The 106443-nt window shown below is 61.4% G+C and carries 93 protein-coding genes and 1 pseudogene; 39 read left to right on the top strand and 55 right to left on the bottom strand.

Features of this window, described 5'->3' with window-relative positions; genetic code table 11:
- Positions 1-238: 238 nt before the first annotated feature.
- Complete coding sequence (locus tag ACNFG0_RS12570) at positions 239-1579, top strand: hemolysin family protein (RefSeq protein ID WP_196146539.1); 1341 nt, start codon at positions 239-241, stop codon at positions 1577-1579.
- Positions 1580-1959: 380 nt separating this feature from the next.
- On the opposite strand, the gene ACNFG0_RS12575 is transcribed toward ACNFG0_RS12570, so the two are convergent.
- The 8 genes from ACNFG0_RS12575 to ACNFG0_RS12610 form a co-directional block, all read right to left on the bottom strand.
- Positions 1960-2859 (bottom strand): peptidoglycan DD-metalloendopeptidase family protein, encoded by a 900-nt coding sequence (locus ACNFG0_RS12575; RefSeq protein WP_416765056.1) that lies wholly within the window; start codon positions 2857-2859, stop codon positions 1960-1962.
- Between the two features lie 186 nt (positions 2860-3045).
- Entirely contained in the window at positions 3046-3948 is a 903-nt protein-coding gene (locus ACNFG0_RS12580) for a response regulator (protein ID WP_196146541.1), read from the bottom strand.
- Between the two features lie 164 nt (positions 3949-4112).
- Positions 4113-4883, bottom strand: coding sequence for a phosphate signaling complex protein PhoU (gene phoU, locus ACNFG0_RS12585; RefSeq protein WP_196146542.1), 771 nt, complete (start codon positions 4881-4883; stop codon positions 4113-4115).
- Between the two features lie 155 nt (positions 4884-5038).
- The gene (gene pstB, locus ACNFG0_RS12590; RefSeq protein WP_084855420.1) at positions 5039-5872 is read right to left on the bottom strand and encodes a phosphate ABC transporter ATP-binding protein PstB; all 834 of its coding nucleotides are present in this window, start codon (positions 5870-5872) and stop codon (positions 5039-5041) included.
- A gap of 72 nt (positions 5873-5944) precedes the next feature.
- The gene (gene pstA / locus ACNFG0_RS12595) at positions 5945-7615 is read right to left on the bottom strand and encodes a phosphate ABC transporter permease PstA (RefSeq protein ID WP_196146543.1); all 1671 of its coding nucleotides are present in this window, start codon (positions 7613-7615) and stop codon (positions 5945-5947) included.
- 17 nt (positions 7616-7632) lie between these two features.
- Positions 7633-9921 (bottom strand): ABC transporter permease subunit, encoded by a 2289-nt coding sequence (locus ACNFG0_RS12600; RefSeq protein ID WP_196146544.1) that lies wholly within the window; start codon positions 9919-9921, stop codon positions 7633-7635.
- Between the two features lie 139 nt (positions 9922-10060).
- Positions 10061-11059 carry a phosphate ABC transporter substrate-binding protein PstS gene (locus ACNFG0_RS12605; RefSeq protein ID WP_196155900.1) on the bottom strand — a complete coding sequence of 333 codons (999 nt, stop codon included), beginning with the start codon at positions 11057-11059 and terminating at the stop codon, positions 10061-10063.
- A 230-nt stretch (positions 11060-11289) separates the two neighbouring features.
- Complete coding sequence (locus ACNFG0_RS12610) at positions 11290-12579, bottom strand: MFS transporter (protein WP_196166933.1); 1290 nt, start codon at positions 12577-12579, stop codon at positions 11290-11292.
- Positions 12580-12940: 361 nt separating this feature from the next.
- Between ACNFG0_RS12610 and ACNFG0_RS12615 the strand changes: the two genes are divergently transcribed.
- Positions 12941-13339, top strand: a complete 399-nt coding sequence (locus tag ACNFG0_RS12615; RefSeq protein WP_003253317.1) for an acyl-CoA thioesterase — start codon at positions 12941-12943, stop codon at positions 13337-13339.
- 73 nt (positions 13340-13412) lie between these two features.
- Positions 13413-14309 carry a D-hexose-6-phosphate mutarotase gene (locus tag ACNFG0_RS12620; protein WP_196146547.1) on the top strand — a complete coding sequence of 299 codons (897 nt, stop codon included), beginning with the start codon at positions 13413-13415 and terminating at the stop codon, positions 14307-14309.
- Between the two features lie 106 nt (positions 14310-14415).
- Here the strand turns inward: ACNFG0_RS12620 and ACNFG0_RS12625 are convergent, their stop codons facing one another.
- The 5 genes from ACNFG0_RS12625 to ACNFG0_RS12645 form a co-directional block, all read right to left on the bottom strand.
- Complete coding sequence (locus ACNFG0_RS12625) at positions 14416-14949, bottom strand: DUF3299 domain-containing protein (RefSeq protein WP_196155902.1); 534 nt, start codon at positions 14947-14949, stop codon at positions 14416-14418.
- Positions 14950-14996: 47 nt separating this feature from the next.
- Positions 14997-15245 carry a GlsB/YeaQ/YmgE family stress response membrane protein gene (locus ACNFG0_RS12630; RefSeq protein WP_084855307.1) on the bottom strand — a complete coding sequence of 83 codons (249 nt, stop codon included), beginning with the start codon at positions 15243-15245 and terminating at the stop codon, positions 14997-14999.
- 95 nt (positions 15246-15340) lie between these two features.
- Positions 15341-16423 carry a 5-(carboxyamino)imidazole ribonucleotide synthase gene (locus ACNFG0_RS12635; RefSeq protein WP_196146549.1) on the bottom strand — a complete coding sequence of 361 codons (1083 nt, stop codon included), beginning with the start codon at positions 16421-16423 and terminating at the stop codon, positions 15341-15343.
- Positions 16424-16433: 10 nt separating this feature from the next.
- Positions 16434-16925 carry a 5-(carboxyamino)imidazole ribonucleotide mutase gene (purE, locus tag ACNFG0_RS12640; protein WP_043209945.1) on the bottom strand — a complete coding sequence of 164 codons (492 nt, stop codon included), beginning with the start codon at positions 16923-16925 and terminating at the stop codon, positions 16434-16436.
- A 171-nt stretch (positions 16926-17096) separates the two neighbouring features.
- Complete coding sequence (locus ACNFG0_RS12645; RefSeq protein WP_416765061.1) at positions 17097-18038, bottom strand: LysR substrate-binding domain-containing protein; 942 nt, start codon at positions 18036-18038, stop codon at positions 17097-17099.
- A 180-nt stretch (positions 18039-18218) separates the two neighbouring features.
- Between ACNFG0_RS12645 and aspA the strand changes: the two genes are divergently transcribed.
- The 4 genes from aspA to ACNFG0_RS12665 all read left to right on the top strand — a co-directional run bounded on the left by aspA (position 18219) and on the right by ACNFG0_RS12665 (position 23171).
- The gene (gene aspA, locus ACNFG0_RS12650) at positions 18219-19643 is read left to right on the top strand and encodes an aspartate ammonia-lyase (RefSeq protein ID WP_084855303.1); all 1425 of its coding nucleotides are present in this window, start codon (positions 18219-18221) and stop codon (positions 19641-19643) included.
- 187 nt (positions 19644-19830) lie between these two features.
- Positions 19831-20823 carry an AraC family transcriptional regulator gene (locus tag ACNFG0_RS12655; RefSeq protein ID WP_416765063.1) on the top strand — a complete coding sequence of 331 codons (993 nt, stop codon included), beginning with the start codon at positions 19831-19833 and terminating at the stop codon, positions 20821-20823.
- 201 nt (positions 20824-21024) lie between these two features.
- Positions 21025-22065, top strand: a complete 1041-nt coding sequence (locus tag ACNFG0_RS12660; RefSeq protein ID WP_196146553.1) for a histone deacetylase family protein — start codon at positions 21025-21027, stop codon at positions 22063-22065.
- Positions 22066-22067: 2 nt separating this feature from the next.
- Positions 22068-23171 (top strand): polyamine ABC transporter substrate-binding protein, encoded by a 1104-nt coding sequence (locus tag ACNFG0_RS12665; RefSeq protein WP_196156747.1) that lies wholly within the window; start codon positions 22068-22070, stop codon positions 23169-23171.
- 102 nt (positions 23172-23273) lie between these two features.
- Here the strand turns inward: ACNFG0_RS12665 and ACNFG0_RS12670 are convergent, their stop codons facing one another.
- Entirely contained in the window at positions 23274-24803 is a 1530-nt protein-coding gene (locus ACNFG0_RS12670; RefSeq protein WP_416765065.1) for a PLP-dependent aminotransferase family protein, read from the bottom strand.
- Between the two features lie 89 nt (positions 24804-24892).
- Between ACNFG0_RS12670 and ACNFG0_RS12675 the strand changes: the two genes are divergently transcribed.
- Genes ACNFG0_RS12675 through ACNFG0_RS12685 form a run of 3 tightly spaced genes read left to right on the top strand, consistent with a single transcriptional unit; the run spans position 24893 to position 26666 of the window.
- Entirely contained in the window at positions 24893-25522 is a 630-nt protein-coding gene (locus ACNFG0_RS12675) for an FMN-binding negative transcriptional regulator (protein WP_416765067.1), read from the top strand.
- A gap of 18 nt (positions 25523-25540) precedes the next feature.
- Entirely contained in the window at positions 25541-25987 is a 447-nt protein-coding gene (locus ACNFG0_RS12680) for a GNAT family N-acetyltransferase (RefSeq protein ID WP_196146557.1), read from the top strand.
- Between the two features lie 7 nt (positions 25988-25994).
- Entirely contained in the window at positions 25995-26666 is a 672-nt protein-coding gene (locus ACNFG0_RS12685) for a GNAT family N-acetyltransferase (protein ID WP_196146558.1), read from the top strand.
- Between the two features lie 115 nt (positions 26667-26781).
- Here ACNFG0_RS12685 and oadA read toward each other — a convergent pair whose 3' ends face one another.
- Both oadA and ACNFG0_RS12695 read right to left on the bottom strand, forming a co-directional pair.
- Positions 26782-28590, bottom strand: coding sequence for a sodium-extruding oxaloacetate decarboxylase subunit alpha (oadA, locus tag ACNFG0_RS12690; protein WP_196156743.1), 1809 nt, complete (start codon positions 28588-28590; stop codon positions 26782-26784).
- 11 nt (positions 28591-28601) lie between these two features.
- Positions 28602-30017: an acetyl-CoA carboxylase biotin carboxylase subunit gene (locus ACNFG0_RS12695; RefSeq protein ID WP_070093419.1), complete on the bottom strand. Its 1416-nt coding sequence runs from the start codon at positions 30015-30017 to the stop codon at positions 28602-28604.
- A gap of 187 nt (positions 30018-30204) precedes the next feature.
- Between ACNFG0_RS12695 and ACNFG0_RS12700 the strand changes: the two genes are divergently transcribed.
- Complete coding sequence (locus ACNFG0_RS12700) at positions 30205-31167, top strand: LysR family transcriptional regulator (protein ID WP_328307986.1); 963 nt, start codon at positions 30205-30207, stop codon at positions 31165-31167.
- On the opposite strand, the gene ACNFG0_RS12705 is transcribed toward ACNFG0_RS12700, so the two are convergent.
- On the bottom strand, positions 31109-31327 hold the full coding sequence (locus ACNFG0_RS12705) for a PA3496 family putative envelope integrity protein (protein WP_196156742.1): 219 nt from the start codon (positions 31325-31327) through the stop codon (positions 31109-31111). The genes ACNFG0_RS12700 and ACNFG0_RS12705 overlap by 59 nt on opposite strands.
- 398 nt (positions 31328-31725) lie before the next feature.
- Positions 31726-32592, bottom strand: a complete 867-nt coding sequence (gene hexR, locus ACNFG0_RS12710) for a transcriptional regulator HexR (protein WP_196156634.1) — start codon at positions 32590-32592, stop codon at positions 31726-31728.
- 104 nt (positions 32593-32696) lie between these two features.
- Between hexR and zwf the strand changes: the two genes are divergently transcribed.
- The 4 genes from zwf to ACNFG0_RS12730 all read left to right on the top strand — a co-directional run bounded on the left by zwf (position 32697) and on the right by ACNFG0_RS12730 (position 38113).
- A complete protein-coding gene (zwf, locus tag ACNFG0_RS12715; protein WP_196146870.1) occupies positions 32697-34160 on the top strand; it encodes a glucose-6-phosphate dehydrogenase in 1464 nt (487 codons plus the stop codon).
- Positions 34161-34249: 89 nt separating this feature from the next.
- Complete coding sequence (gene uvrD, locus ACNFG0_RS12720; protein WP_196146871.1) at positions 34250-36436, top strand: DNA helicase II; 2187 nt, start codon at positions 34250-34252, stop codon at positions 36434-36436.
- Positions 36437-36626: 190 nt separating this feature from the next.
- Positions 36627-37475, top strand: coding sequence for a Tim44 domain-containing protein (locus ACNFG0_RS12725; protein ID WP_196146872.1), 849 nt, complete (start codon positions 36627-36629; stop codon positions 37473-37475).
- Positions 37476-37705: 230 nt separating this feature from the next.
- Complete coding sequence (locus ACNFG0_RS12730; RefSeq protein WP_196146873.1) at positions 37706-38113, top strand: SMI1/KNR4 family protein; 408 nt, start codon at positions 37706-37708, stop codon at positions 38111-38113.
- Positions 38114-38290: 177 nt separating this feature from the next.
- Here the strand turns inward: ACNFG0_RS12730 and ACNFG0_RS12735 are convergent, their stop codons facing one another.
- On the bottom strand, positions 38291-40051 hold the full coding sequence (locus tag ACNFG0_RS12735; RefSeq protein WP_196146874.1) for a cation:proton antiporter: 1761 nt from the start codon (positions 40049-40051) through the stop codon (positions 38291-38293).
- Positions 40052-40375: 324 nt separating this feature from the next.
- On the opposite strand from ACNFG0_RS12735, the gene ACNFG0_RS12740 reads away from it, so the two are divergent.
- Positions 40376-40861 (top strand): acyl-CoA thioesterase, encoded by a 486-nt coding sequence (locus ACNFG0_RS12740; RefSeq protein ID WP_043209987.1) that lies wholly within the window; start codon positions 40376-40378, stop codon positions 40859-40861.
- Positions 40862-41029: 168 nt separating this feature from the next.
- Here the strand turns inward: ACNFG0_RS12740 and pdxY are convergent, their stop codons facing one another.
- Positions 41030-41908 carry a pyridoxal kinase PdxY gene (gene pdxY / locus ACNFG0_RS12745; protein WP_416765073.1) on the bottom strand — a complete coding sequence of 293 codons (879 nt, stop codon included), beginning with the start codon at positions 41906-41908 and terminating at the stop codon, positions 41030-41032.
- Between the two features lie 117 nt (positions 41909-42025).
- Here pdxY and ACNFG0_RS12750 point away from each other — a divergent pair, with 117 nt between their 5' ends.
- Complete coding sequence (locus tag ACNFG0_RS12750) at positions 42026-42418, top strand: DUF3301 domain-containing protein (protein ID WP_196156635.1); 393 nt, start codon at positions 42026-42028, stop codon at positions 42416-42418.
- Here ACNFG0_RS12750 and ACNFG0_RS12755 read toward each other — a convergent pair whose 3' ends face one another.
- The gene (locus ACNFG0_RS12755) at positions 42419-43393 is read right to left on the bottom strand and encodes a CobW family GTP-binding protein (RefSeq protein WP_416765075.1); all 975 of its coding nucleotides are present in this window, start codon (positions 43391-43393) and stop codon (positions 42419-42421) included.
- Between the two features lie 78 nt (positions 43394-43471).
- Positions 43472-44677 (bottom strand): zinc metallochaperone GTPase ZigA, encoded by a 1206-nt coding sequence (zigA, locus tag ACNFG0_RS12760; protein ID WP_196156630.1) that lies wholly within the window; start codon positions 44675-44677, stop codon positions 43472-43474.
- A gap of 113 nt (positions 44678-44790) precedes the next feature.
- Between zigA and folE2 the strand changes: the two genes are divergently transcribed.
- Positions 44791-45678, top strand: a complete 888-nt coding sequence (gene folE2 / locus ACNFG0_RS12765) for a GTP cyclohydrolase FolE2 (RefSeq protein ID WP_196156629.1) — start codon at positions 44791-44793, stop codon at positions 45676-45678.
- Positions 45679-45681: 3 nt separating this feature from the next.
- Here the strand turns inward: folE2 and ACNFG0_RS12770 are convergent, their stop codons facing one another.
- On the bottom strand, positions 45682-46209 hold the full coding sequence (locus tag ACNFG0_RS12770; RefSeq protein ID WP_196146880.1) for a DUF3617 domain-containing protein: 528 nt from the start codon (positions 46207-46209) through the stop codon (positions 45682-45684).
- A 127-nt stretch (positions 46210-46336) separates the two neighbouring features.
- On the opposite strand from ACNFG0_RS12770, the gene cls reads away from it, so the two are divergent.
- Complete coding sequence (cls, locus tag ACNFG0_RS12775) at positions 46337-47776, top strand: cardiolipin synthase (RefSeq protein ID WP_416765078.1); 1440 nt, start codon at positions 46337-46339, stop codon at positions 47774-47776.
- A gap of 1 nt (position 47777) precedes the next feature.
- Here the strand turns inward: cls and cfaB are convergent, their stop codons facing one another.
- The gene (cfaB, locus tag ACNFG0_RS12780; protein ID WP_416765080.1) at positions 47778-48962 is read right to left on the bottom strand and encodes a C17 cyclopropane fatty acid synthase CfaB; all 1185 of its coding nucleotides are present in this window, start codon (positions 48960-48962) and stop codon (positions 47778-47780) included.
- 209 nt (positions 48963-49171) lie between these two features.
- Here cfaB and lpdA point away from each other — a divergent pair, with 209 nt between their 5' ends.
- The 5 genes from lpdA (at position 49172) to ACNFG0_RS12805 (ending at position 54597) form a co-directional block, all read left to right on the top strand.
- Positions 49172-50572, top strand: coding sequence for a dihydrolipoyl dehydrogenase (gene lpdA / locus ACNFG0_RS12785; protein WP_196146883.1), 1401 nt, complete (start codon positions 49172-49174; stop codon positions 50570-50572).
- A 427-nt stretch (positions 50573-50999) separates the two neighbouring features.
- Positions 51000-51938, top strand: coding sequence for a choline ABC transporter substrate-binding protein (gene choX, locus ACNFG0_RS12790; protein ID WP_416765082.1), 939 nt, complete (start codon positions 51000-51002; stop codon positions 51936-51938).
- A complete protein-coding gene (locus ACNFG0_RS12795; RefSeq protein ID WP_416765084.1) occupies positions 51935-52873 on the top strand; it encodes an alpha/beta hydrolase in 939 nt (312 codons plus the stop codon). Before choX ends, ACNFG0_RS12795 begins: the two co-directional genes overlap by 4 nt.
- 150 nt (positions 52874-53023) lie before the next feature.
- Positions 53024-53839 carry a DUF692 domain-containing protein gene (locus ACNFG0_RS12800; protein ID WP_416765086.1) on the top strand — a complete coding sequence of 272 codons (816 nt, stop codon included), beginning with the start codon at positions 53024-53026 and terminating at the stop codon, positions 53837-53839.
- Positions 53836-54597 carry a putative DNA-binding domain-containing protein gene (locus ACNFG0_RS12805; protein ID WP_416765088.1) on the top strand — a complete coding sequence of 254 codons (762 nt, stop codon included), beginning with the start codon at positions 53836-53838 and terminating at the stop codon, positions 54595-54597. The genes ACNFG0_RS12800 and ACNFG0_RS12805 overlap by 4 nt, the downstream gene beginning before the upstream one ends.
- On the opposite strand, the gene ACNFG0_RS12810 is transcribed toward ACNFG0_RS12805, so the two are convergent.
- The 7 genes from ACNFG0_RS12810 to ACNFG0_RS12840 all read right to left on the bottom strand — a co-directional run bounded on the left by ACNFG0_RS12810 (position 54594) and on the right by ACNFG0_RS12840 (position 62135).
- Positions 54594-56543 carry an aconitase family protein gene (locus ACNFG0_RS12810; RefSeq protein WP_196146705.1) on the bottom strand — a complete coding sequence of 650 codons (1950 nt, stop codon included), beginning with the start codon at positions 56541-56543 and terminating at the stop codon, positions 54594-54596. The two genes, ACNFG0_RS12805 and ACNFG0_RS12810, sit on opposite strands and share 4 nt — an antisense overlap.
- Before the next feature lie 90 nt (positions 56544-56633).
- Entirely contained in the window at positions 56634-57845 is a 1212-nt protein-coding gene (locus ACNFG0_RS12815) for an MFS transporter (protein WP_230381044.1), read from the bottom strand.
- A gap of 43 nt (positions 57846-57888) precedes the next feature.
- A complete protein-coding gene (locus tag ACNFG0_RS12820) occupies positions 57889-58926 on the bottom strand; it encodes a cyclase family protein (RefSeq protein WP_230381045.1) in 1038 nt (345 codons plus the stop codon).
- A 54-nt stretch (positions 58927-58980) separates the two neighbouring features.
- The gene (locus tag ACNFG0_RS12825; RefSeq protein ID WP_196146708.1) at positions 58981-59625 is read right to left on the bottom strand and encodes a glutathione S-transferase family protein; all 645 of its coding nucleotides are present in this window, start codon (positions 59623-59625) and stop codon (positions 58981-58983) included.
- A complete protein-coding gene (locus ACNFG0_RS12830) occupies positions 59619-59858 on the bottom strand; it encodes a tautomerase family protein (RefSeq protein ID WP_196146709.1) in 240 nt (79 codons plus the stop codon). The genes ACNFG0_RS12825 and ACNFG0_RS12830 overlap by 7 nt, the downstream gene beginning before the upstream one ends.
- Before the next feature lie 13 nt (positions 59859-59871).
- A complete protein-coding gene (locus ACNFG0_RS12835) occupies positions 59872-61044 on the bottom strand; it encodes an aminotransferase class I/II-fold pyridoxal phosphate-dependent enzyme (RefSeq protein WP_230381046.1) in 1173 nt (390 codons plus the stop codon).
- Positions 61045-61070: 26 nt separating this feature from the next.
- Entirely contained in the window at positions 61071-62135 is a 1065-nt protein-coding gene (locus ACNFG0_RS12840) for an iron-containing redox enzyme family protein (protein WP_196154718.1), read from the bottom strand.
- A gap of 272 nt (positions 62136-62407) precedes the next feature.
- On the opposite strand from ACNFG0_RS12840, the gene ACNFG0_RS12845 reads away from it, so the two are divergent.
- The 9 genes from ACNFG0_RS12845 (at position 62408) to ACNFG0_RS12885 (ending at position 72644) form a co-directional block, all read left to right on the top strand.
- On the top strand, positions 62408-63307 hold the full coding sequence (locus tag ACNFG0_RS12845) for a LysR substrate-binding domain-containing protein (protein WP_196146711.1): 900 nt from the start codon (positions 62408-62410) through the stop codon (positions 63305-63307).
- Positions 63308-63400: 93 nt separating this feature from the next.
- Positions 63401-64834 carry a 3-isopropylmalate dehydratase large subunit gene (gene leuC, locus ACNFG0_RS12850; RefSeq protein WP_196146712.1) on the top strand — a complete coding sequence of 478 codons (1434 nt, stop codon included), beginning with the start codon at positions 63401-63403 and terminating at the stop codon, positions 64832-64834.
- Complete coding sequence (gene leuD / locus ACNFG0_RS12855; protein ID WP_196146713.1) at positions 64831-65481, top strand: 3-isopropylmalate dehydratase small subunit; 651 nt, start codon at positions 64831-64833, stop codon at positions 65479-65481. Before leuC ends, leuD begins: the two co-directional genes overlap by 4 nt.
- Before the next feature lie 136 nt (positions 65482-65617).
- On the top strand, positions 65618-66529 hold the full coding sequence (locus ACNFG0_RS12860) for a LysR family transcriptional regulator (RefSeq protein WP_416765094.1): 912 nt from the start codon (positions 65618-65620) through the stop codon (positions 66527-66529).
- A complete protein-coding gene (locus ACNFG0_RS12865) occupies positions 66526-67920 on the top strand; it encodes an SUMF1/EgtB/PvdO family nonheme iron enzyme (protein ID WP_416765095.1) in 1395 nt (464 codons plus the stop codon). The genes ACNFG0_RS12860 and ACNFG0_RS12865 overlap by 4 nt, the downstream gene beginning before the upstream one ends.
- A gap of 53 nt (positions 67921-67973) precedes the next feature.
- The gene (locus tag ACNFG0_RS12870) at positions 67974-69305 is read left to right on the top strand and encodes an MFS transporter (protein ID WP_196154721.1); all 1332 of its coding nucleotides are present in this window, start codon (positions 67974-67976) and stop codon (positions 69303-69305) included.
- 356 nt (positions 69306-69661) lie between these two features.
- A complete protein-coding gene (locus ACNFG0_RS12875) occupies positions 69662-70426 on the top strand; it encodes an SDR family NAD(P)-dependent oxidoreductase (protein WP_416765096.1) in 765 nt (254 codons plus the stop codon).
- A gap of 96 nt (positions 70427-70522) precedes the next feature.
- Positions 70523-71755 carry an ethanolamine utilization protein EutH gene (gene eutH, locus ACNFG0_RS12880; RefSeq protein WP_416765098.1) on the top strand — a complete coding sequence of 411 codons (1233 nt, stop codon included), beginning with the start codon at positions 70523-70525 and terminating at the stop codon, positions 71753-71755.
- 85 nt (positions 71756-71840) lie between these two features.
- A complete protein-coding gene (locus tag ACNFG0_RS12885; RefSeq protein WP_416765123.1) occupies positions 71841-72644 on the top strand; it encodes a LuxR C-terminal-related transcriptional regulator in 804 nt (267 codons plus the stop codon).
- Between the two features lie 118 nt (positions 72645-72762).
- Here the strand turns inward: ACNFG0_RS12885 and ACNFG0_RS12890 are convergent, their stop codons facing one another.
- The 6 genes from ACNFG0_RS12890 to ACNFG0_RS12915 all read right to left on the bottom strand — a co-directional run bounded on the left by ACNFG0_RS12890 (position 72763) and on the right by ACNFG0_RS12915 (position 80844).
- On the bottom strand, positions 72763-74508 hold the full coding sequence (locus ACNFG0_RS12890; RefSeq protein ID WP_416765099.1) for an MOSC domain-containing protein: 1746 nt from the start codon (positions 74506-74508) through the stop codon (positions 72763-72765).
- Positions 74509-74726: 218 nt separating this feature from the next.
- Positions 74727-76217, bottom strand: a complete 1491-nt coding sequence (locus ACNFG0_RS12895; protein ID WP_416765101.1) for an aldehyde dehydrogenase — start codon at positions 76215-76217, stop codon at positions 74727-74729.
- A gap of 12 nt (positions 76218-76229) precedes the next feature.
- Positions 76230-77123, bottom strand: a complete 894-nt coding sequence (locus ACNFG0_RS12900) for a dihydrodipicolinate synthase family protein (protein ID WP_241106231.1) — start codon at positions 77121-77123, stop codon at positions 76230-76232.
- A gap of 71 nt (positions 77124-77194) precedes the next feature.
- Entirely contained in the window at positions 77195-78523 is a 1329-nt protein-coding gene (locus ACNFG0_RS12905; RefSeq protein WP_416765104.1) for an MFS transporter, read from the bottom strand.
- 184 nt (positions 78524-78707) lie between these two features.
- Positions 78708-80027 carry an NAD(P)/FAD-dependent oxidoreductase gene (locus ACNFG0_RS12910; RefSeq protein ID WP_416765106.1) on the bottom strand — a complete coding sequence of 440 codons (1320 nt, stop codon included), beginning with the start codon at positions 80025-80027 and terminating at the stop codon, positions 78708-78710.
- Positions 80028-80121: 94 nt separating this feature from the next.
- The gene (locus tag ACNFG0_RS12915) at positions 80122-80844 is read right to left on the bottom strand and encodes a GntR family transcriptional regulator (RefSeq protein WP_416765124.1); all 723 of its coding nucleotides are present in this window, start codon (positions 80842-80844) and stop codon (positions 80122-80124) included.
- A 340-nt stretch (positions 80845-81184) separates the two neighbouring features.
- Between ACNFG0_RS12915 and ACNFG0_RS12920 the strand changes: the two are divergent.
- From ACNFG0_RS12920 to ACNFG0_RS12945, 6 genes and pseudogenes are all read left to right on the top strand, one after another.
- Positions 81185-81876: pseudogene (locus ACNFG0_RS12920) on the top strand (GntR family transcriptional regulator).
- Positions 81877-82002: 126 nt separating this feature from the next.
- Entirely contained in the window at positions 82003-82854 is an 852-nt protein-coding gene (locus ACNFG0_RS12925) for a glycine betaine ABC transporter substrate-binding protein (protein ID WP_416765126.1), read from the top strand.
- Between the two features lie 74 nt (positions 82855-82928).
- Positions 82929-84041, top strand: coding sequence for a quaternary amine ABC transporter ATP-binding protein (locus tag ACNFG0_RS12930; protein WP_416765108.1), 1113 nt, complete (start codon positions 82929-82931; stop codon positions 84039-84041).
- Positions 84038-84895, top strand: coding sequence for an ABC transporter permease (locus ACNFG0_RS12935; RefSeq protein ID WP_416765110.1), 858 nt, complete (start codon positions 84038-84040; stop codon positions 84893-84895). The genes ACNFG0_RS12930 and ACNFG0_RS12935 overlap by 4 nt, the downstream gene beginning before the upstream one ends.
- Complete coding sequence (locus tag ACNFG0_RS12940) at positions 84882-85733, top strand: ABC transporter permease (RefSeq protein WP_416765112.1); 852 nt, start codon at positions 84882-84884, stop codon at positions 85731-85733. The genes ACNFG0_RS12935 and ACNFG0_RS12940 overlap by 14 nt, the downstream gene beginning before the upstream one ends.
- Positions 85734-85800: 67 nt before the next feature.
- A complete protein-coding gene (locus ACNFG0_RS12945) occupies positions 85801-86841 on the top strand; it encodes a GlxA family transcriptional regulator (RefSeq protein WP_416765114.1) in 1041 nt (346 codons plus the stop codon).
- Positions 86842-86885: 44 nt separating this feature from the next.
- Here ACNFG0_RS12945 and gabP read toward each other — a convergent pair whose 3' ends face one another.
- From gabP to mnmG, 18 genes are all read right to left on the bottom strand, one after another.
- Positions 86886-88292: a GABA permease gene (gene gabP / locus ACNFG0_RS12950; protein WP_416765116.1), complete on the bottom strand. Its 1407-nt coding sequence runs from the start codon at positions 88290-88292 to the stop codon at positions 86886-86888.
- 147 nt (positions 88293-88439) lie between these two features.
- The gene (locus ACNFG0_RS12955) at positions 88440-89342 is read right to left on the bottom strand and encodes a DMT family transporter (protein WP_416765117.1); all 903 of its coding nucleotides are present in this window, start codon (positions 89340-89342) and stop codon (positions 88440-88442) included.
- Between the two features lie 714 nt (positions 89343-90056).
- Positions 90057-91892, bottom strand: a complete 1836-nt coding sequence (gene glmS / locus ACNFG0_RS12960) for a glutamine--fructose-6-phosphate transaminase (isomerizing) (protein ID WP_196166915.1) — start codon at positions 91890-91892, stop codon at positions 90057-90059.
- 2 nt (positions 91893-91894) lie between these two features.
- Entirely contained in the window at positions 91895-92671 is a 777-nt protein-coding gene (locus ACNFG0_RS12965) for a DeoR/GlpR family DNA-binding transcription regulator (RefSeq protein WP_196146718.1), read from the bottom strand.
- A 206-nt stretch (positions 92672-92877) separates the two neighbouring features.
- A complete protein-coding gene (glmU, locus tag ACNFG0_RS12970; protein WP_416765119.1) occupies positions 92878-94245 on the bottom strand; it encodes a bifunctional UDP-N-acetylglucosamine diphosphorylase/glucosamine-1-phosphate N-acetyltransferase GlmU in 1368 nt (455 codons plus the stop codon).
- 114 nt (positions 94246-94359) lie between these two features.
- Positions 94360-94785 carry a F0F1 ATP synthase subunit epsilon gene (locus ACNFG0_RS12975; RefSeq protein WP_043214185.1) on the bottom strand — a complete coding sequence of 142 codons (426 nt, stop codon included), beginning with the start codon at positions 94783-94785 and terminating at the stop codon, positions 94360-94362.
- A 44-nt stretch (positions 94786-94829) separates the two neighbouring features.
- Positions 94830-96206 carry a F0F1 ATP synthase subunit beta gene (gene atpD / locus ACNFG0_RS12980; RefSeq protein WP_023383132.1) on the bottom strand — a complete coding sequence of 459 codons (1377 nt, stop codon included), beginning with the start codon at positions 96204-96206 and terminating at the stop codon, positions 94830-94832.
- A gap of 27 nt (positions 96207-96233) precedes the next feature.
- On the bottom strand, positions 96234-97094 hold the full coding sequence (gene atpG, locus ACNFG0_RS12985; RefSeq protein WP_023383133.1) for a F0F1 ATP synthase subunit gamma: 861 nt from the start codon (positions 97092-97094) through the stop codon (positions 96234-96236).
- A gap of 48 nt (positions 97095-97142) precedes the next feature.
- Complete coding sequence (gene atpA / locus ACNFG0_RS12990; protein ID WP_196146720.1) at positions 97143-98687, bottom strand: F0F1 ATP synthase subunit alpha; 1545 nt, start codon at positions 98685-98687, stop codon at positions 97143-97145.
- Positions 98688-98708: 21 nt separating this feature from the next.
- Positions 98709-99245 (bottom strand): F0F1 ATP synthase subunit delta, encoded by a 537-nt coding sequence (locus ACNFG0_RS12995; RefSeq protein WP_023383135.1) that lies wholly within the window; start codon positions 99243-99245, stop codon positions 98709-98711.
- 12 nt (positions 99246-99257) lie between these two features.
- Complete coding sequence (locus ACNFG0_RS13000; protein WP_023383136.1) at positions 99258-99728, bottom strand: F0F1 ATP synthase subunit B; 471 nt, start codon at positions 99726-99728, stop codon at positions 99258-99260.
- A gap of 57 nt (positions 99729-99785) precedes the next feature.
- Positions 99786-100043, bottom strand: coding sequence for a F0F1 ATP synthase subunit C (atpE, locus tag ACNFG0_RS13005; protein WP_003097235.1), 258 nt, complete (start codon positions 100041-100043; stop codon positions 99786-99788).
- 143 nt (positions 100044-100186) lie between these two features.
- Entirely contained in the window at positions 100187-101056 is an 870-nt protein-coding gene (gene atpB, locus ACNFG0_RS13010) for a F0F1 ATP synthase subunit A (protein WP_023383137.1), read from the bottom strand.
- A gap of 16 nt (positions 101057-101072) precedes the next feature.
- Positions 101073-101480 carry a F0F1 ATP synthase subunit I gene (locus ACNFG0_RS13015; RefSeq protein ID WP_084855261.1) on the bottom strand — a complete coding sequence of 136 codons (408 nt, stop codon included), beginning with the start codon at positions 101478-101480 and terminating at the stop codon, positions 101073-101075.
- 148 nt (positions 101481-101628) lie between these two features.
- Positions 101629-102501: a ParB/RepB/Spo0J family partition protein gene (locus ACNFG0_RS13020; protein WP_084855260.1), complete on the bottom strand. Its 873-nt coding sequence runs from the start codon at positions 102499-102501 to the stop codon at positions 101629-101631.
- 9 nt (positions 102502-102510) lie between these two features.
- Positions 102511-103302 carry a ParA family protein gene (locus ACNFG0_RS13025; protein WP_084855259.1) on the bottom strand — a complete coding sequence of 264 codons (792 nt, stop codon included), beginning with the start codon at positions 103300-103302 and terminating at the stop codon, positions 102511-102513.
- Positions 103303-103320: 18 nt separating this feature from the next.
- Positions 103321-103971, bottom strand: a complete 651-nt coding sequence (rsmG, locus tag ACNFG0_RS13030; RefSeq protein ID WP_084855258.1) for a 16S rRNA (guanine(527)-N(7))-methyltransferase RsmG — start codon at positions 103969-103971, stop codon at positions 103321-103323.
- Positions 103968-105860: a tRNA uridine-5-carboxymethylaminomethyl(34) synthesis enzyme MnmG gene (mnmG, locus tag ACNFG0_RS13035; protein ID WP_196154724.1), complete on the bottom strand. Its 1893-nt coding sequence runs from the start codon at positions 105858-105860 to the stop codon at positions 103968-103970. The genes rsmG and mnmG overlap by 4 nt, the downstream gene beginning before the upstream one ends.
- Positions 105861-106443: the final 583 nt, after the last annotated feature.

Genomic DNA, 106443 nt, shown 5'->3' on the forward strand with positions numbered 1-106443 from the left:
CACCCAAACGGGCGGGGGGGGGCGCGGCCCCCCCAACCCCCCCCCCCCGCCGCCCCCCCCTGCTTCTTCGGGCCCGGGGGGGGCGCGCGCGGCCCGGCGATTGGGCCGCAAAGCAGCCTAACAAGACCACTACCCTTTGCTTTTGCAGCTTCAGCCGCTACATTGGATCCCCTGTGCCAGCCAACGCTGGCACTTTTTTTCTCACCCTTACAAAGACGGACCCCGTAAAAACTCCATCATGGACCCTTCCCCTGGTTTTAGCTTCATCTCCCTCTTTGCCGACTTCGGCATGATTCTCTTCGCCTTCCTCCTGGTGCTGCTCAACGGCTTCTTCGTGGCCGCCGAGTTCGCCATGGTCAAGCTGCGCGCCACCCGCGTCGAGTCCATCGCCGAACTGCATGGCTGGCGGGGCAGCATCCTGCGCAAGGTCCACAACCAGCTTGACGCCTACCTGTCGGCCTGCCAGCTGGGCATCACCCTGGCCTCCCTGGGCCTGGGCTGGGTCGGCGAGCCGGCCTTCGCCCACCTGCTCGAGCCGGTGCTGGCCGCCGTAGGCGTCGACACGCCGGAGCTGGTCAAGGCGATCTCCTTCTTCGTCGCCTTCTTCGTGATCTCCTACCTGCATATCGTGGTCGGCGAACTGGCGCCCAAGTCGTGGGCGATCCGCAAGCCCGAACTGCTGTCGCTGTGGACGGCCGTGCCGCTGTACCTGTTCTACTGGCTCATGTACCCGGCCATCTACCTGCTCAACGCGAGCGCCAATACCATCCTGCGCATCGCCGGCCAGGGCGAGCCCGGCCCGCACCATGAACACCACTACAGCCGCGAAGAGCTCAAGCTGATCCTGCACTCCAGCCGTGGCCAGGACCCGAGCGACCAGGGCATGCGCGTGCTGGCCTCGGCCGTGGAGATGGGCGAGCTGGAAGTGGTCGACTGGGCCAACTCCCGCGAGGACATGGTCAGCATCGATGCCCATGCCCCGCTCAAGCAAATCCTGGCACTGGTGCGCCGCCACAAGTTCAGCCGCTACCCAGTCTACGATGCCGAGCGCGAGGAGTTCACCGGCCTGCTGCACATCAAGGACCTGCTGCTGGAGTTGGCCGAACTCGACCATCTACCCGAGACCATCGACCTCGAAGAGCTGGCCCGCCCCTTGGAGCGGGTGTCCCGACACATGCCGCTGGCCCAGTTGCTGGAGCAGTTCCGCAAGGGCGGCGCGCACTTCGTGCTGGTGGAGGAAGCCGACGGCAAGGTGATCGGCTACCTGACCATGGAAGACGTGCTGGAAGTGCTGGTAGGCGACATCCAGGACGAACACCGCAAGACCGAGCGCGGCATCCTCGCCTACCAACCGGGCAAGCTGTTGGTGCGTGGCGACACGCCGCTGTTCAAGGTCGAGCGCCTGCTGGGCGTTGATCTGGACCACATCGAGGCCGAAACCCTGGCAGGGCTGGTGTACGAAACGCTCAAGCGCGTACCCGAGGAAGAGGAAGTGCTGGAAGTCGAAGGCCTGCGCATCATCATCAAGAAGATGAAAGGCCCGAAAATCGTCCTGGCCAAGGTGCTCAAGCTCGATTGAGCGCTCCGTCCCACAGGGTATGTGCACCACTGAACCCTGTGGGAGATTCTATGGTTGTGGGCAAGCCGGTTCCCACTGGTGCAGCGCCAACCACACCCTGTGGGAGCCGGCTTGCCGGCGATGAAGACAACCCTTTACCCAAAGCCTGATCGCATCCCGGTGTGGGTAATCACCATGCACTCAACCAGCCCTGCTCGCTCAGGATTCATGATGCTGTTGCCCGTTCTGGCCAATCGCCGGCAAGCCGGCTCCCACCGGTACTTCGCCAACCACACCCTGTGTACGCTTGTTGCGGGAGGTCACCCAGCCCTTTGGGCTGCGCTGTCGAGCACAGAACAAACGGCCAGTGCTGACCCTCTGTGCGGCTCGGGCAGTACGAATCAAGGGTTCCCTGCAGTGAAATCCGGCAAACCACCCAGCGGCCGATTGAACCGGTAGGGAATCGACTCCAGCGCCAACCCCACATTGCGCTGCACCACGAAATGCAGGTGCGGCCCGGTGCTGTTGCCGGTGTTTCCCGACTTGGCCAGCAGCGCGCCCTGGGCCACCCGCTGCCCTTCGCTGACCACCACCGACCCACGCATCAGGTGCAAATACACGCCCATGGTGCCGTCCGGGTGCAGAACTCTGACGAAATTGCCCGCTGGGTTGTTGCCGCGACCGCGCTGGCTGTTCTCCACCTTCACCACCACGCCTTCGCGCGCCGCGACGATCGGCGTGCCTTCGGGCATGGCGACGTCCATCGCATAGCGCCCCTTGGGCCCGAAGTGGCTGAAGCGCCCGTTGGGCCCTTGGGTCAAGCGGAACGGGCCACCGCGCCAGGGGAATGGATAGCGGAAGGCTTGGGGCCGCTTGCTCGGGTCGCCCAGGGCATGGCGGAATTTCGTCTCGTATCGCAGCCGCCCGCCTGGCACCGCAGTCAACACGGTCAGCACCTGGGTCGAACGCGGCGCCACCACACGCCGGATGACCCGTGGCGCGTTACCGCCCTGGGCATCGGCCAGGCGAAACAGGCGAAGCTCGACCTCCACCGGGGCGAACAGCTCGTTGCGCGCGAAGAAACGGGTGCCTCCGGCAACCTCCACGGCGCGCAAGCGTATCTGGCTGTCCAGGCGCTCGACCATGGGTTCGCGCAGCACGAACGGCCTGGCACCAGGCAGCGGGTTTTCGGAGTAGGAGACCACGCCAAAGGCATCGGTGGTCTTGTAGAGAGTCATGCCCAGGCTCGACGCCGAGGCCGTGAGCAAGGCACAGAACAGCAACAGGCGGGCGGCGGGCATGATAGTGGCTTTTTGATAGTTGTTATGAACCGAAGCCTAGCAGCCACTTTCAGGCGGGGTGTTGCAGTTGGTCGGGAATTGGTCGGTTGTCTGATTGCGGGATAGGTCGGACCGCCCCAGCGCCGCTCCTACAAGAGGATCAGCGCTAGCCGCTTGTTCTCTGCGCAACGCAGGCCTGACGATAGATCAGGCGCCGGGGGTGAAGTGCTTCTGGGCGGTGCCACGGGCGATCAGCCGCGACAGGTAGTCGAGCTTCTGCGCATCCTGGTCGACGAACTTGAAGGTCAGTTGCAGCCAGTCGCTGTCCGGCTTGGGCTCCAGGGCCGCCACGGCATGCAGGTAGCCGTTGAGGCGTGCCACCTCGGCATTCTCGCCCTGCTCCAAGTCCAGCACTGCACCTTCGAGCACCTGCGGCAAGGTCGTGCCACGGCGCACCACCAGCAATGCTTCCTTGAGGCTCAAGGCCTTGATCACACAGGCCTGGGTACCGCTGGAAAGCCGCAGCTGGCCCTGGCCACGCCCGCTCTGGGCCGCCGCCGCCGCGCTCTTGGGTGCCGGTGCGTTGATTAGTGGCTTGTTGGGGGCCACGGCAGCCGCCACAGGCGCCTTGACCGTTTCGGCTCGCCCACCGGTGAGTGCACTCAACGAATCATTGGCGAACGCCGAGTTGATACGTGCCGGCGCGCTGTTCACCAGGCCTTCGAGCTTGCCGAGCTTGGTCAGGGCCTTCTTTACCTTGGTCAGCAGCTGCTCGTTGGTAAATGGTTTGCCCACGAAATCGGAGACGCCGGCCTGGATAGCCTGGATCACGTTCTCCTTGTCGCCACGGCTGGTCACCATGATGAACTGCAGGTCCTTGAGCTCGGCCTGCTGGCGGCACCAGGTGAGCAACTCAAGGCCGGACATTTCCGGCATTTCCCAGTCGCACAAGACCAGGTCGAAACGCTCCTTGCCCAGCAGGGTCATGGCCTTGCGACCATTGACCGCGTCCTCGATGGCGATGCCTGGGAAGGCATTGCGCAGACACTTCCTCACCAGGTCGCGAATGAACGGCGCATCATCCACGACCAGCACGTTGACCTTACTCATCGATACTCCTCTTGAACCCCGACTAGCTTACCGCCGACTGATGGCCATTTGCCAAACCATTGGTCACGCCGGGACTTCTCTCATCGTTCGCGGGTGCCTGCCGGCTGCCCGACCGCAAACGAAAACGCCCGGCCTAAGCCGGGCGTCGATGCTCGGGAGCAACCTTACTTATCGTCCGATTGCGCCGGAACATTAGCGATTTCGGCGTCGTCCGCCGTTTCGCCTTGCACTTCGGCCTTCATACGCTTGAGGCCCATGTGGCGTACGTCGGTGCCGCGCACCAGGTAGATCACCAGCTCGGAAATGTTGCGCGCGTGGTCGCCGATGCGCTCCAGCGAACGCAGGGCCCAGATCACGCTCAGTACGCGGGAGATCGAACGTGGGTCTTCCATCATGTAGGTGACCAGCTCGCGCAGTGCGGTCTTGTATTCACGGTCGATGGTCTTGTCGTACTGGGCCACCGACAGCGCAAGGTCGGCATCGAAGCGGGCGAAGGCGTCCAGGGCATCACGCACCATGTTGCGCACCTGGTCGCCGATGTGGCGCACCTCGACGTAACCGCGGGGCGATTCACCTTCCTCGCACAACTGGATGGCGCGGCGGGCGATCTTGGTGGATTCGTCGCCGATGCGCTCCAGGTCGATCACCGACTTGGAGATGCTGATGATCAAGCGCAGGTCGGAGGCCGCCGGCTGGCGACGGGCGAGGATGCGCACGCATTCCTCGTCGATGTTGCGCTCCATCTGGTTGATCTGTTCGTCGACTTCACGGACCTGCTGGGCCAGGCCCGAATCGGCCTCGATCAGTGCGGTGACCGCGTCGTTGACCTGCTTCTCGACCAGGCCGCCCATCGCCAGAAGGTGGCTACGCACCTCTTCGAGCTCGGCGTTGAACTGCTGGGAGATGTGATGGGTGAGGCTCTCTTTGTTGATCATCGTTTCGCTCCGCGAAGAAGCTGCAAGCTTCAAGAAATTCGTATCGTTCCCTGGCGGCACCTGTGGGAGCGGGCTTGCCCAGCGATTGCGATCGACCGCTTGGCATGGCTGCCCAGGCGCAATCGCGGGACAAGCCCGCTCCCACAGGGTGGGGATTAACCGTAACGACCGGTGATGTAGTCTTCGGTCTGCTTCTTCGCCGGGTTGGTGAACAGGGTATCGGTATCACCGAATTCGACCAGTTTGCCCATGTACATGAACGCGGTGTAGTCCGAGACGCGCGCCGCCTGCTGCATGTTATGGGTCACGATGACGATGGTGTACTTGGACTTGAGCTCGTAGATCAGCTCCTCGACCTTCAGGGTCGAGATCGGGTCCAGAGCCGAGCACGGCTCGTCGAGCAGCAGGACTTCCGGCTCCACGGCGATGGTGCGGGCGATGACCAGACGCTGCTGCTGGCCACCGGACAGGCCCAGGGCCGAATCGTGCAACCGGTCCTTGACCTCGTCCCACAGCGCGGCGCCCTTCAGGGCCCATTCGACGGCCTCGTCGAGCACGCGCTTCTTGTTGATGCCCTGGATACGCAGGCCGTAGACCACGTTTTCATAGATGGTCTTGGGGAACGGGTTGGGCTTCTGGAACACCATGCCGACCCGGCGGCGCAGCTCGGCCACGTCCTCGCCCTTGCGGTAGATGTTGTGGCCGTACAGGTTGATGGCGCCTTCCACGCGGCAACCGTCGACCAGGTCGTTCATGCGGTTGAAGGTGCGCAGCAGGGTCGACTTGCCGCAGCCGGACGGGCCGATGAAGGCGGTCACGCGCTGCTTGGGAATGTTCATCTGCACGTCGAACAGGGCTTGCTTGTCACCGTAGAACAGGGACAGGCCGGGTACTTCGATGGCCACGGTTTCTTCGGCCAGGCGCAGGCTCTGCTTGTCGCGGCCCAGGGCGGACATGTCGATGCCGTGGGCGTGGGATTCTTGCTGCATGGTCAACTCCATACGCTATCAATTCGTTTCAAAGGGCCGCCCGGCTTACGGGCGGCACGCTTGCAATCAGGATCAGCTGTCGAGGGCCTTGTACTTCTCGCGCAGGTGGTTACGGATCCACACCGCCGAGAGGTTGAGGGTGGCGATCACCAGCACCAGCAGCAACGCGGTGGCATACACCAGCGGTCGCGCGGCCTCGACGTTGGGGCTCTGGAAGCCGACGTCGTAGATGTGGAAGCCCAGGTGCATGATCTTCTGGTCCAGGTGCAGGTACGGGTAGTTGCCGTCCACCGGCAACGACGGCGCCAGCTTCACCACACCCACCAGCATCAGCGGTGCCACTTCGCCCGCAGCACGGGCCACGGCGAGGATCATGCCGGTCATCATGGCCGGGCTTGCCATCGGCAGGACGATCTTCCACAGGGTCTCGGCCTTGGTCGCGCCAAGGGCCAGGGAGCCTTCGCGCACGGTACGCGGGATCCGCGCCAGGCCTTCCTCGGTGGCCACGATCACCACCGGCACGGCCAGCAGCGCCAGGGTCAGCGAGGCCCACAGCAGGCCTGGGGTACCCAGGGTCGGGGCCGGCAGCGCCTCGGGGAAGAACAGCCGGTCGATCGAGCCGCCCAGCACGTAGACGAAGAAGCCCAGGCCGAACACGCCGTAGACGATCGCCGGTACACCGGCGAGGTTGTTCACCGCGATGCGGATCAGGCGCGTCACCGGGCCCTGCTTGGCATATTCGCGCAGGTATACCGCCGCCAGTACGCCGAACGGGGTGACGATCACGGCCATGATCAGGGTCATCATCACGGTGCCAAAGATGGCCGGGAAGATACCGCCCTCGGTGTTGGCTTCACGCGGGTCGTCGCTGAGGAATTCCCAGACTTTGCTGAAGTACACGCCCATCTTGGTCATGGCCGACATGCCGTTGGGCTGGTACGCGTGGACCACCTTGCTCAGGTTGATCTCCACTTCGCGACCGTTGCCGTCACGGGCCACCAGGCTGTCGCGGGAGAACGCCTGGTGCAGGCCGGTCAGGCGCTCTTCGATGGCCTTGTAGCGGTTGTTCAGCTCAGCGCGGTCGGCCTCGATATCGGCCTGGGCCGCGGCGTCCAGCTTGCCATCGAGCTCCAGCTTGCGGGTCTGCAGGCGCAGGCGCTCCAGGCCATGGTTGATGGCGCCGATGTCCTTCTTCTCGAGGGTCTGCAGTTCGGAAGCCAACTGGTCGGCACGCTTGAGGCGCGCCTGCAGCTCGGCCCAGGCACCTGCGCCTTCGGCGACCACGCGGCCTTCTTCCTTGACGCTCACCAGATAGCCGTAGAAGTTGCCCCACTCGCGGCGCTCCAGGGCGATCAAGTCGGCAGGCTTCTGCTGATCGACCAGCCACTCGCCGACCAGCCAGGTGAAGTCGCTGCCGTTGAGGTCGCGGTTGCCGACCTTGACCAGCTCGCGGGTCATGAACTCCGGGCCTTCGTCCGGCACCGGCAGGCCGGCACCCTTGAGGCGGGCGCGTGGCACTTCTTCCTTCTGCACCACTTCGCCGATGATCACATGGTCACCCTGACCCGGCACCTTGTAGGTGGCCTGGATCAGGTCGGCCGGCCAGAAGTGGCCCAGGCCGCGGACGGCGATCACGGCAAGCAGGCCGACGGTCATGATCACCGCCATGGCGACCGCGCCACCGCTGATCCAGACGCCGGGGGCGCCGCTCTTGAACCAGCCTTTGAGGGAATCCTTTTTCACGGATCTCTACCTTTCTATCAAAGCGACGAGTATTTCTTGCGCAGACGCTGGCGAATCAGCTCGGCCAAGGTGTTCATGATGAACGTGAACATCAGCAGCACGAGGGCGGCGAGGAACAGCACACGGTAGTGGCTGCCGCCGACTTCCGACTCGGGCATTTCCACGGCCACGTTGGCGGCCAGGGTGCGCATGCCTTCGAACAGATTCAGCTCCATGACCGGGGTGTTGCCAGTGGCCATGAGCACGATCATGGTCTCGCCCACCGCACGGCCCATGCCGATCATCAGCGCCGAGAAGATGCCCGGGCTTGCGGTGAGGATGACCACGCGGGTCAGGGTCTGCCAGGGCGTCGCGCCCAGGGCCAGGGAGCCCAGGGTCAGGCTGCGCGGCACGCTGAACACGGCGTCCTCGGCGATCGAGTAGATGTTCGGGATGACCGCGAAGCCCATGGCGATACCGACTACCAGGGCGTTGCGCTGGTCGTAGGTAATGCCCAGATCGTTGGTGATCCACAGGCGCATGTCACCGCCGAAGAACCAGGTCTCTAGGAACGGGCTCATGTACAGGGCGAACCAGCCGATCACCAGGATCACCGGGATCAGGATCGCCGCTTCCCAGCCATCCGGGATGCGCAGGCGGATCGATTCGGGCAGGCGGCTCCAGGAGAAGCCGGCGACGAGGATACCGATCGGCAGGATCAGCAGCAGGCTGAACACGCCCGGCAGGTGCCCCTCAAGGTACGGGGCCAGGAACAGGCCGGCGAAGAAGCCCAGGATCACCGTCGGCATCGCTTCCATCAGTTCGATCACCGGCTTGACCTTGCGGCGCATGCCCGGGGCCATGAAGTAGGCGGTGTAGATAGCGGCGGCGATGGCCAGAGGCGCGGCGAGGATCATCGCGTAGAAGGCGGCCTTCAGGGTACCGAAGGTCAGCGGCGACAGGCTCAGCTTGGGCTCGAAGTCGGTATTGGACGCCGTGGACTGCCAGACGTACTTCGGCTCGTCGTAGTTTTCGTACCAGACCTTGCCCCACAGCGCGCTGAAGGAAACCTCTGGGTGCGGGTTCTTCAGGCTCAGCGGCAGCAGCTTGCCACCCTGCTCGATGATGATGCGGTTGGCGCGTGGCGACAGGGCCAGAATACCGGCACCTTCGGCTACCGGCTCGACCAGCAGGGTGCGATGCGCGGTGCTGTGGAACACGCCCAGCTGGCCTTCGCTGTCCAGGGCGATGAAGCCCTTGCGGCGCTCTTCGGCATCGATCTGCACGACTGGCGCCTTGCCCATCTGGAAGCTGCGGATCAGCTTGAAACGCGACTCGCCATCCGGGTCGCGGGCCATGAACCACTGGCTCAGGCCGCCCTTGGAATCACCGAAGATCAGCGAGATGCCGCCGACCAGCTGGGCGCTGGCGGTGATCTCGGTGTTGCCGTCCTCGGACAACTTGTAGCGCCCGTTCAGGCTCTTCTCGCGCAGGCTGAAGACATCGGCGGTGGCGCGGCCGTTGACCACGTACAGCCACTGCTGGCGCGGGTCGATGAAGATAGCCTTGACCGTCTCGGTCATCTGCGGCAGGTCGATGCGGTTCTGCTCGCTGGTGACCTCGCCGGTCATCATGTTCTCTTCGCGAGTCAGCTCGATCACCTGCAGGTGCGAACCGGTGGAGCCGGCCAGCAGCAGGGTGTCGCCGTTGACGTTGACGCTCACGTGCTCGAGGGCACGGCCCTGGTCGTCCAGGGTGAACGCTTGCTGGCCATACGGGAAGTCGATGGCCGGCGTGATGGTCTTCTTGTTGTCCGGGTAGGTGATCTTGTAGCTGTGGTTGAACACCAGCGCCTGGCCGTTGGACAGACCCAGCACCACCACCGGGCTGCCCGGCTGGTCGGTGCTGATCGAGGCCACCTGGACGCCTGCCGGCAGCGGCAGGTCGATGCGCTTGACCTCGGCACCGGTCTTGGTGTCGAAGAACAGCGCCTGGCCCTTGTCGGAAACGCGCATGCCCACGAGGTTCTGCTCCTCGAGGGCGATCATCAGCGGCTTGCCGGCGTCCTGTTGCAGCCAGGTCGGTTCCAGGGCCTTCTTGCTGGTCAACTCGGCGCCCTGGAACAGCGGCAGCACCACATAGGCCAGGTAGAAGAAGATCAGGGTGATGGCTGCCAGCACGGCAAGCCCGCCCACCAGTACGTACCAGCGGGTCAGGCGGTCCTTCAGCGCACGCATGCGCCGCTTGCGTTGCAGCTCGGGCGTATTGAAGTCAATCCGCACGGGGGGAGAATTTTGGGTCATTGTGGAGTTGGCCAGATCATTCATGCGCACACCCTAGCGGTCCCGTATGACAAAAACATGACAATGCAGTGACGCAAAAAAGCCCGCCGCTCAGGAGCCCTGGCTTCGGACTGAGAATTCGTGGAAGAGGCCGGGCATTGGCGCCGGCCTCTTCCTCAGTTACTTACTTCTTTGCAACGTTACCGGCGTGGGACAGGCCCAGGTCAGCCAGGGTCTTGTCGACCACTTTGGCCGGCAGCGGGATGTAACCGTCCTTCACCACGACCTGCTGGCCAGCCTGCGACAGCACCAGCTTGACGAACTCGGCTTCCAGCGGGGCCAGAGGCTTGTTCGGGGCCTTGTTGACGTAGACGTACAGGAAGCGCGACAGCGGGTAGGTGCCGTTCAGGGCGTTGGCTTCGTTGTCCTCGACGAACGCGCCACCTTCCTTCTTGGCCAGGGGCACGGTCTTGACGCTGGCGGTCTTGTAGCCGATGCCCGAGTAGCCGATGCCGTTCAGCGAGCTGCTGATCGACTGCACGACCGAAGCCGAGCCAGGCTGTTCGTTGACGTTAGGCTTGAAGTCGCCTTTACACAGGGCTTCTTCCTTGAAGTAGCCGTAGGTACCGGACACCGAGTTGCGGCCGAACAGTTGGATTGGCTTGTTGGCCAGATCACCCGTCACGCCGATGTCGCCCCAGGTTTTCACGTCGGCTTTGGCGCCGCACAGGCGAGTGGAGGAGAAGATCGCATCGACTTGGGCCATGGTCAGGCCTTTGATCGGGTTGTCCTTGTGCACGAACACGGCCAGGGCGTCGACGGCGACCGGGATGGCGGTCGGCTTGTAGCCGTACTTCTGCTCGAAGGCCTGCAGCTCGACATCCTTCATCTTGCGGCTCATCGGGCCGAGGTTGGCGGTACCTTCGGTCAGCGCGGGTGGCGCGGTGGAGGAGCCGGCAGCCTGGATCTGGATGTTTACGTTCGGATATTCCTTCTTGTAGGCCTCGGCCCACAGAGTCATCAGGTTCGCCAGGGTATCGGAACCGACGCTGGAGAGGTTGCCCGATACGCCAGTGGTCTTGGTGTAGGTCGGGATTGCAGGATCGACGGCGGCAACCGCATTGGCGGTAGCGACGCCAGCGGCGGCGAACGTGAGGGCCGCCATCAAACGCTTCAGTTTCATGCCTAACTCCTAGCAGGAATATTTGGGGTGTGAGATGGAACGGGCCCAAGTATCTGCAGGCCGCATGAACACTCTATGACTCGAATGTGACAATTGGATGAAAGGCCATCACCGGAAACCGGGATGGCCTTTGCAGGATGTTGCAAGGATGTGGGGGCGCTTCGCACCCCATCGCCGGCTCCCACCTGCCCCCGACACCTGTGGCAGCCGGCTTGCCGGCGATGACCGCCTCAGCGTTTCTTCACTATCAGATACAGCCCCACCAACAGACCAACGGCACACAGGCCCGCCACATAATAGGCCGGCGCCATCGGGCTGAACCTCAGCAGCGCCGTGACCACCATCGGCGTCAGCCCGCCAAAGATCGCGTAGGCCAGGTTGTACGAGAACGACAGCCCGCTGAACCGCACCACCGGCGGGAACGCCTTGACCATCACGTAGGGCACCGCACCGACGATCCCCACGCACAGGCCAGTGACCGCGTACAGCGGGAACAGCAGGTCAGGCCGGGTCGGCAGGCTATGGAAGAACATCCACGAGGTCACGAGCAACAGCAGGCTGCCCACCACGAACACCCGGCCGGCGCCGAAACGGTCGGCCAGGCTGCCGGCAACCACGCAGCCGAAGCTCAGCAACACGATGGCCAGGCTGTTGGCTTTCAGCGAGTCGGTGGGGCTGACCTGGTAGAGGCTCTGCAACAGTGCCGGGGTCATGAGGATGATCACGACGATGGCCGCCGACAGCAACCAGGTCAGCAGCATCGACAGGACGATCGCGCCGCGGTGGTCACGCAGCACCGCGCGCAACGGCAGCTCTTCGGCCAGGGCCTTGCGTTGCTGCATCTCGGCGAACACCGGGGTCTCGTGCAGCCAGCGCCGCAGATACACCGCCACCAGCCCGAACACGCCGCCCAACAGGAAAGGAATACGCCAGGCGTAGTCCGCCACTTCGTCGGGGCTGTAGAGGGTATTGATCAACGTGGCCACCAGCGAGCCGAGCAGAATACCGGCGGTCAACCCGGCGGTCAGCGTGCCGCAGGCATAACCGGTGTTGCGTGCCGGTACGTGCTCGGACACGAACACCCAGGCCCCCGGCACCTCGCCACCGATGGCGGCGCCCTGGACCACGCGCATGGCCAGGAGCAGGATCGGCGCCCACAGGCCGATCTGCGCATAGGTCGGGAGCAAGCCCATGACCAGGGTCGGCACAGCCATCATGAAGATGCTCAGGGTGAACATCTTCTTGCGCCCGAGCAGGTCGCCGAAATGCGCCATGATGATGCCGCCCAGCGGCCGGGCCAGGTAACCGGCGGCGAAGATGCCGAAGGTCTGCATCAGGCGCAGCCACTCGGGCATCTCGGCCGGGAAGAACAGTTTGCCGACCACCGTGGCGAAGAACACGAAAATGATGAAGTCGTAGAACTCCAGCGCTCCGCCGAGGGCGGACAGTGAAAGGGTTTTGTAGTCACTGCGGGTCAGCGGCCGGGAAGGCTGCTCGATACTGCTCGGCACGGAGGTCATGATAATTCTCTTTATTGTCGTGCAGGCCGTTTGTCACGCGGCTTCTGGAAGATGTAGCCGGCGAAGATAACAAATTGCCGCGTGCGACTCATAGCGGTACAAAATCTATACAGATATTCATGAATGCACGGTCGTCGCTGGCTGTTCAGCTCTATATACTGCCGATTCGTAGGAAAACGTTGCGCCTCTCGTGGGATGTTGTGCGAAAACGCCGGTCAAGTGTTTCAGGCGGTTTCGCAGAGTTTCCCTTTGGCCGCCCACCGAAGCGAAATCAGCGTAGTATGTTTTCAGCTGAATCGTTTTCCCGGCGTCCGTTCTTTGCGCCAACCAACGAAGCGTCACGGGTCCGAGGCCCCATCGCATGATTGAGCTCGAACAAGAAGATCCTATCCCACAGGGCGACCTGGCCCTGCAGATTACCGCCCTGCCGCGCGAAACCAATGGTTTCGGCGACATCTTCGGCGGCTGGCTGGTTGCCCAGATGGACCTGGCCGGCACGGCCATGGCCAGCCGCGTCGCCGGTGGCCGCGTCGCCACCGTGGCCATCGACCGCATGGCGTTCCTGGTACCGGTCGCCGTGGGCGCGCAGTTGTCCTTCTATACCCAGACCCTGGAAATCGGCCGCAGCTCCATCCAGATGATGGTGGAAGTGTGGAGCGACGATCCGCTGTCCAGCGAATGGCGCAAGGTCACCGAAGCCGTCTTCGTGTTCGTCGCCATCGACGGCAGTGGCCGCACCCGCTCCGTCCCTCGTCGCTGAGCCACAGGCGCGTTAAACTCGTTGCACGGCATGAGGTCCAAGGCCTCATTTGCATCCCAACGAGACGCGCACAATGGCTACCTTCCAGGTCGAAACCGAACAACACGGCGAGCTCAACTGCTGGCGCATCACCAGCGAGCATGCAGAACTGCTGGTCGCTCAACAGGGCGCCCAGGTCCTGAGCTACCAAAGGCTGGGCGAGCCGCCGCTGCTGTGGCTGAGTGACCAGGCCATCTTCCGCCAGGGCAAGTCGGTACGCGCCGGCGTGCCGGTGTGCTGGCCCTGGTTCGGCAACCTGCAGCGCAACCCTCAGGCCGTGCAGGCCATGTATCAGGGCGAACAGGCGCCAGCGCACGGTCTGGCCCGTACCCGTGACTGGCAATTGCTGGGTATCGAGGAAGCGGACGAAGGCCTGCGTATCGAGTTCGGCCTGCCCGAAGCCCAGGGCGCCCTGCCCGGCTGGCCCCATGACGTTGAGCTCAAGCTGCTGATCGAAATGGGCTCACAGCTGAAAATGACCCTGCGCAGCCAGAACATGGGCAATGACGATGTCACCATCAGCCAGGCACTGCACAGCTATTTCGCGGTGAGCGATGTGCGCCAGGCGCGCGTCGAAGGCGTGGAGAACCTGGGCTATATAGAGACCCTGGCCGATTGGGAGCTGCGTCAGCAGCATGGCGCACTGGCGTTTGCCGGGGAAACCGACCGCATCTACCTGCAGGTACCTGCCGTGCTGAAGATCGTCGACCCCCACTGGAACCGTCGCATCACCTTGCAAAGCACCGGTTCGCGCTCGGCGGTGATCTGGAACCCCTGGACCGACCGCGCGCGCGACCTGCCGGACATGGCGGACGATGGCTGGCAGCGGATGCTGTGCATCGAGACGGCGAACGTGTGGGATGACGTGGTAGCGTTGAAACCTGGGGCCAGCCATTCGCTGAGCGTCACGATCGGCAGCGAGGCCTTGTAGCGGGGCCGCTACGCTGCCCAATCGCCGGCAAGCCGGCTCCCACAGGGTTCGCGAACAGCCAGTCTCTGTGGGAGCCGGCTTGCCGGCGATTGGGTAGGAATGAAAATCAGAGGTCGGCGTCTTCCACCACCCTCACCTTTCCTGCATCCATGGCATAGGCCGCATCCGCCAAGTCATTGCTGACCTTTTCCACCTTCAGCGTCCCGCTGACCCACAACGGCGTGTAGATATCGTCGATCTTCAGCCCCTTGGGATAACGCACCAGCACCAGTTGGTTCGGCGGCGGCGGTGGCACATGGATGCAGGCGCCGGGGTATGGCACCAGGAAGAACAGCGTGCTGTTGCCCTTGGCATCGCTCTCCAACGGCACGGGATACCCGCCCAGGCGGATCTGCTTGCCGTTCATGGCCGCCACGGTCTTGGTCGAGTACATCACCGCTGGCAACCCCTTGGCCTGCTTGAGCCCACCCTTGTCGGTGAAGGTGCCCATGGCCTCAGGTGAGTTGTGGTCGATCTCGGGCATCTGCTCGAGTGCCTTCTGGTCCGACTTGGGCATCAATTCCAGCCAATCGGTCTCGGGCAATTCGGCATGGGCCAGGGTGCTGGCCAACAGCAGGGAAGCAAGGAAAAACGCACGCATGGAAAATGCTCGGCAACTCAGGTGAATTGCCGGGCATTCTAAACCAGTCATCCGCGTTTCTTGATGAATCCGTAGATCACCAAAAGGACGATGGCACCGATCAGGGCGCCAACGAAACCTGCGGCCTGGCCCGCCTGGTAGATACCCAGGGCCTGCCCGCCGTAGGTGGCGACCAGGGAGCCGGCGATGCCCAGGAGGATGGTCATGATCCAGCCCATGCTGTCGTCCCCAGGCTTGAGGAAGCGGGCCAGCAGGCCGACGATAAGGCCGATGAAGATGGTTCCGATGATACCCATGGCAATCCCTCTGCAGTGAAATGAAACAAGCCAAAGCCTAGACAGCGCTTTGGCTTGTTGCCATTTCAGAGGGCCTGCCGGGGGCAGAGGTTCAATCAGCCGGCGATCAGGGCTTCGACTTCGGCGATCTTGCCCTTGAGGGTGGCCATGTCGGCGCAGCGCAAGGTGGCGTGACCAACCTTGCGGCCGACCTTGAAGGCCTTGCCGTAGTGGTGCAGGTGGCAGCCCTCGATGGCCACGACCTGGTCCACTGCCGGCACTTCACCGATGAAGTTGAGCATGGCGCTCTCGCCAACCTTGGCAGTGGAGCCCAGCGGCAGGCCGGCAACGGCGCGCAGGTGGTTCTCGAACTGGCTGCACTCGGCGCCTTCGATGGTCCAGTGCCCCGAGTTGTGCACCCGTGGCGCGATCTCGTTGGCCTTCAGGCCCCCGTCGACTTCGAAGAACTCGAAGGCCATGACGCCGACGTAGTCCAGCTTCTCGAGCACACGGCCAACGTAGTCTTCGGCCAGGGCCTGCAGCGGGTGTGCCTGGCTGGCCACCGACAAGCGCAGGATGCCGCTTTCATGGGTGTTGTGCACCAGCGGATAGAAGCGGGTTTCGCCATCGCGGCCACGCACGGCCACCAGCGAGACTTCGCCGGTGAACGGCACGAAGCCCTCGAGCAGACACGGCACGCTGCCCAGCTCGGCGAAGGTGCCTACCACGTCGTCGGCAGTGCGCAGGACCTTCTGGCCCTTGCCGTCGTAGCCCAGGGTACGGGTCTTGAGCACCGCCGGCAGGCCGATGCTGGCCACGGCGGCGTCCAGGTCTTCCTGGGAGAGGATGTCGGCGAAGGCCGGGGTTGGGATGCCCAGGTCGCGGAACATGCTCTTCTCGAACAGGCGATCACGGGCGATGCGCAGGGCTTCGGCGCTGGGGTAGACCGGGACGAACTGCGAAAGGAAGGCCACGGTCTCGGCCGGGACGCTTTCGAACTCGAAGGTCACCAGGTCGACTTCGTCGGCCAACTGGCGCAGGTGGTCCTGGTCGCCATAATCGGCGCGAAGATGCTCGCCCAGAGGCGCCGCACAGGCGTCCGGGGCGGGGTCGAGGAAAGCGAAGTTCATGCCCAACGGCGTTCCCGCCAGGGCCAGCATGCGGCCCAGCTGGCCGCCACCGATTACACCGATCTTCATGTTGATAGCCTCAGGCCTGGCGCGGGTCCGGGTTGTCCAGGACGGTTTCGGTCTGCTCCGTGCGGAACTGCTTGAGTGCCGCGTGGTACTGCGGGTACTTGGCGCCCAGGATGCTCGCCGACAGCAACGCCGCGTTGATCGCGCCGGCCTTGCCGATGGCCAGGGTAGCGACCGGCACGCCTGCCGGCATCTGCACGATCGACAGCAGCGAATCGACACCCGACAGCATCGACGACTGCACCGGCACGCCCAGCACCGGCAGGTGGGTCTTGGCGGCGCACATGCCTGGCAGATGGGCAGCGCCACCGGCACCGGCGATGATCACCTCGATGCCGCGGCCTTCGGCCTCCTCGGCGTACTGGAACAGCAGATCCGGGGTACGGTGGGCGGAAACCACCTTCACCTCGTAGGGAATGCCGAGTTTTTCCAGCATATCGGCGGTGTGGCTAAGGGTGGACCAATCGGACTTGGAGCCCATGATCACGCCAACCAGTGCACTCATCGTCGAGCCTCTTCGCTTGTGCGCCCGCGGGCGCGTCAAAAAACAACAAGCCACGCGGGACGACCGGCGTGGCTTGTTTGCTGATCAATGACCGGATCGATCCGGTCCAGGGGCCGCGCAGTATACCGTAAGCCAGTGCCGTAAAGGCACCCCGGCGACCAACTGTCGGCCTTATTTTTCGGGGGTTTGGCTGACTTTTGGGTCAACTGACACAGCGGCCGTGCCACCCTCGAGCTTGCGCCACAGCAAGCGCACATTGGCCTTGCGCACCAAGGCACAGCGATACAGGCGGATTTCCAGCGGTACGTGCCACTGGATGCCCCCACAGATCGCCAGCTCGCCGCGCTCCAGCTCACCGCGCATCGACAGCCGCGGCACCCAGGCGATGCCCATGCCCTCGAGGGCCATACTCTTGAGACTGTCGGCCATGGCGGTTTCATAGACCGTGGTATAGCGCAGGTTGCGCTGGCGCAGCAGCAGGTTGACCGAGCGGCCGAGGAAGGCGCCGGCACTGTAGGCCAGCAGCGGCACGCTGCTTTCACCCTCGAGGTCGAACAGCGGCTTGCCGTCGGCACCCACCGCACAAACCGGCAACATCTCCGTGGTGCCCATGTGCAGCGACGGGAAGATCTCGGCATCCATCTGCAGGGCGGCGTCGGGGTCATAGAAGGCCAGCATCAGGTCACAACCGCCTTCGCGCAATGCATGCACCGCATCACCCACGTTGGTGGCCACCAGGCGGGTGGCGATGTTCAAGCCATCGTTGCGCAACTGGGCGACCCAGCGGGGGAAGAAACCCGACGCCAGGGAGTGCGCCGCCGCCACCTGCACCACTTCACCCTGCCCGCCTTCCAGGTGATGCAAATGGCGCAAAACTTCGCTCAACTGGTCGACAACGGTGCGCGCCGTGACGAGAAACAGCTGCCCGGCCTCGGTCAGTTCGATCGGCGTGCGGGAACGATTCACCAAGGTCAGCCCCAAGGCAGCCTCGAGGCTGCGGATCCGCCGGCTGAAGGCCGGCTGGGTCACGAAGCGGCGTTCCGCCGCCTGGGAAAAACTGCGGGTAGCGGCCAGGGCGCTGAAGTCTTCCAGCCACTTGCTTTCGAGGTTCATGAAGCGATCTCCCAGCGTGCACCAAAATGGAACACGCTCGATTGTCAATTGGCGTCACATGAATCGGTATGCCGTTTGTGCATAGGTTAGCGTGCAACAGCATTGGCCGCAAAATCCGCCCCGGCCTAGGATTGGCGCCATTCCGGCAGGTGCCGGGTTTAAATCGAGATGATATCCGTCATGTCCTCCGCTGCATCGTTCCGCGTCGAAAAAGACCTGCTTGGTACCCTTGAAGTCCCTGCCGATGCCTACTACGGCATCCAGACCCTGCGCGCTGCCAACAACTTCCACCTCTCCGGCGTTCCGCTGTCGCACTACCCGAAGCTGGTCGTGGCCCTGGCCATGGTCAAGCAGGCCGCTGCCGACGCCAACCGTGAGCTGGGCCACCTGAGCGATGCCAAGCACGCCGCCATCAGCGAGGCCTGTGCCCGCCTGATCCGCGGTGAATACCACGACCAGTTCGTGGTGGACATGATCCAAGGCGGTGCTGGTACTTCCACCAACATGAACGCCAACGAGGTCATCGCCAACGTCGCGCTGGAGGCCATGGGCCACAAGAAGGGTGAGTACCAGTACCTGCACCCGAACAACGACGTGAACATGGCGCAGTCGACCAACGACGCCTACCCGACCGCCATCCGCCTGGGCCTGCTGTTGGGCCACGACGCCCTGCTGGCCAGCCTCGACAGCCTGATCCAGGCCTTCGCTGCAAAAGGCAAGGAATTCGACCACGTACTGAAGATGGGCCGTACCCAGCTGCAGGACGCCGTACCGATGACCCTGGGCCAGGAATTCCGCGCCTTCGCCACCACCATGACCGAAGACCTGAACCGTCTGCGTTCCCTGGCGCCTGAGCTTTTGACCGAAATCAACCTGGGCGGTACCGCGATCGGTACTGGCATCAACGCCGACCCAGGCTACCAGGCCCTGGCCGTACAGCGCCTGGCGACCATCAGCGGCCAGCCGCTGGTCCCGGCTGCCGACCTGATCGAAGCCACCTCCGACATGGGCGCCTTCGTGCTGTTCTCCGGCATGCTCAAGCGTACCGCGGTCAAGCTGTCGAAGATCTGCAACGACCTGCGCCTTCTGTCCAGCGGCCCACGCACCGGCATCAACGAGATCAACCTGCCGGCTCGCCAGCCAGGCAGCTCGATCATGCCAGGCAAGGTCAACCCGGTTATCCCGGAAGCCGTCAACCAGGTCGCCTTCGCCATCATGGGCAACGACCTGGCCCTGACCGTCGCCGCCGAAGGGGGCCAGCTGCAGCTGAACGTCATGGAACCGCTGATCGCCTACAAGATCTTCGACTCCATCCGCCTGCTCCAGCGCGCCATGGACATGCTGCGCGAGCACTGCATCGTCGGCATCACCGCCAACGAACAGCGCTGCCGTGAACTGGTCGAGCATTCGATCGGCCTGGTCACCGCCCTGAACCCGTACATCGGCTACGAGAACGCCACCCGTATCGCCCGCGTCGCCCTGGAAACCGGCCGCGGCGTGCTGGAACTGGTGCGCGAGGAACAGCTGCTGGACGAAGCGATGCTCAACGACATCCTGCGTCCGGAAAACATGATCGCCCCACGTCTGGTTCCGCTGAAGGCGTAACCGACGGCTTGAAACGTCTCACCAGGTCGAGGGACTAGACACCTCTCAACCGTTCAAGGGCCCGAGCGCATGCTCCGGGCCCTTTTTTTATGCTCAACCGCTTCATGGCCTTTCGCGGCAGCCCCAAAGGACCAACCGGGCACACAACTTGCTCCATAATGCGTCCCAGCCCAACGGGATACCGAGCATGCTGCACAGTCACCTCACCACCCTCAACGCGGTTTCGCTGATTCTCACGGTCTTCCAGGAAGAGGGCTGCGATGCCGCGCGGTTGCTGGCAGGCAGCGGCATTGCGCTGGAGGATCTGGGCCATGCCGATGCGCGCATCACCACCCAGCAGGAATTGCAGGTGTGCGCCAACGCCGTGGCCCTGCGCGAGGAGATCGGCCTGGAGCTGGGCCGGCGCATGCATGTGTCGTGCTACGGGATGCTCGGTTACGCCCTGCTCTCCAGTGCCACTTTGGGTGACGCCCTGAGCCTGGCGCTGCGCTACCCGGCGTTGCTGGGCACGGCATTCCAACTGCGCCTGGTGGATGACGGCCAGCGGGTCTGGTTCAGCGCCAACGACTACCGGGACAGCCCGGAGCTGGCGGCCTTCAACGTGGAGTTCTGCCTGGTTTCCTTGAAGGTCATCTGCGATGACCTGCTGGGCAAGCCCCTGCCGCTGCTGGCGGCACGCTTCGAGTATCCAAGGCCCGGCTACCATGGCCTGTACGCGGATGCCTTCCAGTGCCCGCTGGGCTTCGAGGCCAACGACAATGCGTTCGCCTTCGAGCGCCGCTGGCTGGACATGCCCCTGCCTCTGGCCGACCCCATCACCCACAAGGCCATGGCCGAACGCTGCCGGCAGCTCAATCTGGAATTCACCGGGCGCCAGGCCTGGCTGGGGCGTATTCGCCATCTGCTGATGCAGCAACTGGACGCCGCGCCCGGGCTCGAAGGCCTGGCGCGACAGATGAACTGCTCCTCGCGCACTTTGCGCCGGCACCTGCAGGCGCTTGGGTGCAGCTATCAACAATTGCTCGACGAGCTGCGCTTCGAACGGGCCAAACAGTTGCTGGCCGAGGACCAGATGCCGATCTACCGCATCGCCGAGACACTGGGGTTCAGCGAGACGGCAAGCTTCCGACATGCCTTCCAGCGCTGGAGCGGCGTGGCGCCCAGTCATTTTCGTGGCTGACTGCATTGACCCAATCGCCGGCAAGCCGGCTCCCACAGGTACAGCGCAGAACAGCTGGGAGTCGGCTTGCCGGCGATTGGGCCTTGAAAATCGCACACCTGCTTTGGCCACATCGATCCCCTTTTGGCCGTTTCCGTCGTTCTCCCCCGCCACGCCGCCTCACACAATGAGGCACGCCAGTAAAAACCGGAGAACAACAACGTGCTGACGATCTATTCCGATGACCACCGCCTGCACCATGGCCGCTGCGAGCTGATCGACGGCAAGCTGATGCCGTGCTTCGAGATGCCTTCGCGTGCCGACCATGTCCTGGACCAGGTGAAAAAGCGCAACCTCGGCCCCATCGAGGGCCCGCGCGACTTCGGCCGCGCTCCGCTGCTGCGGGTGCATGGCGCCGATTACCTGGACTTCTTCGAAGGCGCCTGGGCACGCTGGGCGGAACTGGGCCAGGAAGGCGACCTGCTGCCGTTCACCTGGCCGGCGCGCACCCTGCGCAAGGTCAAGCCCACCGGCCTACACGGCGAGCTGGGCTACTACAGCTTCGATGCCGGCGCACCGATCACTGCCGGTACCTGGCAGGCCGCCTACAGCGCCGCGCAGGTTGCCCTGACCGCCCAGGCGGCGATCCAACAGGGCGCCCACTCGGCCTTCGCCCTGTGCCGCCCACCGGGACACCACGCCGCCGCCGAGGTCATGGGCGGTTATTGCTACCTGAACAACGCCGCCATCGCGACCCAGGCATTCCTCGACCAAGGCCACCGCAAGGTCGCCATCCTGGACGTCGACTACCACCATGGCAACGGCACCCAGGACATCTTCTACCAGCGCGGCGATGTGTTCTTCGCCTCGATCCATGGCGACCCGCAGGACGAATTCCCATTCTTCCTCGGTTATGCCGACGAAACCGGGGAAGGCGCCGGGGAAGGCTGCAACATCAACTACCCGCTGCCTGCCGGCAGCGACTGGGCCGCCTGGAGCCAGGCGCTAGAGGATGCCTGCCAGCGAATCGCCGCCTACGGCCCGGATGTGGTGGTGGTCTCCCTGGGCGTAGACACCTTCAAGGACGACCCGATCTCCCAGTTCAAGCTCGACAGCCCCGACTACCTGGCCATGGGTGAGCGCATCGGCCGCCTGGGCAAACCGACCCTCTTCGTCATGGAAGGCGGCTACGCTGTGGAAGAAATCGGTATCAATGCCGTCAACGTGCTGGAAGGCTTCCAGCGTACCCAGCCAGGAGCCTGACCATGGCCCGACTCACGCGTCTGCTCGCCCCGCTCATCGCCGCCGGCCTTGTGGCCGGCGCCTTGCCGGCCCAAGCCGAACAGCGCACCCTGCGGGTGTACAACTGGTTCGACTACATCACGCCGCAAACCCTGACGGACTTTCAGAAGGACAGCGGCGTCAAGCTGATCTACGACATCTTCGACACCAACGAAGCCCTGGAGGCCAAGCTGCTCACGGGCAACTCCGGCTATGACGTGGTGGTCCCGTCGAACGTGTTCCTGGCCAAGCAGATCGAGGCCGGCGTTTTCCAACCCCTGGACCGCAGCAAGCTGCCCAACTGGCAGCACCTGGACCCGGCGCTGATGAAGCTGATCGAGGCCAACGACCCCGGTAACAAGCATGCCGTGCCTTATATGTACGGCACCGTGCTGATCGGCTTCAACCCTGACAAAGTCAAGGCCGCGCTGGGCGACAAGGCCCCGGTGGACAGCTGGGACCTGATCTTCAAGGAAGAAAACATTGCCAAGCTCAAGCAGTGTGGCGTGGCCTTGCTCGATTCGCCGTCGGAGATCCTGCCGCTGGCCCTGCAGTACCTGGGGCTGCCGCCCAACAGCGAGAAGCCGGCCGACTACAAGAAAGCCGAAGCACTGATGCTCAAGATCCGCCCGCATATCACCTACTTCCACTCCTCCAAGTACATGGCGGACATCGCCAATGGCGATATCTGCGTGGCCGTGGGCTATTCGGGCAGCTTCTCCCAGGCTGCCAACCGCGCCCGCGACGCCAAGAACGGCGTAGTGGTGGACATGCGCCTGCCCAAGGAAGGCGCGCCAATCTGGTTCGACATGCTGGCCATCCCGAAGAACGCCGCCAACCCGGATGACGCCCACGCCTTCATCAACTACCTGTTGCGGCCAGAGGTGATTGCGCCGATCAGCGACTTCGTCGGTTATCCGAACCCGAACAAGGACGCTACCGACAAGGTCAGCCCGGCGATCCGCAACAACCCCAACCTGTACCCGACTGCCGAGGCGATGGCCAAGCTGTACACCTTGAAGCCCTTGCCGCGTGAGGCCGAGCGGGCGCGCACCCGAGCCTGGACACGCATCAAGTCCGGGACCTGACCTAAGGCCCGATCGCCGGCAAGCCGGCTCCCACCTGCGCTGCGCTGTTTTCACAGACACCGCTAAACCTGTGGGAGCCGGCTCGCCGGCGATTTCAGGCCCTCATGCTCTCCATGCCTTGCGCAACCGCATCAGTGCATCCGCAATCTGCGCCTCTGGCACCGCCGCGAACCCCAACACCAGCCCTGCCCGCTTATCCACAGGCACATCGCTGTCCTCCAGCCAGTAACCGCTCAGCGGGTTGACCTCCACCCCCACCGCCTCTGCCCGCGCCACCAGTTCCTGCTCGCGCGCAAAGTTATCCACATCCACCTTCACATGCAGCCCCGCCGCCACTTCCGGCATCGCGCCAAGCCCCGCAACGTCCACAGGCCATCCCGCCTTGAGCACGTTGCGCCGGCTCAGCGCTGCCTTGCGCATGCGCCGGATGTGCCGCTGGAAGTGCCCCTGGGCCATGAACTGCGCCATCACGCACTGGGTGCCGACCTCTGAATGGCGCACCGCCAGCGCCCGCCCCTGGCTGAACGCTTCCACCAACTGACGGGGCAACACCAGGTAACCCAGGCGCAGGGCCGGAAACGCAATCTTGCCGAAGGTGCCCACATACAACACCCGCCCCTGACGGTCCAACGACGCCAAGGGCGCCAGCGGCGCGCCGCTGTAGCGGTACTCGCCGTCGTAGTCGTCCTCGATGATCCAGCCATCCTGGCGCTGCGCCCAGGCCAGCAGCGACAAGCGCCGGGCCAGGCTCATGGTGACGCCGGTAGGGTACTGGTGCGCGGGCGTCACATAGGCCAGCCGGCAATCGGGCAGGTGCATCAGCCGTTCGCAATCCAGGCCTTCATCGTCCACCGGCACGCCTTTGACCTTCGCGCCCGCCAGGGCAAATGTATGCCCGGCCGCCCGATACCCAGGGTTTTCCACAGCCACGGCATCGCCAGGCTGCAACAGCAACTGTGCACAAAGGCTGATGGCTTGCTGCGCACCACTGGTGATCACAATTTGTTCAGCACTGCAGGAGAGCCCCCGGGAGCGCCGCAGATAGGCAGCGATGAGTTCGCGCAACGGAGGCTCCCCGGCCGGGTCGCCATACCCCAGCGACGCAGGGTCGGGGTTTCGCCAGAAACCCGCTTGCAGCCTGGCCCAGACCTCGAAAGGGAACAAATCGAACGCCGGCACACCCACCCGGAAAGCCCGCGGTACTCCCACCTTGGGTGGCGGCAGATGGTTGTTTTTCAGGCGCTGCAAGGGCTCGCTCGAACGCTCGAAACTGGATAAATCCTCAGTATCAGAAGCGTGAAATGTGGATAAACCTGTTGATAACCCCAGGGATAACCCTGTGGACAGTTGTGTGGATAGTTTAGGCAGCTGGCTGACGTAGGTGCCGTCCCCCACCCGGCTTTCGATGTAGCCCTCGGCGTACAGCTGGTCGTAAGCGCGTACCACGCTGTTGCGAGACAACGACAACATCGCCGCCAGGTCCCGCGTGGCCGGCAAGCGCGTGCCACTGCCCAGACGGCCATCGAGCACCCGCACACGCAGCGCCTGATAAAGCTGATGGCTGAGGCCCCGGCTACGGTCGAGCACGATGCCGGCAGGGTCGAAGGGCAACGCGAGGGCACGTTCGTTCATGTCATTGGACCTATCAAAACAGCCGGTATTGGCTCTTACAGAGAACCAATAGCCTGCCTAGGATGGAGCCATTCGACAAGGAACCTCGCATGTACAACGCCAAGCCCCATCAAGAACATGACCTTGAGCGTTTGCACCAGCAAATGCTGCAAACCCGCCTCGCCCTGCTGGTCAGCCATGGCGAACAAGGCCTGCTGGCAACTCACCTGCCGGTACTGCTCGATCCCCATGAAGGCGCGTACGGCACGGTCTACGCCCACCTGGCCCGGGCCAATCCCCAATGGCAGGCGCTGGAACAAGGCGACGAAGCCCTGCTGGTGTTCGCTGGCGCCGACGCCTATGTCAGCCCCAGCTACTACCCCAGCAAAGCCGAACATCACAAGGTCGTGCCCACCTGGAACTACCTGGCGGTACACGCCTACGGCGCCGTGGAAGTGATCCAGGATGCCCCGCGCCTGCTGGACATCGTCACCCGCCTGACCGACCGGCACGAACAGGGCCGGGCCGAGCCCTGGAAAGTGACCGACGCCCCCCGCGACTACATCGACGGCATGCTTCGCGCCATCGTTGGCATCCGTCTGCCCATTGCGCGCCTGCAAGGGGCGCGCAAGCTCAGCCAGAACCGCTCGGCCGAGGATATCCAGGGTGTACGCGAGGGCCTGGCCGCCAGCGCGGATCACCTGGACAACCAGCTTGCAGCCCAAATGCATTCACTCTGAAGGAAAAGGAAAACCACCATGTCCGAGATCACCCTGCGCCCTGTCAGCGCCCACGACCATGCTGCCTGGCTCGCCCTGTGGCAGGCCTACCTGCGGTTCTACCAGACCGAATTGGCCGACGAGGTCAGCGCCAGCACCTGGCAACGCCTGCTCGACCCGAACGAACCCACCCATTCGGCCCTGGCCTGGGCCGATGGCAAGGCGGTGGGGATGGTCAACTGGATCTATCATCGATCCAACTGGAGCATCGAAAACTCCTGCTACCTGCAAGACCTGTACGTCAATGCCGAGCAGCGCGGCCTGGGCATCGGCCGCCAACTGATCGAATGGGTCTACGCGACAGCCAAGGCAGCGGGTTGCATCAAGGTGCACTGGCTGACCCATGAAACCAACGCCACCGCCATCAGCTTGTACGAGCAAGTCGCCGAGCGGCCGGGCTTCATTCAATTTCGCAAAGGGCTGTAGGCCGAACATGACTGACGCATTGAACTGGAAACCCGCAGCGACGCCCAAGGCCGAGCCTCTTGAGGGCCGTTTCATCCGCCTGGAAAAACTCGACCCTGCCCGCCACGGTGATGATCTATGGGAAGTCCTGCAAGGGCCGGGATCAGATCCGGTGCTATGGGACTACTTGCCCTACGGCCCCTTCAGCGAGCGCGCCAGCTTCGACCGCTGGCTGGAAGGCAACGCCGCCGGTCGCGACCCGCTGTTCTACAGCGTCATCGACCGAGCCTGCGACCAGGTGCAGGGCATCTTGAGCTACATGTCGATCGTCCCCGAGCAGGGCCGCTTCGAGATCGGACACATCGCCTTCGGCGCCGCGATGCAACGCACGCCACGTGGCACCGAGGCCGTCTATTTGCTCGGCAAGCTGGGCTTCGAACTGGGCAACCGCCGCCTGGAGTGGAAGTGCAACAACGCCAACGCTCGCTCCAAACGTGCGGCCGAGCGGTTTGGCTTTACCTTCGAAGGGGTGTTCCGCAAACACATGGTGGTCAAGGACCACAATCGGGACACGGCCTGGTACTCGATCACCGATGACGAGTGGCCCGCGGTGGAAGCTGGGTTCCAGCGCTGGTTGAGCGAAGATAACCAGCGGCCCGAGGGGCAGGTGAAGACCTTGGAGGCTTGCCGCAAGGGCTGAGTTGCAGAGCCTGTGTGGGGCTTGTCCCGCGATTGCGCACAAAAAGGCAGCACAAAAAAAAAGGGGAGCATATCGCTCCCCATGAGGTAAACCGCTTATGAGTCGAAGGCTTCGATCAGCCTTCGATCTCGATCAGGATCTCGCCCGGCGTGACGCGATCGCCCTTGGCCACATGGATGGCGGTGACCTTGCCGGCGATCGGCGCCTGGACTTCGGTCTCCATCTTCATGGCTTCGGTGATCAATACCGCCTGGCCGGCCTTGACCGTGTCACCTTCCTTGACCAGCACATCGACGATGTTGCCCGGCATGGTGGTGCTCACGTGGCCCGGGCCACTGGCTTGCTTGCGCTTGCTGCCGCCACCGCTGACGAATTCGTTGAGGGGCTCGAAGACCACCTCTTCCGGCATGCCGTCGATGGACAGGTAGAAGTGACGCTTGCCTTCGGCCTTGACGCCCACACCGGTGATGTCGACGCGGTAGGTCTCGCCGTGCACATCGATGACGAACTCGGTCGGCACGCCTTCGCCACCTGGGCCGGCCACCGCGCCCGCTTCCGGAATCGGCAGCAGCGCTTCAGGGGTCAGGGTGCCGGCCTCGCGTTCCTCGAGGAACTTGCGGCCGATGTCCGGGAACATGGCGAAGGTCAGCACGTCTTCCTCGCAGCGGGCCAGGCTGCCGATTTCGGCACGCAGCTTGGCCATCTCCGGCTTGAGCAGATCGGCCGGGCGCACGTCGATCACGTCTTCGCTGCCGATCGCCTGGCGGCGCAGTTGCTCGTTGACCACACCCGGCGCCTTGCCGTAGCCACCTTGCAGGTACAGCTTCACCTCGTTGGTGATGGTCTTGTAGCGCTCGCCAGCGAGCACGTTGAAGAACGCCTGGGTACCGACGATCTGCGAGGTCGGGGTTACCAGCGGCGGGAAGCCGAGGTCTTCACGCACCCGCGGGATCTCCGCCAGCACTTCGTTCATGCGGTTGAGCGCGCCCTGCTCCTTGAGCTGGTTGGCCAGGTTGGAAATCATGCCGCCCGGAACCTGGTTGACCTGCACGCGGGTGTCCACGGCGGTGAACTCGCTTTCGAACTGGTGGTACTTCTTGCGCACGGCGTAGAAATACAGGCCGATTTCCTGCAACAGCTCCAGGTCCAGGCCGGTGTCGAACTCGGTGCCTTTGAGCGCGGCGACCATCGACTCGGTGCCCGGGTGGCTGGTACCCCAGGCGAAGCTGGAGATGGCGGTGTCGATGTGGTCGGCACCGTTTTCCACCGCCTTGAGCTGGCACATGGCGGCCAGGCCGGCGGTATCGTGGGAATGGATGAACACCGGCAGCGACTGCTCGGCCTTCAGTGCCTTGACCAGCTCGCCGGTGGCGAAGGGTGTCAGCAGGCCGGCCATGTCCTTGATCGCCACGGAGTCGCAACCCATCGCCTCCATCTGCTTGGCCTGCGCCACGAAGGCATCGATGGTGTGCACGGGGCTGGTGGTGTAGGCGATGGTGCCCTGGGCATGCTTGCCGGCAGCCTTGACCGCTTCGATGGCAACACGCAGGTTACGCACGTCGTTCATAGCGTCGAAGATGCGGAACACGTCGATGCCATTGACCGCGGCCTTGGCGACGAAGGCCTTGACCACGTCATCGCTGTAGTGGCGGTAGCCCAGCAGGTTCTGGCCGCGCAGCAGCATCTGCAGGCGGGTGTTGGGCAGGGCCGCACGCAGCTTGCGCAGGCGCTCCCAGGGGTCTTCCTTGAGGAAGCGCACGCAGGCATCGAAAGTGGCGCCGCCCCAGACTTCCAGGGACCAGTAGCCGACCTTGTCGAGCTTGTCGCAGATCGGCAGCATGTCTTCGGTGCGCATGCGGGTGGCCAGCAGGGACTGGTGGGCGTCGCGCAGGATTGTGTCGGTGACAAAGATTTTCTTGGACATTATTCGGTTCCTCACAGGCCTGCGTGTGCAGCAATGGCGGCGGCGATGGCCAGGGCCAGCTCTTCGGGTTTGCGCTTGATCGAGTAGTTGGTCAGTTCCGGGTGGCTTTCCACGAAGCTGGTATTGAACTGGCCGCTACGGAATTCCGGATTGCGCAGGATCTCCTGGTAGTACGCGGCGGTGGTCTTCACGCCTTGCACGCGCATGTCGTCCAGGGCCCGCAGGCCGCGGTCCATGGCTTCTTCCCAGGTCAACGCCCAGACCACCAGTTTCAAGCACATGGAGTCGTAGAACGGCGGAATGGTGTAGCCGGTGTAGATCGCGGTATCGGTGCGCACGCCTGGGCCGCCGGGCGCGTAGTAACGGGTGATCTTGCCGAAGCTTGGCAGGAAGTTGTTCTTCGGGTCTTCGGCGTTGATGCGGAACTGCAATGCGTAGCCGCGGTGCTGGATGTCTTCCTGCTTGACCGACAGCGGCAGGCCCGAGGCGATGCGGATCTGTTCGCGAACGATGTCGATACCGGTGATTTCCTCGGTGATGGTGTGTTCCACCTGCACACGGGTGTTCATCTCCATGAAGTACACCTCGCCATCGGCGAGCAGGAACTCCACGGTACCGGCATTCTCGTAGTTCACCGCCTTGGCTGCGCGCACGGCCAGATCGCCGATGTAGGCGCGCTGTTCGGGGGTCAGCTGGGGGCTTGGGGCGATCTCGATGAGCTTCTGGTTGCGGCGCTGGATCGAGCAGTCGCGCTCGAACAGGTGCACCACGTTGCCGAAGCTGTCACCCAGGATCTGCGCCTCGATGTGCTTGGGGTTGACGATGCATTTTTCCAGGAACACTTCCGCCGAACCGAAGGCCTTGGTCGCTTCGGAAATCACGCGAGGGAAGGCCTGCTCCAGCTCCTCGCGGCTGTTGCAGCGACGGATACCACGACCTCCACCCCCGGAGGTGGCCTTGAGCATCACCGGGTAACCGATGCGGTCGCCCTCGGCCAGGGCTTCGTGGATATCGGCGACGTTGCCTTCGGTACCTGGGGTGACCGGCACACCGGCCTGGATCATGGTGCGACGCGCTTCGGTCTTGTCGCCCATGCGGCGAATGACGTCGGCGGCCGGCCCGATGAACTTGATGCCACGCTCGGCGCAAATTTCCGCCAGCTCAGCATTTTCCGAAAGGAAACCGTAACCTGGGTGCAAGGCGTCGCAGCCGGTCTCTACAGCGAGGTTCACCAGCTTGCGCGGGTTCAGGTAACCGGCCAGGGGCTCGGCACCGATGCTGTAGGCCTCGTCGGCGCGCTTGACGTGCAAGGCATGACGGTCGGCGTCGGAATAGATCGCCACGGAGCGAATGCCCATCTCGGCGCACGCACGCACGATCCGAACTGCGATTTCACCCCGGTTGGCGATCAGGATTTTTTTTATCACTGGAGTCTTCCCAAAGCCGATGGAACACACGAGCCGGTACTGCCGGTCGGCGTGACCAGACGCTGCTGGCCAGTCGCATATGCACCCTAGCGCTGTAGGTTGATAAACAAAAATCAATATTTGTTAGGGTCGGCATTAGCAAAAGCTTATAGTGCCGTAACAGGGTGTTGCGCGGAGGCGGGGAAAAATGCGTAAGTCATTGATGCGCATGACTTTAAGGCAATTGCAGATTTTCAACGAGGTGTGTGACCTGCGCTCTTACAGCCGGGCGGCCGAAGAGATGGCGCTGACGCAACCCGCCGTAAGTCTACAGATCCGCCAGCTCGAAGAGCTGGTCGGCCAGCCGTTGTTCGAATATGTCGGCAAGAAGCTGTACCTCACCGAGGCGGCCGAAGCCCTGCAGCGCGCGAGCCGGGACATCTTCGGGCGCCTGGAAAACCTCGACATGCAGCTGTCGGACATGCAGGGCTCGCTGCAAGGGCAGCTGAAGCTGGCGATCGAATCCAGCGCCAAGTACTTCGTGCCGCACCTGTTCGCCGCGTTCAAGCAGCGCCACCCGGAGGTCAACCTGACCCTGACGGTGGTCAACCGCGCCCAGGCGATCCGGCGCCTTTCAGATAATCGCGACGACCTGATCATCATGTCGATGGTTCCCCAGGACATGGGCCTGGAGTTCATGCCGTTCCTGAATAACCCAATCGTTGCCGTGGCACCGCCGGACCATCCGCTGTGCAAGCTGGAAAAGCTCCGTCTGCAGGACCTGGAACCCCACACACTGCTGGTTCGCGAGCAAGGCTCGGGCACGCGCAAGGCCTGCGAAGAATACTTCAAGGACAAACGCGTGCATTTCACCCAGACCCTGGAAGTCGCTTCTGCCGACGCCCAGCGCGAGTGCGTGATCGCAGGCCTGGGCATCGCCCTGCTGACCCGCCATGCAGTGAACATGGAGCTGGCCACCGGTGTTCTGAAAGAGCTGCCGGTCGAGGAACTGCCCCTGTACCGCAGCTGGTGCGTGGTGCAGTCCAAGGCCAAGCGTCAGTCACCGGTGGCATTGGCATTCCTGGCGTTCATTCGTAACGAACGGGCGAAAATCAGCGGGCTTGTGGAGCGATTTTCGGGGAAGATGCCGCCGATACCTGCCATACCATGATGTCCTGCAGGTCAGGGTAATCGGTGATCTCGCGCAGCAGTTGGCGCTGGTCGCAATAGCTTTCGATCGCGCGGCGGAACTCCATGCGGCGCTGGTCCTTTTCCTGCTGCTTGCGAGCCTTGGCGCTGGGTTGGTACGAACCGTCATGATCACGTGCCATTGCCTGTCTCCCTGAAAGGATGCGGGAGTTTCAGATTGGCCTTGCGGGTTTACGGTTTTGCGGTGGATTGGTGACAGAATCGTGAATTTTCACTGCCTGTAGGAGCGGGCTTGTCCCGCGATCAAGGGCGAAGCCCTTGCCAGGCGACGGTGATATCCGGCCCGGCCCAATCGCGGGACAAGCCCGCTCCCACAGGGGGCGGCGCTAGACGCTTGTTCTTTGCGCGACAGCGCAGCCCGAAGGGCTGGGTAATCTCCCACAGGCGACACAGATATGCGTTGCTCTATGCGAGGCACCCAGCCGCGCAACGCGCAATAGAGAACAAGCGGCTAGCGCTGACCTCGCTCCCACAGATGGGCGCAAAAGGTTTACCTAGAGGCCGGCACAGGCTGTAACGATCAGTCGTCGGTCGCCTTGACCGACTTGGGCGACAGCCGCAGGCTGCGCAAGCTGCGCTTGACGCTCTTGAGGTGGTTGACCAGGCTCGGCCCGCGGGCCATGGCCACGCCCATCGCCAGCACGTCGATCACCACCAGGTGGGCGATACGCGAGGTCAATGGGGTGTAGATCTCGGTGTCTTCGTGCACGTCGATGGCCAGGTTGACGGTGGACAATTCAGCCAACGGCGTCTGGCTCGGGCACAAGGTGATCAAATTGGCCCCGCTTTCACGCACCAGGTTGGCCGTGATCAGCAGGTCCTTGGAGCGACCCGACTGGGAGATGCACACGGCCACATCGCCAGGCTTGAGCGTCACCGCGGACATCGCCTGCATGTGCGGGTCGGAATAGGCTGCGGCGCTGAGCAGCAGGCGGAAGAACTTGTGCTGGGCATCGGCCGCCACCGCGCCGGAGGCACCAAAGCCATAGAACTCCACGCGCTGGGCCTGGGCCATGGCGGTTACCGCCTGTTGCAGGGCCTGGGGATTGAGGTGTTCGCGCACCTCCATCAAGGTATGTAGCGTGGTGTCGAAGATCTTCAGGCTGTAGTCGGCGACCGAGTCGTCTTCATGGATCGCGAACTGCCCGAAACTGGCGCCAGCGGCCAGACTCTGCGCCAGCTTGAGCTTGAGGTCCTGGAAGCCTGAACAGCCGATCGCCCGGCAAAAGCGCACAATGGTCGGCTCGCTGATCCCTACGCTGTGAGCCAGGTCGGCCATGGAGCTGTGCATGACGGCAGCCGGATCGAGCAGCACATGGTCGGCCACTTTCAGTTCCGATTTGCGCAGCAAATGGCGCGATTGGGCGATATGTTGCAACAGATTCACAGGCTGGACTCGGTTATGATCGGCTGGCCGGGATGTAGCTTTCTTGTAGTTATACTACAAGACCCGCGACCCGCCCAGCTAAACGAACGTGGAGAGTGGTGGTTTTGACTATTCCTTGCGACATCCTGGTCTTCGGCGGTACGGGCGACCTGGCCCTGCACAAACTGCTGCCGGCGCTTTATCACCTGTATCGCGAGGGCCGCCTGCACAACGCCGTGAGAATCATCGCGCTGGCCCGGCGCCCCTTGCCACGGGACGAATACCTCAAGCTCGCCGAGCGTAACTGCCGGGCCCAGATCGCCCGCAACGATTTCGAGGAAGATGTCTGGCGGCGCTTTTGCGCACGCCTGGACTACTTCGCCATGGATGCCCTGCAAAGCGCCGATTTCGTGCGCCTTGCGCGTTACCTGGGTGAGCCTGGAGGGCTGGCCCGCATCTACTACCTGGCCACCGCACCCAACCTGTTCGTGCCCATCGCCAACCACCTGCGCATTGCCGGCCTTGCCGACAGCGAAGCGCGCATCGTGCTGGAAAAGCCCATCGGCCACTCGCTGGAATCGGCCACGGCGATCAACGAAGCCATTGGCGCGGTATTCGACGAGAGCCAGGTGTTTCGTATCGACCACTATCTGGGCAAGGAAACGGTGCAGAACCTCATGGCTCTGCGTTTTGCCAATGCCCTGCTGGAGCCGGTATGGCGCAATGGCCAGGTCGACCATGTACAGATCAGCGTCTGCGAAACCCTGGGCGTGGAAAACCGCGGCGCCTACTACGACCGCGCGGGTGCGACCCGCGACATGCTGCAGAACCACCTGCTGCAGCTGCTGTGCCTGGTTGCCATGGAGCCACCGGCGCAGTTCGAGGCCGAGGCGGTACGTGATGAAAAGGTGAAGATCCTTCGGGCGCTCAAGCCGATCACCGGCCAGGACGTGCAGGACAAGACCGTGCGCGGCCAATACGGCGCCGGCCATATCGGCGGCCAGGAAGTGCCGGCCTACTACTTCGAAAAGGACGTCGACAACGACAGCGACACCGAGACCTTCGTCGCCGTGCACGCGCACATCGACAACTGGCGCTGGGCCGGCGTGCCCTTCTACCTGCGCACCGGCAAGCGCATGGCGCGGCGCTCGTCGCAAATCGTCATCCAGTTCAAGCCGGTGCCCCACGAGCTGTTCAGCGGCGGCCAGGTCAACCAGCTGTTGATCCAGCTGCAGCCCGAGGAGCGCATCAGCCTGCGCATGATGACCAAGAGCCCGGGCAAAGGCATGCGTCTGGCGCCTGTCGAACTGGACCTGAACCTGGCCCAGGTGTTCGGCCAGACCCGCCGCTGGGAAGCCTATGAACGTTTGTTGCTGGACGTGCTCGAGGGGGATTCGACGCTGTTCATGCGACGTGACGAAGTGGAAGCCGCCTGGGCTTGGATCGACCCGATCCTCAAGGGCTGGGAAGAACACTTCCAGCCCCCGCGCCACTATGCCGCCGGAAGCAACGGGCCAGAGCAGGCCAACAGCTTGCTGGCCAGGCATGGCAGCCAGTGGTATCGAAGTCCTGGGGGCGACCGAGCGTAGCGAATCACCCGATGAGCGACGCTACCAGAAGGTGAATATTCATACAGTAGGTGTTTGTCCCTTGACCGGCTTGGCCCTAGAATGGCCGGATGCACACAGATGACCTCTCCCTCCTGTTGAACTCCCTCAATGATGCCCAACGCCAGGCTGTCGCGGCCACGCTTGGGCGTCAGCTGGTGCTTGCTGGCGCCGGCTCCGGTAAAACCCGCGTGCTGGTGCATCGCATCGCCTGGCTGATCCAGGTCGAGCAGGCTTCGCCGCACTCGATCCTGTCGGTGACGTTCACCAACAAGGCCGCCGCCGAAATGCGCCAGCGGATCGAGCAGCTGCTGGGCATCAACCCGGCGGGCATGTGGGTCGGTACCTTCCACGGCCTGGCACACCGCCTGTTGCGTGCGCACTGGCAGGAAGCGCGCCTGGTGCAGAACTTCCAGATTCTCGACAGCGATGACCAGCAGCGCCTGGTCAAGCGGGTGATCCGCGAGCTTGGCCTCGACGAGCAGCGCTGGCCAGCACGCCAGGCCCAATGGTTCATCAACGGGCAGAAGGACGAGGGCCTGCGCCCGCAACATATCCAGGCCGGCGGCGACCTGTTCCTGGGCACCATGCGCAGCATCTACGAAGCCTATGAGCAGGCTTGCGAACGTGCTGGGGTCATCGATTTCTCCGAGTTGCTGTTGCGCGCCCTGGACTTGTGGCGCGACCACCCCGGCCTGCTGGAGCACTACCAGCGACGCTTCCGCCACCTGCTGGTGGACGAGTTCCAGGACACCAACGCCGTGCAGTACGCCTGGCTGCGCCTGCTGGCCGGCCAGAACGGCGGCAGCCTGATGGCCGTGGGCGACGATGACCAGTCCATCTATGGCTGGCGCGGGGCCAAGATCGAGAACATCCACCAGTACACCGCCGACTTCCCTGACGCCGAGCTAATCCGCCTGGAGCAGAACTACCGCTCCACCGGTGGCATCCTCAAGGCGGCCAATGCCCTGATCGCCAACAACAGCGGGCGCCTGGGCAAGGAACTGTGGACCGACATGGGCGAAGGCGAGCCGCTGACGTTGTACGCCGCCTATAACGAACACGACGAAGCGCGCTATGTGGTCGAGACCATCGAGAGCCTGATCAGGCAAGGCAATGCGCGCAACGACATCGCCATCCTGTATCGCTCCAACGCCCAGTCACGGGTATTGGAAGAAGCCCTGCTGCGCGAGCGTATTCCCTACCGCATCTACGGCGGCCAACGCTTCTTCGAACGCGCAGAAATCAAGAACGCCATGGCCTACTTGCGCCTTCTCGAAGGCCGCGGCAACGATGCCGCCCTCGAACGGGTAATCAACGTGCCACCGCGTGGCATCGGCGAGAAAACCGTCGAAGCGATCCGCGACCATGCCCGCCACAGCCAGCTGTCGATGTGGGAAGCCATGTGCCAGCTGCTCGCCGCCAAAGCCCTGAAAGGCCGTGCGGCAAGCGCCCTGGGCGCTTTCATCGAGCTCATGGAAAACCTGGCCGCCAAGACCTTGGACATGCCACTGCACCTGATGACCCAGACCGTCATCGAGCAGTCCGGCCTGATCATCTACCACCAGGAAGAAAAAGGCGAAAAAGGCCAGGCACGGGTAGAAAACCTCGAGGAACTGGTCAGCGCCGCGCGCAACTTCGAAACCAGCGAAGACGATGCCGACCTTTCGCCGCTGTCGGCCTTCCTCGGCCATGCTTCCCTGGAGGCCGGCGATGCCCAGGCGGACGAACATGAAGACAGCGTGCAATTGATGACCTTGCACAGCGCCAAGGGCCTGGAGTTCCCCTATGTGTTCCTGGTGGGCATGGAGGAAGGCTTGTTCCCTCACAAGATGAGCCTGGAAGAGCCAGGCCGCCTCGAAGAGGAACGTCGCCTGGCCTACGTGGGCATCACCCGGGCCATGCGCCAGCTGATCATGACCTACGCCGAAACCCGTCGCCTGTACGGCAGCGAGACCTACAACAAGGTGTCGCGTTTCGTACGGGAAATTCCGGCGGGGCTGGTGCAGGAAGTGCGTCTGTCCAATAGCGTCAGCCGCCCCTTCGGTGGCAATCAGAGCAATTCCAGCAGCCTGTTCGCCAATGCCAGCATTCCGCAAACGGCGTTCACCCTGGGCCAACGTGTGCAGCATTCGGTGTTCGGCGAAGGCGTGATCCTCAATTTCGAAGGCTCGGGGGCCCAGGCACGGGTGCAGGTCAACTTCGCCGAAGGCAGCAAGTGGCTGATGCTGGGCTACGCCAAACTGGAAGCGATCTGATACCGAACGCTACGGCTTCCAGCCGACTGTAGTCTTTTCTTTTGCCTGCTGACGAAAGGTCCTACGCACTGAATGGGCTTGTGTACAGGCCCATCAGGCAAAAGATGGAAACATTATGGCGCTGGTCATGTGCACAACAACCTGTGCAACATGACGCGCGTGCAATCCACCCACAGGGGAAATCCCATCTATGCAACGTTTTCTTAGCATCGTACTGGCGCTGTGCGTCGGCCTGACGCTGAGCCTGGACGCCAACGCCAAGCGTTTCGGCGGCGGCAAGAGCTCGGGCTCCGCGCCTATCCACCAGACCCGCCAGGCTACGCCAACCACGCCGGCCGCCGCGCCGACCGCTCCTGGCCGCGCCCCGGCCGCCGCCAGCGGTGCTTCGCGCTGGCTGGGCCCATTGGCTGGTATCGCCGCGGGCGGCCTGCTGGCTTCCATGTTCATGGGCGACGGCTTCCAGGGCATGCAGATCCTCGACTTCCTGATCATGGGCCTGATCGCCTTCCTGGTGTTCCGCTTCATCGCCGCGCGCCGTCGCCAGCAGCAGCCGCAACACGCCGCCGCCGGCCACGCGCCTTACCAGCGTGAAACCCATGCCCAGCCAGCCCAGCCGTCGGTCTTCGGTGGCGCCGCTGCGCCTGCCGCCGCCCCAGTGATCAACGCCCCGGCCTGGTTCAACGAGCAGAACTTCCTGAACGCCGCACGCAGCCACTTCATGTCGCTGCAGCAGCATTGGGATGCCAACGAGATGGACAAGATCGCCGAGTTCGTCACCCCACAGATGCTCGAGTTCCTCAAGCGCGAGCGTGCCGACCTGGGTGATGGCTTCCAGTCCACCTACATCGACAACCTCGATGTACAGCTCGAAGGCGTCGATGACCGCGCCGACAAGACCATCGCGACCCTGACCTTCCACGGTGTCTCGAAGACCTCGCGCTTCGACCAGGGCGAAGCGTTCAGCGAGAGCTGGCATATGGAGCGTGCACAGGGCGAGAACCAGCCTTGGCTGCTCGCTGGCATCCGCCAGAACGGCTGATTCTTCCGCTGGCATACGTTGGGGCTGCCTTGCAGCCCTCTCGCGGGACAAGCCCGCGCCTACAGATCGGTGTTGCATCGTTCTTGTAGGAGCGGGCTTGCCCCGCGAGAGGGCCGCAAAGCGGCCCCAAGCTTTTTGTTTCCGCCCCTGCCCGGGGTTTTTGCTTTTGGCAGACTGGCCTACTAGGGTATAACGCGCAGCGTTGTCATCAAGGTCAGAGGATGTAAGCCGTGGAAGAAGTGATCGAACAACTCCGGGAAGCCAACGAGCCGGTTCCCGTGCCGCTGGAACTGCCAGACGAAGACTTGCTGGTGGAGATCGAAGAGCAGCTGTTCATCAACATTCCCTTCGTGTTCAAGGAGTTCCTGCTGACCGTCAGCGACGTGGTCTACGGCAGCCTGGAACCGGTCACCGTCACCGATCCGCAGTCCCATACCTACCTGCCAGACGTTGCCGCGAACGCCTGGGATGCGGGCGTGCCCCGGGACTTGATCCCGCTGTGCCAGGATGGCGACAGCTACTATTGCGTCGAGGAAGACGGCACCGTGGTCTTGTGGGATGGCGATGAAGAAGCCATCGCCGAAGACAACTGGGAATCCGTTTGGCATTGGGCCAGGGATGTCTGGCTGGAGAGCTGATACCCTTCGGCGCATAGGATTAGCGAAAGCCTACAGCCTTTGTGGGCTTTCCCTACACTCAACCCATGGCTCTTAGCCACCATCCACCGTAGAATCGCCTGGCTTTCTGCGCTTGGCCGCGTCGCTACCGCTCCATCCCCTCGGACTTCGATTAAATCAAGCGCAGAAAGCCCTCCTTCAATGGGCTTGGTCGCGATTGTTGTCCAGCGTTTCCAGCAAGGCGATCTGCATGCGGGTATGGACCCGGATGAACCAGCGCCACAGCAATGCCACCACCACTGCCGCTACCACTGCGATCACCAGCAGAAGCTCGTTGGTCGGCAGGATGCTCGCCGACAGCGCCGAAAGCAGCAGGAAGATCACCAGCAGCGACAACAACGGAATCACTTCGGCGATCACCCGCCGCACACGCTGGGTATGCCGCCCTGCCATCTCCGGCTTGACGCCCAGCTCGGCCAGCAGCATCGAAAGCGCCTTGAGCTTGCGGTAGGCGGCAATCAGGAACGGCAACGACAGCAATAGCGCAGCGCCCCAGATCAATGCCTTCTGCCGGCTGATATCGCCGACCCACTCCATCAGCCAGGTGCCGATACGCTCGGCGAAGTAACCGCCACTGAAGAAGATCGCGATCACCAACGCCAGGTTCACGCCGACCTGCAGCAGGATGCGCCTGACCATCGCAGCCACCATGGCGCCTTCCCCTTGGGGTTGGATGCTGCGCAACCATTCACCATATAGCGACAACACCCGTGCCAGCCGACCGGGCACCACCTTGCCGAGCTTCAGCGACAAGGGGTCGGCGGCGCGAATCAGGTAGGGCGTGAGCAAGGTGGTAATTGCCGAAACAGCCACCGCTACCGGGTAGAGGAAGTCACTTGTGACCTGCAAGGTCATGCCCAGCGCCGCGATGATGAAGGAAAATTCGCCAATCTGCGAAAGGCCCATTCCCACGCGCAGCGAGGTACGCCCGTCATTGCCGGCAATGAAGGCGCCCATGCCGCACGACAGCATCTTGCCCAACACCACCGCCACGGTAATGACCGCAATAGGCCAGGCGTAGTCGACCAGAACGCGCGGGTCGATCATCAGGCCGATGGCCACGAAGAAGATGGCACTGAACAGGTCGCGCACCGGTTCGATCAGGCGTTCGATCTTCAGCAGTTGCCGGGACTCGGCCATGATCGCGCCGATCAGGAACGCACCCAGAACCATGCTGTATTCGAGCTTGACCACCAGCAGACAGAACCCGAAACACAGGCCCAGCACGGTGATCAACAGCATTTCGTTGCTTTCGAACTTCGCCACGTAGGCCAGCAGCCGTGGCACCAGCAGGATGCCGACGACCAGGGCGACGATCATGAACAGCGACAGCTTGCCCACCGTGGAAAACACCTCGCCCGAACTGACCGTGCCGCTGACCGCGATGCCTGAAAGCAGGGCAATGATGCCGATACCCAGGATGTCCTCCACGATCAGCACCCCGAAGATCAATTGGGCGAAGCGCTCGTTCTTCATCTTCAGGTCGTTGAGCGCCTTGACGATGATGGTGGTCGAGGAAATGGCCAGGATCGCGCCCAGGAACAGCGAATCCATCGTGCTCCAACCAAACCAGCGGCCGATCTCGAAGCCGATCCAGATCATCAGCACGATTTCCAGGAAGGCCGCGATGAACGCCGTGGCACCGACCTTGAACAACTTGCGCAGGCTGAACTCCAGGCCCAGGCAGAACATCAAGAAGATCACCCCGAGTTCGGCCAGGGTCTTGATCGTGTCTTCATCATGGATCAGGCCGAAGGGCGGTGTGTGCGGGCCGATGATGAAGCCGGCGACGATGTACCCCAGCACGACAGGCTGCTTGAAGCGATGGAAAAGAATGGTGACCACCCCGGCCACCAGCATGATCACGGCCAGATCCTGAATGAAGCTGATGGCATGCATGGCGAGGGACTCCTTTTCTCGTTGCCTGGGCAGACCGCTCCTCTGCCGAGGCAAACCCGAGCGAGCAGCAAGTACATACTGTGTTCAATGCAGGAAAGCCCAGGTTGCGTGGGCTCGCTCAGGTTAACATCGCGCCTGTGTGCGAAACGCCGATGCAATATGCAGAAACAGATCGGCGATTTTGCCGCCAGCGATGGCATGATTCGCGTGACGATGGCGCGTCGGCCGACGTCCCGTACCAGGATGTGAAACCACATTGAGGGGGAAACAGAAGTGTCTGCAGATACCCGCCCCGTTTCAGCGCAACCAACCCGTGAGCACACTATGGAACCTGGAAACGCCCAGTTGACGATGACTGTCCTGATGACCCCGGACATGGCCAATTTTTCGGGCAACGTACATGGCGGCACCCTGCTCAAGTACCTCGACGAAGTCGCCTACGCCTGCGCCAGCCGCTACGCCGGCACTTATGTGGTGACGTTGTCCGTGGACCAGGTGATCTTCCGCGAGCCTGTGCACGTGGGCGAGCTGGTGACGTTCCTCGCTTCGGTCAACTACACCGGCAATACCTCGATGGAAGTGGGCATCAAGGTGGTGACCGAGAACATCCGCGAGCGCTCCGTACGCCATTCCAACAGCTGTTTCTTCACCATGGTCGCAGTGGACGACAACCGCCGTCCGGTACAGGTACCGCCACGCCAGCCGCAAAGCAGCGAAGAGAAGCGCCGCTTCTTGCAAGGCCAGCAGCGCCGGCAGATCCGCCAGGAACTGGAACAGCGCTACCAGAACCTCAAGACCGATTCGATCTAGTCGTTACCGAATGGCTTTGGAGGCTACCGCCCCCACAAGCGGTTAGCACTACCCCTGTGTGCGGGCTTGCCCCGCGATCAAGGGCGAAGCCCTTGCCAGGCGGCGATGATACTGGGCTCGGCCTAATCGCGGGAAAAGCCCGCTTCCACAGGGGGCAGCGCTAGCCGATTAGTTGCCGACCACCAGACGTTGCGCCTGGAAGCGCACGCGCGGATGGGCGATGCGATCCTGGGCCCGGACCAGCTGCAGCTCGTAGCTGGCACAGGCCTGGGTTTCCAGCAACACCTCATGTACTGCGGCGGCGGTGAACTCGAACGCCTGCACCCAGCTGTCGCCCAGCAGCACCCGGGCCAGGAACAGCCCGGAGGTCAGGTCCCCTACGCCCACCGGCTGGCGGGGAAACGCCAACAGCGGGCGCTGCAGATGCCAGCAGCCGTCGCCGGTGACCAGCAGCATCTCGAAGCTGTCCTCGGCACGCCCTGGGTAGGCCAGGTGCTTGACCAGCACCACTTTCGGCCCACGCTCGAGCAGACCACGGGCCATGGCCACGCAATCGTCCAGGGATTGCGCCCTGCGGCCACAGAAGCTGTCCAGCTCGAGCTGGTTCGGGCAGAGGATGTCGGCCACCGAAGCGGCCTCATCGAGCAGGAACTCGCTCACCTCCTCCGGGACGATGCAGCCTTTTTCCGCATGCCCCATGACCGGGTCGCACAGGTACAGCGCCTTGGGGTTCACCGCCTTGATCCGTTGCACACCCGCCAGGATCGCACGCCCTTGTTCGGCACTGCCCAGGTAACCGGACAACACCGCGTCGCAGTGGCCCAGCTCGCCGATGTTGGAAATGCCTTCCACCAACGCAGGAATTTGCGCTGGAGCAAGCACTTCACCGGCCCACTGGCCATACTGAGTATGGTTGGAGAATTGCACGGTATTGAGTGGCCAGACATTCACCCCGGCCCGCTGCATGGGGAACACCGCCGCGCTGTTTCCGGCATGGCCGAAGACCACGTGGGACTGGATGGCAAGCAGATGCGGTGTACGTTTCATGCGAATTTTCCAAAGCTGTTTCAAAAGTATGCGGCGCGCAGTATGAACCTGATTGCCACCTGTACGACAGGCCAGGGACACAGTTAAGCTGGACTGACCTGTTTGGAGCATATGCAAATGTTGACCCTGGAGAACCTGTTCGTTCTGATGGTGGTAGCCGCCGCCGGCGCCTGGTTGTGGCACAACCACGGGCTACGCGAGAAGGCGCTTGAACGGGTCAAGCAACATTGCGCCAAGCTCGACCTGGAGCTGCTCGACGATAACGTCGCGCTCAAGCGCATCGGGTTCGTACGCGACGCCAATGGGCGCAAGCGCCTAGCCCGGGTCTATGGTTTCGAATTCACCGTCACCGGCGAGCAGCGCCATCCGGGTACGGTCACCCAATTCGGCGCCCATACCATGCAGATAGAATTGGCGCCCTATCCGTTCGAGATCAAGACGCCTCCCAAGGCGGACAACGTGATCGAGATGCAGCAGTGGCGCCAGGAGCACAACCGCTGGCATAACTGATCAGTCATCCAGGCGACAGGCAGCCAGGGCGGCTTTCAGGGTCTCCAAGGGCTGGGGCTGGTCGAAGATCAGTTCCAGGCGCGTGTCCTTGCGCCATTCGCTCGGCTGCCAGACCGGTTTACCACCATCGAGGGTATTGAACGATTGCCAGCCGGTCGCGCTGTGGATAACGCCTTTGGCCCGTCGCCATGGCCAGGCCTGCAGAAATCGCTCCAGGCGCCCCGCGTCGAAACGCTGCGTAGGGTGCCAGCGCCAACCCATACTCCAGCCACCTTCCCCGGCCTGAGCGAGACAGATAGGTTGGCGTGGATCGGGCCAAAGCACGTTAATGCCGGCCGCAGGTTCATTCACAGGTAATTTATCCACAGACTCGGTGGGCGTCGATGCAGGTGCAATGCTTGGCAAACGATCTAGCACAAACGCCCCATGCTCTGTCCAATAGCTAGGCAAATCGGGCAGCCGAGCACTTATCAACAGACGGTTTTTTTCATCCACAGAGGCGGATTTGTTGAAAACCAGCATTCCGGCTGCCGCCAAGGCCGCCTGCTGCGCCTCCGGCAATGGCTCGCCACGCGCCAAGGCCTGGGTATCCAGGACCATCAGCAGCGGCTGTACCGCCAGCACACCTGACCAGGGGACCTGGCGGAGCTGGCCAAGCAACTGAACGGGGTGGCCGAGCCCGGACGGTTCGATGAACAAGCGGTCAGGCCTGGCCTTGCGCAGCAAACGCCCCAGGCCGACCTGAAACGGCATGCCATTGACGCAACACAGGCAGCCACCTGCCACTTCGCCAATGGCGATACCGTCGTCGTCACGACCCAGTAGCGCCGCATCCAGCCCCACCAGGCCAAACTCGTTGACCAGCACCGCCCATCGTTCATTCGCCGGGCGCTGGGCCAACAGCTGATGTATCAGGCTGGTCTTGCCGGCGCCCAAGGGGCCTGCGATCACGTGGGTGGGGATGTTCTGCAGCATGGGAAAGTGCCTGGAAAAACAGTCGCCCCACTATGACCCTTCGATCGAGCCCGTCAAGCGTCGTGGATATCCACAGGCTCAGGCAACATCCTCATACCAAGGCCCGAAAGGGTCGTTGAAACGAAGCCAGGCCATTTCGCCCAATGCCATTTCCTCGTCGGTCAACAAGCACGCTTCCAGCTCTGTGGATAACTGTTTGAAGTCGACGTTCTGGCCGATGAAAACCAGCTCCTGTCGGCAATCACCGCTTTCGGCCACCCATTGCTTGAGGATCGCGGCGGTACTCTCCTCGTCCTGTGGCCAATGCTCACGTGGAACGAAGCGCCACCAGCGCCCCGCCATGCCATGGCGCATCATGCCACCCGCCTGCGACCAACTGCCCGCCTCCTGGAACTTGCTGGCCAGCCAGAAAAACCCCTTCGAACGCAGCAAGCGGCCATTGGTCCATTCGCTGTGGATAAAATCGTGGAAGCGCTCAGGGTGAAACGGCCGACGGGCTTGCCAAGTGGTGGCTGCAATCCCGTATTCCTCGGTTTCCGGCACGTGCTCGCCACGCAGTTCCTGTAGCCAGCCAGGGGCCTGGGCCGCCTGTTCGAAGTCGAACAGGCCCGTGTCGAGGATGCGCTCCAGCGGCACTTGGCCCATGACCATGGGGACAATCTGCGCCCGGGCATTGAGGCTGCGCAGGATGGCCATCAGCTCTTCGCGTTCATGCTGGCTGATCAGGTCGATCTTGCTGAGCAGCAGCACATCGGCGAATTCCACCTGCTCGACCAGCAGGTCGGTGATCGAGCGCTCATCATCCTCGCCCAGGGTTTCGCCGCGGCTGACCAGGCTGTCGGCGGCTTGGTAGTCACGCAGGAAGTTCAGACCATCGACGACCGTCACCATGGTATCCAGGCGCGCCATGTCGGACAGGCTGCGCCCCTGCTCGTCACGGAAAGTGAACGTTTCGGCCACCGGCAGGGGTTCGGAAATACCGGTGGACTCGATCAACAGGTAGTCGAAACGCCCCTCCCGCGCCAGCTTCGCCACTTCCTCGAGCAGGTCTTCGCGCAAGGTGCAGCAAATGCAGCCATTGCTCATTTCCACCAGTTTCTCTTGCGCCCGGTTGAGGCTGACGTTGCGCTGCACTTCGCTGGCATCGATGTTGATTTCGCTCATGTCATTGACGATCACGGCCACCCGCAGGTTTTCGCGATTGCGCAGTACATGGTTGAGCAAGGTGCTCTTTCCGGCGCCCAGGAAGCCGGACAGCACGGTAACAGGAAGACGGTTGGGCATGGGAAACCTCATCGGGCAAGGGCATTCGAAGCGATGCATTGCATACGTTATATTATAACAATACAATTTCGCCAAGCCCGTGTGCCGCTGCTGCACTCACCAGGATCGCCAAGATGACCAGCCTGACCCTCCCCGATATTGCCACCCAAACCCAACCCCATACCCTCCCCCTGGACTGGGTTGGCATGCAGGGCATCGCATTGCCGTTGCGGCATGAAGGCCGCGTTCTCTGCGGGCAAGCAGACGTCGGGGTCAACCTGGAAGATGGCGTTTCACGGGGGATACACATGTCGCGCCTGTACCTGGCGCTGGAGGCGCTCGAGCAAGCCGAGCTGAATCCGCTGTCGCTACGCCGGTTGCTGGCTGATTTCCTCTCATCCCATGAGCGGTTATCTTCTGCGGCGTACGTAAGCCTACGCTTCGATCATCTCCTGAAACGGCCGGCCTTGGTCAGCCCGTTGGCGGGTTGGAAAAGCTATCCCGTCACCCTGGACGCGAAGATCGAATATGAAATGTTCCACGTGGAACTATCCGTTGTGGTGCCCTATTCCTCCACTTGCCCTTGCTCAGCCGCCCTGGCTCGACAGCTGATTCAACAGCAGTTTCTTACCGACTTCCCCACGCAAATGCCCGACCAGGCCACACTGCTGGAATGGCTAGGCAGCAACCAAGGCATCGTCGCCACGCCACACAGCCAGCGCAGCCAAGCCCATGTCCGCGTTCAACTACGGGACAACTTGGCTCATCTACCGATCACTGAGCTGATCGACACGATCGAGGCAGCCTTGGGCACTGCCGTGCAAACCGCGGTAAAACGCGCCGATGAACAGGCATTCGCCTTGGCCAATGGCCAGAACCTGATGTTCTGCGAGGACGCCGCGCGACGGCTGCACCTGTCGTTGCGCGACGTGGAATGGACGGCTGGCTTCAACCTGCGCGTGGAACATGCAGAAAGCCTGCATGCCCATGATGCGGTTGCTGCCAGCCAATATCGCTGGTGATGCTCAGGTGCGTGGTTTCACCGAACCACAGTCGCTGCCCAGCCAAACGGCCCGGGTATTCATGCTGCCCTGTTGCTGAACACCGGAGGCATTGAAGGTGCCGCTGACCTGGGTCAGGAATTCCCGGTCACTGAGGAAGGTCGCCTGACCGTTACCTTGGGCGCGCGGGCAGCTGAACTGGAATTTCCATACGTTGCCCGTACGCTCGGTGATCTTCTGGGTGCAGCCGGACTGAGGGTCCTGCAGCGGAATGTCATCGGTCTGGACCTGCTCAGGCGTGAGGCAGGAACGCACGCCTTTTCCTGCCAAGGTAATACCCTGCTTGGCCAATACCCCTTCCATCATGGCACGCTGCTCCGGCGGCAGGTTCTTCAATTGCCCGAGCATGAATTCCATATTGGGTAACGGCTTGCCATCGACCTGCATGTTACTGGTGGTCAGTTCCCACAAGCCCGGTTGCAGCATCTGCGCTTGCACCAGCGGTGCGCCCAGGCCCAATGCCAGGGCCAACAGTGGCAGACGAATCTTCATGGATGAATGCTCCTCGAAAGACCGGCTACTGGCCGGTTGAGCCTTAGACGTCATTTCCGCTTCCGGGTTGCAAGCCGGGCCTGGAACATGCTCTGTTATCCCGGTGCCCTCAGCAAGCAGGATGCGTATGGACTACCACAGCCCCTATTTCTTCGGCTATGTACTCGGCTTGATTCACTTGCTCGGCATCATCGCCGCGCTGCACGCCGTATTCACCGTACGCACCGCCCAGGGCGCGATCGCCTGGGCCATGTCGCTGTTCTTCATTCCTTACTTCACACTGGTCCCCTATCTGATCTTCGGTGCTCGCTCCTTCTACGCCTACATCCAGGCCAGGCGCCAGGCTAACCAGGAAATGCATGTGGCCATGGCCAACCTCAATTGGCGGCCTTGGGTAGAGGAAGCGCTCACAGCGCGCGAATCACAGAGTTATGCTGCGCTGCGCGCCATGCCGCGGCTGGGCCCCATGCCCTGCCTGGCGAACAACGAGGTGAAGCTGCTGATCAACGGCAAGGCGACCTTCGATGCGATCTTCACCGCCATTGCCCAGGCACGCCAGGCGGTGCTGGTGCAGTTCTTCATCATCCATGACGACACCCTCGGCCGAAAGCTACAGCAATTACTCCTGCGCAAGGCCGCCGAAGGTGTGCGTGTCTATGTGCTGTACGACCGGGTCGGCAGCCATGCTTTGCCGGCCAGCTATAGTCAGGCCCTGCGCGACGGTGGCGTGCAGATCCATGCGTTCGCCACGCGCCGTGGCTGGTTCAACCGCTTCCAGGTCAATTTCCGCAACCATCGCAAGATCGTGGTGGTCGATGGCCTGCTGGGCTTCTTGGGTGGGCATAACGTCGGTGACGAATACCTCGGCGAACATCCCCCTCTATCGCCTTGGCGCGATACCCACGTCCAAGTCAGCGGCCCGGTGCTGGCCTGCTTGCAAGAGTCGTTTGCCGAGGACTGGTACTGGGCCACGCGTGAACTGCCGCCACTGATCCTGCCCGACACCTATCCGGAAAACGGCGTGCTGTGCCAAGCATTGGCCAGCGGGCCGGCTGACTCCCAGGAAACCTGCGCACTGTTCTTCCTCGAAGCCATCCACTCGGCTACCCGCCGGGTGTGGATCACCAGCCCTTACTTCGTTCCCGATGAGGCGGTATTCGCGGCGCTGCGCCTGGCGGTGCTGCGCGGGGTCGATGTGCGCGTCCTCATTCCGGCACGACCGGACCACCGTATCGTCTACGCCGCCTCCAGCCTGTTCGCATTCGAGGCGGTACGTGCCGGTGTAAGGATGTTCCGCTACCAGCCAGGGTTCCTGCACCAGAAGGTGGTGCTGGTGGATGACGAGGTCAGTGCGATCGGCAGTGCCAACCTGGACAACCGCTCATTCCGGCTGAATTTCGAGATCACGTTGCTGACCGTCGACCGCACCTTTGCCGACCAGGTCGAGGCCATGTTGCTGAAGGATTTCGAGGAGGCCAAGGAAATCAGCGCCGAGGACAGTCGCGATACGCATCGCCTGCAACAACTCGGGATGCGTATCGCGCGGCTGATATCGCCGATCCTTTGAGTTAACGGTAAAGGTCTTCGCGGGTCCAAGGCAGGTCGTGATGCCCGTCCGCATAAGGCTTCACCGCGAGGATCTGGTGCAGGTTGATCCAGCCCTTGGAGAAGGCATAGGCACAGCCGGCCAGGTACAGGCGCCAGATGCGCAAGGTCTTCTCCGGCACCAGGGCAGCAGCCTTGTGCAGCTGGTTCTCCAGGTTCTCGCTCCAGTGGTTGAGCGTCTTGGCGTAGTGCAGGCGCAGGCTTTCCACGTCAACGATCTCCAGCCCTGCTTCACAGATGCGAGCACTGATCATCGACACATGCGGCAGTTCGCCATGGGGGAAGACATAGCGGTCGATGAATTCACCCGCCCCCCGCCCCACGGGACGCCCGTCCACGTGCTTGGCCGTGATGCCATGGTTCATCACCAGGCCGCCTTCGCGCACGGCACCGAACAGCTTCTGGCAATACAGCTCAAGGTTGGCATGGCCGACGTGCTCGAACATGCCGACACTCACCACCTTGTCGAACCGGCCATCCTGAGGCAGGTCGCGGTAGTCGAGTATCTGCAGATCGACCTGGCCGGCCAACCCTTCATCCTTGACCCGCTGGCGCCCCAGCTTGAGCTGCTCCTTGCTCAGGGTAATGCCGAACACCTTGGCGCCATACTCACGCGCGGAGAACCGTGCCAGACCACCCCAACCGCAGCCCACGTCGAGCAAGTAGTCACCAGCCTGCAGACGCAGCTTGCGGCACAGGTGGTCGAACTTGTTCTGCTGGGCTTCGTCGAGGGTATTGTCCGGCTCGCGGAAGTAGGCGCAGGAATAGGCCATGTCCTGGTCGAGCCAAAGCTGATAGAACTCATTGGACAGGTCGTAATGGTAGGAGATGGCTTCGGCGTCCGTGTCCTTATCGTGAGCGGTTCGCGCCGGTGGTGCTTCGTCTTTATCCTCCAGCAAGGCTTCGCTGAGCTCGTCGCAGACCCGGATGACTTCCCCGATATCGCCTTCGAGCTCGAGCTTGCCTTCGACGAAGGCGGCACCCAGTTCGTCCAGGCTCGGATGGGTCAGCTGGCTGATCAGCTGAGGCTCCTTGACCAGGATGGTGACCTGCGGGCTCGGCCCCAGGTCGAACTGGTTGCCGTCCCACAGCTTCAGACGCAAAGGCAAGTGCAAGCTCTGCAACGCAGGTGGAAGTTGCGCAAGCATGAATGACCCTCCCTTTCATTTTTCCAGACGTCGCGCCTCTAATTGGGACGTCACCGGGAACAGGGTAGTTCATTCGTAGGAAGTTTCCGTGAATGCAGACCTTGGTCTAGAAGCATCCGAAACAAATTGAAGGCATTTTTGTATACAACTTTCTTTGCGCAGACTAATCTTGTGGCCCTCTTGCGCTTCTTCACTCCTGGAGTAAACCCATGAAATCCTATGATGTGGTGATCATTGGCGGCGGCCCCGGTGGCTACAACGCAGCGATCCGCGCCGGTCAGCTGGGCATGAGCGTCGCCTGCGTGGAGGGCCGCTCGACCCTCGGCGGCACCTGCCTGAACGTCGGCTGCATGCCGTCCAAGGCCCTGCTGCATGCGTCGGAGCTCTATGAAGCGGCCACTGGCGAGGAGTTCGCCCACCTGGGGATCGAGGTCAAGCCAACGCTCAACCTGGCCCAGATGATGAAGCAAAAGGACGAAAGCGTGACCGGCCTGACCAAGGGCATCGAGTACCTGTTCCGCAAGAACAAGGTTGACTGGGTCAAGGGCTGGGGCCGCCTCGACGGCGTCGGCAAGGTCATCGTCAAGGCCGAGGACGGTAGCGAGACCACGCTGCAGGCCAAGGACATCGTCATCGCCACCGGCTCCGAACCCACCCCGCTACCAGGCGTGACCATCGACAACCAACGCATCATCGACTCCACCGGCGCCCTTTCGCTGCCCCAGGTACCCAAGCACCTGGTGGTGATCGGTGCCGGCGTGATCGGCCTGGAACTGGGCTCGGTATGGCGCCGCCTGGGTGCCGAAGTGACTGTGATCGAATACCTGGACCGCATCTGCCCCGGCACCGACGAGGAGACCGCCAAGACCCTGCAGAAAGCCCTGGCCAAGCAAGGCATGGCTTTCAAGCTCGGCAGCAAGGTGACCCAAGCCACCCCATCGGCCGACAGCGTCAGCCTGACGCTGGAACCTGCAGCAGGCGGCGCGGCCGAAACCCTGCAGGCCGACTACGTGCTGGTGGCCATCGGCCGCCGCCCCTACACCAAGGGCTTGAACCTGGAAAGCGTCGGCCTTGAAACCGACAAGCGCGGCATGCTGGCCAACGATCATCACCGCTCCTCGGTGCCAGGCATCTGGGTGATCGGCGATGTCACTTCCGGCCCGATGTTGGCGCACAAGGCCGAGGACGAGGCGGTCTCCTGTATCGAGCGTATCGCCGGCAAGGCCCATGAGGTCAATTACAACCTGATCCCGGGCGTCATCTATACCCGCCCTGAACTGGCCAGCGTCGGCAAGACCGAAGAACAGCTCAAGGCCGAAGGCCGCGCCTACAAGGTCGGCAAGTTCCCCTTCACGGCCAACAGCCGCGCCAAGATCAACCATGAAACCGAAGGCTTCGCCAAGGTCATCGCCGATGCCAACACCGACGAAGTGCTGGGCGTGCATTTGGTGGGCCCAAGCGTGAGCGAGATGATCGGCGAGTTCTGCGTGGCCATGGAATTCTCGGCCTCGGCCGAGGACATCGCCCTCACCTGTCACCCTCACCCGACCCGTTCCGAGGCCCTGCGCCAGGCGGCGATGAACGTGGATGGCATGGCGATGCAGATCTGATCTGCGTCGAAACGAGACGGCATCAAAAGGGCGAACATCGATGTTCGCCTTTTTTTGTGCTTGTCCCGCAATCAAGGATAAAACCCTCGCCAGGCGACGGTGATATCAGGCCTGACACAATCGCGGGACAAGCCCGCTCCCACAGGTCCGGCTAGCAATCTGAAGGAGCGGGCTTGCCCCGCGATCAAGGGCGAAGCCCTTGCCAGGCGACGGCAATATCGGGCCTGATCCGATCGCGGGACAAGCCCCCACAAGCGACACAACCCCAAGACAGGCACCTGCTACCCTTTGGCTCCCCGGTCGCCACCGTGCAACTGCGAGTCGCCACAGTGCGATTTTTTATTTCAGGCTGCCCGTAACGTGATCGACAGCCACCGCCGCGCGGGGCCCCACGACATAACAACGATAACGTCCCGAGGGAGAAGTCATGAAGCGATCGATCACAGCGGCCACCTGCGCCGCGCTGTTGAGCGTTGCCAGCGGTACCTGGGCCGCCGAGCCGGCCGCCTGCCAGAACGTACGCATGGGCTCGGTGAACTGGACCGATGTGGTGGCCAGCAGCGCAGTGGCCGAGGCCCTGCTCGACAGCCTAGGCTACAACGTCAAGCAGACCAGCGCCTCGCAGCAGATCATCCTCGCCGGCATGGCCGAGAAACGCCTCGACATCTTCCTCGGCTATTGGCAGCCAACCATGCAATCGGTGGCCAAACCCTACCTGGACAAGCAGCAGATCGACGTCATCACCCCGGCCACCCTCAGCGATGCGCAATCCACCTATGCCGTCCCCGCCTACGCCTATGACGCAGGCCTGAAGACCTTCGCCGATATCGCCAAATTCCGTGACAAGCTGAACAACCGGATCTACCTGATCGAACCGGGCAGCGGCATGAACCGCATCACCCAGCAGATGATCGACCAGGACAAGTTCGGCCTCAAAGGCTTCCAGGGCGTGGAGTCCAGCGAGGCCGGCATGCTCACGGCGGTGAAGCGCGCCGTCAATCAGCAGAAATGGGTGGTGTTCGCCGGCTGGAAACCACACCCGATGAACCTGCAAATCGATATGAAATACCTCTCCGGCAGCGACGATGCCTTCGGCCCGAACGAAGGCTCCGCCACGGTCTCGATCATGACCGCTGCTGGCTACCAGCAGCAGTGCGGCAACGTCGCCAAGCTGCTGCACAATCTGCGCTTCACCAGCGAGGGCGTGAGCCAGGTGATGGAGCCCATCCTGGACCGCACTGCGCCGCTGGAGGCCGCCCGCGCCTGGCTCAAGGCCCACCCAGAGCAGGTCGCTACCTGGCTCGCTGGGGTGACCACCTTCGATGGCAAACCGGCCGACGCGACGCTGGTCGCCAGCCAACAATGACCCGCTATCCGCTGTCGGCCGGCATGACGGCCTTCGTCGAGCGCACCCGCGCCTTCGCCGTGGCCGACACTTCGCTCGCCGCACAACGCGCGGCCTATTCGCGCATGGCAGCGGCCTTCACCCCGCCGCCTCCGGCAGGCGTGCAAGTACGCGACCTGCGGCATGCCCAGTTGCCACCGTTGCGGCTGTTCTACCCAGCACGCCCAGCGCCACCGGGCGGCTGGCCCACTGCGATGTTCCTGCACGGCGGGGGCTGGATACTCGGCGACCTCAATTCGCACGCGTTCTTCTGCGCAGAGCTGGCCATGCGGCTGGGGTTGCTGATAGTCGCAGTGGATTACCGGCTCGCACCGGAACACCCCTTCCCCGCCGCACTGGAGGACAGCCTTGCAGCCTGGCGCGCTCTGCGTGACGGCGTCGTAGACGAACCTATCGATCGCTCGCGCATGGCAGTGGTCGGCGACAGCGCCGGTGGCAACCTCGCCGCCGCCTTGTGCCTGGCGTTGCGTGATGCCGATGAGCAGCAGCCCTGCGCCCAGGTATTGATCTACCCAGCCCTTGGTGACGAAAACACCGCCTCCCGTCACGCGTGCGCCGATGCGCCGCTGTTGTCCTGCGAGGACCTGCAGGCGTGCCTGGACGCCTACCTGCCCGCATCCACCCGGAGCTATCTGGCCTTGCCATTGCGCGCGCATGATCTGTGCGGGCTGGCGCCAGCCTTCATCAGCGTCGCCGAGTTCGACCCCCTGCGTGACGATGGGCTGCTGTATGCCGAGCGGCTGCGTGGTGATGGGGTGGCAGTGGAGTATTTTCCAGGCCATGGGCTGGTGCATGGGTACTTGCGAGCGAGGGGTTTGCCGGAAGTGGATCGTATGTGCGACGCGTTGTTCGAGGTGCTGGCCAGTAGGATGGCTTGTCCGGCACGAAGCCACTAGCAGTGGCCTGCTGTTGGTGGTGAGGTGCGCATGGACCTGGACGGGCTTGCTGCGCTTGCACGCCTGCCATGCTTAATCAGCAGGGGTCCGAGCGCTGTTCGCCGTGCTGCCCATGCTAGGCTGGTCCCTCACCCTTGGCAGCGCACCGACATGACACAGCCCATCATCGGCGTAGGGCTACGGCCCTTGCACTATCAGGCTTTTCTCGACAATCAGGTCGAGGTGGACTGGCTGGAGGTACACGCCGAGAACTACTTCGCCGACGGTGGCTGGGACCGCCATGTCTTGGAGCAGATCGCCCAGCGCTACCCGCTCAGCCTGCACGGCGTGGGCCTGGGGCTGGGCTCGGTGGACAATCCGCCCGAAGCGGCTATCGAACGCCTGGCGACGCTCTGCTCGGCACTGCGCCCGATCAAGGTTTCGGAACATCTGTGTTGGAGCAGCCATGGCGGCCGCCACTTCAATGACTTGCTGCCGCTGCCTATGGTCGACGCCACGCTGACGTTGCTGGTGCCGCGCTTGATCCATATCCAGCAGCGCTTGGGCCGGCAACTGCTGATTGAAAACCTTGCCCCCTTGCTGCGCTATCAGGTGGATCAATACAGCGAAGCCCACTTTCTGTGTGAATTGGCTCGCCACAGCGGCTGCAGCATTTTGCTGGACCTGAGCAACTTGTACGTTAACGCGCACAACCATGGCGAGAGCGCACTCGAAGCACTCGACACTATCGAGCCGGGCTTGGTCGGCGAAATTCACTTGGCAGGCTTCAGCCAGCAACAGGGGTGGTTGATCGACGATCATGGCTCGATGATCGAGCCGCCAGTGTGGGACCTCTATCAACACGCCCTGCACCGGTTCGGCCCGGTGCCTACGATGATCGAGTGGGACGTGCGACTGCCTGGCTTGGATGTCTTGCAGGGGCAGGTTGAGATCGCCCGCGCCCTGGCCGCGCGTTGCCTGGCATGACACTGGAACAGTTGGCTCGCCTGCAAGCGGATTTCGCCGCCGCCTTGAACGGCTCCGATGAGACCGCGCTGGAGGCCTGGGTCACATCAGGCCAGGCCCGCCAGGGCATCGACCATTATCGGCGTCGCTTGGAGGCACAGCAGCAGCGTACCTTGGGGCTGATCTATCCGAAGCTGCGTGAGCAGCTTGCGCCCAGGGTTTTTGCGCAGCTGTGCGAGCAATATGGGCACCGCCATCCATCCACAGAAGGTGACTTGGGTTTGTTCGGTGACCGGCTGGGGGATTTTCTCGAGCGACAACCTGCGTTTGGCAGTGGGTCGGACCTGGCGCTGCTGGCTCACCTGGAGTGGGCCGTACACCACAGCAACCGTGCGGCCAACACCCCTGCCTTGAGTGCGACCGAAATCCTCGCCGATAGCCAGGCAGGCCTGCAGCATGAAGTAAGGCTGCATCCGGCCTGTCAACTACTGACCAGCTCCTGGCCGGCCTATCACGCCTATACCCATTCGACGCCTGCGAACGCAGGGCAAGCGCTACCGCAATTCCTCGTGCATCGGCTGCGCTGGCAGGTATGGGTACGCTGGGTGCCCCCTTACGAATACGCCTCGCTACAGGCGCTGCAAGCGGGCTGCTCGCTGGAAAAGGCGATGCTGGTCGCCTATGACCATCACCCTATCGATTGCCCCGATGCACAGCGCATCGAGCAAAGCGGCGCATTGCTGCGCCGCTGGGTCATGGACCAGCTGCTGGTGGTCTAGCCGGCTACTGCATGACCGCTTTGCAACTGAGCAAAGCTGGTCAGGCTGCCAGCCAGGGCACTTGCCGCCACTGTATAAGGGCTGGCAAGCCATACGCTGCCCGGCCCTGAACGCCCAGGAAAATTGCGGTTGATGGCGCTGACAGTCACTTGGTCCGCGGAGGTCGACTGGCCAGGCCCGCAGTTCGCGCAGGCACCACAGCCCGGCATGATCAACTGCACACCAGCCTGGCGGAAGGTTTCCAGGTAGCCTTGGTCCCGGCAATAGTCATGCACATCGGCGGTACCGAACTGGAGAAAGAACCTGGTGTGCGACGCCTGCACGATGCCGTTGGCCTGGGCCCACTGGATCACCTCGTGATAAGCGTCGAAGTCGCTGCGCTTGCCTGCCGTGCAGGAGCCGCCATAGGCGATGTCCACCCGCACTGGGCCGGCCACGTCGGAGATTGCCACACCATTGCCGGGGTCACCGGGCGCCGCAAGCATCACACTCACTTGCGACGCATCGATTTGCAGCACATCTCGGTACACAGCGTCCGGGTCGCTGCACATCCACGGTTCCAGCTGTACTTCGACCCCGCGCCGTTCGCGCAGGAACGCCACGACCTGATCGTCCGGCTCGACGATACCGGTCATGCCACCCAACTCGGCCACCATGTTGGTGAGGGTCGCTCGTTCATCGACGCTCATCTGGCGGACGGCCGAGCCGCCGAACTCGAATACACACCCGATGGCCTTGCCCTGGCGTATGAAGTCCAGGCGCAGCAGGTGCAGCACCAGGTCCTTGGCCATGACCCCTTCGGCCAGTTCCCCGCTGACCTCGATACGCAGCGTTTCCGGCACTTTGCACCGTACGTGCCCAGTGTGCCAGCTGTGGGTCATATCGCTGGCGCCCACACCGAAGGCCAGGCAACCCAACGCCCCGGAGTGCGGGGTATGCGAATCGGTGCCGATGACCACCTGGCCCGGCAAGGCATAGCGTTCGATCATCAAGGCGTGGCAGATGCCTTCGGAGCCACCGCGCTGCTTGTCCGCACCATGACTGCGCACCGGGTAGCGCCGGCTGAAACGCTCATGGCCATCGACCAGGTGGCGGATGCCAGGCAATAAGTTCTGCTCGATATGCGGCACGCTTTCGCTGGCCAGGACCAGATGGTCCTCGAAGGTAATGATGCTTTGCGGATCGACCAGCGACGCCGGCTCGCCGTAAGCTTGATGCAACAGGTGCGCACACATGCCAGTGAAGTAGTCGTGACTGAAGCGCAGGTCGGCGCGGATGAACACACCAACGCCAACTTCAGGTTTCGGTGACTGGGCATGGAGGTGGCGTTCGATGATCTTTTCCACCAGCGTTTTCGGCCCGGTCGTTCGCAACGCTGGCGTACGATGGGTAGCCGACCAGTCCAGGCTACGGCTGTACTTGAGCAGGCCACCACTGCGAATGATCTGCTGGGTGAGCGCATCACGCCCTTCCAGGAACTCCTCGAGGTAGATCGGCTCGCCAGCAGCGATCCGGTCGAGCACGCCGAAGTCGGTGGTGGTCAGGATGCCCAGGTTGTCGCAGTTCTGCTGGTAGATACGCTCGAAGCTGCGAGCCACGATCAGGCGGATGCCCGCCGACAACTCGGCCAGCGGTGAGGATTCACGGGAAGATCCCTTGCCATAGCGGCTACCGGCCACCGTCACGCTGAAACCACCCTGGCGGACCTGATCGACGCCAATCGGCATCGTGTCCGCTGACTTGAAGCCAACATAGGGGAAGCGACCGAGACGCTCGTCATAGTCGAGCATCACAGTGACCGGCGTGATCTCATCGGTGGAAATGTTGTCCCTGAGCGGTTCGGCCTGGGCGAGGCTGCAGTCCTCGCCTTGTAATTGCCGCTGCATGATCTGGGGGTTATCGCTCAGGTAAAGAATGCGTCCTGCCAGGTTAATGGTGGTTTTCATGGTGATCCTCCGTACCACCACCTTAATGGATTACCTGGCTGTTCAAGTTGCCAAATGGGCACTGCAGCAGTGCCCAAACATCATGCTGGTTCAGTTGTCGCTGAGTGAGGTCTCGTTGCCGTCCATCTGCCCGCGCAACAACAGCAACAGGCACCAGCCTGCCGTTGCCAGCAGCACCAGGCTGGTGGCACCGAAGACGAAACGCAGGCCCAGGGACCCAGCGGCGAAGCCACCTAGTACCGGGCCGGCGACCTGCCCCAGGTACTGGGCCGAGGTGGAATAGCCGAGCATCTTGCCGACCCTCTGCGCGCCAACGTTCTGCCGAATCACCGCCGACACGCAGGGGATCAGCCCACCCAGCGCCAGCCCCATGGCCAGGCGCAAGGCGACCAACTGCCAGGCCTCGGTGACCAGTGCCTGGGGAATCAACAGCAAGCCAGCAACGGTCAGGCACAGCACGATGACCTTCAAGGCGCCGATGCGATCAGCCAATTTACCCAGACGTGGTGCCGAGAGGATGCTGCCCAGCGCCGATGCCGCCATGCAGAATCCGGCCAGCACCGTGACCGACTGTGCGCTGACGCCAAGGCTGCGCACATACAGCGTGATGATCGGCTCGATGGACATGTTGGCCATCATCAGAATCATGGCCACCAACAGCATGGTGAGGACGATGGACATGTCTGGCCGCACCGCGGCCTCGCTGGCGGCGGTGGTCTTGCCGGTCTTGGTCAGTGTCTTGGGCGAAGTGATGAACAGGCAAGTGGCCAGGAAGTTGAAGAAGATCAACCCGCTGGCTCCAAGGAAGATGGTACGGATATCGACGATATTGGGCAGCACCCCGCCAAGCAGCGGGCCGACTAGGCCGCCAGCCATGATTCCGGACGACAGCACGCCCAGCGCCCAGGCCGAACGGTCCTTCGGCGTTTGCGCCGCCACCAGCACATAGGAGCCCGAGGTGTAGCCACCCGCCAGGCCGACCAGCAGGCGCAGTGCAACCAGTTGCTCGACACTCTGCGCCATGCCGATCAGGCCCATGCTGACCACCATGCCGAAACTTGCCCGGATCAGGTTCTGCCGGCTGCCGTAGCGATCCGCCAGATGCCCCCAGAGTGGCGCCACCAAGGCGGCGCTGAAGAAAGTCGCGGCGTAGGCGATGCCGGACCAGCGGGCAATTTCAGCATCGCCTGTGACGCCCAGGTGCTCCACATATACAGGCAGGAACGGCAGCAGCACGGTCATGGCAACAATGTTGATGAACGATCCAAAGAAACAGATTGCCAGGTTACGTTGCCACTGCATTGCCATCGCTCCTGCGATATGGTTTGAAAATGTCGTCGGCCGATCAGACCGTCGCCACTGGTGTAACGGGTGAAGCGACCGCGCCCGTCAGCCTGAGTGGCGGCGCGGTCAGCAGGAAGCGGCTACGCCCGTTCGCGCGCAGCCATTGCGCCAGCGGAGTCAGGTGCCACAATTCGCCGAGGTGGATGCCAAGCTTGAACAGGCACAGGTTGTGCAACGGCAGAATCGGGTAGGCTGGCAGGTCCAGCTTGTCTGTCGGGTCATAGGCCTCGACCGCATGATTGTCGGCGGCAATGGCGGCGATGCCGCTGCTGCTCACCCATTCCAGCAGTTTCGGGTCGCGTCCGTCCAGCTCCACGCACGAGCGCTCCAGCAAGTGCACATCAGGGTCTCCCCCCATATCCACCAGCATCTGGGCGAAGCCGGTATGGAAGAGAACGATGTCGCCAGGCTCCACTTCAACGCCGTCGAGCTCCATCACTTTCAGGATGTCCTCGAACCCGACGCGCCGTCGCTGCCGGCCGAAATGCGCCTCCAGATCGATCAGCACGCCGCGCCCCTGCACGCCCGTCGCGGCCATGTGCTCAACCCCCAGCACCTTGGCCGGCGTCGCTGGCAGTTGCCCTTCGGCATCCGGCTCGCGCACCACCTCGCCGAACACATCCGGGGTGGCGGCAAATCCGTTGTAGTAGCAGCTTTGCAACTGCCCGTCGCCCTGCAAGTCGTACAAGCTGCCGACCTGCGCCAGGCTGTCCCACTGGGTGGAATACTGCGTGCACAGGGTAACGGTGTGGTCACAGAGCACATCGGTCCAGTGCGGGTCGTCCTGGCAGAGGTGGTAGTCGATGTTGGATTGCTCATTGCGCTTGACCGGCTTAAGCACTGGCGGTTGCCGGCGTGGGTTCCATTTCGAACCGCCGGGCAGGTCAAGCGGCAGGCTCAGGCAGAACGAGCGGCCCTCGCGCACCTCGGCGACCCCTTGCAGGACCTTTTCCGGCGTCAGCAGGTTCAGCCTGCCGAGTTGGTCATCGGCACCGAAGTCGCCCCAGTTGGCACCCTCGGGACGTGTCTTGTATCGCATGACTGTTCTCCAGGTAAACATGCAGGTGGCGATGCATGCATCGCCACCTGGGCCTCACTTGTGCCCGCTAGGGTCTTGTTCCGGCGGTAGCACGGCATAGCGCTTGAAGCCTGGGCGCTCGCTGATGCGTGCGTACCATGCGGCCAGGTGCGGTGCGTCGGGCTTGTTGTCGAGCTCGAATGTTTCGTAGGTCTGGGCAAGCACGCCCAAGGCGATGTCAGCGATGGTGAAATGCTCACCGGTCACGTACTGTTTGCCTTGCAGGTATTCGTCGAGGATCAGCCAGTTGCGCGCGATGCGCTCGGACTGCACCTTGATCGCGGCCTGGTCGCGCTTGGCCGGCTCCGTCCGGATCAAGGAGGTGAACAGTGGCACGATGTCCGGCCACAGCGCACCCATTGACCAGTCGAGCCAGCGGTTGACGTCGGCGTGCAGGCGAGGCTCGAGCGGATACAGGGTGTCGTTGCCGTACTGGCGGGCCAGGTAGCGCATGATCGCGTTGGACTCCCACAGCACGAAGTCGTCGTCCAGAAGGGTCGGCACCAGCCCGTTGCGGTTCAGCCGCAGGTATTCCTCTTCGTGGGTACGGCCGTACTGCCGGCCGGCGTCGATGCGCTCGAAATTCAGGCCAAGGTCTTCCAGGCACCAAAGCACCTTCTTCACGCACAGGCCTCGTTCACGCCCCCAAACTGTCAGCATGTCTGCTTCTCCTTGTTATCAGTCGTTGTCTTGGCAAAACGGCTGCGGTACTCCGGCACGGCAACGCCGGCCAGGCCCCAGTTGTCGACATTGATCTCATCGATCACCACGGTCGTGGTGTGCGGGTTCTTGCCCAGCACTTCCTGCAACACAGTGGTCACGCCGGCGATCAACGCTTGCTTCTGTTCACGCGTGACACCTTCATCGGTAACCTTGATATTCACGTACGGCATGCAACCTCCTGTTTCAGGCAATCTGGCCCAGGGCCTTGACCAGCTTGGTCATGGCTCGCTCGAGCAATTCCGGTTTCTGGGCGAAGCAGATGCGTAGATAGCCTTCCCCATCGGCGCCGAACGCCGTACCTGGGGCCAATGCCACACCATGCTCGCGCACCAGGTTCAATGCGAAGTCATGGCTATTGCGCAGGCCGCGCACCTTGAGAAAGGCATAGAACGCCGCCTGGGGCGGGCTGTAGACGACATTGTCGAGCCCGGCCAAGGCGTCGCTGACAATGGCCCGGCCACGCGCGCAATAGGCCCTGAAGCCCTCGACGAAGTCGGTATCGCCCAAGGCAGCCATGGCAGCCAGCTGGTTGAAAGGTGCCACCCCTGAGTGGGTCAGCTCGATCACCTCGCCGATCGCATCGCGCTGGCCCTGCGGCAGCACCAGCCAACCGACCCGGAAGCCGGTCATGGCCCAGCCCTTGCTGAAGCTGTTGCAAACGATCAGGCGGTCATTTTCGTCCGCCACTTCGAGCATGGAAGGTGCCGCAGCGCGGCCGTCGTAGGTCAGGCGGGAATAGACTTCGTCACTTACCACCCAGACCCCCAGGGCCCGGCACATCGCCAGAATGCGGCGGAGTTGGTCCTTGCTTGCGGTCCAGCCGGTGGGGTTGTTCGGCGAGTTCAACACCAGCACCTTGGCGCCCCACAGCGTTGCTTGCAGTTCTTCAAGGTCGAGGAGGAAACCGCTGGCGCTCTGGCGCAGTGCCACCCGCCTGACCCGTGCACCGCGCAATTGCGCCAGATTGCAGGGGTTGGGCCAGCACGGGCCGATCACCACTACGGTGTCGCCGGCCTGGACCAGGCTGGCGAACGCCACATTCAGCGCGGCCATGCCCGATGCCGTCACCGCGATGCGCGACTCGTCCACCGCCACCTGGTGCAGCCCGCTGAGGTAGTGCGCCAGCGTTTCACGAAGCGCCGGGATACCGCGGATATCCGGGTAGCGCGTGTGCCCTTGCTGCAGCGCCTGGGTCAGTGCCTGTACCGTGCTTGTCGGGCAAGGATGGTCGCTTTCGCCAAAACACAGGAAGTCCACACCGGTGCGGGAAAATGCCTCGCGGGCAACCCCTACCAGTTGCGAGCTTGCCAGGCGCTCCAGCCCCAGCGATGCCGAAGCAGGACGCGGGGACGTCATGACAGGGCTATCCATCGCACCGCCCCTCATGCCACGGCGCTGTCGACGTGCGCCCGCACCGCTTGCACGTAACCCAGCCCCTTGACCGTCTGCAACAGGCGGTCAAGGTAGGCTTGCGACGAGCTCAGGCGGATCAGCGCACCGAACAGGATTTCCTTGATCAAGGCGGGGTCACGTCGGGCGGCGGGCTCGATCGCATTGTCGAACCAGCCCTTGCCATGAATGGCATCCACGCGAATATGCAGGTCATGGTATTCCACGCCCGCTTCAGGCAGGCCCAGGCGGCGCCAGCCAGCGACCATCTTCTTGAAACGGCGAGGGGCGAGGAATTCGGTGACACCGAAATAGCCAATGGCCTTGTAGTGATGACGCGAACTCAAGGCCAGGCAGGCGGAAAGGTTGCCGCACAGCAGGGCTTCGGGCAGCAAGATCCGGTCGATGTAGGACTGGTCGATACCCAGCGCAGTCAGCGCTTTGCTGAACAGGACCGTATGCACTTCGTCCTCCTGGCCATTGCCCATTTCATCGAAATAGTTCTTGGCAATTTCCATCTTCTCGGCCCCGGTCACGCCGACCTGCATCAAGGCCAGGATGTCATCGAAACGTGGGTCCAATGTGGTTTCCTGGGCAAGAAACATTTTCATGCCCTCACGGCTGGATTCATCTTTCAGATAATTGAAGAAGGCATGAGAGCCGGCCGGGTGTTGAATGATGTATTGCTTCAGCCATTCAACGAAAGCTTCACTGGTCGTGGGCAGTTGATCAAATATATCGGCGGGAATCTTGGCAATTTCAGCTTCAAGAATCACCGGTTCGAGCAGGGCGCAGATATCCGAGAACAGTGATGACACATCAATATCAACGGCGTTGGCACCGGGCAGAGAGAAGCGATATTCATATATATTCGCCAATACTGCGTTGATCTTTTGCAGCGCTTCGGCATCTGCCGCAAAGCCACGTTTCTGAAGGCTCTGGCAAAGGTCCAGAACCGCTTGGCGAAGCGGCTGATCAAGCAGATAGGGCGCGCGTCCGGCGCTGCCGTGCACCTGGTAGCGTTCGATAAACGTAAGCAGATCATCGACGTGATTCATAACCTTACTCTCCCTGGATAATCTCGAGCACGTTGCCCAACGGGTTTGATGCCGTTGGCGCACTCGTCGAATTCAGGGCGTACCTTAGCCAGACTCAAACGCTGTTAGCCATTCGCCAATTTTCAAGGCCCTTCAACACTTGGCGCAGGCCCGTGCTGGCGACGGGGGCTAACAAAAGTTTCATTCGGCACGGGCACCGAGAGCTGCTACGATAAATTGCGCTTCGTGCGAATAACAAAAAAACATAATATAAACAAGGACCGTTTATTACCGTGACCAATTTAACGCGTAAGTTCGACCTGACCTCGCTGCGCCTGTTTCTTGCGGTCTACCTGGAACAGAACATTGCCCGCGCTGCAGAGCGAGAATGCATTACGCCCTCCGCCGTAAGCCGACGGATCTCCGACCTCGAACTACTCATTGGCGCTCCGTTGATCCACCGTCAGTCCCGCGGGATTTCGGTAACCCCAGTCGGCGAGATGCTCGCTCGCCACGCGCGTGCCGTGCTCGAAAGCCTGGAAAATCTCAACGCCGAGATTTCGCAGTTTCAGGTGGGCGCCAAAGGGTCGGTGAAGATTGCCGCCAACCTGTCGGCGATCGTGCAGTTCCTGCCCGAGGACCTTGCATCCTTCCAGCGCACGTTCCCGGAAGTGGACATCCGCGTGGACGAAATCGCCTCCGCCGAGGTACTGCGCAGTGTCGAAGAGGGCACCGCGGAGATCGGCATCTGCAATGCCCAGGACTTGCCCGCAGGCATGGAAGCACGCCCCTATCGCGCCGACCGCCTGGTGCTGATCGTGCCACCCCGGCATCGCCTGGCTTCGCTCAGCTCGGTCGACCTGGGCAGCATCACTCAGGAGCGCCTGGTGGGCCTGGGCCCGGAGACCAGCCTGATGAAGCTACTCAATCGCCAGGCCGCCGAGCAAGGTCTGAACCTGTCGCTGACCATCCAGGTGCGTAGCCTCGACGTGCTGTGCCGAATGGTCCACGCCGAGCTCGGTGTCGCCGTGGTGCCGCAGTTGGTGGCGGAATACAACACCCGCGCACTGGACCTGAAGATCGTGCCTATCACCGAGGCCTGGGCAACCCGCAAGCTGATCGTGGTCTCGCGCGAAAGCGCCCGCCTGACCGCCACCGCCCGCGGCCTGATCAGCTACCTCGCGGATCATTGACCTCAACAACCGGCATGGGAGCCATGTGCATATGACACGTCTGGCCTGCGGAAGCGTTGGTAACATTTTGAGACACCTGCAAGGAGCACTCCCATGTCTCAAACGGCCACACCGCGGACCTTGTACGACAAGCTGTGGGAAACCCACCTGATCAGCACCAGTGCCGATGGCACTGGCCTGCTGTACATCGACCGCCACCTGATCAACGAAGTCTCCAGCCCGCAAGCCTTCGAAGCGCTGGCCATGCGCGGCCGCTCGGCGTGGCGCCCGAGTTCGAACCTGGCCATCGCCGACCACAACGTACCGACCAGCCCGCGTGATGGCAGCCCCATCAGCGACCCGTTCTCGCGGCTGCAGGTGCAGACCCTTGCCAGCAATGCCCACCGCAACGCAATCAGCTACCTGGGCATGGACGATGTACGGCAGGGCATCGAGCACGTGGTCGGCCCGGAGCAAGGCGCCACGCTGCCGGGCATGACAGTGGTATGCGGCGATTCGCACACCTCCACCCACGGCGCTTTCGCCTGCCTGGCCTATGGCATCGGCACCTCCGAAGTCGAGCATGTGCTGACTACCCAGACCCTGCTGGCGCGCAAGATGCAGGTCATGCGCATTCAGATCGACGGCCCGCTGGGCATCGGGGTCACCGCCAAGGACGTGATCCTTGCTGTAATCGGCTTGATCGGCACCGGGGGTGCCACTGGCTGCGCCATCGAGTATTGCGGCAGTACCATCGCCGCCATGTCGATGGAGCAGCGCATGACCGTGTGCAACATGTCGATCGAAGCGGGTGCGCGAGCGGGCATGATCGCCTTCGACCAGACCACCCTGGACTACGTGCGCGGCAAGCCCCTGGCCCCAACCGGTGCGCAATGGGATCAGGCCGTGGCCTACTGGCAGACACTGCACTCGGACCCGGGTGCCCATTTCGACCACAGCGTCTACATCGACGCACGAGACATCAAGCCACAGGTCACTTGGGGGACGTCGCCTGAAATGACCAGTGCGGTCGACGGCAACGTGCCCGACCCGGCGCAGGAACAGGACTCGGTCAAGCGCGAGGGCTACAAACAGGCCCTGGCCTACATGGGCCTTGTTGCCGGCACCCCGATCGCCGAGATTCCGCTGGACAAGATCTTCATCGGTTCATGCACCAATTCACGCATCGAGGACCTGCGCGAGGCAGCGGCTATCGTCAATGGCCGCCAGGTGGCCAGCACCATCAAGCGCGCCATGGTGGTGCCAGGCTCTGGCCTGGTGAAACGCCAGGCTGAAGCGGAGGGCCTGGACGTCATCTTCAAGGCTGCCGGCTTCGAATGGCGTGAGCCCGGCTGCTCTATGTGCATGGCCATGAACGATGACCGCCTGGCACCTGGCGAACGCTGTGCATCCACGTCCAACCGCAATTTCGAAGGCCGCCAGGGCCAAGGCGGGCGCACCCACCTGGTCAGCCCGGCCATGGCCGCCGCCGCCGCCGTCACTGGCCGCTTCGTCGATGTTCGTGAATTTCACAGGAGCCAGCAATGAACCCGATCAACACATTGCAAGGCATCGTTGCGCCCATGGACCGCGCTAATGTGGATACCGACGCGATCATGCCCAAGCAGTTTCTGAAATCGATCCGTCGCTCCGGCTTCGCTGCGAACCTGTTCGACGAATGGCGCTATCTGGATCACGGCGAGCCTGGGCAGGACTGCTCGACCCGCCCCCTCAACCCGGACTTCGTCCTCAACCAGCCGCGCTATGCAGGCTGCTCGATCCTGCTGGCGCGCACCAACTTCGGTTGCGGCTCCTCGCGCGAGCATGCGCCCTGGGCGCTGGAGCAGTACGGTTTTCGGGTGCTGATCGCCCCAAGCTTCGCCGACATTTTCTTCCAGAACTGCTTCAAGAACGGCCTGTTGCCGATCGTGCTGAGCGAAAGCGAGGTCGACTGGCTGTTCAGGCACGAAGCCCAGCATTCGCCCATGCAACTGCAGGTGGACCTGCCCGCCCAGACCGTGCAGACCATCGACGGCAGCTGGCGCGCCCAGTTCGAGATCGATGCCTTCAAGAAGCACTGCCTGCTCAACGGCCTGGACGATGTCGGTCTGACACTGCAGCAGGAACGACAGATCAGGGACTTCGAAGCGGCCCATCTGGCGCGCTTTCCCTGGTTGCTGCAACGTCTGGCCTGAGACCAGCACTGATGCCTGAGGCCTGAGCCAACAATAACCAGAGCCAGGCCATCTGATGGAAAAGCCGGCCGCCGGCCGCAAGCAAGGATTAGCCATGTGCCCGATTAGCCTCCTGTACCATGTTGACCTCGTTACCTTGAAACTGCTGCTCGCAATCAGTGAAGAAGGCACGCTGACCCGCGCTTCGCGTAGGGAAGGTATCGCCCTTTCGGCCGCCAGCAAGCGTCTGGTGAGCCTGGAAAAGGCCTTGGGCGCTTCACTGTTCCTGCGCAACGGCCAAGGCATGCAACTGACCAATGCCGGGCATACCCTGCTGCGCCATGCACGCCAGATGCTGCAAGGCGTACAGGACATCCACCAGGATCTGGTCCGGCAGTTGCCCGCCAACGACCGGGTGCGGATCATCGCCAGCCCATCAGCCATCGGCCAGTCGCTGGCCGCCGACCTGACCGATTACATGCAGGCTCATGGTCATGTGCGCATCGATCTGCAGGCTTGCGAAAGCGAGCAACTGGTCGACGTCATGGCATCCGGCGCAGCCGACCTGGCAATTTTCGTCTCATTGGATGGCACCGAACGACTGCCGGGCGAGCCCTACCGCAGTGACCGCCTGGTGCTGATCACCGCACCGGACCATCCGCTTGCCAGCGCCGGGCCTATCGACTTCGAACAGACCCTGCCCTATCCCCATATCGGCATGCATGCCTACACCTCGATCTACAAACGCTACGAAACCCTGCACCACGACGCCCCGGACATGCGCGGCCATGTGCCGGACGTCAAGTCGCTATGCCGTATGGTGGCAACCAACCTGGGCATCGGCATCATGTCCGGACGGCTTTATGAGGAAGTCCGCGAACATTTCGACCTGGTTGCCATCCCTCTGGAAGACGAATGGTCGGCATATGACCTGCGCATCGCCACCCTTGATAGCGAGCGGTTGTGCCCTCCCGCACAGGCCTTGTACAGCCACCTACTGCGCCTGCAAGGCATGCCGCCACCTACATCGCTTGGCCACGGCCGCCTGGCAATGGCGGCGCGCCCATGAACGTGCGCGAAATGCTGGTTTCAGTGGCACTTTCCGGCCTGGCTGCGGCACACGCTCAGGCCACGCAGACGCCACCCGAAGCGATGGAAGTGTGTTATGGCGTGGCCATGCAGGGTCACAACGATTGCGCAGACACTGCCTGCTTCCACTCCTGCTCGGGTATGTCGCAGCACGATCGCGACCCGAGCGAATGGACCATGGTGCCCAGCGGTACCTGTGTCAGCCAAGGTGGCCGGGTAGCGGCACAGCCCAAGGCCTGTGCTACACCTCCGGCCGCCAACAGCCAGGCGGCTGACCTGGCTGCTGGCGGCGAACTGTACGCCGCGGGCGACCAGAGCGCCAAAGTCCCGGCCTGCAGTGCCTGCCACGGCATGGCCGGGGTTGGTGGTGCGGGCGACTACCCGACGCTTGCAGGGCAGAAAGCAAGCTACCTGGCGCGCCAGCTTCGGCGCTTCAGAAGCGCCGAGCGTACCGACCCGGTGATGAACACCGCGACCCGCCACCTGGACGATGCACAGATCGACAACCTCTCCGCCTACCTCGCCGCCCAGCAGCCGCAGACTGCCATCGATAGGTATCAGGCGCGAGCGCTGCAACAACAGCTCGAAGGTCATGCCCAGGCCGGCCCGCGCTTCAGCGACTGTGAGGTGGGCTGCCCGGAACTCATCGCAGTGCCCGCCGGCAGCTTCGTCATGGGTTCGCCTACGGACGAAGCAGGACGTTTCGGCAACGAACAACAGCATGTGGTGGCCATCGACCACGCATTCGCCATCAGCACGCGCCCCATCACCTTCGCTCAATGGGACCTATGCCTGAGCGAAGGCGGTTGCGCCGGCTATCGCCCTAACGACGAGGGGTTCGGGCGCGGCGAACGACCAGTGATCAACGTCAGCACGGCGGATATCGCCAGCTACATCGCCTGGTTGCAGGACAAGACCGGGCAGCGCTATGCCTTGCCAAGCGAAGCGCAATGGGAATATGCCGCCCGGGCCGGAACCACCACCGCACGCAGTTGGGGTAACGACATCGCCCGTCGCTATGCCAACTACGGCCAGGACGATTGCCCGCAGCAGATACGCTGCCCGGGCCGAGCCGAAGGTGCTGATCAGTGGGTAAATACCGCACCGACCGGCTCATTCCCAGCCAACCCCTGGGGCCTATACGACATGCTTGGCAACGTCTGGCAACGCACCGCCGACTGCTGGCACGCCGATTACACCGGCGCTCCCAGGGATGAAAGAGCGTGGACCGACCCCTTGTGCGAGCGCAGCGTGATCCGTGGTGGCTCCTGGAGTAACGTCCCCGCCTTCGTCCGCTCAGCCAGCCGTGCTGCCTTCAAGCAAGACGGGCGTGCCCGCAACATCGGCTTCCGCCTGGCCCGCATCCTGTAGTCGCTACACCCGCTGCAAGGCTCCTTCCAACAATTACAAACAGGAGAACTGCCATGACTACCCTGGCACCACGAGCAACCGAGCTTGAGACGGACCTGCGCGAACTGCTGCTCTACCGGCGCATTGCCTGGCGAATACTGCCGCTGACGATCATCTGCTTCCTTTTCTCCTACTTCGACCGCATCAACATCAGCTTCGCCAAGACCCAGATGCAGGCAGAACTGGGCCTGAGCGATGCTGCCTATGGCTTCGCCGCCAGTGTGTTCTTCTTCGGCTATGTGTTGTTCGAGGTGCCCAGCAGCTACGGCTTGAAAAAGTACGGAGCACCCAATTGGATCTGCCGAATCATGGTGTCGTGGGGCATCGCCACGGCCTGCCTGGTGTTCGCCTACGACGAATACACCTTGTACTTCCTGCGCTTTCTAATCGGCGTGATGGAAGCCGGATTCGGGCCCGCCTTGCTGTTTTACCTGGCCTGCTGGTTTCCCAAAAAACACCTGGCGAGCATCAACGGCATCTGGTTTCTCTCGATACCACTGTCGGGCATGCTCGGCGCTCCGCTGTCCGGGCTGATCCTTCAGTACCTCGACGGCTTCCTCGGCCTCGCGGGCTGGCACTGGTTGTTCGTCCTCTCGGGGCTGCCGTGCGCGCTGCTGGGGGTTGTGGTGCTGTTCAAGCTCGACGCCGACATCCGCTCCGCGTCCTGGTTGAAGGAAGATGAAAAAGCCGTACTGCTGCGTAATCTGGAGAACGACAGAAGCATCGAGCCGCCACGGCAGGCGCCTTTGCTCAAGGTCTTGTGCACGCGGGAGGTGCTGGTGCTGGCGAGCGTGTACTTCATGATCAAACTGACGGCCTACGGGCTGAATTTCTGGATGCCGCACCTGATCAGCGCAGCCGGAGCAAGCAGCCCACTGGCAGTGGGCCTGCTGACAGCCCTACCCTATCTGTTCGCGGCTATTGGCATGGTCATAGTCACACGCCGCTCGGATGCCAGCGGGGAACGCAAGCGCTATCTTTGGGGCTGCATGCTGGTAGGGGGTGTCGGCTACTTGGCGGCATGTGGCTTCAATGGCCAGACCTATGCGCTGACCGCTTTCCTGGTGCTGGCCACCTCCGGCATTTTCATCGCCATTCCGATTTTCTGGACCATCCCACAGAAGGCCTTCGATGGCTTGGCGATTGCGGTCAGCATTGCCGCCATCAATAGCATCGGTCAGGTGAGCGGTATCGTGGCACCGACGTTGGTGGGGTATATCAATGACATGACGGGCAATACCTACATGGGGATGCTCGTCCTGGCGCCGTTCTGCTTCCTATGCGCAGGCGTGGTCATGTGGGGGCTGCCCGATGACCGTAAGGGCCACCGAACGCCCAAGAGCTGATGGTTACAGCATGCGTAACAGATCAACAAAAAGGGCTGCTATGCAGCCCCAATTGCTTAACTGACCGGCATTAGCCAGTGGCGACTCTCATTGCGCAGCCGGCTTGCTCAATCTCTTCTCTCGACCCTGCCGATCAGCAATTGTAGTGCCCAGCCTAGATAATTTCGGATGCTGCGTGGTTGGAAGATTTGTCGGAGCGTTGAGGACCTGCGGATACCGTCGGTGGGCTACAACGCATCGCCGTCTCAGGAGTAAGCCAAGCTCAGTAAACCTGGCTATACCCTGAGGTATATTTACCGCACTCAACCTCGGCTCTAGTTTTGGGAACACAACCATAACAACCGAGGAAAATATCCATGGATCGTTTGAAAGGCAAAGTGGCACTGATCACCGGCGGCGCGGGCGGTTGTGGCTTGGCAGCGTCAGAACTGTTCGCTGCCGAAGGCGCCAAGGTGATCATCCTCGACTTGCCGACCAGCCAAGGCGAATCCGTGGCTGCACGTATTAATACCGAAGGCGGCCAGGCGCTGTTCGTTGCCGCCGACGTTTCCCAGGCCGACCAAGTGCATCGTGCTGTGGCTAAGGGCCAGGCGCATTTCGGCTCCATCAACGTGCTGATGAACCACGCAGGGATCATTGCCGCCGGCCCGTTCCTGGAAACCAGCGAAGCCGACTGGGACCGGCTGATGAGCATCAATGTCAAAAGCATGTTTCTAGTCACCAAGGCCGTATTGCCGGGCATGCTTGCCGCTGGCGGTGGCAGCGTGATCTGCACCTCGTCGATCTCCGCCGTAGTCGGCACGCCCATGGAGGTGCTGTATTGCACCACCAAGGGCGCCTGTCACATGTTCGCCCGCGCCCTAGCCGTGGAATACCGCGACCAGAACATCCGCAGCAATGCCATTTGCCCTGGCTTCATCGGAACCGCCCATGGTCGGCGCGAGCTCGACCTACTACGCGGTTATGGCGTGGATGCGTCCGACGAGGCGATCAAGACAATGCAGGGGCGCCTGTGCGACCCGAGCGAAGTTGCAAACGCGGCGCTGTTTCTGGCCAGTGACGAGTCGAGCTTCGTCAGTGGCTCGCACCTGTTCGTCGACAACGCCTACACCGCCATGTAACGCCTGGCGGCAGCGTGCTGCCGGCCTCCCACAACAAGAACAGCAACACCTTTCAATTCTGCCCCCAAGCCAATTCCAACAAGATAGAGGCAGCAGATGGAAAACATAGGCACTTACGTCATCTACGTGATCATGGTGTGCGCCGTGATCGGCGCGATCGCATCGATCATCAACGCGGAATCCGAGCTGGCCAAGGAATTCACCGCCGGGCTGCACAGCATCGGTCCGATCTTCATCCCGGTGGCCGGGATAATGGCCGCCATCCCGTTCATCTCCAATTTCATCAGCCAGTTCATCGGCCCGCTGTTCCTGGCCATGGGCGCCGATGCCGGTATTGCCGGGCCGATCTTCATCGCCTCGGACCTGGGCGGCTACCAGTTGGCCCAGGCGCTGTCCCACAGCCCCGAAGGCTGGATCCTCGGCCTGATCACCGGCTTCCAGTGCGGTTCGACGGTGATCTTCGTCATCCCGGTGGGCCTGGCCATGCTCAACAAGGCCGACCACAAGTACATGGCGCTGGGCATCATGGCGGGGTTGCTGAGCATTCCGATCAGCATCGTGTTCATCGCCATGGGTATGCAGGCCATGGGCCTGGGCGTGCGCCCAGACATCGCTACGGCAGGCGCCGCGACCCAGGCCTTGCACTTCACCCTGCCGACCCTGCTGCGCAACCTGTCACCGCTGATCCTGTTCTGCGTGGCGTTGGCAGCGGCACTGCGCTACTTCCCCAACCTCATGGTCAGCCTGTTCCTCAAGCTAGGGCAATTGATGTACGCCGCCGTGACGCTGGTGCTGGTGGCTTCGATCGTCGAGTACTTCACCGGCGGGTTCACTTCGCTTTTCGGTGGCTGGGGCTTCGCCCCGATCATCGCTGACAAGCAAGACCAGTTCCGGGCGCTCGAAATTGCCGGATACGTGGGTATCATGCTGTGCGGTGCGTTCCCGATGGTTTACCTGATCAAACGTTTCCTGTCGCAGCCGATCGAGAAAGTGGCGTCGAAACTCGGCCTATCACCGGTAGGCGCGGCCGGAATCCTCGCGGCCTCGGCCAACATTCTGGCGATGTTCCGCCTGGTAGCCGACATGCCACCGAAAGACAAGGTGCTGGTAATTGCCTTTGCCGTGTGCGCCGCCTTTACCTTTGGCGATCACCTGGCCTACTCGGCCAACTTCCAGCCCACGCTGATCGGGCCGCTGATTATTGGCAAACTCGCCGGTGGCCTGCTGGGCATGCTGTTGGCCTACTGGCTGGCGGTGCCCAAGGCACTGGAGCTGGGCCGTCAGGAAGAAGAGGCCGGCCTGCTGCCCGCCAATGCACCGTTGCACTGACAGGGCCAGGCATCGTTCAATGCCGTTCGGGCTTGCACAGCCGAGCGGCATTTGCGCCTTCTCCCACCCCGCACGGGCCACCGCGATGAACAGCGACAACGCCGACCGCCTGGGCGCGGTCATCCGCAGCATCGGCAGCGACACCCTGGGCCCGGCCCTCGACGCCGCGCTCAAGGGCGTGGTCGATTTCGACATGAGCTGCGCCTACCTGTTTCGCTTCAACCAGCCCGCGCTGCTGATTCATGACGGCTACAATCAACGGGTAGCCGAACGTACACTAAAAGCGTACCTGCGCGGCGGCTATCTGCTCGACCCGTTCTACGTTGCCTGTACCAACAACCATCCCTCTGGTCTTTGGCGCATGAGCGAGTTGGCCCCAGACAGCTTCTTCGCCTCCGGATTCTCCATTTCTCATGACATCCACCCCTGCGTCTCGACGCACCACGGTAGCTTGATTGAGGAAATTGGTTTCATCGTCCCGATACGACCACGTACTGCACTGGTGTATTCGCTGATGCGTGGCCTCGAAAAGGGCCCGTTCGAGGCCGAAGAAGTGCAGTGGCTGACGGCACTGACGCCGGTGATTGATGCCATATTTAGCCAGCACCTGAGCCTGGCTCACGCACACGATTTGGCAGATCCGCAGGAATCGGATAGCCAGTTGGAGGACGCCTTTGTCGATATCCTTCAGGGCCAGTTGACCGAAACCCAGCGGCTTGTGGCCAAACTTATCCTGCAGGGACATAGCAGCCAGTCAATCTCTCGCGAGCTTCGGATTTCGGAAGGCACAGTGAAAGTGCACCGGCATAATATCTGGCAGCGCTTAGGCATTGCAGGGAATGCGGAGTTGTTTCGTTTGTTTATCAGTTATCTCATCAAAAACAGTTAGCCTGATGGCAATTGATTTTCGCCTCTCAGGATGATTGTTCGTTTGACGCCATCGAGCTAGAGCCCTGGAGAATCCAATCTGCTTTAACTCCGCAGCAGGCCTATCCTTGACCTCTGGTTCAACAATCAATGCTGATATCACTCCCAGGTACGGATGCGCACATGAGCGCATACCCAGATTTAGCTCTACAAGAGTCAATCAGCGGAATAACTTTTCCGTCCAACACGGCACACTCACAGGTTTGGCATAAGCCAGCCCGGCAATGGGCAGGTAATACCAGCCCCTTGGCTTCTGCGAAGCTTAGGAGCGTCCCATCGGTGGGTTGCCATGTTGCAGAGACACCTGACCTGCTGAAAGTGACCTGGAATGGCCCACACTCAGGAATTTTGCGCATCTCAACTGGACTATCGGGGGTTGCGAAGCTGTCCATGTGCAACCGATCGGCAGCGTCCGCCTGAATCACGCTGCTCTGTATTTGATCCTGGAAGCCTTCAGGCCCGCAAACATGGATGGCAGCTCCACTCTTGACAGCATCGGTTACCAACGCGGATATGTCCGGCCTGTATTTGATCGCGCCTTCAATTCCACTCTTCCCCTGGGTTACATGCAAAGCGATAGAACCTTGGCTCAGCTGTCCAACCAGCTTGGTAATCTCATTCCACAGCGCTAAATCGTCGCTGCATTTCACGGTATGCACGACACGTACAGGATGCGGGTAACCAGCTTCCACGAGTGCTTTCAGCTTGGTGACCGTCGGGGTTATGCCTATCCCCGCTGTAAGAAAGAGATTAGCTGGAGCGTCCAAGTTGAACGTATCTGGCCCGGAAGGTCCTGTCAGATGTAGAGGCTGCCCTGTTTCTAAGGCATGAATAGCTTGGGAGCCGGCACCACTCCCCTGTTTTACCGTAATACGTAACCGATCATCCTTGATGCCTGACACGGTGTAGCGGCGCCACGTGCCATCTGCTGCCAGGTGATGAACTGCAACATGCTGCCCAGCCACAAAGCTGTCCAGCGAGCCAAGCACGGCCAGGGGATCTCGGAGCCATACTGAGCGAATGCCCGGTGCTTCCTCACAAATCTCAACGACTTCTGCAGGACGCGGCCAGGAGACCAACGCTGGTGCTTTCGGAACCTTGGCTGCTATTGCCAGCCTTTCGGCGTAATGCGCCTGCGTGCCTGAAATTCTATCGCCAGGTAGTAGCGCTCCTGCTTGCTCGACCTGTGCATAGACACCGCAATACATGTGACCGAAATGTCGGTTCAGTTGGGCGGGAATGTTCATGTCCAGTTCGCCCGTCTGCGGGTTTACCGACGTCGCTCGGCAGCGCTTGATTGGCCGGATAATCGAGAGACGGGACTGACCAAAATCTACACCTTTGCCAAGCCATCCGAATTCCGAAAATGGTTCTGCATCGATATAGATGTTGCCTCGAAAACGCATGGGATCGATCGGTACACCCATCAGCGTCGATAACGCCTGTACTGTCCTCACATTGATGATGGACAGTGCCGAATCGTCAAAATCCCAATGGCCGAGACAATCGTTTCGATGAACAATGCGTGCTTGCACACCAAAAAATTCCGCCAGTAGTTCTGGATCGCTCAACAAATCTCCACGAGGCACTGGCTGCCTTTCATGGAGCGTCGCTGCGCCCAGGTTTTTGCCAGGTAGAAAATGAACAAGAGCCGGATTGGTCGTGAGCTGCTGATACGGGGGGGCGCCAGCCGCCGTTCCACTTCGTGTAATGGCTACCGCACGGTCGCCTGGAAAACCTTTCCCGTATTCCAGCGAGACACTGTCCAGCTTTTCACCCTCGAAGCCCTTTACTGGATAGCGGAACAGCGAAACGACGTGAGCCACCTGACATGCCCTCTTCACAAATTCGTAGGAATTACTTGAAGCTCAGCGTGACCTGACGGGGCCGAATTTTTGGATGCATGCAATGCCGATCACCCAGTCGCTCGCCACCGATGCAAAAAAGCCACTACCCGGAGAGGCAGTGGCCGGGTCCGCACAGAACTCCGTCAGAACAGCGCGGGATCAGGACGCAGGCGATTGCACCACCCACGTCCCGCCAGTCACGAAGCGTTGATCCAAATGGTTTTCAGCTCGGTGTATTGATCATGGGCCCAGATGGACTTGTCCCGCCCACCGAAGCCAGACTCCTTGTAACCACCGAACGGCGTAGTTACATCCCCTTCGCCGAAACAGTTGACCGTGACGACACCGGCGCGGATTTCTCGCGACAGCCGCAATGCGTTGCGCAGGCTGCCGGTATAAGCCGAAGCCGCCAGGCCGTAAACGGTGTCGTTGGCCAATTCGATCGCCTCATCGATGGTCTCGAAGCTGGTCACGCTCAGCACCGGGCCAAAGATTTCCTCGACAAACAGCTTGTTGTCGCGGCCAACGTTGTCGACGATGGTCGGTTGCACGAACACGCCTTCCTCGGTTTCGCCGCCCTGAACGATGCTGAGTTTCTGCTCGGCCGCGTATTCCAGGTACGATTTCACCTTCTCGAAGTGCGACTTGCTGACCATGGCGCCCAAGCGGTTGTCCGGATCGAGCGGGTCGCCCAACTTCCAGTCCTTCAGGTGCTTGACGATCAGACCCAGCAGCTGGTCTTTTACGTCCTTGTGCACGATCAAGCGCGAGGAAGCGGAGCAGTTCTCACCCATGTTCCAGAACGCACCAGCGGTTACGTACTGGGCCACCTCGTCGAGGTCTTCGCAGTCATTCATGACTACGGCCGGATTTTTACCACCCAGCTCAAGGACGATGCGCTTGAGGTTGGACTCGGCGGCGTATTTCAGGAACAGGCGGCCGGTGTCGGTCGAGCCGGTGAAGCTGACCATCGGGATGTCCATGTGGCGGCCGATTGCCTCGCCCACTTCACGCCCACCGCCAGGCACCAGATTGAAAACGCCTGCAGGAATGCCAGCCTCGTGGGCAAGCTCGGCCACGCGCAGCGCGCTGAGAGTGGTTTCCTTCGCTGGCTTGACCACGATCGAGCAACCGGCGGCCAGCGACGGGGCGATCTTCCAGGCCAGCATCAGCAGCGGGAAGTTCCAAGGTAGCACCAGGCCGACCACGCCGATGGCTTCGCGCACGACCATGGTCACAGCAGCGTTGCCGGTCGGGGCAGTGGCATCGTAGATCTTGTCGATCAGCTCGGCATGCCAGCGGATGGTGTGAATCGTTTCCGGCACGTCGACGGTCTGGCACTCGCTGACCGGTTTGCCACTGTCCAGCGCTTCCAAGACCGCCAGCTCGTGGGCGTTGTCTTCCAGCAGTTGGGCGAACTTCTGCAGCACGTGCTTGCGGTCGTTCGGCTGCATCTTCGACCAAGTACCTGCTTCGAAAACGCGCTTGGCCGCGGCCACTGCTAGGTTGACATCGTCCACGTCGCAGGCCGCAACCTCGGCCAGCTGCATGCCGGTGGCCGGATTGGTGGTTACAAACGTGCGGCCGGAGATGGCATCGCGGAACTCACCGTCGATGAACGCCTTAGTACGCAGTTGCAGGTTGGCAGCGATGGCCGCGTATTGTGCCTTGCTCAGCAATTCAGCCATGTTCCAGGCTCCTTATTTGATCTGGGCGATGGTGGCTTTCAGTTCGGTGACCACACGCTTGAGTTCCTGCTTCTCGGCCTCATCCAGGTCGTACAGCGGCTTGCGTACGCCACCGGTCTTCAGACCGTTCAGGGCAACGCCGTTCTTGATCGCCTGCACAAACTTGCCACCTTCGAGGAAGTCCATCAGCGGCATCATGGCGGCCATGATCTTGCGGCCTTTGTCGAAGTCCTTCTCGATCACGCAGGCTTCGTACAGCGCCACGTGCTCGCGTGGGATGAAGTTCGAGCCGGCGCAAACCCAGCTCTTGGCGCCCCAGGCGAAGAATTCCAGGGCCTGATCGTCCCAGCCGCACGAGAGCTGGATGTTCGGACGCTTGATCGCCAGGCGATGCAATTGGGCCATGTCACCAGAGCTTTCCTTGATGGCGACGATGTTCTTCACATCGGCTACGGCGTCGAAAAATTCTTCACCCATGCTCACGCTCATGCGACCTGGGTAGTTGTAAAGCATGATCGGCAGGCCGGCGGCAGCGTCGACTGCTTTGACGTGCAGCGCGATTTCCTGCTGGGTCGGCAACGCGTACGGCGGGGTACCGACCAGCAGGGCATCGGCCTTGATTTCCTTGGCGTGCTGGGCGAAAGCCACGGCGTCTTCGGTACGAATGCCACCGGTACCAACGATCAGCGGCAAGCGACCATTGAGCACGTCCTTGGCCTGGGCAGCCAGTTCGATGCGCTCTTGAGTGGTGTGGGCATAGTATTCACCGGTCGAGCCGCCGATGATCACGCCGTGAATCTTCGATTCGACCAAGTACTCGAGCACTTCGGCGAAGGCCGCTTTGTCGATCGAGCCGTCCGCTGCCAGTGGAGTGATTGCCGGGGTGTAGATGCCTTCAAATTTCACGGTAGATTCTCCAAGGATACATTTGGTAGTGAAAGCCGCAGCGCAACGCGCCGCGGCGGCTGTGTTTCAGGTCAGGCGAGCGAGGCGGCCTGTTGCAGATTCATCGATCGGGTTTCGGGTGCCAGCGCGAAGGAGAACGCCAGGCCGACGAAGGTCACTGCCGCAGCGGCATACATGGTTGCGCCGATTCCGTAGGTATCGAGGACAATAGGGACCAACCAGGTACCGACCGCAGCGCCGACCCGCGACATAGAGGTGCCCACACCCACCGCGCCAGCGCGGATTTCGGTAGGGAACAGTTCGTTGGGGTAAACAAGCTGCAGCACTTGGGCACCGCCGATAAACAGGGCGTAGGCGCCGAACAAGGCCAAAATCAGCATTTCCGAACCGCTACTGAATACGCCCAGGCCCAGCAACGCCAGCCCCGACCACAGGAAGCTGTGCAGCAGTGTGGTACGTCGGCCAAGGCCGTTGATCAGGCGTGTGGCGATGATGCAGCCGACCACGAACAGACAAGTGATGGCGACCGAGCCGATCGACGCCCATTCACCTTTGAGGTTGAGCGCGCCGAGAACCTTCGGGGCGAAGGCATAGACGGCGAACACCGGAATGACCGAGCACGTCCAGAACATGGTGACGAACAACATGCGCTTGCCATAGCCGGAGTGCAGCAGGCTGAGGAACGACAGTTTTCGGGTTTTGGGCTCTTCTGGCAGGTTGCGCAGAGAGAAATCTTTGCCATATACACGCTTGATAATCTGCTCAGCCTCGGCGCTGCGGCCCTTACTGATCAGCCAGCGTGGCGACTCAGGCGTACCAAGGCGCAACATGAACAAAACGCCACCGACTACTGCTGCACTGGCCAGGACCATACGCCAGGCATCATCGCCACCGTGGTGAAGAATCGCTTCCCCAACCATGTAGGCCACAGCTGCGCCTGCGAACCACAGTACAGTGAGGGTGGCCAGACGAGGGCCCCGATTCTTCTTGGGCAGGAACTCGACTAACAGCGAAGTGGCGACCGGATACTCAATGCCGACCGCGATGCCAATGGCAAAGCGCAACAAGAACAGCGCAAGCGCCGACTCAACCCAGAACTGTGCGACCGAGGACAGAACGAACAGGGTCGGGCCGACGAAGAAAACGCGTTTGCGACCAAAGCGATCGGTCAACCATCCGCCGAAGAAGCCACCGAAAAAAATGCCGATCAGCGCCGAGGCCGCGATCATGCCCTGCCAGAAGCTGGAAAGGCCAAGCCCTACGGACATCTGCGCCATGGCCACGCCAACGATGCTAAGCACATAGCCGTCAACGAACGATCCGCCGCCAGAGCGTACCGTCAGAAACTGATGAAAACGATTAATAGGTACGTCTTCGATTGATACATTGGAATTTGTCATTGTTTTCTCCTGCTACGACCAACGTGCAGTCTGTTTAAGGACGAACGGGCCCGCGAAGCTGAAAACGTATTCAGCTCCGTCTTGTCGAAGTGCGCTTCGACCCTAAACAGCACGCAATAGAAACCGCAGGCCAGATAAATGTTTGCCCGGCAAATATCAATAAGTTACAGCGTCTTAAATTAACTTAGCTTTCTTTTCCGGCGCGGTACTGTCCCCATTTCAGATTCAGGTTCAAACCCAGCGACACCAAGGGCGCCGGTGGATTCGCGCACGGTCCCGGTGCCTGGCGAACAAAATCGATCAGTTCATTTTTTTCACCGGCCAGCCAGTCAGCCAAAAGTTTGCCGGTAGCGGTGCCGCGAGTAACACCCAAGCCGTTGCAGCAAAGGGCACCATAAACGTTAGGCGCCAACTCTCCAAAATACCCCATGTGGTTTCGCGACATTGCAAGTGCACCGCCCCAGGTGTATTCGAAGGGCATGTTTGGCAGCATCGGGAATCGACGTTCGAAGGCGTCACGATGACGAACCACGAAGCGTTCGAGGTATTTGCGATTGGCACGGCCGTCGGGGTTGAAACTGAAACTGTTACGGATCAACAAACGGTTGTCTGGCGTGCGACGCACAGTGGTGCCGAATGGATCAGCGGGAATGACGCCCCAGTATGGCTTGCCGCCTAGCCTCGCCTGCTCCTCTTCGTTCATCGGCCGGGTCAGGCTGGCATAAGTGAATACCGGCAGCATGCGGCCTTTGAGGAAGCCGAAACTCATACCGAAAGCATTGGTGGTGAGGACCAGCTGGTCAGCCGTGATCGAGCCATTGGCATGCTTGAGCAAGGTCTTTGTGCCGTATTCAATTTCAGTGATCGGCGTCTGCTCATACAGCGTGACATTCGGCGGCAGATTATCTGCCAGCCCTTTTACCAACGCCGAGGGCTGAATAAGAGAAGTACCCGGAGTGAACAGCGCCTTGCGGTAGAAATGGGTGCCGATATGCTCTGGAAGCTGATCGGCGTCAATCATCTCGTAAGGCTGATCGAGTTTGTCCAAGCCGCGCCGGTAGGCATCCAAGACGGCAATGCCGCGTGGCTCTACGGCAGCTTGATACTTGCCGCAATGCTTCATCTGGCAATCGATCTGATAGCGGTCCACCAGTTCCTTGAGGAATGACTGTCCGCTGAGATTGAGCTTTAGCGTGGTCCTGGCGATGGCGATGTCACCGATGTAGTCATCGGCGCCGATGTCGTGAGGCAGGTCGATGGCAAATCCAGCATTGCGTCCCGACGAACCGAACCCCACTTCCTGGGCCTCAAGCAGCACGACCTGGTCATCCGGAAAATTCAACGCCAGCTGACGTGCAGCAGCTAACCCGGTAAATCCAGCGCCGACAACAACCCACCGTGCGGCGGTGTGCCCACGGTGCGGAGCTTTGATCTGCCGTCCTTTGCTCAAGTGGTACCAACCACACGTGGTGTCGTCAGCGGGCAATGAGGTGATCTTTGTCATTTCAGGAACCAGATATTGTTGTTAGCGTCTGTTCCTCATCACGCCTCGCCATACCCGGCATCCTGCCCGGTATTGGCGCGCGGTGAGCATTACTTCATAAGGCCAGTGCCACTTCCATCCCTTGGGGCGCCGCGTACTCGGCCATGCGGCGACGGGACAACTCGAAGTGCTCGCGCACAAGCTGTCCGGCAGTTTCAGGGTCTCGACGCTCGATGGCTTCGATCATTTGATCGTGCTGCTGGCAGGCGAGCTCTAGGTCGCGCTGCATGTCATCAGTGGTCGGGTGTCGATAGAAGATCTTGCCCAGCCTTGTGTGGTCGATCAGAAGGCGCCGCAGGCTGGGCAACAAGTAGTCGTTATGCGCCATCCGGCCGATCTCCAGATGGAAGGCATCGTTGTAGAGCACACGGTTTTCCACATCGCGCTCTTCAATGGCCTGGCGGAACATCGCCTGAATGGCCTTGAGCCCCTCGATTTCACGCACAGTTGCATGTGTCGCCGCCAACTGGGTCGTCGCTATGTAGATCAACGGCGCTGCCAAGAAAAAGCTATGTAGGGAATCGTGGTTCATCGCAGCCACGCGAGGCGCGCGATTAGCTTCCAATTCGATGTAGCCCTCTGCAGCGATTTGTCTGAGCAACTCGCGAACCGGCGGGCGAGACAGGCCGAACTCTTCACTCAAGGCCAGCTCATCGACTACCGCGCCAGGTGCCAGCTCCATGCTCAGGATGCGTCGACGCAGGGCATCAGCAAGGACGCCCTTGCGGTCCAGCGGCACTTCACCGATCAGTGGATGAGCCTCAGCGATTGCTTTCATGGCGGCTTTCTTGGTTTTCATATTGTTGTGTCTACAATTTGTATAATGAATATAGGGGTCGTTAGACAATGTGTCTACTGGTTTTTCGACCATCGGTAAAGCGTGATCACGATGACTCGAAGCGCACATTTCTGTCCGCGACAATATCATGCCAACCCACGACCATAGCGGTGTCCAGCACACCCGCCGCAAAGCCTGATGACATCTAGGCTCGCGGGTATTCTTTAGAAATTATTTAGGTATACACAAAGAATACAATCGCGTTGACGAGGGTCAGATCCCGTGCCAGTCTGCATCAAACAGTGATCACTCCGAGTTTTGGTGAACGGTGGGGAGTTCCATGAGAGGCGGCAAAAATGAGCTGTACGAGGATCTGAAAAGCCAGATTCTGACCATGGAGCTCAGCCCCGACCATTGCTGGACGAGCTGGGGCTAAGCGAACGATACGGGCTATCGCGTACCCCTGTCCGAGAGGTGTTTCGCCGCCTGGCAGGTGAAGGCTATCTGGACATACAGGAACATCGTGGTGCCCGAGTGGCACCGATGAACCACAACACCCTGCGTAACTTTTTCCTGGTGGCGCCCATGGTGTATGCCGCCGTCGGACGACTTGCCGTTCAAAACTACAAGCCCGCTCAACTGCGCGACCTGCATGCCACCCAGGAACGTTTTCGCACGGCGAGCCAAGTTCGCGACCCTCGGGCGATGGTCGTTGAGAACAACCGCTTCCACGAGATCATGGGCGAAATGTCTGGCAACCCTTATCTCGAACCCAGTCTTGGCCGCCTGTTAATCGACCACGCACGTATCGGCCACACCTTCTTCCGTCCACGAAACAGCGACATGGAGCGCCACCTGTACTTGGCCATCGAGCATCACGACAGCTTCATTGAAGCTTTCAGCCGGCATGACGAAGGCGCGGTAGTCGATTTGGTGTTCGAACACTGGGAGCTTTCGCGCTGCAACATGCAGCTGTTTATCGCCCCGCAAAGCCTGGTTGAAGACGTTGCCCGCGATATCAACAGCGGCTGACACGCGCTCGTAAGACAGTTTTGCAATACCCGCCATGGACGGACGTTGGCCGACCACGGATGCACGCAGGTGAATTTCAACAAAAACAGGGCTCAACGCCCTGCCACCACAATGCAGGAGTTCAACATGAATCGTATCCGCAAGGCACTGTGCGCAATCGCAATGATCGGTTTAGGGCTGTGTCAGGCCCATGCCGAAGAAAAGGTCATCAACATGGGCACCCTGTCCTGGGAAGACCTCACGCCCATCACCGGGATCACCAAGAAAGTACTGGAGGACGCCGGCTACACCGTCAAGGTGACTTCGTTTTCGGAGTGGGGCATCGCTTACGCGGCCTTGAGCAAGGGTGACGTGCAGATCCTCGCCTCGCAGATCGACTACGTGGCCCAGGATTTCTGGAACCGTAACAAGAGCCGCCTGGAAAAGATCTCGCCGGTTTCTCACGGGCTGTACCAGGCGATCGCGGTGCCCAAGTACGTGCCAATCGACTCGATTGAGCAGCTCAACGAAAACGCTGACAAGTTCGGCAACAAGATCGTCGGGATTGAACCCGGGTCGGGCTTGATGAGTGATGCCGCCAAAGCGGTCAAGGCTTATGACCTGAAACTCAACCTGCTCGAAGGCAGCACCGCAGCCATGACGGCAGCGCTGAAATCCGCGGTCGACCGCAAGGAATGGGTAGCCGTGACGCTCTGGGAGCCGACCTGGATGGCCCTCAAATACGACACCAAGTTCCTCAAGGATCCGAAAGGCGTGTTCGCTCCAGCGCAAGGCTACTACTGGATCGGTCAGAAAGGCTTCTCAGCGGAAAACCCCCAGGCCCGCGAGGTAATCGCCAGCGTTTATGTACCCCTGACGGACATCAGTGCGATCAACAGCGCAGTGAACGATGGCAAGACAATGGACCAAGCCGTGAAGGAATGGACCGACAGTCATGCCGATCTGCTCAAGCGTTGGGAAAACATCAAAAAATACTGACAGCAGCGTTTCACCTTGCCACTGCCGAACTTGAAACAAGAACACACCAGAAAAACTCTGGTTCGGGTGCACACATGAATACCAAGAATGTTGTTGAAACACTGGTCGATTGCCGCGGTGTCTGGAAGATCTTCGGCGACCGCGCGCCGGCCGCCATGCAGGCCTACCGCGAACGCGGCCTGACCAAGACCCAGATTCTCCAGGATTATGGCTGCGTTGTAGGCGTCTCCGACGTCAATCTGCAGGTACGCCGCGGCGAGATCTTCTGCATCATGGGTCTCTCTGGCAGTGGCAAATCCACGCTGATCCGGCTTCTCAATCGCCTGATCGCTCCTTCCAGCGGCGAAATACTGGTCAAGGGTCGCGACATCGCCCACCTGGACGCTGCCGCACTGCGGGAAGTACGTGCCAAGCATATCGGCATGGTGTTCCAGAGTGTCGCCTTGCTGCCACATCGCACTGTATTGGAAAACGCAGCCTTCGGGCTGGAAGTGCAAGGCCTGTCCAAGGGCAAACGCCATGAGGTGGCCGGGCGCGCCCTGGCCAAGGTTGGGCTGAGCGATTGGGCCAACCGCTACCCCGCCGAATTGTCCGGCGGCATGCAACAGCGTGTCGGCCTTGCCCGGGCAATCGCTTCCGATCCTGAGGTGATCCTGATGGACGAGCCGTTCAGTGCCCTGGACCCGCTAATCCGTCGACAGCTGCAGGACGAGTTCAGGGAACTCACCAAGTCCCTGGGCAAATCCGCTGTGTTCATCACCCACGACCTGGAAGAGGCCATTCGCATCGGCGACCGTATCGCCATCATGAAAGATGGGGTGATCATCCAGGAAGGCACCGCCGAAGATATCGTGCTCAACCCGGCCGACGACTATGTAGCAGAGTTCGTCGCAGGGATCTCGCGTCTGCACTTGGTCAAAGCCCACTCCATCATGCAGCCGCTTGCCGAATACAGTGCCCACCACCCGCACGAAAACCCCGAGCTTTTGCAATGCGCGGCCCCCGAGAGTGATTTGGATTCTCTTATCAACCTGTTGATTCGCTCAGGCCACGACGCCGTGGGCGTGCGCGAGAATGGAGCATTGCTGGGAGTGATAAGCCAGCGTGACTTGCTGCGCGCCGTTCAAGGTGTAAGGGATGACGAAGCCCCTACGCAGGCGCGTACGTCCGTGGGGGGTCTCGCATGAACCCCGAAGACTTTGCCTCTGCCTTCGATGAGCGCATCGACAATGCCTTGATGTGGCTATCCGACAATGCTGCCGGCCTGTTCGACCTGTTCAACGACCTGCTCAAAGCGCTGTACCAGGCTGTTTACACGGTATTGGAGGTACCCCCTTTCTATGCCGTGGCATTGGTGTTCGCCCTGCTGGCATGGCGCCTGGCCGGGTGGCGCTTTTCGCTTGGCACCTTACTGGCACTGCTAATGTGCGCGCTGATGGGCTTGTGGTCGCAAACCATGAGCACCCTGGCATTGGTACTTACCGCGACCAGCCTGGCGTTGATAATCGGTATTCCCTGCGGGGTAGCGGCCGGCCTCTCACCTGCAGTGAATCGCGTCTGCGACCCGGCCATGGACCTGATCCAGACATTGCCGCCCTACATCTATCTGCTGCCTGCCATCGCCCTGCTGGGCTACGGCACTGGCACAGCACTCGTGGCAACGGTCATCGTGGCTGTTCCGCCAGTGCTACGTCTCACCGCGCTGGGCATCCGCATGACGCCAAAGGCGTTTCTGGAGCTCGGGAACGCAAGCGGTACTACCGGCTGGCAACAATTCGTCAAGATCCGCTTGCCGTTCGCCATGCCAAGCATCATGACAGGTATCAACCAGAGCCTGATGATGGCCTTTGGCATGGTGGTCATCGCAGGGATCGTCGGCTCTGGGGGGCTTGGAGAAGTAATTTATAGCGCCATCCGGACGCTGGACATCGCCCGCTCGATTAACGCTGCCATCGCCATCGTGATCCTCACCCTGATCCTTGATCGGCTGGCCCAGAGCGGCATCCGCACTGCCGAGGAGGCGCGTCATGGCGCTCACTGAAATGAATATCTCCCCCGGCGCCTACCTGGCGCCCCTGTTCGACTGGCTGAACACCAACATGCACGGACTGTTCACGGTCATTAGCCGCTTCGTCGAGACCATGCTAGGCGCGGTCGAGGCGCTGCTGTTGCTGCCACCGGCTTACGCAATGATTGCTGGCGTATGCATCTTGACAGGGCTGTTCATCAACCTACGCACCGCTGGGCTTGCAGGTGCGCTGCTGGGCTTTTGCTGGCTCAGTGGTTTCTGGACCGCTTCCATGCAGACCATCGCCTTGGTGTCCGTGGCTGTACTGATTGCGGTGGCCGTGGCCTTCCCGCTGGGCATCCTTGCAGCTCGGGTAAAACGTTTCGACAACGCCGTAAGTCCGCTGCTGAATGTGATGCAGACCGTCCCGCCATGGGTGTACCTGATCCCCGCAGTGATCATCTTCAGCCTGGGCAAAGTGCCGGCAATCATGGCCACGATTATTTATGGCATTCCGCCGATGCTGCGTCTGACTACCCTGGGCTTTCGCCAGGTACCCAAAGACCTGCTGGAACTAGGCCAAGCCACCGGCGCGAAGCCCAGCACCATCTTGTTCAAGATCGAACTTCCAAGTGCCATGCCTACCCTGCTGGTAGGCCTCAACCAGTGCATTCTGATGTCGCTGGCCATGGTTGTACTGGCCGGATTGGTCGGAGCAGGCGGCCTAGGCGCCGAAGTCACCCGCGGCCTGACTCGCATGGAAATGGGGCTTGGCCTACGTGCGGGCTTGGCTATCGTCGCCGTGGCGTTACTACTCGACCGGCTCTCACGTGGCCTGCTCAGCCGTCGAGCAGGGCCGCAACTTCAATAAACCCTAAAGACACAGCGGGCCGTTCAGGCCCGCCACTACTACTTGCCTGAACAAAGAGAAACACCCGTTGCGCCCGACTCGTATCTTCAGCAATGCCCTGAACGGGCACAACTCCCGTTTTACCCGCTCGGTCGAACAGCCCACCAATCAACAAATGCGCGTGGGCTTTCTTTTGCTCCAGCACTTCTCCCTGTTAGCCTTCACTCAGGCATTGGATACCTTGGTTACCGCCAATCTGATTCAACCAGAGGCCTGTGTGAGTACTCTCTTCAGCTTGGACGGCCAGTCAGTAATCAGTGACCTTGGAATCGACATTTCTCCTGCCGCATCGTTGGAGAAAAGCCTCAAAGTACCACTGGATTTACTGGTGATTTGCGGAGGCCTGCGTACCGCGCTGGTAGCTTCGGCAGACTTGAGCACGTGCCTGCAAGGCTTGGCAAGAAAGGGAGTTGCCTTGGCCGGGCTGTGGAACGGCGCCTGGTTCTTGGGGCAATCCGGATTGCTTGACGGCTACCGCTGCGCTGTTCATCCAGAGCACCGGGGGGCCGTGGCAGAAATCGCCCGCCACAGTCACGTAAGCACAGACAGCTTCGTGGTCGACCGCGACCGCTTGAGCGCGGCGAGTCCTGCAGGTGCATTCAACATGGTGCTTGAATGGTTAGGGCAAAGAAGAGGCACAGCACTGACTGATGGCATCACCGCCATCCTCGCGTTCGAGGCGTCCCGTTACCGACGTACCATCCCGGCCCCCCACACCAACCTCAGCGAGCCGCTACGTGAAGCGATCAGCCTGATGGCCGCAAACCTTGAAGAGCCCCTGAGCCAGGATCAGATAGCCGAATACGTTGGTCGTTCAAAGCGACAGATCGGACGTTTGTTCCAGCATCAACTGGGGACAACTCCTGTGCGCTACTACCTGGAGCTGCGCATCACTGAAAGCCGACGGCTGCTGCAGCATTCCGACTTGCCTCTATTGGGCGTGGCTGTGGCCTGCGGGTTCGTCTCTGCAAGCCACTTCAGCAAGTGTTATGCCTCGTTCTTCGGATACAGTCCCTCGAAGGAAAAACGCTTTGCCTGCGTTAAAAGCATGCAGCGCGAACCCAGTTGACCTAGAGCCCGCTCGCAGATGTTCGGCGGAACGGGCTTCCAATTTCACGCAGTCTCAGTCGTCGAGAGCGGCATCACCTGCCCATGGCGCCGGCTGTTGATCACACCTATTACCAGGATCACCAACGCCAAGCTGATGGTTAGCGATACCTCCAATCGGTGTTGGGGCATCACGAACATCACGCCCAATGCGAAGATGATGAAGCTAATCACCCCATAGGTAAGCCATGGGTAGAGCCACATCTTGAAGGCAATAGCTTGGTTCTGCTTCTCTAGCACGGCTCGCATGCGTAGCTGTGAGAAAGCGATGGCGAGATATACCAGCAAAGCAATCGACCCCGAGCTGGCCAACAGAAACGCAAACACCTCGGACGGTGCGAAGTAGTTGATGATGGTGGTCACCATGCCAATCAGTGTGCTGCCTATGACTGCAGCGCGAGGTACACCGGCTCCCGAAGTACGACCTATGGCTGTCGGTGCATCTCCGCGCTTAGCAAGAGAGAACAACATGCGCGAAGCGATGTAGATAGACGAGTTCAGGCAGCTGGCCACCGCCACTAACACCACAATGTCTACCATCAGCTTGGCATAGGGAATGTTCATGATCTCCAATGCCCGTTGATAAGAACCATGAAGTGGCAGCAGCGGATCATTCCATGGCACCACCGATATGATGACGAAGATAGAAAGCAGGTAAAACACACTTATCCGCCAGATCACCGAGCGTGTCGCCTTGGCGATATTTCGGGCGGGGTCAGCAGACTCGGAAGCAGCGATAGTGACCGCTTCAGTGCCGAGGTAGCTGAACATGGTGGTGAGCAACGCACCAATGATGGCCGTCCAGCCATTCGGCATGAAGCCGCCATGGGCGCTCATCAGGCTTGCCAGACCGCTGACTTCGCGTGCCGGCAGTGCCCCTGCCAGAGCGAATCCGCCTAGTGCGATGAAGGCGACAATCGCGATCACCTTGAGCATGGCGAACCAGAATTCGAACTCACCGTACTTGGCTACGCTGAACAGGTTTGTAGCGGTGAGTAGCACTGTCATCGACAACGCGAAACACCAGGGTTGAACACCGGGAAACCAGTTGTTCAGCACAACGCCGGCAGCAATCGCCTCGATCGGAATCACCAGCACCCAGAACCACCAATACAGCCAGCCAATGGTGAATCCGGCCCAGCGGCCGATTGCACGATCTGCATAAGTGGAGAAGGAACCGGTGTCAGGACTCGCCACTGCCATCTCGCCGAGCATCCGCATTACCAGCACTACCAGAGCGCCAGCAAGCGCATAGGCAATGATTGCTGCCGGACCTGCCGCAGCGATCGCTTGTCCGGAACCTACGAATAAACCCGCACCGATCACACCGGCAATCGACAACATGGTCACATGTCGAGGCTTGAATCCCTGCGCCAACTGATCGCTGGCTTTCCCAGAGGTCGTCATAGTCATTATGGTCCCTGCTTTTGCTTTTATTATGGGTATGGTGTGGTGCCAGGGGCACTTCACCGCTTAACCATAGAGAGCGAAAACAGGGCTCAATTGACTAGGTGGGACATCAAATGGAGTGAGACGGACATATCCCTGGGCTACACAGCGTCAATGAGGTGAGGGTTTGCATCTGGCGCTCAGTACCGTGGCGATCACCACCAGCGCCGCTCCAGCGCCCATGCGCAACGAAGGCTGTTCGCCAAATAGCCACCAAGCACAGGCGATGGCATACACCGGCTCCAGCGCAATGATCATCCCAGCCGTGCGCGCCTGCAGGCCATCCAGACTCTTGACGAAAAGAAATTGTGAAAGCCCGGTGCAGAAAACGCCCAGCAGCGCCAGGTTTACCCAGTCATCAGCCCGCAGGCTGGCGTTGGCGAGGTGGCTGAACGCAAATGGCACCATCAGCGCTGCCACCACCACGTTCTGCCAGAACGCGATCTGCAGGGCGTTCATCCCCGCAGTGTGGCGACGGTTAGCCACCGCCAGCAGAGCGAATGACAAGCCCGAAGCCAATCCCCAGACCAATCCGACTGTGCCCTTGTCGAGCAGGTCGAACGAAGGAACCACCAATACTAGCCCGGCTGTCACCATTAGCAGCAGCAGGCCTTCGGTTTTACCGATACGCTCACGAAATAGCAGCAAGTCTATGAGAGCGATGAACGCGGGGAAGCTAGCGAAGCCGAGAGTAGCGACTGCTACGCCCCCCACCTTCACAGCAATGAAGAACGTAACCCAGTGGGCGGCCAATAAGGTGCCAGTGAGGCCAATGACCGGTAGGTTGCGCCAGCTCAAGGCGTCCAACAGGCGAGTGCCCTTGAGGCCAGCAACAAACCCAAGGGCAATGAAGGCAAATGTCGCTCGGCCGAAAGTGATTACGCTGGCATCGGCGAGAATCAATGCCCCGAGGATACCCGTAAGCCCAAACAACACCGCAGCGACGTGTGCGGCGAGCAAAGCGTTGCGATGACCGGTGGATACACCGGTGCTGGAAGCAGAAGTAGCGATCATGGCAGTCAAGTCTTCAATAAGCGCGCGAACGCGTTCCGCGCGGCGCGGTGCGGCGTTAGAAACGTAGTGAGTTCTATTTTTTTAGGAGTGCTACCGGATTGCCGGTGCAAGGGCGCCGCAGCATTGGAGTTGTAGACGAGGCTGCTTACTCGAGAAACTGCAACAGCTGGCCTGTGGCGCGAGGCGAGCCGTTATGTGAATTATTGAAGGTAGGTGGCTTGATCGACCGTTCGGCGAGGACAGGATCTTGTCCAAAAAAGACGTCGATCATGTCTTAAGTCGACATTGCGCAAGCGGCGCATGATCCTGCCTGGAGAATTAATGAACTCCTAGTGAAGTGTTTCGCAAGTAACACTCATATTTTTCGGCCTAAGCCGATTAAAGCCATTGCGTCCTGGCCACCCCATCGCCTCCGCGAGCCTCTTTACCTCGATTGTCTTCAGCACGTGATGGGTGCCGAGCTGATGCAGGGTCCACGGAAGGTCGATGTGCCAGCTGAAGTGCAGGTTACGCCGCACGTAGGATGCGAGCGATTCATCGGGCTGTATGGGCAATGGCATTGAGGGCGCCGAAGCAGGTTACGTGAAAGGAAACGGAAGAAAGGAAGGCCGTCTAGAGAGAGGGAGCCAGGGGCGGCTCCCTCTCTGCGACAGTTTTTAATCTCAGAAACAGCTTTTAATCTCCGAGATCACCGCGTATCGAAACCGAATCACCTTATTCCACAGTCACCGACTTCGCCAGGTTACGCGGCTGGTCGACGTCAGTACCCTTGAGCACCGCCACGTAGTACGACAGCAGCTGCAGCGGGATGGTGTAGAGGATCGGCGCCAGCGCATCGATGATGTGCGGGACCTTGATCACGTGGGTGCCTTCGCCGTTGGTCATGCCAGCCTGTTCATCGGCGAACACCACCAGCTCGCCACCACGGGCACGCACTTCCTGCAGGTTGGACTTGAGCTTCTCCAGCAGTTCGTTGTTCGGTGCCACTGTGACCACCGGCATGTCGCTGTCCACCAGTGCCAGCGGGCCGTGCTTGAGCTCGCCCGCGGGGTAGGATTCGGCATGGATGTAGGAGATCTCCTTGAGCTTGAGCGCACCTTCCATGGCCACCGGGTACTGGGCGCCACGGCCGAGGAACAGGGTGTGATGCTTGTCGGCGAACAGTTCGGCGGTCTTCTCGACTATGCCGTCCATTGCCAGCGCTTCGCCCAGGCGGGCCGGCAGGCGGCGCAGTTCTTCCACCAGTTCGGCCTCGACACCGGCTTGCAGGGTGCCGCGCACCTGGCCCAGGGCCAGGGTCAGCAGCATCAGCGAAACCAGCTGGGTGGTGAAGGCCTTGGTCGATGCCACGCCGATTTCCGGGCCGGCCAGGGTCAGCAGGGTCAGGTCGGATTCGCGCACCAGCGAACTGATACCTACGTTGCAGATAGCCAGGCTGCCCAGGAAGCCCAGCTCCTTGGCGTTGCGCAGCGCCGCCAGGGTGTCGGCAGTTTCGCCAGACTGGGAAATGGAGACGAACAGGGTGTCCGGCTGCACCACCACCTTGCGGTAGCGGAACTCGCTGGCCACTTCCACTTGGCAAGGAATGCCGGCCAGTTCTTCCAGCCAGTAACGGGCGACCATGCCGGCATGGTAGCTGGTGCCGCAGGCGACGATCTGCACGTTACGCACCTTGGCGAACAGCTCGGCAGCCTGTGGGCCGAAGGCTTGGACCATGACGTGGTCCTTGCCCAGGCGGCCTTCCAGAGTGCGCTGGACCACGTTCGGCTGCTCATGGATCTCCTTGAGCATGAAGTGGCGGTAGGCACCTTTATCGGCGGCTTCTGCACCTTCGTGATATTGCACGGCCTCGCGCTGCACCTTGTGCCCGGCTTGGTCCCAGATGCTCACCTGGTCACGGCGGATCTCGGCGATGTCGCCTTCTTCGAGGTACATGAAACGGTCGGTGACCTGGCGCAGTGCCAGCTGGTCGGACGCCAGGAAGTTTTCGCCCAGGCCCAGGCCGATCACCAGCGGGCTGCCGCTGCGCGCGGCGACCAGACGGTCCGGCTGCTGCTTGCTGATCAGCGCCAGGCCGTAGGCGCCATGCAGGCGCTTGACCGCCGCCTTGAGGGCATCGGTGAGGTCGGGGACGGTCTTGAGGGTATGGTGGATCAGGTGGACGATGACTTCGGTGTCGGTTTGCGAAGCGAAGACATAGCCCAGGTCCTTGAGCTCTTCACGCAGGGCTTCATGGTTCTCGATGATGCCGTTGTGCACCACCGCCACGTCGTCGTTGGAGAAATGTGGGTGGGCGTTGGTTTCGCTTGGCGCACCATGGGTGGCCCAACGGGTGTGGGCGATACCCAGCTGGCCGGCCAGCGGTTCGGCTGCCACGGCGGCCTCCAGTTCGCTGACCTTGCCAATGCGACGGCGACGCTCCAGCTCACCGGCCTGGGTGAAGACCGCCAGGCCGGCGCTGTCGTACCCGCGGTATTCCAGGCGCTTGAGGCCTTCGATGAGGATGGCGGTGATATTACGTTCGGCTACGGCCCCAACGATTCCACACATGATTATTGCTCCTGGCTGATCGCGGCGCAGATCAGGTTGATGCCGCGGGCTTGAATCTGTTCGCGTGCCTCCATCGGCAGGCGATCGTCTGTAATGAGGGTGTTGACGCTGCCCCAAGGCAGCTCGAGGTTAGGGATCTTGCGCCCTACCTTGTCCGACTCGACCATGACGATCACTTCCCGGGCCACCTCCGCCATCACCCGGCTCAGGCCGAGCAATTCGTTGAAGGTGGTGGTACCACGGGCCAGGTCGATGCCGTCGGCACCGATGAACAGTTGGTCGAAGTCGTAAGAGCGTAGTACCTGCTCGGCGACCTGGCCCTGGAAGGATTCGGAATGGGGGTCCCAGGTGCCGCCGGTCATCAGCAGCACCGGTTCATGCTCGAGTTCGCTGATGGCGCGAGCCACGTTCAGGGAATTGGTCATCACCACCAGGCCAGGCTGGCGGCCCAGCTGAGGAATCATGGCGGCCGTGGTGCTGCCGCTGTCGATGATGATGCGCGCATGTTCGCGGATACGCCCTACCGCTGCCTTGGCGATCGCCTGCTTGTGGCTGGACACCGGTTGCACGGTTTCCACCAGCATCTCCTGGGGGACGGGAATGGCGCCGCCATAGCGGCGCAGCAGCAGGCCGTTGGCTTCGAGCGCGGCCAGGTCCTTGCGGATGGTCACCTCGGAGGTTTCGAAACGCTTGGCCAAGGCGTCCACGCTCACCTCGCCCTGCTCGTTGAGCAGGGCCAGGATATTGTGTCGACGTTGGGGGGTGTTTCGTTTCGACATTTCGGGTTTAAGTTTCGATTCGAAAGATAATGGTTGCAATCAAAACCTAAGATGCGGGATTCGTCAAGGGATCTGCGCTTTCAGGCCTAGGGGCTGCTTGGCAGCCCTTGCACTGCTAAAGGGCCGCACAGCGGCCCAACCCTCAACAAACAAAAAGGCCGACTTATTCACATAAGCCGGCCTGTACATAACGGTCTGTGGATAACTCAGTCTTTCTTGATCTTCTCTGGCCGCTTCCAGCCGTCGATGTTGCGCTGCCGTGCACGCCCGACCGCCAGCTGGCCAGCTTCAACGGTCTGGGTAATGGTCGAACCAGCAGCCGTGGTGGCGCCGGCCTGGATTTCCACAGGCGCGACCAGCGAATTGTTCGAGCCGATGAACACGTCCTCGCCCATCACCGTCTTGAACTTGTTGGCCCCATCATAGTTGCAGGTGATGGTGCCTGCGCCGATGTTGGTGCGCGCGCCAATCTCGGCGTCACCCAGGTAGGTCAGGTGACCGGCCTTGGCGCCTTCGCCCAGGTGAGCGTTCTTCAGTTCGACGAAGTTACCCACATGGGCCTTGGCCTCGAGCACACTGCCGGGGCGCAAACGGGCGAACGGGCCGGCATCGCTGCCCTCGCCCATCACGGCCCCTTCAAGGTGGCTGTTGGCCTTGATGATCGCGCCCTTGCGCAGGGTACTGTTCTTGATGACGCAGTTGGGGCCGATCTGCACGTCGTCCTCGATCACCACCTTGCCTTCGAGGATCACGTTGATATCGATCAGCACATCGCGACCAACGGTCACTTCGCCACGCACATCGAAGCGCGACGGGTCGCGCAGGGTCACGCCCTGGGCCATCAGGCGACGACCTTCGCGCAGCTGATAGTGCCGTTCCAGCTCGGACAGCTGGCGACGATCGTTGGCGCCCTGCACTTCCATCGGGTCGTGGGGCTGCTCGGTAGCGACCACCAGGCCATCGGCCACGGCCATGGCAATCACGTCCGTGAGGTAGTACTCGCCCTGGGCGTTGTTGTTGGACAGCCGGCCCATCCAGTCGGCCAGGTGCGCTGCAGGCATGGCAAGGATGCCCGTGTTGCCTTCCTTGATCGCCTTCTGTGCCTCACTGGCATCCTTGTGCTCGACGATCGCCGCTACCTGGCCCTGTTCATCGCGAACGATACGGCCGTAGCCAGTCGGGTCTTCCAGATTGACGGTCAGCAGGCCCAGCTGGCTGTCGCTGACCTTGGCCAACAGGCGCTGCAGGGTTTCCACCTCGATGAGCGGCACATCACCGTAGAGCACCAGCACGGTGTCTGCGGTAATCGCCGGCAGCGCCTGGGCCACGGCATGGCCGGTGCCCAGTTGTTTGTCCTGCATGACGAAGTTCAGGTCGTCTGCAGCCAGGCGCTCGCGTACCAGTTCCGCCCCATGGCCGATAACCACGTGGATACCCTTGGGCTGCAGCTGGCGAGCGCTGTGGATAACATGGCCCAGCATGGAATTGCCGGCGACCGGGTGCAGTACCTTGGGCAACGCCGAGCGCATGCGGGTACCTTGGCCGGCGGCGAGAATAACGATATCGAGAGACATTGACTGGCTACCAATCCTGGGCGGTCAGTGGCATGACCGTGTAATGGGAATTCAAAAAAGAAAAAGGGTAGCCGATGGCTACCCTTTTTCTCAATCTGCATGAAGCCTGCGGTATCAACCGCCGAATTTCTTGCGGATCTGCTGGACGGTACGCAGCTGGGCTGCGGCCTCGGCCAGACGTGCGGATGCGGCACTGTAGTCGAAATCCGCGCCTTTCTCATGCAGGGCCTTCTCAGCTGCCTTGACGGCATCCTGAGCGGAGGCTTCGTCCAGGTCGGCTGCACGCTGCACGGTGTCGGCGAGTACCTTGACCATGTTCGGCTGCACTTCCAGGAAACCACCGGAGATGTAGAACACCTCGCGATCGCCACCCTGCTTGGTCAGCGTGATCGGACCAGGCTTGAGATTGGTGATCAGCGGCGCGTGGCCTGGAGCGATACCCAGATCGCCCAGGTTGCCGTGCGCTACTACCATCTCGACCAGGCCGGAGAAGATCTCTCCTTCCGCGCTGACGATATCGCAATGGACTGTCATAGCCATCTGCTTGCCTCAACCTGATTAGCGCCCCTTGCGGGGCGCCGGGATTACAGTTTCTTGGCTTTCTCGATCGCTTCGTCGATGCTGCCGACCATGTAGAACGCTTGTTCTGGCAGGTGGTCGTAGTCACCTTTGAGGATGCCGCTGAAGCCAGCGATGGTGTCTTTCAGGGAAACGTACTTGCCTGGCGAACCGGTGAAGACTTCGGCCACGAAGAACGGCTGCGACAGGAAGCGCTGGATCTTACGAGCGCGGGCTACCAGTTGCTTGTCGGCTTCGGACAGTTCGTCCATACCCAGGATCGCGATGATGTCCTTCAGCTCTTTGTAGCGCTGCAGAACATACTGGACCTGACGGGCAGTTTCGTAGTGCTCGTTGCCGATCACGTTCGGGTCCAGCTGGCGCGAGGTCGAATCCAGTGGGTCGACCGCTGGGTAGATACCCAGGGAGGCGATGTCACGGGACAGAACGACGGTGGCGTCCAAGTGGGCGAAGGTGGTGGCTGGCGACGGGTCGGTCAAGTCGTCCGCAGGAACGTAAACGGCCTGGATCGAGGTGATCGAACCTTCTTTGGTCGAAGTAATACGCTCTTGCAGAACGCCCATCTCTTCGGCCAGGGTCGGCTGATAACCTACTGCCGAAGGCATACGGCCCAGCAGAGCGGATACTTCGGTACCGGCCAGGGTGTAACGATAGATGTTGTCGACGAACAGCAGAACGTCGTTACCTTCGTCACGGAACTTCTCAGCCATGGTCAGGCCGGTCAGCGCTACGCGCAGACGGTTTCCTGGTGGCTCGTTCATCTGACCGTAGACCAGCGCTACCTTGTCAAGAACGTTGGAGTCCTTCATCTCGTGGTAGAAGTCGTTACCCTCACGAGTACGCTCACCCACACCGGCGAACACGGAGTAACCGCTGTGCTCGATGGCGATGTTACGGATCAGTTCCATCATGTTTACGGTCTTGCCGACGCCGGCACCACCGAACAGACCAACCTTACCACCCTTGGCGAACGGGCAGACCAGGTCGATTACCTTGATACCGGTTTCCAGCAGGTCGTTGCCGCCTGCCTGGTCAGCGAACGAAGGTGCTTTCTGGTGGATACCACGACGCTCTTCTTCGCCGATCGGGCCAGCTTCGTCGATCGGGTTGCCCAGAACGTCCATGATACGGCCCAGGGTGGCCTTACCAACCGGAACGGAAATGGCAGCGCCGGTGTCGACGACATCCAGACCGCGCTTCAGGCCTTCGGTGGAGCCCATCGCAATGGTACGAACCACGCCGTCGCCCAGCTGCTGCTGAACTTCCAGGGTGGTTTCCGCGCCTTGTACTTTCAGCGCGTTGTAAACACTCGGCACGACGTCACGTGGGAATTCCACGTCGATGACGGCGCCGATGATTTGAACGATACGTCCGCTACTCATAGCTGGATCCTCTGAATATTTGAACCGTTAAACCGCGGCAGCGCCGCCGACGATTTCCGAGATCTCCTGGGTGATCGCAGCCTGACGCGCCTTGTTGTAGATCAGCTGGAGTTCGCTGATCAGGTCACCGGCGTTGTCTGTGGCGTTCTTCATGGCGATCATCCGGGCCGCTTGTTCAGCAGCGTTGTTCTCGACCACCGCCTGGTACACCTGCGACTCCACGTAACGCACCATCAAGCCGTCCAGCAGCTCTTTTGCGTCGGGTTCGTACAGGTAGTCCCAGTGATGCTTGAGATCCTGATCCGGGGTTGCCACCAACGGTACCAATTGCTCGACCGTCGGTTTTTGGGTCATGGTGTTGATGAACTTGTTCGAAACCACCGAGAGGCGATCGATACGGCCGTCCAGGTAGGCGTCCAGCATTACCTTGACGGAGCCGATCAGGTCGTTGATCGATGGCTCTTCGCCCAGATGGCTGATCGCGGCTACGACGTTGCCGCCAAAGATGCGGAAGAAAGTCGCACCCTTGCTGCCGATCACGCACAGGTCGATTTCCACGCCCTGTTCGCGGTTTTCGTTCATGTCCTTGACCAGGGCCTTGAACAGGTTGGTGTTCAAGCCACCGCACAGACCACGGTCACTGCTCACCACGATATAACCGGCGCGCTTTACAGGGCGCTCGATCATGAACGGGTGGCGGTATTCCGGGTTGGCGTTGGCCAGATGACCGATCACCTGGCGGATACGCTCCGCGTAAGGACGGCTAGCAGCCATGCGCAGTTGAGCCTTGCGCATCTTGCTGACCGCCACTTTCTCCATGGCGCTGGTAATTTTTTGCGTGCTTTTGATGCTCGCAATCTTACTGCGAATCTCTTTTGCGCCTGCCATGTATCACCTATCAGGTTAGCAAGCGGGGGCCGGAGCCCCCGCTGCGGCTTACCAGGTCTGGGTGGCCTTGAACTTCTCGATACCGGCTTTCATGCCAGCGTCGATTTCGTCGTTGAAGTCACCCTTCACGTTGATCTTGGCCATCAGTTCGGCGTGATCACGGTTGAAGTAGGCGATCAGTGCTTGCTCGAAGCTGCCGACCTTGTTGACTTCTACGTCAGTCAGGAAACCACGCTCAGCGGCGTACAGCGACAGGGCCATGTCCGCGATGGACATCGGCGCGTACTGCTTCTGCTTCATCAGCTCGGTTACGCGCTGACCATGCTCCAGCTGCTTGCGGGTCGCTTCGTCCAGATCGGAAGCGAACTGGGCGAATGCAGCCAGTTCACGGTACTGAGCCAGAGCGGTACGGATACCACCGGACAGCTTCTTGATGATCTTGGTCTGAGCGGCACCACCAACACGGGATACCGAAACACCGGCGTTAACTGCAGGGCGGATGCCCGAGTTGAACATGGCCGATTCCAGGAAGATCTGACCGTCGGTGATGGAGATCACGTTGGTCGGAACGAACGCGGAAACGTCGCCAGCCTGGGTTTCGATGATCGGCAGTGCGGTCAGCGAGCCGGTCTTGCCAGTTACGGCACCGTTGGTGAACTTCTCGACGTACTCTTCGGAAACGCGCGATGCACGCTCCAGCAGACGGGAGTGGAGATAGAACACGTCGCCTGGGTACGCTTCACGTCCTGGCGGACGGCGCAGCAGCAGGGAGATCTGACGGTAGGCAACGGCCTGCTTGGACAGGTCATCGTAAACGATCAGTGCGTCTTCACCGCGGTCACGGAAGTATTCACCCATGGTGCAGCCGGCGTACGGGGCCAGGAACTGCAGTGCGGCGGATTCCGAGGCGCTGGCGGCAACAACGATGGTGTTGGCCAGGGCGCCGGCTTCTTCCAGCTTGCGCACGACGTTGGCGATGGTCGACTGCTTCTGGCCAACGGCCACATAGACGCAGAAGATGCCGCTGTCTTTCTGGTTGATGATCGCGTCGACCGCCATCGCGGTCTTACCGATCTGACGGTCACCGATGATCAGCTCACGCTGGCCACGGCCAACCGGGATCATGGCGTCGACCGACTTGTAGCCAGTCTGTACAGGCTGGTCTACCGACTTACGCCAGATAACGCCCGGAGCGACCTTTTCGACCGCGTCGGTTTCGGTGGTGGTCAGAGGACCTTTACCATCGATCGGGTTGCCCAGCGCGTCAACGACGCGACCCAGCAGGCCCTTGCCGACCGGCACTTCGAGGATGCGACCGGTGCACTTGGCGCTCATGCCCTCGGCGAGGGAGGTGTACGCACCCAGTACCACCGCACCTACGGAGTCTTGCTCCAGGTTCAGTGCCATACCGTATACGCCGCCCGGGAACTCGATCATTTCGCCGTACATAGCGTCGGCCAGACCGTGGATCCGCACGATACCGTCGGAAACGCTTACGACGGTACCTTCGTTACGGGCTTGGGAGCCGACATCGAGCTTCTCGATGCGACCCTTGATGATTTCACTAATTTCGGAAGGATTGAGTTGCTGCATTGCTCTGCTGCCCCTTCAAACTCAAGATTTCAATGCTTCGGCCAGTTTCGCGATCTTGCCGCGAACCGAGCCATCGATTACCAGGTCGCCGGCGCGGATGACGACGCCGCCGATCAGGCTGGCATCCTCCGACGCGTGCAGGCGCACTTCCCGGCTGAGCCGTGCACTGAGAACCTTGGCGAGTTTGTCTTGCTGTTCTTGGTTCAACGCAAAAGCACTGGTGACTTCCACGTCCACGGATTTCTCTTGCTCGGCCTTGTACAGGTCGAACAGAGCCGAAATCTCCGGCAGAAGCAGGAGACGGTCGTTTTCCGCGGCAACATGAATGAAATTCTGTGCCTGTGCATCGAACTTGTCACCGCAGACTTCAATGAATGCGGCGGCCTTTTCTGCGCTTGTCAGTCGCGGGGCCTTGAGCAGGCGCTGCATGGTGTCGTCTTCCGACACCGCAGCAGCCAGGCCGAGCATGGCTGACCAATTGGCCAGTTGCTGATGGGCCTGGGCATGCTCAAAGGCAGCCTTAGCGTAAGGTCGGGCCAACGTGGTCAGTTCTGCCATGATCGCCCTCGCTTAAATTTCAGCGGCCAGTTTGTTAACCAGCTCCGCATGCGCGTTTTGATCGATTGTGGCGCCAAGGATCTTTTCAGCACCGCCAACGGCCAGGGCACCCACTTGGGCACGCAGGGCGTCTTTGACGCTGTTGAGTTCCTGTTCGATCTCGGCTTGAGCCTGAGCCTTCACACGGTCAGCTTCGACGCGAGCCTGTTCACGGGCTTCCTCGACAAGCTGAGCAGCGCGTTTCTTGCTTTGCTCAATGATTTCGGCTGCCTGTGCCTTTGCTTCACGCAGTTGCTGACCCGCTTTCTCTTGGGCCAGCTCCAGGTCGCGAGCTGCGCGGTTGGCAGCGTCCAAGCCGTCGGCAATCTTCTTTTGGCGCTCTTGCAGGGCAGTGATGACCGGAGGCCATACGTACTTCATGCAGAAGAGCACAAAAATCAGGAAAGCAACGGATTGGCCAATCAGGGTTGCATTAATGTTCACGCCAACACCTCGCTCGGTCTTTGTCCATCACACCAATCAACTCGTAGGAACGAGTGATTAGCCGGCGATCTGACCAACGAAGGGGTTCGCGAAGGTGAAGAACAGAGCGATACCAACACCGATCATGGTTACGGCGTCGAGCAGACCGGCGACGATGAACATCTTGACCTGCAGCATCGGAACCATCTCAGGCTGACGAGCAGCGCCTTCCAGGAACTTGCCGCCCAGCAGGCCGAAACCAATGGCGGTACCCAGAGCACCCAGGCCGATCAGCAGAGCAACAGCGATAGCGGTCAGACCAACTACAGTTTCCATCTTTCCTCCCGACTTTTACGTCGTATTGGTTAGGTTTTTAGTTTGAAGCGGTAAAACAAATCGTTTGGTACAGCTGCCCTTGCGGACGTTTTTGGCCTTCCCCCCAAACAGGCGGAGAAGGCTATCAGACACGCGAGGCGGTCTTAATGGTTATCTTCGTGAGCCATCGACAGGTAGACGATGGTAAGCATCATGAAGATGAAGGCTTGCAGGGTGATGATCAGGATGTGGAACACAGCCCACGCCCACTGCAGCACCACACCCAGGCCGCTGAGCCACAGGATGCCGGCGCCGAACATCACGGCGATCAGGATGAACACCAGCTCGCCGGCGTACATGTTGCCGAACAGACGCAGTGCCAGGGAGATCGGCTTGGCGATCAGGGTGACGAATTCGAGCAGGAAGTTCACCGGGATCAGCAGGATCTGCACGAAGATGTTCTTGCTGCCGAACGGGTGCAGGGTCAGCTCACCGATGAAACCGCCCAGGCCCTTGACCTTGATGCTGTAGAAGATGATCAGCGCGAACACGCAGAAGGCCATGGCCAGGGTCGCGTTCGGGTCGGTGGTCGATACGGCACGGAACGGAATGTGCGGGTCGCCGGAGATCAGGATGGCCAGCTGCGGGATCCAGTCGACCGGTACCAGGTCGATGGCGTTCATCAGGAACACCCAGACGAAGATGGTCAGCGCCAGCGGGGCGATCACCGGGCTACGGCCGTGGAAGGAGTCCTTCACGCTGCCGTTGACGAAGTCCACCAGCACTTCGACGAAGTTCTGCAGGCCGCCAGGCTGGCCGGAAGTCGCCTTCTTGGCCGCCATGCGGAAGATGAACAGGAAGATCAGACCCAGCGCGACGGACCAACCCAGGGTGTCCAGGTGGAACGCCCAGAAGCCCATTGCCTTGGCTTCTGCAGCCGAATGGGCGAAGCCCCAGCTGCCGTCTGGTAGTTGACCGTAGGTCAGGTTCTGCAAGTGGTGCTGGATATAGCCCGAAGCGGTTTCTGCTGCCATGGTTGCCTCAAACGCCCTAAGGTCTCGAAAGTCTTTTATTCATCAGCAGGGGCGCGAACCAGCTGACCAGTAGGGTCAGCAGGAAGACGCCGAATACTGCTAGCGGCGCCAATGGCTTCACTCCTGCGAAGGTCAGTGCAAAAAGCACTGCCGTCAAAATCAATTTGCCTGCCTCGCCCGCGTAGAACGACTTGACGATGGCCTGCGCTGCCCTGGCCCCGCTATAGCGAAATGCCTTCCAGGCGAAATACACATTGGGCAGCCAGGCGATCAAACCTCCGCAGAGACCTGAATAACCGCTGACCGCGCCTTGCCACTGCCACAACACCAGAGTTGCCAGCAGAAACACGATACATTGAGCCAGCAGCACCGGAAAAACCGCCCAGCGATGGAAAGGCAAGCGGTTTGGCGTGCGGATTTCCATCACAACTGCTCCTCGAAAGTCGACCGTCAAGTCAGCAATGACTTGGCATAATTTGTGCCGACAAAATGCGCGCAGAGTATAGGGGTGGTTTAACCCCTATTCAACTCTTCGTAGTGATTTCCGACTGCGCGCTACAACGGGAATTGTTTCAGCGGATGTGAGCAAGCACGCCTTGCAACTCATCAAGGGAGTTGTAGCGAATTACAAGTTGGCCCTTGCCCTTGTTCCCGTGGCGTATCTGCACCGCCGAGCCCAGGCGCTCTGCCAGACGCTGTTCGAGGCGTGCGATATCCGGATCAGGTTTGGCCTGTTCGACCGGATCAGATTTGCCATTGAGCCACTGGCGCACCAGCGCTTCGGTTTGCCGTACGGTGAGGCCACGTGCGACAACATGCCGCGCCCCCTCTTCCTGGCGATCTTCCTCCAGCCCAAGCAGTGCACGGGCATGGCCCATCTCCAGGTCACCATGGGCGAGCATGGTCTTGATCGCTTCAGGCAGCGAGATCAGGCGCAGCAAGTTGGCCACGGTCACCCGCGACTTGCCCACGGCATCGGCGACCTGCTGTTGGGTCAGTTCGAACTCCTGCTGCAGGCGCTGCAACGCCAGGGCCTCTTCCAGAGGGTTGAGGTCCTCGCGCTGGATGTTTTCGATCAGCGCCATGGCGATGGCCGCTTCGTCGGGCACTTCGCGGACCATGGCCGGGATCGTGTCCAGGCCAGCCTGCTGGGTGGCACGCCAGCGGCGCTCACCGGCAATGATCTCGTAGCGGTTCTCGCCAATCGGGCGCACCACGATCGGTTGCATCACGCCCTGGTTGCGAATCGAGTGCGCCAGTTCTTCCAGCGCTTCGGGGTCCATGTCACGACGTGGCTGGTACTTGCCACGCTGGATCAGCTCGACCGGCAGGTGTTGCAGTTCCTTCTGGTCGACCTTCACAGCCTGCTCTTCGAGCGTGCTGACGGAGGGACCACTGAGCAGTGCATCCAACCCACGTCCGAGACCCCGTTTCTTAACGGCCATGCGGATTCCTTAAGTTGTTTGTGCAGTGCGTGATTGACGGCGTTGGCGGCGAACCAGTTCCCCGGCCAGGGCCAGGTAGGCCAGCGCGCCACGCGATTGCTTGTCGTACGCCAGGGCCGGCATGCCGAAGCTCGGCGCCTCGGCCAGGCGGATGTTGCGCGGAATGACCGTGTCGTACAACTGGCTGCCGAAATGTTCCTTGAGCTGGGCCGAAACATCGTTGTTCAGGCTCAGGCGCGGGTCGTACATGGTTCGCAGCAGGCCCTCGATCTTCAGCTCCGGGTTCAGGCGGGCGGCGATGCGCTTGATGTTATCCACAAGGTCGCTGAGACCTTCCAGTGCGTAGTACTCGCACTGCATCGGGATGATCACGCCATCGGAGGCGACCAGGGCATTGAGGGTCAGCATCGACAGCGAAGGTGGGCAGTCGATGAGGATGAAATCGTAGTTGTCGCGGATCGGCGCCAACGCATTGCGCAGGCGGCTTTCCTTCATCTGCATCTCCAGCAGCACCACTTCCGCGGCGGTCAGGTCGCGGTTGGCCGGCAACAGCTGGAAACCGCCGTGCTCGGAGAAATGCATCGCCTGGGCCAGGTCACACTCCCCGATCAGCAGGTCATAGACCGAATGCTCGAGTTCATGCTTGTCCACACCGCTGCCCATGGTGGCGTTGCCCTGCGGATCGAGGTCGATCAGCAGCACGCGGCGCTTGGTCGCGGCCAGCGATGCGGCGAGATTGATACAGGTGGTGGTCTTGCCCACACCACCCTTCTGGTTCGCGATTGCGAATACCTTAGCCATTGTTGCGTGTGTTCCCAGTCATGCCTTGCGGCGCAGTATCAGCAGATGGCGCTGGCCCTGGCAACCCGGAACGGTCAGGGCCTGCTCGCTTTCCACTGTGAAGTCTGCGGGCAATGCTACCAGTTCATCGGCAGGATGCAGCCCCTTCATTGCAAGCCATTGCGTCCGCGCGTCGCCCAGGTGGCGTGTCCAATTGGTGAAATTTTCCATGCTGCTGAAGGCCCGGGAGATGATGCCGCAGAACGGCTGCGGGGGCTGGAATGCCTCGACCCGGCTGTGGATAACCTCGAGGTTGTCCAGCTTCAGCTCCATTTTCACCTGGGTGAGGAAGCGGGTTTTCTTGCCGTTGCTGTCGAGCAGCGTCACCTGCTTGTGCGGATGCAGGATGGCCAGCGGGATGCCGGGCATGCCGCCACCGCTGCCGACGTCGAGCCAGCGCTGCGTGTCGCTGTGGATAAACGACATCACGCTCAGGCTGTCGAGCAGGTGGCGCGACACCATCTCGTCGGGGTCGCGCACGGCGGTGAGGTTGTAGGCCTTGTTCCATTTGATCAGCAGGGCCAGGTAACCCAGCAGTTGCTCGTGCTGCTGCGGGCTAAGCTCGACACCGAGCTGGCGCGCACCTGTGGACAACTCTTCTGCGTGTTGCGGGGTGACCAGGGAACTCAAGCGCTTTGCTCCAATTCGCGGCCGGCGCCGCGTTTTTTCAGATGAATCAGCAGCAGGGAAATCGCCGCCGGGGTCACACCTGGGATGCGCGATGCCTGGCCCAGGGTTTGCGGACGGGTCTGGCCGAGCTTGCTCTGGATTTCCTTGGACAAGCCGGAGATCGAGGTGTAGTCGATATCCACAGGCAGACGGGTATCTTCACTGGCACGCAGGCGGGCAATCTCTTCCTGCTGGCGATCGATGTAGCCGGCGTACTTGGTCTTGATCTCGACTTGTTCGGCCACCTGTGGATCGATTTGTTCCCCGCCGGTCACCTCGACCAGCCCGGCGTAGTCGATTTCCGGCCGGGCCAGCAGATTGAGCAGGCTGTATTCGTGGCTCAGCGGCGTGCCGAACTTATCCACAATGGCCTGGCCTTGTTCGGTGTTCGGGCGCACCCAGGTCGACTTCAAGCGCTGTTCCTCACGCTCGATACCCTCGCGCTTGGCGCAGAAGGCCGCCCAGCGCGCGTCGTCGATCAGCCCAAGCTCGCGACCTTTCTCGGTCAGGCGCAGGTCGGCGTTGTCCTCGCGCAGGATCAGCCGGTATTCGGCGCGCGACGTGAACATGCGGTACGGCTCCTGGGTACCGAGGGTAATCAGGTCATCGACCAACACGCCGATGTACGCCTCGTCACGGCGTGGGCACCAGCTTTCGCGGCCCTGGGCGCGCAATGCGGCGTTGGTACCGGCCAGCAGGCCCTGGGCGCCGGCTTCTTCGTAACCGGTGGTGCCGTTGATCTGCCCGGCGAAGAACAGGCCGCCGATGACCTTGGTCTCGAGGCTGTACTTGAGGTCACGCGGGTCGAAGTAGTCGTACTCGATGGCGTAGCCCGGGCGCACGATATGGGCGTTTTCCATACCGCGGATCGAACGTACCAGTTCGAGCTGCACATCGAACGGCAGCGACGTGGAAATACCGTTGGGGTACAGCTCGTGGGTGGTCAGGCCTTCAGGCTCGATGAACACCTGGTGGCTTTCCTTGTCGGCGAAGCGATGGATCTTGTCTTCGATCGACGGGCAGTAGCGCGGCCCGACGCCTTCGATCACGCCCGAGTACATGGGCGAGCGGTCGAGGTTCGAGGCAATGATCTCGTGGGTGCGCGCATTGGTATGAGTGATCCAGCAGCTCACTTGGCGTGGGTGCATCTGCGCATTGCCCATGAACGACATCACCGGGATCGGCGTATCGCCCGGCTGCTCGGTCATGACCGAGAAGTCCACCGATCGCCCGTCGATACGGGGCGGGGTACCGGTTTTCAGGCGGCCGACGCGCAGCGGGAGTTCACGCATGCGGTGGGCCAGGGCGATCGAAGGCGGATCGCCGGCACGCCCGCCGGAATGGTTCTGCAAGCCAATGTGGATAAGTCCACCGAGGAAGGTGCCAGTGGTCAGTACCACGGAATCGGCGAAGAAACGCAGGCCCATCTGGGTGACCACGCCCTTGACCTGGTCCTGCTCGACGATCAGGTCGTCACAGGACTGCTGGAATATCCACAGGTTCGGCTGGTTTTCCAGGATCTCGCGGACCACGGCCTTGTAGAGGGCGCGGTCTGCCTGTGCACGGGTGGCACGCACGGCCGGGCCCTTGCGGTTGTTAAGGATGCGGAACTGGATGCCGCTCTTGTCGGTGGCCAACGCCATCGCGCCGCCGAGCGCATCGATTTCCTTGACCAGATGGCTCTTGCCGATACCACCGATGGCCGGGTTGCAGCTCATGTGACCGAGGGTTTCCACGTTATGGGTCAGCAGCAGGGTTTTCACACCCATGCGTGCGGACGCAAGCGCAGCCTCGGTACCGGCATGGCCGCCGCCGATGACGATCACTTCAAAACGGGAAGGGAAATCCACCACGCACCTCGTGCCTGTTTTGCGAATAGAGAAGGTAAGCGGACAAGTATAGGGACTTCAGCCCGCTTAAAGAAACCTTTTGCGCAAATTTTGACCAGGCTGTGGATGAGTGGCGGGCAAAAGAAAACAAAGAGGAAAAATTTAAAAAAGCTTTGTTTTTATGTTTATTCTTAGGCAGCCATCCACATGTGGATAACTCATTACAGCCCAGTATTGGCGATACATCCAGCGATTCATAACCCTGTGTCGGACAGGGGTTGAGGGCTCTGGATAACGGCGTTTAACCTGTGGATTAAAGTAATGGTTACCCACAGGCGTGTTTGTCCTCAACAAAAAAGGCCGGTTATCAACGGGGCCTATGGCGAGTTTTCCACAGAGCTCCTGTAGCTACCTTCATGCCTGTGAATGATTTCTGAGCTGGACCTGCAGGCACACGCGTGGGCGAAACCGCTCTCCGATGGCCAGATTCCAGGATCGAGTAGGAGACGGGCTCTCACCCGTCGTCCTCTCACACCACCGTGCGTACGGTTCCGTACACGGCGGTTCAGGTTATGCGGCTAAGCCTGTTGATCGTATCGAGTAT

The organism is Pseudomonas sp. NY15372 (genome assembly GCF_048068215.1).
Classification (GTDB): Bacteria; Pseudomonadota; Gammaproteobacteria; order Pseudomonadales; family Pseudomonadaceae; genus Aquipseudomonas; species Aquipseudomonas guariconensis_A.

What these genes read in the sequence shown, in the direction of transcription:
- ACNFG0_RS12570 (WP_196146539.1), top strand. Translation starts at nt 239, where the DNA reads ATGGACCCTTCCCCTGGTTTTAGCTTCATCTCCCTCTTTGCCGACTTC.
- ACNFG0_RS12575 (WP_416765056.1), bottom strand. Translation starts at nt 2,859, where the DNA reads ATGCCCGCCGCCCGCCTGTTGCTGTTCTGTGCCTTGCTCACGGCCTCG.
- ACNFG0_RS12580 (WP_196146541.1), bottom strand. Translation starts at nt 3,948, where the DNA reads ATGAGTAAGGTCAACGTGCTGGTCGTGGATGATGCGCCGTTCATTCGC.
- phoU (WP_196146542.1), bottom strand. Translation starts at nt 4,883, where the DNA reads ATGATCAACAAAGAGAGCCTCACCCATCACATCTCCCAGCAGTTCAAC.
- pstB (WP_084855420.1), bottom strand. Translation starts at nt 5,872, where the DNA reads ATGCAGCAAGAATCCCACGCCCACGGCATCGACATGTCCGCCCTGGGC.
- ACNFG0_RS12600 (WP_196146544.1), bottom strand. Translation starts at nt 9,921, where the DNA reads ATGAATGATCTGGCCAACTCCACAATGACCCAAAATTCTCCCCCCGTG.
- ACNFG0_RS12605 (WP_196155900.1), bottom strand. Translation starts at nt 11,059, where the DNA reads ATGAAACTGAAGCGTTTGATGGCGGCCCTCACGTTCGCCGCCGCTGGC.
- ACNFG0_RS12610 (WP_196166933.1), bottom strand. Translation starts at nt 12,579, where the DNA reads ATGACCTCCGTGCCGAGCAGTATCGAGCAGCCTTCCCGGCCGCTGACC.
- ACNFG0_RS12615 (WP_003253317.1), top strand. Translation starts at nt 12,941, where the DNA reads ATGATTGAGCTCGAACAAGAAGATCCTATCCCACAGGGCGACCTGGCC.
- ACNFG0_RS12620 (WP_196146547.1), top strand. Translation starts at nt 13,413, where the DNA reads ATGGCTACCTTCCAGGTCGAAACCGAACAACACGGCGAGCTCAACTGC.
- ACNFG0_RS12625 (WP_196155902.1), bottom strand. Translation starts at nt 14,949, where the DNA reads ATGCGTGCGTTTTTCCTTGCTTCCCTGCTGTTGGCCAGCACCCTGGCC.
- ACNFG0_RS12630 (WP_084855307.1), bottom strand. Translation starts at nt 15,245, where the DNA reads ATGGGTATCATCGGAACCATCTTCATCGGCCTTATCGTCGGCCTGCTG.
- ACNFG0_RS12635 (WP_196146549.1), bottom strand. Translation starts at nt 16,423, where the DNA reads ATGAAGATCGGTGTAATCGGTGGCGGCCAGCTGGGCCGCATGCTGGCC.
- purE (WP_043209945.1), bottom strand. Translation starts at nt 16,925, where the DNA reads ATGAGTGCACTGGTTGGCGTGATCATGGGCTCCAAGTCCGATTGGTCC.
- ACNFG0_RS12645 (WP_416765061.1), bottom strand. Translation starts at nt 18,038, where the DNA reads ATGAACCTCGAAAGCAAGTGGCTGGAAGACTTCAGCGCCCTGGCCGCT.
- aspA (WP_084855303.1), top strand. Translation starts at nt 18,219, where the DNA reads ATGTCCTCCGCTGCATCGTTCCGCGTCGAAAAAGACCTGCTTGGTACC.
- ACNFG0_RS12655 (WP_416765063.1), top strand. Translation starts at nt 19,831, where the DNA reads ATGCTGCACAGTCACCTCACCACCCTCAACGCGGTTTCGCTGATTCTC.
- ACNFG0_RS12665 (WP_196156747.1), top strand. Translation starts at nt 22,068, where the DNA reads ATGGCCCGACTCACGCGTCTGCTCGCCCCGCTCATCGCCGCCGGCCTT.
- ACNFG0_RS12670 (WP_416765065.1), bottom strand. Translation starts at nt 24,803, where the DNA reads ATGAACGAACGTGCCCTCGCGTTGCCCTTCGACCCTGCCGGCATCGTG.
- ACNFG0_RS12675 (WP_416765067.1), top strand. Translation starts at nt 24,893, where the DNA reads ATGTACAACGCCAAGCCCCATCAAGAACATGACCTTGAGCGTTTGCAC.
- ACNFG0_RS12680 (WP_196146557.1), top strand. Translation starts at nt 25,541, where the DNA reads ATGTCCGAGATCACCCTGCGCCCTGTCAGCGCCCACGACCATGCTGCC.
- ACNFG0_RS12685 (WP_196146558.1), top strand. Translation starts at nt 25,995, where the DNA reads ATGACTGACGCATTGAACTGGAAACCCGCAGCGACGCCCAAGGCCGAG.
- oadA (WP_196156743.1), bottom strand. Translation starts at nt 28,590, where the DNA reads ATGTCCAAGAAAATCTTTGTCACCGACACAATCCTGCGCGACGCCCAC.
- ACNFG0_RS12700 (WP_328307986.1), top strand. Translation starts at nt 30,205, where the DNA reads ATGCGTAAGTCATTGATGCGCATGACTTTAAGGCAATTGCAGATTTTC.
- ACNFG0_RS12705 (WP_196156742.1), bottom strand. Translation starts at nt 31,327, where the DNA reads ATGGCACGTGATCATGACGGTTCGTACCAACCCAGCGCCAAGGCTCGC.
- uvrD (WP_196146871.1), top strand. Translation starts at nt 34,250, where the DNA reads ATGCACACAGATGACCTCTCCCTCCTGTTGAACTCCCTCAATGATGCC.
- ACNFG0_RS12725 (WP_196146872.1), top strand. Translation starts at nt 36,627, where the DNA reads ATGCAACGTTTTCTTAGCATCGTACTGGCGCTGTGCGTCGGCCTGACG.
- ACNFG0_RS12735 (WP_196146874.1), bottom strand. Translation starts at nt 40,051, where the DNA reads ATGCATGCCATCAGCTTCATTCAGGATCTGGCCGTGATCATGCTGGTG.
- ACNFG0_RS12740 (WP_043209987.1), top strand. Translation starts at nt 40,376, where the DNA reads ATGGAACCTGGAAACGCCCAGTTGACGATGACTGTCCTGATGACCCCG.
- pdxY (WP_416765073.1), bottom strand. Translation starts at nt 41,908, where the DNA reads ATGAAACGTACACCGCATCTGCTTGCCATCCAGTCCCACGTGGTCTTC.
- ACNFG0_RS12750 (WP_196156635.1), top strand. Translation starts at nt 42,026, where the DNA reads ATGTTGACCCTGGAGAACCTGTTCGTTCTGATGGTGGTAGCCGCCGCC.
- ACNFG0_RS12755 (WP_416765075.1), bottom strand. Translation starts at nt 43,393, where the DNA reads ATGCTGCAGAACATCCCCACCCACGTGATCGCAGGCCCCTTGGGCGCC.
- zigA (WP_196156630.1), bottom strand. Translation starts at nt 44,677, where the DNA reads ATGCCCAACCGTCTTCCTGTTACCGTGCTGTCCGGCTTCCTGGGCGCC.
- folE2 (WP_196156629.1), top strand. Translation starts at nt 44,791, where the DNA reads ATGACCAGCCTGACCCTCCCCGATATTGCCACCCAAACCCAACCCCAT.
- ACNFG0_RS12770 (WP_196146880.1), bottom strand. Translation starts at nt 46,209, where the DNA reads ATGAAGATTCGTCTGCCACTGTTGGCCCTGGCATTGGGCCTGGGCGCA.
- cls (WP_416765078.1), top strand. Translation starts at nt 46,337, where the DNA reads ATGGACTACCACAGCCCCTATTTCTTCGGCTATGTACTCGGCTTGATT.
- cfaB (WP_416765080.1), bottom strand. Translation starts at nt 48,962, where the DNA reads ATGCTTGCGCAACTTCCACCTGCGTTGCAGAGCTTGCACTTGCCTTTG.
- lpdA (WP_196146883.1), top strand. Translation starts at nt 49,172, where the DNA reads ATGAAATCCTATGATGTGGTGATCATTGGCGGCGGCCCCGGTGGCTAC.
- choX (WP_416765082.1), top strand. Translation starts at nt 51,000, where the DNA reads ATGAAGCGATCGATCACAGCGGCCACCTGCGCCGCGCTGTTGAGCGTT.
- ACNFG0_RS12795 (WP_416765084.1), top strand. Translation starts at nt 51,935, where the DNA reads ATGACCCGCTATCCGCTGTCGGCCGGCATGACGGCCTTCGTCGAGCGC.
- ACNFG0_RS12800 (WP_416765086.1), top strand. Translation starts at nt 53,024, where the DNA reads ATGACACAGCCCATCATCGGCGTAGGGCTACGGCCCTTGCACTATCAG.
- ACNFG0_RS12805 (WP_416765088.1), top strand. Translation starts at nt 53,836, where the DNA reads ATGACACTGGAACAGTTGGCTCGCCTGCAAGCGGATTTCGCCGCCGCC.
- ACNFG0_RS12810 (WP_196146705.1), bottom strand. Translation starts at nt 56,543, where the DNA reads ATGAAAACCACCATTAACCTGGCAGGACGCATTCTTTACCTGAGCGAT.
- ACNFG0_RS12815 (WP_230381044.1), bottom strand. Translation starts at nt 57,845, where the DNA reads ATGCAGTGGCAACGTAACCTGGCAATCTGTTTCTTTGGATCGTTCATC.
- ACNFG0_RS12820 (WP_230381045.1), bottom strand. Translation starts at nt 58,926, where the DNA reads ATGCGATACAAGACACGTCCCGAGGGTGCCAACTGGGGCGACTTCGGT.
- ACNFG0_RS12825 (WP_196146708.1), bottom strand. Translation starts at nt 59,625, where the DNA reads ATGCTGACAGTTTGGGGGCGTGAACGAGGCCTGTGCGTGAAGAAGGTG.
- ACNFG0_RS12830 (WP_196146709.1), bottom strand. Translation starts at nt 59,858, where the DNA reads ATGCCGTACGTGAATATCAAGGTTACCGATGAAGGTGTCACGCGTGAA.
- ACNFG0_RS12835 (WP_230381046.1), bottom strand. Translation starts at nt 61,044, where the DNA reads ATGACGTCCCCGCGTCCTGCTTCGGCATCGCTGGGGCTGGAGCGCCTG.
- ACNFG0_RS12840 (WP_196154718.1), bottom strand. Translation starts at nt 62,135, where the DNA reads ATGAATCACGTCGATGATCTGCTTACGTTTATCGAACGCTACCAGGTG.
- leuC (WP_196146712.1), top strand. Translation starts at nt 63,401, where the DNA reads ATGTCTCAAACGGCCACACCGCGGACCTTGTACGACAAGCTGTGGGAA.
- leuD (WP_196146713.1), top strand. Translation starts at nt 64,831, where the DNA reads ATGAACCCGATCAACACATTGCAAGGCATCGTTGCGCCCATGGACCGC.
- ACNFG0_RS12865 (WP_416765095.1), top strand. Translation starts at nt 66,526, where the DNA reads ATGAACGTGCGCGAAATGCTGGTTTCAGTGGCACTTTCCGGCCTGGCT.
- ACNFG0_RS12870 (WP_196154721.1), top strand. Translation starts at nt 67,974, where the DNA reads ATGACTACCCTGGCACCACGAGCAACCGAGCTTGAGACGGACCTGCGC.
- ACNFG0_RS12875 (WP_416765096.1), top strand. Translation starts at nt 69,662, where the DNA reads ATGGATCGTTTGAAAGGCAAAGTGGCACTGATCACCGGCGGCGCGGGC.
- eutH (WP_416765098.1), top strand. Translation starts at nt 70,523, where the DNA reads ATGGAAAACATAGGCACTTACGTCATCTACGTGATCATGGTGTGCGCC.
- ACNFG0_RS12885 (WP_416765123.1), top strand. Translation starts at nt 71,841, where the DNA reads ATGAACAGCGACAACGCCGACCGCCTGGGCGCGGTCATCCGCAGCATC.
- ACNFG0_RS12895 (WP_416765101.1), bottom strand. Translation starts at nt 76,217, where the DNA reads ATGGCTGAATTGCTGAGCAAGGCACAATACGCGGCCATCGCTGCCAAC.
- ACNFG0_RS12905 (WP_416765104.1), bottom strand. Translation starts at nt 78,523, where the DNA reads ATGACAAATTCCAATGTATCAATCGAAGACGTACCTATTAATCGTTTT.
- ACNFG0_RS12910 (WP_416765106.1), bottom strand. Translation starts at nt 80,027, where the DNA reads ATGACAAAGATCACCTCATTGCCCGCTGACGACACCACGTGTGGTTGG.
- ACNFG0_RS12915 (WP_416765124.1), bottom strand. Translation starts at nt 80,844, where the DNA reads ATGAAAGCAATCGCTGAGGCTCATCCACTGATCGGTGAAGTGCCGCTG.
- ACNFG0_RS12925 (WP_416765126.1), top strand. Translation starts at nt 82,003, where the DNA reads ATGAATCGTATCCGCAAGGCACTGTGCGCAATCGCAATGATCGGTTTA.
- ACNFG0_RS12930 (WP_416765108.1), top strand. Translation starts at nt 82,929, where the DNA reads ATGAATACCAAGAATGTTGTTGAAACACTGGTCGATTGCCGCGGTGTC.
- ACNFG0_RS12935 (WP_416765110.1), top strand. Translation starts at nt 84,038, where the DNA reads ATGAACCCCGAAGACTTTGCCTCTGCCTTCGATGAGCGCATCGACAAT.
- ACNFG0_RS12940 (WP_416765112.1), top strand. Translation starts at nt 84,882, where the DNA reads ATGGCGCTCACTGAAATGAATATCTCCCCCGGCGCCTACCTGGCGCCC.
- gabP (WP_416765116.1), bottom strand. Translation starts at nt 88,292, where the DNA reads ATGACTATGACGACCTCTGGGAAAGCCAGCGATCAGTTGGCGCAGGGA.
- ACNFG0_RS12955 (WP_416765117.1), bottom strand. Translation starts at nt 89,342, where the DNA reads ATGATCGCTACTTCTGCTTCCAGCACCGGTGTATCCACCGGTCATCGC.
- glmS (WP_196166915.1), bottom strand. Translation starts at nt 91,892, where the DNA reads ATGTGTGGAATCGTTGGGGCCGTAGCCGAACGTAATATCACCGCCATC.
- ACNFG0_RS12965 (WP_196146718.1), bottom strand. Translation starts at nt 92,671, where the DNA reads ATGTCGAAACGAAACACCCCCCAACGTCGACACAATATCCTGGCCCTG.
- glmU (WP_416765119.1), bottom strand. Translation starts at nt 94,245, where the DNA reads ATGTCTCTCGATATCGTTATTCTCGCCGCCGGCCAAGGTACCCGCATG.
- ACNFG0_RS12975 (WP_043214185.1), bottom strand. Translation starts at nt 94,785, where the DNA reads ATGGCTATGACAGTCCATTGCGATATCGTCAGCGCGGAAGGAGAGATC.
- atpD (WP_023383132.1), bottom strand. Translation starts at nt 96,206, where the DNA reads ATGAGTAGCGGACGTATCGTTCAAATCATCGGCGCCGTCATCGACGTG.
- atpG (WP_023383133.1), bottom strand. Translation starts at nt 97,094, where the DNA reads ATGGCAGGCGCAAAAGAGATTCGCAGTAAGATTGCGAGCATCAAAAGC.
- atpA (WP_196146720.1), bottom strand. Translation starts at nt 98,687, where the DNA reads ATGCAGCAACTCAATCCTTCCGAAATTAGTGAAATCATCAAGGGTCGC.
- ACNFG0_RS12995 (WP_023383135.1), bottom strand. Translation starts at nt 99,245, where the DNA reads ATGGCAGAACTGACCACGTTGGCCCGACCTTACGCTAAGGCTGCCTTT.
- atpE (WP_003097235.1), bottom strand. Translation starts at nt 100,043, where the DNA reads ATGGAAACTGTAGTTGGTCTGACCGCTATCGCTGTTGCTCTGCTGATC.
- atpB (WP_023383137.1), bottom strand. Translation starts at nt 101,056, where the DNA reads ATGGCAGCAGAAACCGCTTCGGGCTATATCCAGCACCACTTGCAGAAC.
- ACNFG0_RS13015 (WP_084855261.1), bottom strand. Translation starts at nt 101,480, where the DNA reads ATGGAAATCCGCACGCCAAACCGCTTGCCTTTCCATCGCTGGGCGGTT.
- ACNFG0_RS13020 (WP_084855260.1), bottom strand. Translation starts at nt 102,501, where the DNA reads ATGGCCGTTAAGAAACGGGGTCTCGGACGTGGGTTGGATGCACTGCTC.
- ACNFG0_RS13025 (WP_084855259.1), bottom strand. Translation starts at nt 103,302, where the DNA reads ATGGCTAAGGTATTCGCAATCGCGAACCAGAAGGGTGGTGTGGGCAAG.